Here is a 115,343-nt window from a genome sequence, read left to right on the forward strand (position 1 = left end):
CTATCTGCGACAGATATACTGTACTGCGGGATGGGGAGTTGGTCGCAACAGGGAGCTTAAACGAAACAGAGCTAGACCAGATTACAAACATGATGGTTGGTAGATCCGTTTCAGAAGAGCGATTTGTGCAGGAGCATTCCTTTGGGGATACGATACTCGAAGTAAAGGATTTAGGCTGCGAGGGTGAATTTCGTGATATTAACTTTATCGTAAGGAAAGGGGAAATAGTTGGTTTTACGGGTCTTGCGGGCGATGGTAGAACAGAGCTTATTGAAACGCTATTTGGCTATAGAAGGAAATCGACTGGCGAAATAAAGGTCAATGGCAAGCAGGTGAAAATAAATCATCCTAAGCATGCCTTAAAAGCGGGACTTGGCCTTGTGCCGAAAGATCGTAAAGAAAATGCGATTATAAAAGATTTAAACGTTATTCATAATCTAACACTTTCTTCCATGGGTCACTTTGAACAGGCTGGTTTTATTCAGGAAAAGAGAGAAAAAAGCAGGTTTTCTTATTATCGCGATAAATTAAATATAAAACTTCACGATCCAACTGTCACGATAGATAAACTAAGTGGAGGAAATCAACAGAAAGTCGTCATTGCGAAGTGGCTGGAAGTAGGGCCTGATGTTCTTATCTTTGATAACCCTACTCAAGGGATTGATGTTGGTGCCAAAAGAGAGGTCTACCAACATATTGTTGACCTTGCTTCGGAGGGGAAAGCAATCATTATTCTTTCTTCTGAAGCACCGGAAATAATGAAGGTTTGCCATTATATCCACGTCATGTATCAAGGAGAAATTACTGCTAGTATCAATGGTGATAAGGCAACAGAGGATCTAATTATGAGTTATGCAACGGGATCGAAAAGGGAGGGTGGAAAAGGTGGGAAATACAGAAATGCAGCCACAGCAAAACAATAGACAAGAGCGCTCGGTTTGGAAAGATAAACTATCTTGGCTGTGGTCTGAGTACAGCGTCATTATAGCCTTTTTAATTATTTTTATCGCAGCATCTTTTATGAGTCCAAGGTTTCTCGATATTAACAATCAGATGAACATCCTTATGCAAGTTTCCATTATTGGGATCATCGCACTTGGAATGACGGTTGTCATGCTGTCTGGAGGGATCGACCTATCGGTAGGATCTGTGCTTGCATTGGTCGGTGTCATTGCTGTTATAGCATTAAATGCAACGGGTAGTATTATTGCAGCTGTTTTGACAGCTTTTATTGTCGGTTCCTTTGCAGGGCTTCTTAACGGATTGATGGTCGCAAAGGGAAGGATAGCTTCATTTATTGCCACCCTTGGTATGATGGCAGCTGCCAGGTCAATTGCCTTGTATATTGCTAATGGAGGAAGTATCTCAGGAGAAGTGTCTGGCTTTAGTGCGATTGCCAATAGTGAATTTCTTATGATTGATTACCCGATTATTATTTTTATTATCATGACAGTGTTTGTCTATTTGCTTATGCATAAAACAAGATTCGGGCGATACGTTTATGCAATTGGAAGTAATGAAAAAGCAGCAATGTTATCGGGGATCCGGGTAGATAGAGTGAAAATAGGGGTATATAGTTTAACAGGGCTTTTGGTTAGTGTTGCTGCTACAATTGAAACCTCTCGACTCAATTCCATTTCCTCCTCAAGCTCTGGAGTGTCCTACGAACTAGATGCCATTGCTGCGGTCATTATTGGTGGAACAAGAATGACTGGTGGAAGAGGGAAGATTATTGGAACATTTTTTGGAGTTCTTATCCTAGGTATCTTAAATAATATGATGAACTTAATGAATGTATCCCCCCACCTGCAAGGGTTTGTTAAAGGGTTAATCATCATCGTAGCGGTAGTATTTCAAAAACGCGAGTAGTAGAGGGGCGATTGAAGATGAAAGCAGGTATTATTGGGTGTGGCTCGATTGCAAAATTGCGCCACGCACCAGAATATAAAGCAAATAAGCAGATTTCGGGGATCGTGTTTTATGACCGAAATTCGGAACGATCAGAACGCCTCGCTACTATGTTCGATGGCTCTGTGGCGAGATCGATTAATGAATTGTTAGAAGACCCCACAATTAAGGTGATCAGTGATTGTTCCTCAAATGAAAATCATCATATTTTCTCAACGAAAGCTTTATTATCTGGAAAGCATGTACTTTGTGAAAAACCTATTTCTCTTACTGTAAAGGACGCACAAGAGATCTTGGAAGCAGAGAAGAAATCAGGCAAGGTATTGATGGTGGATCATAACCAACGCTTTACTCGTGCACACCAAAAAGCAAGAGAGATTATTCGAGGCGGGGAGTTAGGTAAGGTTCTCACCTTTAGAACGACCTTTGGCCATAAAGGGCCGGAACACTGGGGAGTGAATAAATCAAAATCTACATGGTTTTTTAAAAAAGAACGTTCTGGATTTGGAGTGGCAGGTGATTTGGGCATTCACAAGCTCGATTTAATCCATTACCTTCTAGATGACGAGATTACAAAGATTAGTGCTTTTCAAGGAGCGCTTAATAAAGTGGATGAACAGGGTAAGCCAATTGAAGTCTGTGATAATATCGTGGCCAGTATGCAAACAAAAAAAGGTTGTCTCGGCTCGGCGTCCTTCTCCTGGTCCTATTATGGAGAGGAAGATAACAGTACTGTTCTTTATTGTGAAACAGGTATTTTGAAGATTTATCACCACCCTGAATACCAGTTAGAAGTGATTAAAAGCACTGGAGAGAAGATTAATTATCAGCTGGAAACAATTCAAACAAATGATAACCAAACCAATACGGGTGTTATTGACGCGTTCATTCATTGTGTAACAACGGGTGAAAAACCAATTGCTTCTGGCCGGGACGCCCTAGGATCGTTAAAAGTAGTACTGGGAATGCTTCAAGCAGCAGAAACTGGTCGTATTATCACCGTAAATCCATCTTAAGAAGGAAGACGTACACACGTAGCACCCTCCGCTTTTCTTTTGCCCTCTGTTCTCTGAAATAGTAAGATGTAGGGGAATGGAGGGTTTGTATGAACCTTTTAGCAAAACAGCCTTATTTTAAAATGGAACGGAAGGTAACGAGCATAGAGCAAATTGACATCGAGCATGAGCGCGTCCTGACGTTATTTGATGAGAAGATTACTACCCAAAATAGAGAGTTTTTGATGAAAGATATTCTAGATGTTTCCTACCGTGAAATAGGCAATGACGGAGGTGGCCTTTTATACTTACACACATCACAGGGCGTCTATTCCTATACGGTAAAGGAATCTCCTATGGCATTTGTTGAAGCCTACCGCTTACATTGCCAAGCATAATTGTGTCTAATAAATGACACCAAGTCATAATGTATTGAATTATGATTTGGTGTCATTTATTATGGAGATATATCGAAGTGACACATTGTCACATTTGGAGTGGATTGCATGCCAACCTTAACTTTTTATAATCTTCCTGAAGAAAAGAAACAAAAACTAGTTACTGCTGCAGAGCAGGAATTTTCCCGGGTACCAGTTTATGAAGCCTCTATTGCGAATATTGTAAGGCAGGCTGGGATACCGCGTGGAAGCTTTTATCAGTACTTTGAAGGGAAAGAGGATGTGTTCTTTTATCTGTTGAATACACAAGCACAGAAACGCAGGCGTATCTTTTTTTCAATTCTAGAGAAGTATGATGGAGATATATTTCAAACAATGACCGAAATGTATGCCATTCTATTACAAGAAATTCCAACACAAGAGAATCTTCAATTTTTAAGGCATGCCTTTCTTAATATGACGCATAAAGTGGAACAATCGCTTGCAGAGATGTTCAGTTATGGGGATAGTAACGAAATGATAGATGGCCTTAGACCTTATATAAAAATGTCTGCTTTAAATACGCAATCTGAAGATGGGCTTGTACATGTTATGCAAATCATAATCGCTGTTACAATGCGAAATATTATGGAGAAATTCTCACGAAATCTTTCTGAGGAGCAGGCAATGGAGAATTATGAAATAGAACTGACCCTACTGCAAAAAGGGCTTTGCAAATGACATCGCGAGAGGAAGTTTAAATTGGTCGCTGGAGCTGTGAATAATCTTAAAACACTAAAAGTAGAATTAACTAGATTTATGATGTCTTATAAATTTGCTTTACACGAAATGAATACTAAAATCGATATTCTTAAACAGGAGTTTCATTATATACATGAATATAATCCAATTGAGCATGTGAATTCTCGGTTGAAAGCACCCGAGAGTATATTAAAGAAAGTTAAGAAGAAGGGATATGAGTTGTCACTCCCTGCTATTAGAGAGAATGTGCGGGATATCGCGGGCATACGAATAACATGTTCCTTTATATCAGATATCTATGAAATAAGTGACATGCTTCAACGTCAAAAGGATATTACAGTGATTGAATGTAAGGATTATATTAAAAACCCGAAGCCAAATGGATATCAGAGTCTTCATCTCATTTTGCAGGTTCCCATTTTTATGTCAGATCGTGAAGAAAATATGTATGTCGAAATTCAAATTCGAACGATTGCCATGGATTTTTGGGCTAGCTTGGAGCATAAGATCTATTATAAATATAATAAAGAGGTTCCAGCACATCTAACGGAAGAGCTGAAGGAAGCCGCAGACTCTGCGACGAAGCTGGATCGTAAAATGGAAGAGATTCACCGCAAAATGGCCCAGATCAAAGAGGATAATAATGAAGAAAAAGAAAATCCACTGGAGCTTATGTTGCTTAATGAGCGTTTTGCTTTGCCAGAGGATTTTTTAGAAAAAGAGTAAAAAATAGGGTAAGGCAAAAAGAAAATGAAGTAAGCAAAAGCCGGACGATTGTCGAATTGTATAATAAGATTCGAAATCGTCCGGCACTTTTTATCCCGGTGCAACCGTCCGTAAGACTCCCACTACAAAACATGTAGGGAAACCGTGAGTTTTTAGTGGGAGTAAACGGACGCTAACACCCCGATTCGTTTAACTAACAATCAGTGGGGGAAGAACGAAAACCTCCACTGATTGAAGTTTCACTTTATAACATTATGGATGAGACACACACTATTTTCGTAGTATATCCCTAGATTCTTTCGTTAAAATGTTATGCTCCATCCTCTTTCTGTCATAATACCTATTGATCGAGTTTTCGTCTTCCCCATAGACCGAATGATCGATTTACATAGATGATGATAGCTCCCGCCACTAACAAGACGAGTGGGATGACCCAAGTAAACCCAAATGCCACCAGCATAGGGGCGAAGGTAACAATCGCAATATCAAAAGGAGCTACGCCGATATACGCTAATGCATAATCATCGGTCGTTTTACTCTTTAACTCTGGGTCTACAATCCGCAGCAGGGCAAGTCCCATTGCCACCGTACCAGTACTCCAACCCCAACCGAACAAGGATTTTTCCACCCAAAAGTCTTTAAAAATATTAGGTCCAATAAAACGAAACAGAATATATGCCCAAATCGTTCCAAATAGGAAGAGCAGAGCTAGCGGAAGTGCGTAATCTACCACAACCGTTATATTAATAGAAGCAATCCCGATCGCTACAAGATAATCTGTCGCTGTTCCACCTATACGTTCCATTACACGTTGATCCACATACTCATCTGCCTTCACTTTGCGGCTTGCGACTTGAAAAAGCAGGGCCAGAATAAAAGCAATACTAAATAATGGAATGGAAACAGCAGGAATGGCTTTTTGTAAAATGTCAGATACCCAATAGGAAACCCCGATGACCAGCGCAATAATGGAAATATGCAGAACAAGCGGGTCAATAGAGCTAGGTGATACAGTCTCTTCACCCATTGCAGTGCGTTCTGTTTTCCCCATTAACCCTGTACGCAATTCGTTTGGGAGATCCTTAAAGCTTTGGATGAATTTCGTATGTCCTTTTTCGGTACTTCGTTTTACCAAAACCAATCCACCAAGTACTGCAATTAAAATTCCGATAGTAGCTGATGTCATGGCAAGGTCCATAGCCTCATCCCAACCGTAATATTGGAACCCTTCGCCAATTGCTGCAGCTGTTCCGTGTCCTCCAAGGAAACCTGCACCTAGAATTAATCCAAAGCCACTTGGTAAATCTGAGAAAAGAGGTACTAACACGATTAGCCCAAATAGTGCACCAGCTCCCCACATAAGAAGGGTTAATAGCATGGAAAACGACCACATCTCTCTTACGCGATGAATAATTTCCTTCAAGTTTACCTTTGCTGCACCGATTGGTATGGCTGCAAAAATAACGGCAATTAGAAGTCCGGGATAAGAACTAAATTGGTCTGAAAAGGGCAGCCAATCGAAACCACTTGGACCAAAGGCTAGTCCAATAAAACCGGCTATCATGCTTGCAGGGAGAAAGAGTGCCTGCATCCATTTTAGCTTTGCCCGCAGAATCGTCCCTGCTAGTAATAATCCAGAAATAATACTTATATCAATCATAAATGCTACTATAGTAAATTCATTCATTCAATTTCCTCCCTTTTTGTTGTGTGTATACGAGGTTTTGTGTCTTAAAGTCTCTTGGGAGAGCAATACACCTCTTAGAATTCGAATAGGTTGTGGGCAGTGTGCTTGGTACTTCAGGCGCCACCAGGTATGGCACATAATATAACTTATCTTATGAGCCAAGCTTAGGGATCAATAATGACCGATGATGGTATCCTCTATGAGGTAAAAAAACGTGTGGAATACCTCAGTTAAGCATGATTTGTGATTTTTCCTTGTGGGCAATGGATATGAAATAATATCTTATAAAGTGAGGGCATATCACGAAATGTTTTCCATTTTAGTCTTTCTTTAAGTAAAGACATTACCATACAACAACTGGTATTTCCTTATAAATATGGTGTATCTTGTGGCGTTTACGCTGGTATAGGGGAGCGTTACCTTGGAAGATGGGTTTTTCCGTTTTAAAAATAAATGGACCTTTTCTAGAGCTTTGAATTCCTTTTCAAAAAAGGTAAGAAAATTGTACCGTGCGAGCAATCCCCACATTTAGAAGTCTTTTCTTACTATATACCAAAAAGTAGGGAAAAAGGAAGACTTTTGGCCTAAATTATATCTTTCCAAATTTCTTAATGATGAAAAAAGAGAGTTTTCATCATACGATAATGGATAAGGAACGTGCGGCAAGTATAATTGTATAAAAAAGAGAAGCCGAACGGGTGCACGACTTTTTAAGAGTACGCAAACCGTTCGGCATGATAAATTGCTAGTCCCTTAACTTATTGTTTCTCAATTTGAATGATGTTTTTTTCGTTCAATGCAACATTACCTTGTTTTTGGAGAACAAGTTTTTCGCCCTCTTGGAGATTTGTAAAGACAACTGGCGTCATAATCGATGTAGCATTCTTTTCAATGTAATCCAAATCTGCACTGAGTAAAGGTTGTCCGGCCTTAACTGTACCTCCTTGCTCAACTAGTGTTTCAAATCCAATTCCATTCAAGTGAACCGTATCAATTCCAACATGAATTAAGATTTCTCTACCTCCATCGGATTCGATTCCAATTGCGTGTTTTGTAGGGAAAACATTCACTACTTTTCCGTTGACTGGAGAGACAATTGTTCCATCTGTTGGCATGATAGCAAAACCATCGCCCATCATTTTGGCAGAGAAGACTTGGTCCGGTACTCTTGTAATAGAGACAATCTCACCTTTCAACGGTGTGTGGATCGCTTCATTTGTTGTGCCATCGTTCTGCATCGCTTCCGGATTTATTTCTTCAATCTGTTGCTTAACTTCTTCCTGTTGATCTGTTTCTGTAACCCGCGGTCTTCTACCTGAAATAATATCCTGCATTTGTCCTTTTAATGTTTCCGAACGCGGTCCGAAAATCGCCTGAATATTGTCACCGACTTTAAGAACCCCTGCAGCACCAAGCTTCTTAAGTCTGCCTTTGTCTACATCTTTTATTGATTTAACGGATACACGAAGCCTTGTAATACAGGCATCTAAATGCGAAATGTTTTGCTGTCCACCTATTGCTTCTAGCACGTTATATGCAAGGTCACCAGCTTCTGTTTTGGTGTCGCCTTCTAATTCATCATCTTCTTCGCGTCCTGGCGTCATCAAGTTGAATTTTTTAATGAAGAAACGAAAGATAAAGTAGTAAATGACAGCAAAAATCAATCCAAGAATAATGGTGATCCACCATGGTTCTTGGTTAGGTAGTATTCCAAATAAGGCAAAGTCAATCGCACCGCCAGAGAACGTGTATCCTACGTTTACACTGAACATGGTCATCAGTACAAATGACAGTCCATCCAATACAGCATGAAGGAAGAATAATAGTGGTGATATAAACATGAAAGTAAATTCAAGTGGCTCTGTAATCCCTGTTAAGAAGGATGTTAACGCAGCAGAACCTAATAATCCTGCAACGAGTTTCTTTTTAGCTGGTTTTGCTGCATGGTACATTGCAAGCGCTGCAGCCGGCAGTCCGAACATCATAATTGGAAATTCACCTGCCATAAAGTTACCAGCAGTAATATCAACGCCATCTTTTAATTGAGCGAAGAAGATCGTCATGTCCCCACGTACAATATTTCCTGCAGCCGTCGTATACGAACCAAATTCATACCAGAAAGGCGCGTGAAAAATATGATGCAAACCAAATGGGATGAGTAATCGTTTAATAAATCCAAAGAAGAACACTGCTAGATAAGTTCCCTCTTCAATTAACCAGTAAGATGCGCTATTCATCGCGTGTTGTACAGGTGGCCAGATAAGGAGTAGCAATAAACCTGCTACAAACGCTATAGCAGCCGTAATAATTGGTACAAACCGTTTACCTGCAAAGAAGCCAAGGAATGAAGGCATCTCAATATCATGGAACCGGTTATAACAAAATGCAGCAATTAGCCCGACAATAATCCCGCCGAAGACACCTGTCTGTAAGGTAGGTATCCCCAATACAGTCGCATAGCCAGGATCTGCCGCTACCGTTTCAGGTGTCACGCCAACCCAGGAACTCATTACCTGGTTTAATACTAAGTAGCCTACAATTGCAGCAAGACCTGCTGTGCCATCACCGGCCAATCCGATTGCTACTCCGACTGCAAATATAAGTGCCAAGTTATTAAAGATAATGCCACCGGAATCTTCCATTACAGTTGCCATAAGTTGAATCCAGTCTGCACTCAGAAAAGGCAGATACTCAAGCATCGATTCCTGTTGAGCTGCGTTACCAAAACCAAGTAACAAACCAGCTGCTGGCAGGAGTGCTACCGGCAACATTAAAGCTTTTCCTACTTTTTGTAGGATGCCAAAAGCCTTTTTAAACAAAGGAAACCCTCCCAGAATAAAAGTACTTAATTGATTATGTTAATGAAAGCAAATGAGAAAAATTCACATCAGTTTCTCTTTTAGAGAATGTGTACGTGATACTCGGGAATTCAAAATTTAACTGCCTCGTTATACTTTCCTAACGTACAAAAAAGGCATGAACAGATACGATAAAAAAGATGACAGGGCTAATTCCCCATATCATTTTTTCATAATCGTCTCTACTCATGCCTGACCGAATCAGTAACACGTATAATCGTTTTATCCCGGTGCAATCGTCCGTAAGACTCCCACTTCAAAACATGAGGTGAAACCGTGATGTTTAAGTGGGAGTAAACGGACGTTAACACCCCGATTCGTTCAACTAACAATCAGTGGGGGAAGAATAAAAACTCCCCACTGATTGAAGTTTCACTTTATGTCATTATTTTGTTATAAGCCGTTGAAGATGCATCGTTAGATATACCGCTTCAGCCTCATATACGGGCTTTTTTAACGTTTGCTGCATAATTTTAATTATCTTCCACGAGAGATTGTAGCATGTTGGATACTCAGATTTCAATAGGGAAGCTATTTTTTCCGGCTCCTGTACTATTTCATCATTAAGTACCCGCTCAATGGTATAGCGTAAGTGCCGGAGTAAACGGGCGTATTCCATCCCTTCCCGGTCAATCGTTACGCGCAACTGCACTTCTATCATCTCAATCAGCTGAATAATGAGTTTGGAGTAGCGATTTACATCGGAGACGGCTTTATCCGTAATCGCACTGTGGACGTGTAAAGCAATAAAGCCAATTTCGCCTTCTGGCAAGTCTATTTGCATGGAATGGTTGATAAATTCCACTACTTCAGCGGCAACCTCATATTCGAATGGATAGAGCGCTTTCGTCTCTGTTAAAAACGGATTTTTGATAGCCATTCCATTTAATAGTCTTGTAGTGGCAAACAGAATATGATCTGTCAGCGCAACATGGACCTTTTCACTAAGTATAGTCCGTGTTCTTCTTCGAATGATCTCAAAGGAAGAAATGATAGTATTTAGCGTGTTTTCGTCTAAATCAGGGATTAGGCTTTTATAATGTTCTTGCGCTTTTTCATTACGCAGAACAAATAGCTTTTCCACTGTATTTTCAGGAATGATGGAATCTTTACTTTTGTTAAAGCCAATTCCTTTACCTATTAAGACTACTTCGCGCTGATTATCATCTAGGGCGATTAGTACATTATTATTGAGAGCCTTTACGACTTTGTAATCATTCATTTTTTATCACGTCCTTAAAGCTCTATCATAGCATTATACCAGGGAATATGAAAAGAACTTTAATTATGTGATGGATAAGAATAAAGCTACTATCCTTTAAACTTCTTTTACTACAATTGCTTGTGTTGACTTAATTTTTTTACATTCTTCAAACATCTCTTTCTCTACTAGCCCCAATTTAATTGCCGCCTCTAACTTTTCTGTATCTGGTTTTTTTTCAATGAGAACAAAATCCTGAAGATTAGCCTCTTCCAGCTTTTTAATTGTTAGGTCTGTCTCATAAGCAACACTAGATCGAATCTGGCGCTTTAGCCTATAATGGCCACGACTAATTTCTCCTGCTTTATCTTTTCCTAACTCTTCATCTAAATAAGTGTGAAATTTTTTCTTCAATCGATTCATTTCTTGTTCCAGTTCTTTCTTTTGTTTATTTAATATATCATAGCGCTTTACATCTTCTTCAGAAACGATTTCGGCGTTATTCATAATCATTCCCCCTCGGCTCACTTATGAGTAATGTCTATGAAAAAAAACATAAAATCATGACAGGCAGGGAGCCAATTTGTTAACAGAATGTGTATTTTTCAGAACAGTGGAAATTAGCATTTAAATTTCGGGAAAATGTGCTATGATATTAATTATACAAATTTTTCCCGGAGCAACCGTCCGTAAGACTCCCACTTCAAAACGTGAGGAGAAACCGTGATGGTTAAGAGGGAGAAACGGACGTTAACACCCCGATTGGTTCAACTAACAATCAGTGGGGGAAGAATGAAAACCCCCACTGATTGAAGTTTCACTTTATAACAAAAGGGAGTTTATGGTTAAGCAGGAGGTACATATGAGCGAGATAGGGGATAAATTAAAGAAACTAAGAGAAGAAAAGGGATATACGCCAGAGGAAATTGCAAGAGAGTTGCACTTCACCAAAAGCGTTGTTTGGAGCTATGAACTTGGAAAAAGAGAACCAAGTCAAAAACACCTTTGCCAAATGGCACAATTATTTGGTGTAACGGTTGATGATATTCTTAAAGAAGAGAAACATAAAATAGTAATCGACTTACAGCTAGATAAAACATGGGAAGACTATAAACTTTTTGTAGGCCATATGGAGCTAAGCAAGGCAGAGGTAGAAGATGCCATCTTACTTATCAAGGCCCGTCGTATGGTGAAAAGCCAAACGGATCGCAGACTAAACGGTCCTTACGGCAGAAGGCACTGATCTATAAACGTAAACTCTAATAATCAAGGATAGACAAATAAAAAGCGGCTGGTTTTACTGAACTAGTGGCTTTTTTCCTGTTCATGGGGCTTATTTAATCATGCACACTATAGAATATTCGTGTTTAATTTCTTTGGCCAAATGGAATAATACCTATAGATATAATAAAAGGAGTGTATATCCATGGACAACCAGAACGAAATTAAAAAAGAGGTTGAGCATATACTTGATAATAGTCATGTAGGTACAATGGCTACTGTAAAGAACAACAAGCCGCATTCCAGGTATATGACGTTTCATAACGAAGGATTAAAACTTTATACACCTACGAATGAAGATACGGATAAAACAGAAGAGATAGAAGAAAACCCTTATACGCATATCATTTTAGGCTATGAAGGGGAAGGATTTGGAGACAGTTTTGTGGAATACGAAGGTAAAGTAAGTTTCAATGATTCGGAAGAGGTAAAGAAGGCTTTATGGAATGATCATATGAAGCTGTATTTTGATGGGCCGGATGATCCGAACCTTGTCGTGCTGGAAGTTGAGCCAGTAGCAGTTCGGTTAATGAATAAAAAGGGACAGCCACCAAAAGAATTAGAATTATAAAAAAGTGCAGTATTCCTAACTTGGGAATACTGCACTTTCTTTTGGGTTTCTTCCTCCGTTGGTTAAGACTTAATGAGCAAGTAGATGAAATAAATACCGCCGATTACGGAAACGACAAGGCCTACGGGAATTTCAGAAGGAGAAAGAATGTTTCTTCCTACTGTGTCAGCGACAAGAAGAAGGAAACCACCCATCAGTGCCGTAATTGGCAATATAGCCTGATGCCTCGTGCCTACTAATTTTTTGACTAGATGTGGTGTGACAAGGCCAAGAAATGCAATACCGCCGCCTACGGCTACACTTGAGCCTGCAAGAGCCACCGCAGCGAGCAATAAGAGCATTCTTTCCCTTTCCACCTTTGTACCAAGGCCTTTCGCAATATCATCCCCAAGGTTCATCGTGTTTAGTGTATTTGCCTTGAAAAAAGTATAGGGTAAAAGAATTAAGATCCATGGCAGTAAAGCATAAACGTAGGTCCAATCTGTCCCTGAGATATTCCCTGATAGCCAAACGGTCGCCCTTGTAAAATCGTTTGGGTCCATTTTCAATTGGAAAACGATGATTAAAGCAGAGAATGCTGCGTTAATTCCAATCCCAACGAGGATAAGACGAATAGGGGATACACCGTTTTTCCAAGAAATCGCATAGATTAAGGTAGCTGCCACAACAGAACCTATTAAGGCTGCTGCTGGCAACAGAAAGACCGACGCAGTGGAAGCTGTTATTGTACCCGATTGAAACAGGTAAATAGAAAGAACCACAGCGAAGCCAGCACCAGCATTTATTCCAATAATACCTGGGTCGGCCAATTCATTTTGTGTCACGCTTTGCAGGATTGCCCCCGAGACGGCCATCCCTGCTCCAATCAGAAGGGCAATTACCATGCGTGGCAGACGAAAGTCAAATAGGATTAAGCTGCTTTGCGATGTTCCATTACCTGTTAGGGTTTTCCATACATCGACAGGCGAAATTTGCATAACTCCTAAGTTTAAACTAATTATAAGCGTAAGGAGAATTGCTATAAATAATGAAGCGGCCACTAGCCAAGCTCTTTTTGTTGGGGTTAGCTTTTTCATTGCTTTGCTCTCCCTTCACGGCGTGCAAGATAAAGGAAGAAAGGCACGCCAACTAATGCTGTAATGGTGCCCACTGGTGTTTCAAATGGGGGGTTAACCATTCTGGAAACCGTGTCAGCTGCCACTAGTAATATGCCCCCGAGTATGGCGGAGCACGGTATTATCCAGCGGTAATCTGTTCCTACAAGAAAACGTGTAATATGTGGTATGACTAGCCCAATAAATCCAATTGTTCCCGCAATGGAAACCGCAGCCCCTGTCAACAGTAAGACAACGAGGGTCCCAATGATTTTGACTAGAAATGTTTTTTGGCCAAGTCCCCTTGCAAGGTCTTCACCAAGGTTGAGAACGGTAATAGAACTGCTTAATGCTAGTCCAACTATCAAGCCTACTATAACTATAGGAGCCAGCAATTGGACATGGACCCACTGCACACTGGCGACACCACCTGCATACCAAAAGCTTAAATCCTTTGCTATATTGAAGTGAATGGCAATAGCAGAAGAAATGGAGCTGAGCAAAGCAGTCACCGCTGTACCGGCAAGGGCCAGTTTAACAGGTGTCAGTCCAGATTTGGACAAGGATCCAACACCAAACACGATGCCTGCACCTAATCCAGCGCCGAGAAACGCCCAAACCATAACGGTAACATTTGAAGCGCCTGGCATAAGGGCGAAAGAAATAGCCATCATAAACGTAGCACCAGCAGTGACTCCCATAATAGAAGGAGAAGCTAGTGGATTTCGTGTCATTCCTTGCATAATAGAACCAGAAACAGCGAGAGCTGCACCAATTAAAGTAGCTGCTAAGGCCCTTGGAATTCGTAGATTACGTATAATTTGATGAGATGTTTGTAGTGTGTCAAATTGTACTAAGCTCTGCCAGATGGTACTTACTTTAATATCAGCACTCCCATAAAGAATAGAGAAGGCAATACAAAGAATAAGAATTACCAAGCCACCAGTTAAGATAAACGTAGCCACCATTGGCCTTGATTGCTTGTACCCCTTTGCAGCAGAAAATCTATTTAAAAAAGACATAAAAGTTACTCCCCGTATAAAACAAAATTAAAACTGTTGCCATTATATTATAAGGGATAGGATGGAACAATAACATAAGAAACTCTCTTGAATCTGTAATAAATAATTTTATTGTAAATGAGAATGAAAATTGTTATCATTAGGAAAGTTACTGAAATATTCAACATAAAGGAGAACAATGAGAATGAAATTAAATAAAAGTTTCGTGCTAATCGGCATTTTATTTTTAGTTTTACTGCTTGCAGCTTGTGGAGAAAACGAAGGTAGTGAGAATGCTTCGGAGGAAGATAACAACGAAGAAACGCAGGAAGGACAAGCACGTACTCTGACAGATGCAGCTGGAAATGAAGTGGAGATACCTGCCAATCCGGAAAACGTTATTGCCTCCTACCTAGAGGATTATTTAGTAGCACTTGATATAACACCTGTTGCGCAATGGTCCGTTCGTGATGGAGAAGATGTGCAGGACTATTTACAGGATGACCTTGGCGACGTTCCAACTATACCAAGTGATCTTCCATACGAGGCCGTGGCAAGCTTTGAACCAGACTTACTTATTATGGATTCAGCAGAAATGGTAGAAGGAAATAAATATGACCAGTATTCTAAAATAGCACCAACTTATGTAGTGGGAAATGAGCAAAATAATGAGTGGCGTGCTGAGCTGGAAGAAGTAGCAAAAGTGTTCGGAGAAGAAGACAAGGCTGAACAAGTACTGGCAGAATATGAAGAAAAGGCAGCGAGTGCCAAAGAAGAAATCAATGCTGCTATCGGTTCCGACTCTGCCGTAGCCCTTTGGTTATTTAGTGATACTTTTTACATTGTAAACGAAAATCTCTCTAGTGGGGATGTGCTTTACAATGATTTAGGAATAACTACACCGAACGTCGTGAAAGAAATTTCCGGAGATTCGGTTCAAAACTGGTCTGAAATTTCCTTGGAAAAATTGGCTGAATTAGATGCAGATCATATTTTTCTAGCAAACGATGACAGTGAGAGTGGATCGAAAATGCTTGAGGATCCAATCTGGCAAAACATCCCTGCAGTAAAAAAAGGGAATATTTATGAATTCTCTGGTGACTCAGCTTGGTTATATACCGGACCTATCGCCAATTCTCAAATCATTGATGATGTACTCAAAAGTGTAAAAGAATAAGCAAATGAGCACCTTGACTCAGTTTCACTGAGCCGAGGTGTTTTTTTGTACGTAAGATTGATAAAATCTCAGCAAGGAATCTGAAAGAAGTGAGCTGTTATGCTACTATAAAAATATCTAACATGAGTGTCACCTATTGCTTGGCAACATAACATTCCAAGGAAGGGAAGGTATGTACATGTATGAGCAGAAAACAAAGGAAAACGAGGCAAGTGTAGTGGAGTTTATTGAACAGATAGAAAACACTAGAAAGCGAGAAGATGCATACAAGCTTTTGGAGATTTTCACGGAAACCTCAGGGTACCCACCTAAGATGTGGGGAACTAGTATAATAGGGTTTGGTTCATACCACTACAAATATAAAACCGGTCATGAGGGGGATGCAATGCTTGTTGGCTTTTCACCTCGAAAGGCAAATTTTAGTCTTTATTTCGCTACCGGTGACACAGAAAGAGAAGCATTGCTAAGAAAGTTTGGCAAGCATAAATCCGGGAAATCCTGTGTGTATATTAATAAGTTGGACGATATAGATGTAACTGTCTTAAAAGAGCTCATTACACAGTCTATTACCTTTCTTAAAAAGACATATCCAGTAGAATAAATCCCTAAAGGTGCCCTCTAATGGGTACCTTTTTACGTTTCAATAAAGAAAGGCTTTGCGTAGAAGGTAAAGTTTCTTTAGGACAATGATACATACGCAAAGTTTATAGAGGTACGGCTTTCTGCAGTTTTTTTCTATGTAGCGTTTTATTAAAATATAGGGTTGAAGCCATTATTAAATTAAAAGCGTTTAATCATTTCCGCTATATGACGGAAAATCAATGTGTTCAGTTGAAAGCGCTTTTAAAATATACTTGACGTAGTGAAAAACAAGGAGGAATCAACATGAAGAATATAATGCTAGCATGTTCAGCAGGAATGTCTACAAGTCTACTCGTTTCAAAAATGGAAGAAAAAGCTGCAGAGAAAGGAATAGAAGTAAACATTTGGGCAGTTGCGCAGGACAAAGTAGTGAAAGAAGTAGAAAAAGCAGATGTGCTATTAATCGGACCGCAGATGCGATTTATGAAAAAGAAGTACACGGTAGTTGCAGAGGAACACGGCATCCCGCTTGATGTGATTGACCCAATCGCATATGGGAGAGTGGATGGAGAAGCTGTCCTCAATAAGGCCTTAGAGTTAATGGAGAATTAACAGATGAAGAGGGGGAACGATCATGAATAGTAAGTTCATGAATTTTTTAGAGAACATGTTATTGCCAATTGCAGATAAGCTAAATAATAATCGTTATTTGTCTGCCTTAAGAGATGGATTTATGGTTGCATTACCATTAATCATTTTTGGTTCTATCTTTGTCGTAATTGCTAACTTTCCTTTTCTGGATAAGATGATCAGTGAAGAAGCATTTACTGCATATCAAAACGCGCTTGGTCCGGCATCTGCAGCAACATTAAGTATTATGGGTGTCTTTGTCATGATAGGTATAGGTTATAAACTGACGGAGCACTACGGTGGAGAAGCCATCTATGGTGGAGTAGTAGCCTTAGCCGCATTCTTAATTATGACACCACAGGTTCTGGATGGGGTATCTGGTGTTATTCCTACTTCCGTTCTTGGGGCAGAAGGAATGTTTCTTGGTATCTTTACAGCGTTTATATCAGCAGAATTGTACCGTTTCTTTGTAGGGAAAGATTGGACTATTAAAATGCCAGCGGGTGTCCCTGGTGCTGTGTCCAGGTCGTTTAGTGCATTAATTCCGATAACGTTAACCTTAACGGTATTCTTGTTAATCCGTATCATATTTAGTTATACAGGCTTTGAGACAGTACAGAACTTTATTTATAGTGTTATTCAACAGCCTTTGACTGTACTTGGAAGCGGTCTACCTGCAACGATCATAGCAGTTTTATTAATTCAGGTCTTCTGGTTTTTCGGACTTCATGGTCAAATTATTATCAACTCCGTATTTGACCCGATTTGGTATACGCTTAATGATCAAAACCTTTCAGCATTTCAGGCAGGTACGGAATTACCGAATATTATAACCAAGCAATTTATAGATTCGTTTTTAGTAGGGATGGGCGGATCTGGTATGACGCTTGCAGTAATTATTTTAATCTTTATGATTGGAAAGAGTAGACAGTTAAAAGAGCTAGGAAAACTTGGGGCGCCAGCAGGTTTATTTAATGTGAATGAACCAATTATTTTTGGATTGCCAATTATTATGAATCCATTAATCTTAATTCCATGGTTGGTAGCACCTGTAGTAGTAACGCTTATCACCTACTTTGCAATGTATTCAGGCATTGTGCCACCACCAGCTGGTGTTATTGTTCCATGGACGACGCCACCTATATTAAATGGATTCCTTGCTACAGGAAATGCCTGGCAGGGCGGTGTATTACAAGCCTTTAACTTACTGGTAGTAATCGTCATATGGTGGCCATTCTTAAAGATTTTGGATAAAAACTATTACGAGACAGAGAGAAAAGAAGCTAACTAAGTAGGCTACTAGATTATTTCAAAAAAGTAAACGTGTAACGATAATAATAGACTTTCGAGGTGGATAGCTTGTGGAGACGACAACAGAAATTGCTTTTCAAATAATACTATTTGCTGGAAATGGAAAATCCAACGTTATGGAAGCAATCCAGGAGGCAAAAAAGGGAGATTTTGCTGAGGCAGATCGATTGGTAGAAGAAGCTGGGGAAGAGTTAGGGAAAGCCCATTCTTATCAAACACAACTCCTACAAAAAGAAGCAAATGGGGAAGAGAGCCTGATCAACGTTATGCTAATTCATTCACAGGACCACTTAATGACTGCGATGACTGTACGAGATCTTGCGATTGAAATTATTGAAATTTACCGGAATAAGTAATAATGCATCATGTGCAGTAGGAGGAATAATAAATGGAAAAACAAACGAAATATTCATTCCCTAAGGATTTCTGGTGGGGAAGTGCGACTTCTGCTACCCAGATAGAAGGAGCAGCAGATGAAGGTGGAAGAGGTAAGAATATCTGGGACCATTGGTTTGAAACAGAAGAAAACCGTTTCTTTGAAGGTGTGGGACCCGAGCAAACATCTGATTTCTACCACTGTTACAAAGAGGATATTGCCCTGATGAAGGAAATTGGCCATAATACGTTTCGCTTTTCGATCTCCTGGTCCCGCCTCATTCCTGGTGGACGGGGAGAGGTCAATAAGGAGGCAGTAGCGTTTTATAATGCGGTAATTGATGAATTGTTAGATAATGATATTGAACCGTTTATAAATCTCTATCATTTTGACATGCCTTATGAATTGCAAGAAGAGGGCGGTTGGGAAAGCCGCGAGGTAGTGGAAGCATATGTGAAATATGCTACGGAATGTTTCCAGCTGTTTGGCGACCGTGTGAGTGTCTGGTTTACATTTAATGAACCAATTGTTCCGGTTGAGGGCGGCTATTTATATGATTTTCATTACCCTAATATTGTCGATGCTAAAAAAGCTGTCCAGGTTGCATACCATACGATTATTGCTCATGCTAAAGCAGTAGAAGTTTTTCATGGTTTACCAGGACAAAAGGGAAAGATCGGTATAATTTTGAACTTAACTCCTTCTTATCCAAGAAGCCAACATCCTGCAGACTTAAAGGCATCCCGAATTGCCGACTTGTTTTTTAATCGTAGTTTTTTAGATCCTGCGGTATTAGGGAAATATCCTGAAGAATTAATTGAGCTTCTAGGAGAACATGGGCAACTGCCAGAAACGCTGCCTGGGGATAAAGAGTTAATAAGCGCCAATATAGTAGACCTGTTAGGCGTTAATTATTATCAGCCACGACGTGTCAAAGCGAAGGAGAATGAACCAAATAAAGAGGCACCGTTTATGCCGGATTGGTTCTTTGATCTATACGAAATGCCTGGAAGAAAAATGAATAAATATCGTGGGTGGGAGATCTATGAAAAAGGCATCTACGATATTATGATGAATTTAAAAGAAAATTATGGGAATATAGAGTCGTTTATCTCAGAAAATGGTATGGGAGTGCAAAATGAGGAACGCTTTATCGAGGGCGGAGAGATCCAAGATGATTACCGCATTGAATTTATTCGAGAGCATCTAAAATGGTTGCACAGGGCAATAGAAGAGGGTTGCAATGCTAAAGGCTACCACCTTTGGACTTTTATGGATAACTGGTCTTGGATGAATGCATACAAAAATAGATACGGCTTCTTCTCCGTAGATCTTGAAAGGATGAAAAGAGCACCTAAAAAAAGTGCAAGGTGGTTCAAGGACGTATCTATAGATAACGGGTTTTAAACGGGTGTATTGCTACATTTGCACGCTAGAAATGTAAAACGGCCGTTAACTTTTTAGGTATACATGAAGAAATAATGCACGTGTGTAGAGGAGAGTCATGATCATGAACTCCAGAATGAAAGCGGTATTAAAGGAGCTTATGCAGTCGGAAACTTATGTAACTGGTAAGTATCTTGCAATTATTAATAAAGTAAGTACTCGAACCACCAGGGACGATATACGAAATCTAAATATAGAACTGGCAGATTACGGTGCTCTAGTGGAATCTATAATGAGCAAAGGATATAAATTAGTTATAAAGGATGAACAGCTCTTTCGGCATTTCTTGACTGAGATGTCTGAGTATTTGTACACGAGGGATGAGGTACACCCACAGACACCGAAAGAGCGTGTCCACTTTATTATGGTTCGATTACTCCTTGAGGAACTTTATATTAAGCTTGAAGATTTGGCAGAAGAATTGTTTGTCAGCAAATCAACAGTTCAAAATGACTTAAAGGATGTCAAAAGAATTTTGCATACTTATGACATTAGCCTCGATTCCCGCCCAAACCATGGGTTGATGATAAAAGGGGACGAAGTAAAGGTCCGATTTTGTATTGCCGAAATTATGTTCAATCGCACGCAAGGGGACGGGTTTAACTACCTGGACCCCCTATTTTCCTTTTTGACGAAGGCAGAACTTGATACAATTCAAGACATTATTTTAGCACAGATTAAAGCGCATTCTATTACGTTATCTGATATTGCCATACAAAATCTTGTCGTACATATCGCGATCGCTTATGAACGAATTAGGAGTGGCAATCATGTTACATTGTACAGATTGGATACACAACAGATTGAGGAACAAACGGAATACGTTGTGGCTCATAATATTGTAGATAGTATTCAAAAGAAATTCCAAGTCACCTTCCCACAAGAGGAGACAGCGTATATTGCCATCCATTTGCTAGGCACCAAGATGCTTACCTTTGATGCGAAGGGAGATAGGCTGGAGCAGGTAATGGAAGCGGAGATCCTGGAAACTGTGACGAAGATGCTTGAAAAAGTAGAAAGTGAATTAAGTCTGGGTGTGAAGGATGATCAAGAATTGGTGATGGCATTATGTCTTCATTTAAAGCCAGCGATCAATCGGTATAAATATGGCATGAATATTCGTAATCCTATGCTTGCCGATATAAAAAGGAATTACCCGCTTGCTTTTGAAGCAGGGATATTAGCAGGATTAGTGATCGAACAACATACCGAAACGAAAATAAATGAAAATGAAATAGGCTATCTAGCACTTCATATAGGAGCCGCCATTGAAAGGAGAAAAATCACCTCAGGCCCATTAAGGTGCCTGGTTGTTTGTGCGTCAGGGCTGGGGACAGCACAATTAATTTATTACCGGTTAAAAAACCGTTTTGGAGAAAGTTTGGATGTTGTAGGCACAACAGAGTATTACAAATTGAAAAAGCGGTCTTTAGAAGGGATTGACTTTATTATTAGTTCCATCCCAATTAGAGAAAAATTTCCAATTCCGATATTGGAAGTAAATGCAGTATTGAGTAGTAACGACATGGAAAAGATTGATCGTTTTTTGGCAAAAGAGCAAAATAATACATCTAGGTTGTTTAAGCGAGACCTGATGTTTCTGAACAAGGATTTCAAATCAAGAGAAGAAACAATGACTTATATTGCCGAGCAACTTATGCAGCGGTCTCTAGTAGGAGAGACATTCCTTTCATCTATTTATAAAAGAGAGGAAGTAGCACCAACCTCATATGGGAATCTGGTCGCCATTCCTCATCCAATAACACCGCAATCATCCCAAACGTTTTTAGCAGTATGTACCTTACAGGAGCCAATAGAATGGAAAGAAAAGCAGGTCCAATTTGTTTGTGTACTCTGTGTAAAAAAAAATAGCCAAGAGGACCTCCAATTTATGTACGAAGCGTTAGGGGAAATTGTAGCCAGCAGACCACTTGTAGAAAAATTAATCAATGCGAAAAACTATGATGAATTTATGAACCAACTTATAAGGGAATCACAATTATAAAAGTCTATTCGAATAGAATAGATTTTTTATTTTGCCATAGGACAGGATAATAAAACCCCCGAGTATACCTTGTTAATACACGAGGTATTAGGGAAACCTAATAGTGGACTTCCTTCTTTATTCATGATATATTTATATTGAATTAAGAATATATTAATTAAGTATAAATGAACATATAGGAGGTACGGATGGTGAACGAATTAAAAGGAATCCACCATGTTACAGCAATTACGAGCAGTGCAGAAAAGAATTATGAATTTTTTACGTATGTACTTGGAATGCGACTTGTTAAAAAGACAGTGAACCAGGATGATATTCAAACCTATCATTTATTCTTCGCAGACGATAAGGGAAGCGCGGGAACGGACATGACCTTTTTTGATTTTCCTGGTATTCCAAAAGGAAGTCATGGCACGAATGAAATCTTTAAAACATCATTCCGTGTTCCAGATGATGCCTCGCTAGATTATTGGGTAAAGCGGTTTGATCGCCTTGAAGTAAAGCATTCGGGGATTAAGGAGCAATTTGGTAAAAAAACATTATCCTTTGTTGACTTTGATGAGCAGCAATACCAACTAATCTCTGATGAACAGAATGAGGGGGTAGCTTCAGGTACACCATGGCAAAATGGACCGGTACCACTAGAGCATGCCATCACAGGACTTGGTCCCATCTTTGTTCGAATTGCTAATCTAGATTACTTTAAAGAGGTGCTAGAAAAAGTATTGCAATTTAGAGAAGTTAACAGTGAAGGCGCCTTTCACTTATTTGAAGTCGGTGAAGGAGGCAATGGTGCACAGGTAGTTGTAGAGTATAACCCTGTTCTGCCAAATGCAATTCAAGGCTTTGGAACAGTACATCATGCAGCCTTCCGTGTAGAAGATCGTAATGTACTTGAAGAATGGATTAAACGCATGGGTGACTTTGGTTTTCAAACATCCGGTTATGTGAACAGGCACTTTTTCGAATCACTCTATGCCAGAGTAGCACCACAAATTCTGTTTGAGTTTGCGACAGATGGACCTGGATTCATGGGGGATGAGCCATACGAAACACTAGGGGAAAAACTATCACTTCCTCCATTTCTAGAGCCGCAAAGGGAAGAAATCGAAAAAATGGTACGCCCGATCGATACGGTTAGAAGTACCAAGGATCTCACAAAAGAATAGCATGCAGAAAACCTGTCAGCAGCGAAAGCTTGCTTTGACAGGTTTTTCTATTTAGGCATTACAAACCATAATAATGTTTCTGTCAGGATCTTTTATAGTGAAAAAAGCCAGATCACCATACCGCTCTATTGGCGAATCAATGTGACAGCCTAGTTCTTTTACATAAGAATAAGCATTTTCAATCTCCTCGGTGTGGAAATTGAATATCGGGTGTTTCGATGGATACACTTGCTTTTTATCTCCGCTGGGACCTGCGTCTAATAGGAGGCCAGTATAATGATTGATATTCATTTTATATACTGGTTCTATCACTTCTGCTGCTATATATGTTTGCCCAAGTAGGCGACAATACCATTCCACGGATGTGGGTAAGTCACTAACATGGACAAACACGGTGTTCATTTGATTTTTAATTGGACTCTTCATTGATTCACGCTCCTCAATTTAAGTAATTGCACCTTGCCCAACTTTTGTAAATAGTAGTATCTTGTTTTAAACTTTGTTGCCCTCTTTGGTATATATAAATATTCTCTACGGTCACTACTTTTCCTGCATTTTTCTGTTTGGCTTGAAACGTAAGGAATTTGTTTACCGATACTGCAGGAAATTATAATAAAGAAGATGAATAAGATAAGTGGGATTATAAAGAAAGAAAAGTGGAGGAGGAAGTTATATGACGAAAAATCAGGAGTTTTTTAGAAGAATAAATAATGCTTTTATGACCGGAGATGTGGATACGATTTTTGCAAATATTTCAGAGAATATTGTTTGGAATATAGTAGGGAGTAATGCTATGGAAGGGAAGGACGCCGTAATAAAAGAAATGGAGCCAATGAGGGGTTTGGAAATAGCTCATCATACAAAACAGATCATTACACATGGGAAAATGGCAGTTATTGAGGGGACGATGACAATGGATGAAGAGGGTGCTTATAAGAAGTACGCTTTTTGTGATATTTATAAGCTGGATAAGCATAAAGATGGGAAAATAATTGAAATCACAGCATATTTAATTGAAGTAGAATAAGGGGCTGGGAGAATGAATTCAATTCTTTTTATTCACAGTGCGGGTCCACAGGAAGGTCGAGAAGGTAGTCAGTTGCTGGCCCATTATTTGAAAAAGGAATGTGCTAACACGCATAATATTATTCACCCAGCAATGCCATCACCTTTGGATCCTTATTATGCAGAGTGGAAGAAAGAGATTCGGAGAACACTAGATTTAGTGGAAGGAGAAGTTACTTTAATTGGCCATTCATTAGGAGGCTCTGTATTGCTTAAATTTTTGGCTGAAGAAGAAGTAAACATACCGATAAACAAACTGATTTCCATTGCCGCACCCTTTTGGGGTATTAATAAAGAATGGCAGCGAAAAGATTTTATCCTCAAGTCCAATATCTCAGAAAAAATCCCATACGTTCCTAATATTTTCTTTCTTCATAGTAAACTGGACCCAATTGTTCCAATTGAACATATGCAACGTTATTCAAAGCACTTTCCTCAGGCTAAATTTATTGAACTTGAAGGGGATGCTCACTTGTTTACAGATGGATTGCCTACGTTAGTGGAGTTGCTAAAAGAGGTATAAAATATGACCTTTTACACTATGGTTTGACCTGTTTATTAGTGCCTTTTTTATTCCTGCTTCTCATATGAATGCTAGGGGTGACCGGCGAAGGCAAAGTTGTTCCCGTATTTTCTGAGTGATAAAATATAAGAAGTTGGTCTTTCTATGTTGGGGAAAGACCGTTTCTTAATGGAGGGAATAATTAATGAAGCTAATCGCAATTGATTTAGATGGAACACTTCTTTCCAGTAACGGCACAATTAGTGAAGGAAATGTAAAAGCTATTAAGTCAGCACAGGAGGAAGGTCATGTCGTTGCTATATCCTCGGGGAGGTCATTGCATGACACGCGGGAAATAATGCGACGTGCTGATATTACATGCCCTATTATTACAGGGAATGGCGCAAAATCGTACTATGCAGAGGAATATATCCATAATTTATACTTTTCCGATCAAGTTCTTGATTCTATGATGGGCGTTTTAATTGATAGTGGTCTGTATTTCGAAATTTATACGAAAGACGGAATTTTGGTCGAGGAAAATGGAAGAGAGCAGCTTGAGCAAGAAATTAGAGAACTTGGTGAGGATGATCCAAGCTGGGCTGAAAAGGTCGTAGAAATACAGTATCAGCAGCATGGTCTGCAGTATGTCCCCAAATACACGGACATTGACTTTGCTGGCAAACAAGTTTACAAGCTATTTGTCATGTCTTTTCAGAAAGACGAATTAGAGAAACTTCGAGATCACATTACAAAGAGAACAGATATTTCGATTACAACCTCAGGCAGGCAAAAGCTTGAAATTGGGCACCCGGAAGCAAGTAAGGGACATGCTTTAGAGCTCATCGCTGATTATTTTTCTGTACCGTTGGAGAACACGGTGGCAATGGGGGATAACTTTAATGATCTTTCCATGTTTGAAAAAGCTGGCATCAGTATCGCTATGGGGAACGCGGAAGCGGATGTAAAGCAGCGGTGTACATATGTAACAGGAGATCATGATGAAGATGGCGTAGCAGAAGCATTTAGGAAATATATTTTACATTCGTAATAGGGAGGAGGGCAGTCCGTAACTGTCCTCCTTTTGTGTGTTCCAAAAATGTACGTGACTCAGGAACGGGTCTGAGTATGAGGTATTTCTAGCTTTCACTTATAATATAAGCATCAGGTATACCAGCTTTTTTTACCCGATTAAGCTGAGTTTCTGCGTTTGAACGATTGGAAAAGGCACCAGCTTGGACTCGAAACCACAGCACACCAGATATGGTTAAACTATCCACATATGAGTCAATTCCTTTTTTCTTTAAAGACTCAACTCGTTGCTCTGCATTAGCTTTGGATTTAAAAGAGCCTGCAATAACTTTGAATAACTGGTCATTGTCTCCGGCATTATCTTCCTTACGCTGAAGGTTAAAGGCTTTTACAAGACCGTTGACATGCCCCTGAGCGACCCGCTGTCTCCAGGAAGCAGTTCGCATTAAGGCAGCATCCTGTTGATTGTCAATGAATCCATTTTCCGATAGCAGTGCTGACATAGTAGATTCCCTTAACACGTGAAAATTTGCTTTTTTCTTGCCGCGATTGCTTAACTGATTGACTTTCGTTATTTCAGCGTGCAATACGTTGCGATATCCTGCGGTTTTTGACGAATCAGATAAATTGCTGTGAATATAATCTTCATACCCTCTAGCATTCCCGTTAAAAGCATTACAATGAATGGACAGGAAATAATCCGCTCCCCAGTCATTCGCCTCGTTTGTCCGTTGCTGCAAGCTTTTACTACTATCAGAGGAACGACTTAATCGGACATCCACATTACGATATTCACTTACCAAAATGCTACGTATTCGTTGGGCAATATCTAGTGTAATATTCTTCTCACTCAAACCATTTCCCTGTGCCCCAGGGTCATTCCCTCCATGGCCGGGATCTAAATATAATTTCACTAAGAACGCCTCCTATCATTTTTTGTACTAGGAAAGTATAAAATTTTAGCTGGGAAGCAATTACGATGCAGTTAAAATTTTAATGTTCCAAGTATAAGAAAAACGTATACATTAGCTAAAAGAAGAGCGAATGCGAGTTTTTCTAATAGTTCACTAACAGCTTATGGAATATGTCAGATTTACTGTTGGACAATCAACATTAAAATGACATAATTCCATGTCTGCCAATGCCCTTTTCCTCTCTATTATCGAAAGAGACAGTATTTTCGGGGCGTAAACCTAGTGAAAGCTGTTAAAATAGAAAAAATGAGTTTGTGGAGGGGAAGAAATGATAAATCAAATAGATCTTAAAGAAATACCAGTATTGGAGACAGAGCATTATGTGCTTCGAGGTATAGCGAATGAAGATGCAAAAGAGCTATATCGCTTTATGGGGGATCAAGAGACAATGAAATATATCACCCCACATCCAGTTGGAACCGAAGCTGCGATGCAGGAGGAAGTCACAAGGTACCTCGAGAAGTTTGCTCTAAAAAGGGAAATCCCATGGGTGATTCTAGAGAAGGAAACTGGGAAAGTAATTGGGCAATTCCGCTTTCATAAATTGCATCTTTGGCATAAGAAGGCAGAGATGGGCGCGGTGATACGAAAAGGATATCAGAATAAAGGAGTCATGACCGAAGTACTTGATACTGTGTTAGACTTTGGCTTCCATACATTAAAATTGAATCGTATCGTTGGGGATATATTTGCAGGAAATGAAGGATCAAGGAGACTTATGGAGAGGTTTGGTTTCAAAAGAGAAGGCATATTGCGACAAACCGATTTTGATGGGGGAAAATACCATGATACGGTTGTTTATAGCTTACTTCAGGCAGAATATAGACGAAAATAAAGTAGAGGCATTCGAAGGGAATTAATCCTTTGAATGCCTCGGTTATCCCGGTGCAACCGTCCGTAAGACTCCCACTTCAAAACATGAAGTGAAACCGTGAAGTTTAAGTGGGAGTAAACGGACGCTAACATCCCGATTCGTTCAACTAACAAACAGTGGGGGAAGAACGAAAACCCCCACTGGTTGAAGTTTCACTTTATACTTAACATTATGCTTCTGTAACTTTTGGCTTCTTCTCTTTCTTTTTGCCAATTAAGACGGCTTTTGCTTTTTCTCTACTCTTTTTGTGACTAAGAACGTAAAGCGTATCGTTCATATGAATGACAGAATTTCCTGTAGGTGTGATTAGCTCCCCCTCACGGATTATCCCTATAATTAACGTATTATCAGGTAATATCAAATCTATCAGGGAGGTATCGACAGCTGGTGATTTTTCAGTAATAGCAACCTCGATTATTTCTGAATCAGTTGTACCTAAGTTAATAATCTCGAGGCTCGGCAGTAAATCTTCCTTCTCTTTCCCCGTCAGATTAAGCTTTTCTGCCAGCCAGGATAGACTGCTACCCTGTACGAGAGCAGATATCAATACGACGAAGAAAACAGCATTGAAGATGAGTTGGCTACTCTCTATGCCCGCTATAATAGGGTATGTTGCTAGTACAATCGGAACAGCCCCTTTTAATCCTGCCCAGGAAACAAATACTTGCTCCTTCAAACTGTATTTCATGAAGACCAGCGAGAGAAAGACTGCAATAGGCCTTGCTACGAACATTAAGATGATAGATAGGGCAATCCCTTGCCAGAAGATCTCCAATAACTGACCTGGAAAGACTAACAACCCTAGCAAAATAAACATTAGAATTTGCATCATCCATGCAAATCCTTCGTTAAACCGTAAAATCGTGAAGCGATAAAGGAGGTCATTGTTGCCCACAACCACAGCCATAACGTATACAGCAAGTAGTCCACTACCGCCAATTGAATCAGTTAAAATATAAGTGAGCGAGGCCATTGCTAAAGCAAGCACGGGATAAAGCCCAGCCGTATCAAGCTTGATGTGATTGATAATGAGTACAGTTAACTTTCCAAGTGCCAATCCAAGTATTAGACCAAGGCCCATTTGCAAAAAGAAACTACCGACGGCTGCCCAGATAGAACTATCAGGTATTTGAATGATCTCAATAAAAGCTACGGTCAAAAACACAGCCATCGGATCATTTGAGCCAGATTCTGCTTCGAGCGTCGAAGTTAACTTGCGTTTAATATTTTTATTTCCTAATACAGAAAAAACTGCAGCGGCATCGGTCGAGCCGACGATGGCTCCGAAAAGCATCCCTTCCAATAAGGAAAAATTGAGGATGTACATTGCAGCTAATCCCGCAATGGCTGAAGTTATGAGAACCCCGAAAGTTGCCAGGATACTTGCTGAACCGATGATCGGCTTTATCTGCGACCACTTCGTTTGTGTGCCGCCTTCAAAGAGGATAATAATAAGTGCCATTATTCCAATCAATTGCGTAATTTCAACATTTTCAAAGAAGACAAATTGGTTCATGCCCATTCCGACAAGGAGGAACAAGACTAGTGAGGGTAAACCGAGACGGGTAGAGAATTTAGTGGCTAGAACTCCCATGAGCAACATAGAAGTAAATAAGAAAATCATTGTTTCTATTGACATTATATGAACAACCCTCCGATGCAAAAAGATTATACTCTTCTATTTAATTTTAAACTGTATTTCAGAAAAAACAAAACATAACGCACTTTAACAGCTAAATTTATCCAGGTGTATATAAATGACAGTCTGCGTAAAACTAAAAAAAACCTAGAAAAGGAGAATGTGCAAATGGACGAGAAAAATAACCAATTTAAGGAAAACAAAAATCATGGTGAACATCGTAATGGACGAAAAAGCCAATATAAAAACAGCAATTCAAAAGGCGGCGACGAACCAAATCAATTTATCACAAAAAAGTAGAATGTTTAGTGGTGACCATCCAGAAAATGGATTGGTCGCCTTTTCTATTTTCTAGGAAGAGGATTGTCCATTAATAAGCTCTCTATTATAAATGTATGCTGTTTCCCTAATCTAAAGGACTAAAAAGGGTTGCATTCTATATAAAGTTAGTGTAAGTTCTTTATATAGAACAAAGGGGGGCGATTACAGTGCATAATGTTCGATATGTCGTTTCAACATTATGGAAACTGACTATTGTAACAGTATGTGTTTGCTTGATATTTCAGCCCCTTTCCATAAAGGCGCAAGAGGAGAAGCAGCACGTTTTGGTTGTTCTTCCAACAAATAACGAACAGGAAGAAGTACAGCAGCATCTACTTGATATGCTAATTGGACATTTTACAACAAACATAACTTTTAAGAGAAGCGAGGATGTACAAGCCACTGATGTTAAAGGTACATCTCATATAATCTACTATGGCGCAACAAAGGAAAAACTCCCCTCCTCTTTTATTGAATTAATAAATGAGTCCCGACAACAATTGGTGGTAATTGGCTATAACGCAGAGCAGTTAATGCCTGACTCAAACTTTAAGACAGTTGAAGGAAACACTAGCTTTACTAGCATTCTCTATAAACAAAGTGAATATGACGTGGAGAAACAAGAGTTCGTAATGGTTCAAGACGATCAGAATGTAAATGTATTAGTAGAAGCTTTTAATGAGCAAGGAACGGTTCCACTGTTTACTCAAAAAGGGAGATATTGGTACTATGCATCAGCTAATTTGTTTTCGCCAAGTTCCAATATTCTTTCTGAGGTATTACATGAAGTGTTTGCAGAGAATCACCAGGCCTCGATGCAAGCATATCTTAGGCTGGAGGACATCCATCCTGGGGTTGATGCTAAAAAGCTAGAACGCATTGGAAAATTCTTAAAGGATAAAAACATTCCTTACCTAGCTTCGATTAGCCCGGTATATATAAATCCTAAAACAGAAGAAATCTATACACTTTCAGATACACCAGATGTAGTAGAGGCATTGCAGGAAATGCAGGAAAATGGTGCTAGCTTCGTGCTACATGGCTATGCCGATCAATATGGTGAAGAGGAAACAGGCAGTGGTTTTGAATTCTGGGATAAAGAAGCAAACAAACCACTTGAAGAACATAAGAAAGCAACATACCTAGATACTGAATCATTTATTAAACATGCTACCCTCCGTGAAAAGCTTGAAGCAGGAATCCAGGAACTTGTAGATTATAAACTATTTCCAATTGCTTTTGAGGCACCACATTATGCAATGTCCCAAAAAGGATACAAAACCATCTCAGAGTATTTTTCTACCTATGTAGGGCAAGTGCAACTATCAGACAAGGACTGGAGAATGATGACAGAGGCACCTGTCCTAACAACACCTAGCTTCTTACATGGTATGACATTACTACCGGAAACAATCAGATATGTCCGCTACGATGATCCAGATTCCATAACTGAAATGCAAGAGAAAATAGAGGATATGCAGCTTGTCCGGGATGGGGTGATTGGTGGTTTTTATCATCCATTTATGGGGATAGAACAGCTTAAAAAGCTTGTACACGAAATGCAAGACATCCCTGGTGTCACGTGGCTTGATGTCAAAGCAGGAAAGCATTCTGTACAAATGGACGATTACAGCATTCAAACGGATCAACGAGGAGTTATACTCATCCCATCCAATCAGGATAGAGATGACGAAATGTCAGAAGAGGCTAGCTCCCTGCCTACATTTCGTATGACAGTTGCCCATCTCGGTTGGATAGGTTTCGGATTTTCGCTAACAGGGCTTGTGGTTTTCTTATCCTTTTATAGAGCAGGAAGAGGTATTAGATCAGAGTAATTTTTTTTGAATGTAATGTTCTTTATTAAGAACTGGAAAGGGGATAAAGCATGTGTAAAAAAGTTTGTCTGCTTTTAGCGGTACTTCTTACAGGGATCTTATTAAGTGAGAGCCTTGTTTTTGCAGAAGAGGAATCAAAGCCAAACGTTTTAGTAGTTTATTCTTCAAAAAGTGAAAAAATGGATGATCACCAACGGTTGCTCGATATGCTCATTGGCCATTTTACAGACAATATAGTGTTTAAACATAGTCAAAGCTTGCAGCAAGAAGATTTAGAGGGGATTACACATGTTTTTTATTATGGACAGGTAAGGGAACGACTACCTGAAAATACAATCCATATGTTAGAAGCATTTAACGGTACATTTACTGTGATCGGATATAATGCTGAGCAATTTGAAAAGAAAATGTCTTTTATTGACCAGCAAGGGGAGGGCGTTTATTCCAGGCTAACATGGGGAGCTGAGGAGAAAGTATTGCAAGTTAGGCGTCAAAGCATCCTGCTGGTCGAGTTGGCAGAAGAAGCCTCCATCATCATAGAAGCCTCACACGGAGCGAATTATCAATACCCTTTCCTCGCCAAAAAAGACCAAAACTTCTATTTGGCTACTACCTCTTTAGAGGAACCTGTCTCCATCGTATTTGCGGATACGTTGCACGACATATTTCAAACGAAGGAACCCTATGTGCAGAAGGGTTATTTAAGACTTGAGGATGTCCACCCACTGGCAGACCCAATAAAACTTATGGAAATAGCTGACATTCTTAAGAAACGTAATATCCCATATATGATCGCCGTTATCCCTGTCTATACGAACCCAGATACAAAAGAACAGCATTTTCTTTCAGACCATCCAGCTGTACTCGATGCCTTGAGCTATATGCAAGAAAACGGGGGAAGTATTGTCATGCACGGATACACCCATCAGTTTCGCGACACAGAAACAGGAGAGGGCTTTGAGTTTTGGGATGTGAAAAACAATATGCCGATATATCACGACCCTACAGATACGGTGATTAAGAAAACGATAGCGGATTTTTCTAATACAGCTGCTTACAACGACTATGTCGCAACACAAAAGGCTTTTGAAAAGAACTATATTGATAAGAAGTTAACGAGAGGCATACAGGAGCTTGCCAATTACGGTCTGTATCCCCTGGCTTTTGAAGCCCCACATTACACGATGTCGCAGAACGGATACGGTGTAACAGCGGACTATTTTTCAACTTATGTGGGACAAGTCCAGCTTAGTGATAAGGACTGGGAAGTTATGGCTGGTGTGCCATACATTACGACACCTACCTTCTTAAAAGGGATGGAATTACTTCCAGAAACCATCGGCTATGTAGATCCAGAGGACCCCAATGCTGTTGAAAAAATGGTAAAGCGAGCAGAGGAACATCTACTTGTAAGGGATGGCATGGTAGCAGGATTCTACCATCCGTACCTAGGGAAGGAAAAGCTACTAGAATTACTGGATGAATTAGAGAAGCTCCCGCCTATTGAATGGATTGATTTGAAAGAAAGTGAGAATGCTGTAGTAGCAGAAAATGTAGAGATTACTACAGGGAAAGGTGGCGTTTTAGCTTCTATTGATAAAGGAGGATTGATTTCCGCCTCTTGGGATTTCCCGTTATACCATGTGAAAACATTCATCGTGAAATCAACTTGGGGGATGGTTGGAGCGGGAGGGTTAGCAGTTTTTCTGTTTTTAATCTATGTGCTAAGAACAACTCTCCGGTATAGGAGGGGTCGAATTGGCTGATCTATTAATGTATATGTCACTGTTCCTCATTTGGTTAATGCTTTTTTACCATATGTTTTTAATGCAGGGAGGATATTTACATTACCTCCATTACAAGAAATCTGAAAAAGAATGGCAACAAAACAAAACCCCATTTCCAAAGGTTAGTGTTCTAATCCCTGCGCATAACGAGGAAGTAGTGATTGGGGAAACACTTGACGCGATGTGCCAGTTACAGTATCCAACACATTTACTAGAGGTCATTGTGATTAATGATAACTCAAATGATAGAACTGGAGAAATAGTCGAGGCTTATGCCAGGCGTTTTCCTTTTATTTCGGTTATTCATACGAAGCCGCCATATGGGGGGAAGGGAAAGTCCGGGGCATTGAATATTGGCTTTGCCCAATCAACAGGAGAAGTGATCTGTGTATATGATGCAGATAATACCCCCGAACCAGATGCTATTTATTGGTTGGCCATGGGCCTGCAAAATGATCCGAAGGCAGGAGCGGTTGTAGGAAAGTTCCGAGTGATTAATGCAAATAAAAATTTGTTAACGCGCTTAATTAATGTGGAAACGATCACCTTTCAATGGCTTGCCCAAGCTGGACGGTGGTTTTGGTTTAAGATGACGACCATTCCAGGCACGAACTTTGCAATCCGCAGGTCTATTTTAGATGAGCTTGGAGGATGGGATCATAAGGCCCTATCAGAAGATACAGAGCTTAGCTTCCGGGTTTACAATTTGGGCTATTATATTCGTTTCTTTCCTTCCGCCATCACATGGGAGCAAGAGCCAGAGAGTCTAAAAGTATGGTGGCGACAGCGCACCCGTTGGGCGAGGGGGAACATATACGTTATTGGTAAATTTTTGCTTCAATTTCTCAAGTTGAAAAATAAAAAGGTAGGGGTAGATCTTCTTTATTTTTTATTTACCTATCTCCTATTCTTTGGGGGCGTTATGCTATCTCATGCCATATTTATTGTGAACTTGTTTGTAGACTTAAAGCTGACTATTGGAATTGTTTCTTACGCCCTTTTAATAATAGGATTCCTTTTATTCGTCACGGAAGAGTTGCTTGCACTCAGTATGGAAAAGAAACAACTGACAATTAAAAACACAGCAGTTGTACTAATTATGTATTTTACTTATTCACAAATGTGGCTCTGTCTCGTGGTGTATGCCACCTTCCTTGAATTAAAGCGCGTGCTATTTAAACAAGAAGTCACCTGGTATAAAACAAAACGGTTTAAGCAGGAGGATCTAGTTAGGAAGGACCGTTCTGCATAGTAGGAAATCATTCAAACTAGGAGAAGATAAGAGGTGCGGACAATGCTAATTCAAGTATTTATTGCCATCATACTCGTTCTTATAGTCATAAATGTGTTAATCAATCTAAAAGGCGAAAAATATATCGAGAACAGCGTTATTACAGAACAGTTTATTGTAAAGTGGTTGAAGAATGAGAATGGTACATTGGCAACGTACATCAAGCCTGACAAGCAGTTGGATGAAGACCTTGTTTCAGGTAGAGAAGCTCTTTCAGAATCGCTTGGATTATGGATGCGCTATGCAATCGAAAAGGAAGATAAGAAGTTGTTTGATAACGCCTATATGCAGTTGGTTAATCATTTTCTTAAGCAGGATGGAATGGTTTATTGGAAGTTAACGGAGCAGGGTAAAAGTGATGGGTACACCAATGCGTTGGTAGACGATTTACGGATTATTGCCGCCCTGATGGATGCCAATAAAAATTGGCCAAAGAGTAGCTATCCATACGGTAAAACGGCAGAGCAAATCGCGAAATTTCTGAGTACCTATAGCAAAAGTGGAGATATATTAACCGATTTTTATGATAAAGGAATGCAATACAATAGTGATTATCTGACCTTATCTTATATAGATACTGCAGCATTGAGGCAGATGAAAGGAAATGGTCTCATAGCGGGTTCAATATATGAAGCTACAGTAGGTGTCCTATTGCAGGCACCTGTTATAAATGGCTTTTTTCCAAAATCCTATCATGCTACAAGTGAGCAGTATATCTACGAAAATGAAGTCCATATGATCGACCAGGCGTTAACTGCGTACCAGCTGTCTTTGGAAGGGAAAAACTCTGAAGTGTTTTTAGAATTTATTGAGAATGAGCTAGCAGAGAATGACAAGATATACGGTAAATATAATCGACAGACGAAGGTTCCAACAGTCGAATACGAATCTCCCGCTGTTTATAGCCTCCTCATCCTCTATAGTTTAGAGGTTGGAGCAAAGGAAGTAGCAGATGGACTGTATAAACGAATGCTTGATTTCCGGAATCTCGAGGCAAATGATCCGTACTATGGTGGCTATTCCGTTTACAAGCAAAATACACATATCTTTGATAATCTTCTTCCATTACTTGCAGAATTGAATGTATCTAGTTCAAATTAACTATTCTTTACAAAGAATTTACAGTAACTTAATACCCCCTTGATATACTTTTTACAATAGAGTACTTGGGGGTGCACCATTGGGTAAATTGAAACATACTTTCTATTCAAAAATCAGACAAGCATTGACAAAGCTAAGTCTACGCAGTAGACTGCTCGTCCTTTTTATTTCTATTTTCATTATCTCGCTTTCCATAGTTGGAACAGTTTCATATGTGAAAGCAAAAAATATGACGACGGAAACCATTGAAAACCGCTTGCTTCGAGAAGCAGAGCTAATGGGTTATATAGCGGATAATTTAAAGTTTCTATATGTAAGTGATGAGACGTATTTTCAACAGCAACTTGTGGCCAATATAAGGACACAGCAAGAAAAGCTGGCTGATGAAGGGATCCAGTCAGACTTTTTTTACATAACAGACGGGAAAGCGACCCCCTTTGAAACAGATGACCAGGGGCTTCATGCTGTACCAGAGCAGATGATTTCCCAGATTATCGAAGAACAAAATGGCATTCTAAACGGACAAGTAAATGGGAAGGATTATACGTTTACTTTTCAAGAGATGGAGGAGATCAATGGTACCTATGTTATTGCAGTGCCTGTCGCTTCCTACATGGACCCTGTTCTGGAGATGGCTTATTCCACCATATTTGTAATAGCGATAAGTATAGCTATTAGCATATTACTGATCGCTTTGTTTGTTAGCAGTTTAACAAAACCGTTAATCGTCTTGCGGAAAGCGATGAGACAGGTAAGGGAAGGGGACTTACAGCAAGCTGTTACCATTGACACGACCCTACCGGAATTTATTTCTCTTAAAAAAAGCTATGATGCCATGATGGAGCAAATGGTACAGTTGCTACTCGATATACGAAAAACAACGTTACAGCTACAAAAACACGGGAATGAATTACAGCAATCCTCTGAAGGAACGCTTGTCTCCAACCAGGAGTTAAACCAGGCAATTCACGTTGTGAAGGAAGGTGCAGAACAAACTGCTGCAAGTTCAGAGGTAAGCGCGGAAAACTTCCGAGAGATGAAACAACAAATGGAAGAAATGCTTGTCAACATGGATTCTGTCTTCAAAAGCTCTGATGATATGCACGGTTCCGCTGAAGCAGGTAACCAATCGATGTCTCAGCTAATTCAAACAGTACATAGCTTTGAAAAGGACTTTGCTCAATTGACGGAAACGGTAAGACAGTTGCAAACAGACGCGAGATCTATCAGTGAGCTAGTTGGCTTAATTCAGGGTATTACAGAACAAACGAAGCTCTTGTCCCTCAATGCGTCGATTGAGGCTGCGCGTGCAGGGGAAGCGGGTAAAGGTTTTGCGGTGGTAGCAGAGGAGGTTGGGAAGTTGGCACAACAATCCTCACAAGCTGCCTCGCAGATTACTACTTCAATCCATAACATGGAAAGTATAACCAACCATGCAACAAGGGAGTTTGAACAAATGCTTCAAAAAACACATCGCACACTGGAGATGTCAAACGGCTCACAAGTTTCCCTTGATACATTACTGAATGAAATCCATGATGTCGGCAGTAAATTAAGAGGAATGCAGAATGAATTAAGTGGAATTAAAAAACAGTTACCGTCGCTGGAACAAATTGCAGCCGAGTTTTCCTCTGTATCACAGGAGACATTGGCAAGTGCAGAACAGATGCTAGGGAGCAGTGAACTGCAAGTAGAATCCGTTAAGACTACCCATGAAATAGGTTTAAAATTGAGTGCAACATCTGAATCCCTCTCTTCCAAAACAGAAAGATTTAAAATAGAATAAAAAACAACCAGGCAGCAGTCGCTATGCCTGGTTGTTTTTGTATTATTTCTTTGGTTCAGGTGCTTCCTGGTCATCATCATCTAAAAGCTCATTTGTGGAACGCTTAAATTCAGATAATGTTTTACCAAAAGCAGAGCCAATTTCCGGTAGTTTCTTGGGGCCAAAAATAATGAGGGTAATGACCAAAATAATAATTAAACCTGGAATTCCTATATTTGATAACATCGCTCTCCCTACCTTCTTTTAAAGATTAGGCTAAAATCCCGCCACTCTTCTGGTATTTAATAACCCCCTCAGCAGCCCGATATGCTAGCGCACCTACTGTGTCTGTAGGATTGTATCCGCTATTATGCGGAAAAGAAGAGGCGCCGACAACAAATAGGTTGTCCATATCCCACATTTGGGAGTAATTATTAACCGCAGATGTGCTTGGATCGTCACCCATGATCACTCCACCGGTATTATGGGTGGATTGATAGGTCGTAATATTGTACGGGCCAAGCTCTTTCATCGTATCAATTTTATCTGCGCCCATCTCTTTTAGAATTCCCTCCGCTTTTTTAGCGGTAAATTGTGCAAGATGGCGATCCTGGTCTTTGAAGTCATAGGTCATGCGGATGACAGGATCTCCAAAGGTGTCTTTATAAACGGGATCTAAATCAAGATAGTGCTGTTTAAATGGAAGGCTGGCGCCCATCGCGCTAACAGACAATGTTTTATTGATATATTTTAACGAATTTTGCTTGAATTCTTTCCCCCATGTTGGTGATTCTTTTGGTATGGGGTTATTTTGAATTGGACGTTGCCCAGTTTGGGTCAAGGCTAAATAACCTCCATGAAGGAAATCGACGTCAGAGTGGTCAAAATTATCCCCATTAAAGTCATCAATAACCATTCCTAGTGCGCCTGCCCCAGCAAAGTTGTTAAACTTTTCGTCTTCAAAATACCCAACTGCAGAGCCTTTAACAACTTGATAAGCATAGTTCTTTCCAACAACGCCCTTCCCTGTTGAAGGGTCATAAGGTTTTCCAATCTTAGAATTTAATAATAGTTTTACATTATTAAACACATAACTGGTTACCACGACAGTATCAGCTGGTTGTTCTATTTCTTCCCCGGTTGTCACATCCGTGTATCTGACTCCTGTTGCTTTTCCATCCTTATGTAGGATTCTTCTAACCCAGGAATGTGTCCGTAAGTCAAACTTTCCTGTCTGTTTTGCAACAGGGATGACGGTTACGACAGGGTCTGCTTTCGCTCCGTACTCACAACCAAATCGTTCACAAAATGCACAATACTGACATGCAGCCCGCGAAATGCCATCCGGATTTTCATACGCCTCTGAAAGATTAGCCGATGGTACCGTATAAGGATGGTACTTTAATTTTTCTGTGGCTTTTTTAAACATCCTCATTTGAGGAGAATGCTTCATAGGAGGGGTTGGGTACTTGTCTGAGCGTTTGCCGCCAAGAGGGTTTTCTTCTCCCGAAATACCTGCCATTTTTTCAAACTTATCATAATATGGTTCTAGTTCATCATATGTGATGCCCCAATCCTGGAGGGTCATATCTGCAGGTATTTTATTTTTACCATATCGCTCAATGGTTTTACTGCGGATCTCAAAGTCATATGGAAGAAAGCGAAATGTTTGCCCGTTCCAGTGAACGCCGGCCCCTCCTAAACCATCCCCGAGTAAAAAGGAACCATATTGTCTCATTGGGAGGGCACGTATTTTTTCATTCCCTCTGAATGTAAGGGTATCTTTAGATAAGTCTTGCATTAATTCATAGCGTAATGCGTAACGTAGCTCATCATGAACCATATAGTAGTCCTCTGTCTCACGCTCTCGGCCTTTTTCTAAGCCGACTACATTTAATCCCTGCTTCGTTAGCTCTGAGGCGATAATTCCACCAGCCCAGCCAACTCCTACAATTACAACATCTGTTTTTGGTAGTGTTTTAACCATCTTCTAACATACTTCCTTTCTTGTGCATTGGTTGCTTCTATTTCATGCTTGCCATTGCTACTTCGACTCTATTTACATATGGTCGCGAAGACTATTAGGAGGAATCTCTTTAAATTCACCTTCAATAATATCTGTGTAATTCATTTGGTTACCTGGATAGTCCCGCATTTTCCAACCATCCATATCCTTATTACCACCATAAAGGGGATCACTATAAACACCTTCTAATGTCATCGACCGCATTAATTGAAAAAAGTTTCCAGGGGAAATAGTTGTGATATTCACTTTTTCTTCTGCAAAATCAGTTAACACTTTATCTTGGTCTTCCTCGGATAGTTCTGTGAATCCTTTATCATAGTTTTGGTGACTATAATTTTGCATCTCTCTAATTCCGATTCTGTAAATCTCCCTGCGATTCAATCTTCCTTGATAACCCTGTTCTTTTTCACCGTGGAAAAACGGTGGCTGCATATAATCACGTGCATTAAAACCGTAAGCCCCAGCTAATTGGTGATCAATGTAATAGGCCACTCCAAGTTCCCGAGCTCCTGGCCCATTATCATCTTGTGGGAAGATGCGTTCTGTGGCAGCTTCAATGGTACGAAACTCTGCTTGGTTGAAATACATTAATGCTTGATTGAAATTTTTTGTTTCTTCCTGTTGTTGCTGATTATCTTCTGCTGTATCTGCGTTCCAAGGGATAACACTCCCAAGTACCCCACCAACTGCAAGGCCGCCAACCGCAATCCCTGAATTACGTAGGAACTTTCTCCTGGATAGGTTCTCCTTTTCAACTTGGTTATTATTCTTTTCTTCTGACATTGTTTTACCTCCCTGCATATTGCTTGGGATTATTATGTCACCATAAATAACCATTCATGCATTTTTTTTAATTGGGTATACTATCCCGTGAATAAGGAATGGAGGGTATTAAAAATGAAAATAGGTAAAATGAGTTTGCTGATTATGATGACAACAGGCCTATTGGCGGCTTGTACAGATGGGGACAATGCAGAGGAAAGTACCGAACACCCCAATATGGAGGAAGTGGGTTATTCACATGAGAATATGAATGATCCAGATATTATTCCAGGAGTATCACGTGATAAGAAGGATACTACAAATAATAGCGGCAGTACGTATAGTGGAATGGGGCAAAATCTTTACAGTACAATTGGTACTTCTGGCGTGCACGAAGGTGGCATATCTTCTTATTTTGAATCAATCCTTGAAGGGGAAGGGATTACAGGAGTAAAAGTATTTGTAGTGGATGATTCAGTGATTCTTGCAAGAAACAAAGCGGAGACCACAAGTCATGAATATGACTCAATGCAGCGTAATCTATTAAGTAATACAGAAGGAATGTCAGGGAAAGGTGAGCCCGATGGAGCCGGCAATGGAGCTCAGATGGATGATAATTTAAGCCAAGCTATGAAGAAAATGGATGAGATGTTTAATGGGAACGTTAAGGTGCTGACCGTAACAAACCCAGAATCAGCTGATTTAATTGAAGGGATTAAAGAAAAAATAATGAATTCGTCTTACGAAGAAGCTTCAAGTGATCTATTAGAATTACTAAACATGACGGAGTAAGGACTTCTTGCACGGCACTACGAGAAGTTGCCTAGATTTTGCGCACGTAGTAGCTAGGTGAAACAAAAGCAAAGGTACGTTTTTTGGAAACGTCGATTAAGTACAACCCGTTCCTAGATCATTATCTGCATGACACACAGGTCCCCAGAGTTTACTTATAAACCTACAAGAAACCCTCTGCCTATTCTAGACAGAGGGTTGTTTATCCCGGTGCAACCGTCCGTAAGACTCCCACTTCAAAACATGAAGTGAAACCGTGAAGTTTAAGTGGGAGTAAACGGACGCTAACACCCCGATTCGTTTAACTAACAATCAGTGGGGGATGAACAAAAACTCCCACTGATTGAAGTTTCACTTTATATCGTTCAAGGGAAGAACAATGTATGGAGATTTTCTAACCAAAGCGCCCGGAAATATAATCTTCCGTTCTGCTGTCGGCTGGTTTTGTGAAAATGGTGTCCGTTTGATCAAACTCAACTACTTCACCATTTAAAAAGAAGGCAGTTCTATCGGAAATACGTGCTGCCTGTTGCATATTGTGGGTCACGATAATGATAGAGTAATCTTTCTTTAATTCCTGCACAAGTTCTTCAATTCGGAGTGTCGATTTTGGATCGAGTGCTGATGTAGGTTCGTCCATTAGAATGACATCAGGCTCGATGGCAAGACAGCGCGCGATACAGAGACGTTGTTGCTGGCCACCAGATAATCCATAGGCATTTTCTTTAAGTCTGTCTTTTACTTCATCCCAAATAGAAGCGCCTCGAAGACTTTTTTCCACGATTTCATCTAGAATTTTTTTGTTGCGAATTCCATGAATCTTAGGGCCGTAAGCGACGTTATCATAGATGGATTTAGGAAATGGGTTTGGTTTTTGAAATACCATTCCTACCCGTGTGCGCAAATCCTCTACTTTAAACTTCTTGTCTAGAATACTCATGCCATTATAGGTGATCGATCCTGTAGTACGTACGGTTGGAACAAGCTCTACCATGCGATTAAGTGTTTTAATATAAGTTGATTTTCCGCAACCCGAAGGTCCGATAATCGCCGTGACCTCTTTTTCATAAATCGATAAGTTTATATCCTTTAAAGCATGGGTTTCCCCATACCATAAGTTCAAATCCTTTGTATCGTAAACAACCTTTTTATTTGGAAAAGTCTCCTCGGCATAGTTGGTGAAAGTTGGCTTGGTTGCAGTTTTAATACTCATTAAAGTACCTCCTTATATTTGCGCCAGAACGATTGTTGACTAGTATCTTTGCTGAAATTTATTACGGATAATGACGGCAATCGAATTCAGAATAAAAAGCATGACCAGTAATACAACGATGGTTGCTGCTGCTAGGTTTGCATACTCTGACACAAGAGATGAATCAATTGTCCAGTAATAAATCTGCATCGGCATGATCGTAAAGGTGTCGAAAATGCCTCCAGGAAACGGTATTAGCAATGCTGGTATTCCAATTACAGTAAGTGGAGCAGTTTCTCCAATTGCTCGTGATAAAGCGAGAATGGAACCTGTTAAAATCCCAGGGAGTGAAGCTGGCAAGACGATGTTTTTAACAGTCTGCCATTTTGTAGCTCCCATTCCGAACGATGCCTCGCTTAGGTGTTGTGGAACAGCACGTATTGCTTCTTGGGAAGCTACGATTACGATAGGTAGGACAAGGAGAGATAAGGTGAGCCCTCCTGCAAGCACAACATTCCCTAGATCCATAGCTCTAACAAAAACAGTTAGCCCTAGTAAACCGTAAACAATGGATGGGACACCAGCTAAGTTAGCAATGTTTGTTTGAATAATAGCTTGGAATTTTCCTTTTGGAGCATATAGTTCCAAATAAATAGCTGTGGCAACACCAAGAATCAGTGTAACTGGTATGACAACAATCATTAGCCAAAGTGTGCCTAGTATAGCACCCATAATGCCAGCTCTGTCGGCGCTAGTCGAAAGCTTTCCTGTAATGAAATCCATATCAATCCAAGCAAGGCCCTGTGTTAGAACACGAATGATTAGGATGGCTAGAACGACGATGCCAAACATGGTTGCAAGAGCGAATAACGTCTTAAATATATTGTTTTTAACTAATCTGCGGTTCATTTTACTCTGAACTTGTTCCTGGTTTATATATTTCATTTTAATATTCCTCCCTAAACTTACGAGAGATGTATCTTGCCAGTAAGTTCATAATTAGGGTGAAGACAAAAAGTGTCATGGCAACAGCATAAAGGCTGTAATATATAGTCGATCCAGCAGGGGCTTCACCACCGGAGACTTCAACAATGTATGCAGTCATGGTTTGCATAGATTGTGTAACATCAAAAGTGAAGTTCTTTGAGCTACCACTTGCAATCGTAACAATCATTGTTTCACCAATTGCTCGGGATATCCCAAGAACGAAAGATGCGATAATTCCTGACAGTGCTGCTGGTATAACAACACGGAAGGTTGTTTCCAACTTGGTTGCGCCAAGTGCTAATGCACCCTCGCGCATCGCATTGGGTACAGAAGTCATTGCATCTTCAGAAAGGGAGGCGATCATCGGAATAATCATAACTCCCATTACAATTCCTGGACTTAGAATGTTTGTTGCTTCCAGTGTAGGAATAACCTTTTCTAGTACAGGGGTTACAAAGGTGAAAGCGAAGAATCCATAAACAATCGTAGGTATTCCTGCTAACACTTCAAGTATGGGTTTTAAAACTCTTCTAACTTTGTCGGTTGCATACTCACTCAGGTAAACAGCGGTCATAATTCCTATTGGCCCCGCTACGAGCATCGCAATCACGGAAGAAATAATCGTACCGTTTATTAAAGGTAATACTCCGAACTCAGGGTTTTGGCTTAGTGGCTTTAAAACTGTCCCGGTAAAGAACTCAGTAAAGGGTACCGCTTTGAAAAATGATATTGTTTCAGTTAGCAGGGTATATACAATGCCTATTGTAGTTAAAATCGAGATGGCTGCGAATAGAAACAGAAGTCCAGGAATCATTCTCTCTGTATAGTTGGACATATTGCGTTTCTGTTTCTTCTCGTCTATTAAATGCCGAATAGAACTTTCCTTATTTAAATCCCCGTTAGGTGTCATGGGATCGCGATCCCCCTTTCAATTTCCAGATACGTAATGATGTTACTTGTTCTCTTTATAAATTTTATTAAAAGTCACAATAAGATGAGAGCATTGGAAGCTCTCATCTCAAAGTGGGTATGTTTAATTTTTAATGAACATTTTATTTAAGTGCTTCTAGTTCTTCAATTAGTGTTTGAGCTTCATCCTCAGGAATAGGGGCGAAGCCTGTTTCACCAGCGAATTCGTTGACATTGTTCATTACATATAGTGCGTAATCAAGAACTTGTGGTTTTTCTTTTGCTTGGTTTACATTTAAGTAAGTAAACACTGGACGTGTGAAATCTGCATAGTCGCCATCTTCAGCAATCGTATCAAGTGAAGGTTCTACAGCGCCGTTACCGAAGTCTACGTTTACTGCTTGTAATGAATCCTGGTTGTTGATATAGTAACCAAAACCGAAGAACCCGATAGCGTTGGGATCATCTGCTACTAATGTAACAAGTGTTGAATATTCTTGTTGTAGGTTGATATCACTTACTAGATCTTGTTCTTCAAGAATAGTTTCATAGAAGAACTCATAAGTTCCGTGATTTTCGTTAGGGCCTACAGGATTGATTTCTTCATCTGGCCATTCAGGATTAATATCAGACCAAGTTTCTACCCCGCCATCAGCAAGGAAAATACTTTTAATTTCTTCTGGAGTCATTTCAGTAGCCCAGTCATTGTCAGGGTGGATAACAACTGTTAATCCATCCAATGCGACCTTAAGCTCTTTTGTTTCAATACCAAGCTCGTCCGCTTTGGCTTGTTCTTCATCTTTAATCTGACGGGAAGCATCATTGAAATCTGTTCCGTCTTCTACAAGGAATTTTTCAAAGCCAGCGCTTGTACCTGCGCGGCTAACTTCAACTGATACGCCTTCTTGTTCAGTTGTCATATATTCTTCAGCAAGTCGTGACATTAGAGGGTAAACCGTACCTGAACCGTCAATTACGACATTTCCTTCTAATTCTGCAGATTCGCCTTCTGCGCTTGCCTCCTCTGAAGATCCGCTTTCAGATCCATTGCTTGTTTCTGAACCACTCTCATCCTCTGAGTCTGATCCACAAGCTGCTACAACAACAGCTAGACCTGCGATAAGCAGAATCATTAAAAACCTTTTGAAATTCATATGAATTGTCCTCCCCTTCATGCACTAATTAATTTTTGAAAGATTTTCTCTCTCAACTGCTAGTATAGTAGGGGAATGTTAAGTGAGTATGATCAGAATGTAAAGGTTTTGTAAATTAGGTAAAAAGTCCTTAGTAGATTAATAACGCTTAATGTTATAAGCGAATGAGAAGAACATGAGGGTGCATAGTGTGTATAATGGGGTTGCTACTAATTATGAACGCGCTAGTAAAAGGGTATAAAGAATAGGAGAGCTAATAATGAAATTAATCGCAACAGACTTGGACGGAACACTATTAAACGCAAAAGGGCAGGTAAGCTTAGAAAATGCCAGAGCAATTAGAAGGGCGATAGATCTAGGCATAAAGGTAGTTGTGGCCACGGGTAGGTCCTACGGGGCGGCAAGAAAGCCTTTAAAAGAAGTAGATTTAATTGCTCCAGTAATTTGCTTGAATGGAGCTAATACATATTCGGAAAAGATGGAACTGCTAAGAGAAGCACCATTAGATAAATCTACAGCGCGCGAGGTTCAATTGCGCTGTGAACAAGAGGGCATTTACATTGAACTATTTACAAGTGATGGAGTCTATTCAACTAGTAGAGAAAAATTTATACAAGTAATGATAGACATATTGCAGACAGCAAATCCTGATATGTCAGAGGAAGATATACGGAAAGATGCAGAGAAACGGTTTCAGAATGAGGAAGTTCATTTTATTGAAAGTCACGACTTGCTGTTTGAACGTGAGTTTTTACAAATTCATAAAATACTCGCCTTTTCACTAGATAATAAAAAGCTCAAGGATTTGCATTCAACCTTTGATTCTAATCCTGGTTTGGCAATCACTTCTTCAGGTGAGGTCAATCTTGAATTTAATCATCCTGACGCACAGAAAGGTATAGCTTTGGAAGAATTAGCAAAAAATATGAGAATTGAAATGAAAGATGTTATGACATTAGGCGACAACTTTAATGATGTAAGTATGCTTAAAATGGCTGGCCGTGGCGTTGCAATGGGGAATGCGGTTGAAGAAATCAAGGCGCTATGTCAATATACTACTAAACCAAACGATGAACATGGCGTGGCATATGCAATTGAAGAGATGTTAAAAGAATTGTAATGCAAGCTATGTATTAATGAGAGGTGTGGTGAACTGTGCAACCATCCTATGTTACGAGTAAAGAAGCGTTAAGACGATTTCTTCTTGAAACGCAATACCTACTACCTGATGGGGATCGGGAAATTTCTGTGATACAAATGATTCGAAACTTGGAGTGTGTGCAGCTCGATCCTGTAGCCTCTGTCGAGCGCAATCAACACCTTGTTCTTATGGCACGCATTCCCAACTATCAACCGGATATGCTTCATCAACTACTGGCAAAAGAGGAACTGTTTGAATACTGGGCGAATGCTGCATGTACGATACCTGTAGAAGATTACCCTGTATTTAAAGCTGTACGTTCCCGATTACAAAAGCTGGTTCAACCTGAACTTGAAAAGCTTTCACCTATTGCCCGTCAGGTTCTGGAGAGGCTCAAGGATGAGGGGGAGCTACCATCCCGTGCCTTTCGATCAGACGAACGGGTCCATGGTGGCTGGGACACGGAACAACCTAAGACAAAGATAACCTCTCGGGCATTAAATTTGTTGCTTGATGCAGGAATCATCCGTGTCGTACGAAGAGAGGGATCAGAGAGATATTTTCATCTAACGGAAGAGAGTCTGCCATCATGGTTATTGAACCAAGCTGATAAAATAGAGGTAGAAGAGGCAGAGCGCGCATTGCTAGCAAAATATATTCGCGCGTATCGTGTGATAGATGCGCGTGATCCCAGGTTTGGCTGGCAAAAGCTTAAAGCAATGGAAAGAAACCAAGCCATGGAGACGATGGTAGCTAGTGGGGAGGCCATCCGACTTACAATAGAAGGAATAAAAACAACGTACTACATATTGGCTGAAGATTTGGACCGACTCAAAAGACATGAAAGGACACCGAATCCGTTTTCCATCGAGCATGATGATGTGCGTTTTTTGCCACCTTTAGATAATTTGCTTTGGCGACGTGACAGACTTGTGGACCTATTTGATTTTACCTACCGGTGGGAGATCTATATCCCAAAGGAAAAACGGCAATACGGTTACTATGCCATGCCAATTCTTATTGGAGACCAGCTTGTTGGAAGAATGGACCCTGGTCTTGATAGAAGTTCCAATCAGCTGCATATTCGTCAGCTCAAGCTAGAACCAACTATAAAGGTAACAAAACAGCTTCATGGTAACATTTGGCAAGGGTTAGAGAAGTTCGCTGCAGCCCACTACGCAAAAGGGATTACGTTAAATAAGAATATGTGCGACATTTAATGTATTTAAAAGGGGGCCAAACGCTTCTATTCAACTCAAACCACATGTGATAGACTAGTAAAAATAAAGTGAAACTTCAATCAGTGGGGGGTGTTCTTTCCCCACTGATTGTTAGTTGAACGAATCGGGTGTTAACGCCCGTTTACTCCCACTTTATGTTTTGAAGGGGAGTCTTACGGACGCTTTCACCGGGATAAGAAATGGGGAAGGGGATAGTGATGGCTGACAAGGAAGCATTAGACAGGGCTACAGGAAGCACTGAAGTAAAACAACTAGATTTCCGTTTGGGGGCTTTTGGAGCAGCGGTACCTTTATTGTTCTTTGTAATATGGGCGATTACTACTAGCGTGCTTCAACTTTCATCGGAAATTGGCCTCGTTCTTGGTGCAGTAATAGGATTAACATTAGGATTATTATTATCAAAAAGTAAATGGGAAGACTATGCGCAGGGGATGTTTGATGGGCTTGCCCAACCAATCGGTGTGATTGCCATGGTGGCCTGGTTTTATGCAGGGATGTTTGCACAAATCTTACAAGTCGGAGGATTAGTTGAAGGACTTGTCTGGATCGGGGCAGTTACTGGTTTGACAGGGGGTCTGTTTGTTGCATTAACCTTCTTGCTTGCTGCTACCTTTTCAACGGCAGTGGGGACAGGCTATGGAACAACCGTGGCATTTTGTACGCTAATGTATCCAGCTGGAATAGCGGTGGAAGCAGATCCGGTTATGCTGTTTGCAGCAATCCTTGCTGGAGCAGTATTTGGAGATAACTTAGCACCAGTGTCGGATACGACGATCGTGTCTGCCACGACTCAGGAGGCTGATGTCCCAGGGGTTGTACGTAGTCGTTTCAAATATGCTATTGGAGCAGCAATCCCTACCATTATATTGTTTGCCTTGTTTGGTGGAGGTGAAAATGCAACTGCGGATCAAGCTGCTATTGGGGCCATGATGGATCAGACTAATCCGAGCGGACTATTAATGCTTATTCCATTTGCACTTGTATTAATTCTGGCCCTTTCCGGCCAACACTTGATTACATCTTTAACATGGGGGATTATTCTAGCTATCCCACTAATTTGGGTATTGAAGTTAGGAACAATAGGCCAAATTATTTCATTTAATCCGGACTCAGACAATGTTGTAGAAGGTGCTTTAATTGAAGGGATTTCCGGTTATGTAAACATGGCAATCCTCATCCTGCTTATTGTCGCAGCTGCTCATTTATTAAAATTGGGCGGAACAATGCAGGTGATCACAAAAGGACTTGTGAAGTGGATTGGGAAATCTGTCCGAAAAGCTGAACTCTCCATGTGGGGAATTGTAGCGATGATGAATAGTGCGATTACCATTAATACAGCTGCTGAGATAGCGGCAGCACCTTTTGTTAAAGAACTTGGTGAAAAATACCGTATTCACCGATACAGAAGAGCAAATATGCTGGATGCTGTTACCTCTGCATTGGGATACATTTTCCCGTGGGGTGCACCTGTTCTTTTAGGTTGGACTACAATTCAGACGATGAAGGAAAAATATGAGTGGCTTCCTGTTGTTTCTCCAACAGAGGTTTTCCCGTTTGTCTTCCAGGGTTGGTTCCTTGTGATCGTTATGCTAATCGCTGCCTTAACAGGATGGGGATTGCGTTACGAAGGGAAAAATGGGGAAGAAGTAAAAGAAAGACCATCAGAATAACTTTGAGGACAAATAATTCAATAAAAAGTTGTGCCAATTCCGCGCTACGGAAAATACTACGCTTTCCGTGGGCACGGCCTCAGCCTCCTCAGAAGCATAGGTCGCTTCTTCCGGGGTCTTTGGACTCGTGCTGTTCCCACTGGAGTCTACGTTTTTCCTCCGCTAAGTAGAGTTTTTTACCTAATAGAAATGCTGAACGAATTAGTTTATAGCCAAAAGGGCTTTGAATGTTCGTTCGGCATTTGTTTTTAATGTTTTCTGGCCACTCCTATCTGTTGTTGTTTTATTGATTTGTTATTACTTTGGTTATAGTTAGTTTGAGAATTAAGTATGAAAGGGTGATCGTATGAAACCGGATATTGCGTATAAGCAGCCGAAATCTATTTTGAATAAAGGAAACGGCTATCTCTCTGGCTATAGCCATTCGCTTAATCCCTATGTGGGCTGTACCTTTGGCTGTTCATTTTGTTATGTTCGGAAGCTGCCTGTTTCTTTGTTCAAAGGAAAAGAGTGGGGGACATGGGTAGATGTAAAACAAGAGGCAGAGAAGGTTTTAACAAAAGAACTGATAAGGGAAAAGAAAAAGGGAGAAGTGACTATTTTTATGTCTTCTAGTACTGATCCATATCAGCCAGTAGAACGTAAAGAGCGAGTCACAAGATTTTTACTAGAAACGATGGTAGAGAATCAGCCCGATTTTCTATTCGTTCAAACGAGAAGCCCGTTGGTCAGACGTGATATAGATATATTAAAACAATTTGGAGACAAGGTACGAGTCAGTATGACAATTGAGACAGATGATGAAGCAGTCCGCCAACATTTCACCCCTCAAGCCCCTAGCATATCCTCAAGGTTAAAAGCATTGGAAGATTTGAAGAAACATGGTATACGGACACAAGCAGCAATTGCCCCTGTTTTGCCAAGCACAGAAAAATTCCCCTCTCTTTTAAATGGTATAGCAGACCGAGTATGCATTGATGATTTTTACATGGGAGATGGTAGTGGTGGTAAGCGGACAGAACGATTAGGGATCTTTGATTTATTTGATGACATCGATAAAAAGAATTGGACTGTGGATACCGCGTACAGGATAGTGGAAAACAGAATGTATGAAGTATTTGATAATGAACATGTCTTAATTAGTCAGGAGGGGTTTGCCCCATATTAACTATCGGCAGATTTATTGTGTACCACTTCCATTTCATGAAATACTAGTAAATAAGAAGATATTATAATGGAAAGGGGATTGACAATGAAACTGTTTTTAATTGGAGCAAACGGACAAATTGGCAATCAGGTATTGGAGCAAATAAAAGCTAATGAGAAACATTCAGTTAAAGCAATGGTAAGAAAACAAGAGCAACTTCAAAAATATCAGGACGCAGGAGTGGATGCCGTACTGGCCGACCTGGAAGGAAGCGTAGGTGATTTAGCTAAAGCAATGGAAGGGTCTGATGCGGTCGTATTTACAGCTGGATCTGGTGGTAGTACAGGTGATGACAAAACCTTACTGATAGATTTAGATGGAGCTGTTAAAGCAATCGAGGCAGCAGAACAAAGTGGAGTGAATCGGTTTGTAATGGTAAGTGCCATGCAGGCCCATAATAGAGAGAACTGGCACAAGGATTTAAGAACCTATTATGTTGCCAAGCATTATGCAGATAGAATGCTTCGGAACAGTAATTTAAATTATTCCATTGTACGTCCAGGGTTATTGTTAAATGAGCAGGGTACCGGTAAAGTAACCCTTGCGGAAAACCTAGGTAAAGGATCTATTCCACGTGAGGATGTTGCAAAGCTTGTTATAACGGCGGTGGATAACGAGAAAACCTATTATCGCTCCTTTGATCTAGCTTCAGGTGAACAATCTATCGAACAAGCAATAGAATCATTATAAGGAAACAGGGGGCAGCCGAATGATGGGCTGTCCTTTTTCTCTCTATGTGTTATTTAGTGTGCTCTTTCTTTTCTACCAAATAGAATGCCTAATGTTAGCACGGATAAGATCGGTGCAAGTGCCACTAGCGCTACCATCCCAAACCCATCAAGCAAAGGATTTGTTTCACCGATTTCTCCTGCAATACCAACAAACATAGACAGAATAAATGTAGCAGTCATCGGCCCAGTTGCAACTCCCCCTGCATCAAATGCTATGGAAATAAAGGCCCTAGGGGAGTAACGCATCATAAGGAAGGCTGCTATGTAGCCGGGTAGAATGAAGACCCATAAAGAGATGCCGATAATAAGGCGAAGCATGGCCACTGCTACAGAAAGTCCCACCCCAATAGAGATGGTATACAGAAGCAGTTTTTGCGGGATATATCCCCTCGAAGCCCGTTCCACCTGATGGATTAATACATTGACAGCTGGCTCGGCATAGGTGGCTACAAATCCCAATAGAAAGCCAATCGGCAGTAGCAACCAAATAAAGTCATAAGTGCCAAGTTCTGCTCCAATAAGCCTCCCGATAGGTAAAAAGCCAAGATACACACCTTGAAGAAACAAGGATAGACCTAAAAAGGTGAAGAGGAAGCCTGTCATAATAGGTATGATCTTTTTAATTGAAAGCCGGAAGAGTTGCACTTGAAATATTAAGAATAGGAAAAGCAATGGAGTTAAGGCCGCTCCAACCTCCAACATCGTTTGCCCGAAGCCTTGAAATAGATGGAAATTCATCCGTACACCACTCCTAATAAAAGTACGGCAATAATGGGACCAATGGAAGCAAGTGCAACAAGCCCGAACGCGTCTTTGGAAGCAGTATTTCTTTTCATAACAGATGCCACTCCAACGCCAAGTGCCATAATGAACGGTACGGTTAAAGGACCTGTGGTTACTCCGCCGGAATCAAAAGAAATAGGGACGTAGGAAGGTGGAGTCAGGCTTGCAAGTAGAAAAACAATCCCATAACCAGCTAATAAAAGATAGGCTAAGTTCATCTGGAAGATAACGCGGAGCATCGCAAGACTAATAAAGATGCCGACCCCGAGTGAAACGGACAAAAGTAACACGGGTTTCGGTATGGCCCCTTCGGAAACAATTTCCACCTGGGATGAGAGGATTCTCACATCAGGTTCAGCGATCGTAACAACGACTCCTAATAAAAAGCCAATCCATACAACAACCCACACTTTATTTGTTCTAGGTAAAGTCGAACCAATCATCTCTCCTAGGGGAAGCAGACTCATATTAACCCCGAGTAAAAATAAAATTAACCCAACACTAACCATTATAACGCCTAGAATAAAGGGCATAAATTGTTCAAAAGGAAGCTGGATTATCGTGAATTGCAACAGTGTAATGACTATCGTAATAGGCAGGATAGAGAGTAGAACTTCTTTTACGGTCTCTTTCATCGTTATCCCCCTCTGTCTATCTGGCCTTTGTATTTTAAGTTGTCCCTTAAAAAGCAGGCATTTCTATTTATATTCATGGACAAGCATTTTATTACTGACTATGCGCTTTAAAAACGGAAACCGTTTAATCCATTTTAACTATTTTCAAAAAAACGTTAGTTTGCTATTGAATAATTATCCATTATATTGCATAATAATTCATAAGATAAGCAAAGATGAAGGAGTGTTGTATAGATGGGGAAGGAAAAAATTGTTTTAGCATATTCAGGTGGATTGGATACTTCAGTAGCTGTAAAGTGGCTACAGGATAAATATAATTATGATGTGATCGCTGTAGCATTAGATGTCGGAGAAGGGAAGGACTTAGAATTTGTTAAAGAAAAAGCGTTAAAAGTAGGTGCGATTAAATCCTATGTTATTGATGCAAAAGAACTGTTTGCCAACCAATTCGTATTACCTGCTTTGAAGTCGAATTTGCTTTACGAAGGAAAGTATCCTTTAATTTCAGCATTATCCCGTCCGTTAATTGCCAAAGTCCTTGTTAACATTGCAGAAAAAGAGGGAGCGATTGCGGTAGCACATGGGTGTACAGGAAAAGGAAATGACCAGGTTCGCTTCGATGTAGCATTCACAGCATTGAACCCTAGCTTGAAAATCGTCGCGCCTGTTCGGGAATGGGCGATGTCAAGAGAAGAAGAAATGAAATACGCGAAGGAAAACGGCATTCCTGTACCAGTCGATATTGATAATCCGTTTAGTATAGATCAGAATTTATGGGGACGCAGCAATGAATGTGGCGTACTGGAAGATCCATGGGCAGAAGCACCTGAGGAAGCCTATGACTTAACAGTCAACCCTGTCGACGCTCCAGACGTTCCTGAAACCGTCCAAATAACATTTAAGGAAGGTACCCCCGTATCACTTGATGGGGAAGCATTATCATTAGACAAACTAATTTTAAAGTTAAATGAAATAGCCGGAAAACATGGTGTTGGTCGTATCGATCATGTAGAGAATCGTCTTGTGGGCATTAAATCAAGGGAAATTTATGAGGCGCCAGCAGCCCTTACCTTGATTGCTGCGCACCAGGAGCTTGAAGCACTGACATTACCACGTGAGGTGGCGCAGTTTAAACCGATTGTGGAACAAAAGTTGGCACAGACTGTCTATGACGGACTTTGGTATTCGCCATTAACAAATGCTCTAAAGGCTTTTATTGAAGAGACACAAGCCCACGTATCTGGAACAGTAAAAGTGAAACTGTATAAAGGGCATGCACAGGTGGTTGGCCGTGAATCGGCACAGTCATTATATGACTTTGACTTGGCAACATATAATGCTGCAGACGCGTTCGATCATAATGCAGCACTTGGCTTTATAAAACTATGGGGACTACCCACAAAGGTTCATTCCACAGTAAATCAAACGCATGTGAACAAGGATGAAGCCATTGAAAAGGCGATTTTGGATGTTAAAGAAGCTGTTAAACCATGAAGCTATGGGGAGGAAGATTTACTAAACCAACGAATCAGTTAGTCGATGAATATACAGCGTCCATCCATTTTGATAAAAAACTTGCATTGTATGATATTAAAGGTAGTCTAGCCCATGTGGCGATGCTGGAAAAATGTGCGATCCTCGGTGAGAAAGACGCAAAGGATATTTCAGCAGGTCTCAAGGTGGTTCTAGAAAAGATAAACAGTGGGGAAGCAGTATTAAGTGAAGAACAGGAAGATATCCATATGAACGTGGAAAAGCTGCTTATAGATGAGATTGGTCCGGTCGGTGGTAAATTGCACACAGGCAGAAGCAGGAATGATCAGGTAGCACTTGATATGCGGCTTTACTTACGTGATGCCCTGATGGATATAAGTCAGTTATTGGCTGCATTGCAGGAGGCTTTGCTTCAACAGGCAGAAGAAAATAGGGACACCGTTTTACCTGGCTATACTCATCTACAGCGAGCGCAACCCGTGCTGTTTTCACACCATATGTTAGCGTATGTTTTCATGTTGCAGCGAGATGTAGAAAGACTCGGTGACAGCTGGAAACGTGTTAACAAATCACCACTTGGAGCAGGCGCTCTTGCTGGTACTACCTTTGGAATTGACCGAAAGTTTGTAGCAGATCAATTGGGGTTTGATGGTATATGTGAGAACAGCCTTGATGCGGTAAGCGACAGAGATTTCGTTGTAGAGTTTCTTGGGAATGCGGCACTTATCTCCACCCACTTATCAAGGTTGTGCGAAGAGCTGGTGCAATGGTCTAGTTCCGAATTTAACTTTATTGAGTTAGACGATGCTTTTTGTACAGGTAGCAGTATGATGCCACAAAAAAAGAACCCAGATGTAGCCGAACTTGTACGTGGAAAAACCGGTCGTATATACGGAAACCTGATTGGTATGCTGACAACACTCAAAGGCCTTCCGTTAGCATACAATAAAGATATGCAGGAGGATAAGGAGGGCATGTTTGATACAGTGGAGACATTAAAAGGGGCTCTTGCTCTTTTTGCCCCAATGATGGAGTCGATGCATGTTAAGCGGGAAAATATGTATGAAGCTGTACGAAATGACTTTTCTAATGCAACAGATTTAGCTGATTATCTTGTTGGAAAGGGTATGGCTTTTCGAGAATCCCATGCCGTAGTGGGGGAGATCGTGCTTCATTGTATCCAACATAACAAGTATTTACTAGATATGACACTGGAGGAGATCAAAGAATTCTCATCCATTATAGAAGAGGATGTATTTGATTACCTGACACCAGAGGCTGTAGTGAATGCGCGAGACGTTGCTGGTGGAACAGCAAAGAAACGAGTGGAAGAACAAATCACGATAGCTAAAAAGGATTTACAAGATACGGAAATTCGACTTTCGGAATGGGCGGAACAAATTCATTAAGAAAAACTGTCATTGAGGTTTTAAATGTTCTGCTTTGTTTTCTAGTCACCTATGTGCTAAACTAAAGGAAATCAATAGATGAATGACTCTCAAAGGGGAGTAGCGGGTGGAAATGGTTAACCATTTCCATAATAAAAGTCGTCATTACATGGCTCTTGCCATCGGCTTTATTGACAGTAAACTGTTCAGCGAGACCTTTGCCTAATTATAGGCAAAGGTCTCGCTTTTTTTATACATTGGAAAGTGAAATTTTAGCCAGGAAGCAATGACGACTTAGTTAAGATGTCCAAGTATAAGAAAAACCAAACTCATTCGCTAAAGCGCGAGGCGAATGCTAGTTTTTCTAATAAATATTTTCAGTATACTCACAGTCATTTATTTTCGTAACGCGTCAATACTAATTGCAGGAAGGAAGATATGATGGACTATTATCAGAAAAAATCAGAAGATGTGATGGATCAGTTTAATACGTCTGAAAACGGACTAACGAACGCAGACGTAAAACAACTGTTAGATGAGAAAGGTTATAACGAAATTGAAGAAAAAAAGAGAGATCCAATTTGGAAACTGTTTCTGGAGACATTTAAGGACTCTATGGTCATTGTCCTTCTAGTCGCAGCAGGAATCCAATTGCTCTTAGGTGAAGTAATTGAATCACTCATCATCTTCCTCGTACTATTAATCAATTCGGTTATTAGTGTTGTGCAAACAAGAAAGGCAGAAGGATCCTTGGAAGCCTTACGAAGTATGTCCGCGCCAGGTGCCCAAGTGATTAGAGACGGCACAAAGCAGTCCATTCCTGCACGAGAGCTCGTGCCAGGAGACATTGTTTTCCTTGAGGCAGGGGATTATGTTCCTGCAGATGGAAGGGTGCTAGAAAGCGGGTCTTTAAAAGTCGACGAAGGAATGTTGACTGGGGAGTCGGAAGCTGTTGAAAAAGAAACGAGGACGATTAATGAAGAAGTAGCTCTTGGGGATCGGAAAAACATGGTATTTAGTAGCTCCCTCATTGTATATGGCCGTGGAAGTTTCGTGGTCACGGGGACAGGAAAAGAGACAGAAATTGGTAAAATTGCTGGTATGATTGAAACCGCGGAGGAAAAACAAACCCCGTTACAGCGTAAATTGGATCGTTTTAGTAAGAAACTTGGAATAGGGATTCTGCTTCTATGTATTCTCATTTTTGCTGTCCAAGTCGGTAGAATTTGGTTTGGTGATAGTGATGCAGATACAACCACAGCTATTTTAAATGCGCTTATGTTCTCTGTTGCCATAGCAGTAGCAGCAATACCAGAGGCCCTTTCTTCCATTGTGACCATTGTTCTATCTGTCGGTACAAACAAGATGGCTCGACAGCATGCCATTATTCGTAAATTGCCTGCAGTGGAGACGCTTGGTTCTACAAGTGTCATCTGTACTGATAAGACGGGTACATTGACACAAAACAAGATGACCGTGATGGATCACTATTTACCTGGAAAGCAAAACACAGAGCTACCGGAGAATAAGGAAGATTGGGATGAAGCACAAAAACTTTTACTATACACCGCTGTGCTGTGTAATGACTCCTATATTAATGAGGAAGGACAGGAGATAGGAGATCCCACAGAAACAGCGTTAATTCATTTCGCTAATAAAGTATATGGGGGCTATGAAGAGATTCGCGAAGCATATGATCGAGAGGAAGAGCTTCCTTTCGATTCTGACCGCAAACTCATGTCCACCGTTTATACGATTGATGGCAGAAAACGTATGCTAATCAAGGGCGGACCAGATGTCATGTTTGAGCGGGCGGCCTATGTACTTGTCGACGGGGAAGAAAAGCCAATGACAGATGAACTGCTAAATGATCTGCAGCAAGCAAATGAAAGCTTTTCTGAACAGGCACTCCGCGTCTTAGCTTATGGGTATAAACGCATGAAGGAAGATCAAGCACCAGTTGGCCATGAGGATGAAAAGGATTTTGTCTTAATTGGATTAACAGCCATGATGGACCCGCCTCGTGAAGCAGTTTATGGATCAATCGAGGAATCAAAAAAGGCCGGGATCCGTACGGTCATGATTACAGGTGACCATAAAACGACCGCACAAGCAATTGGACGTGATATCGGGTTAATGAATCAGGATGATATAGCTGTAACGGGCCAGGAACTTGATGCTATGTCAGAAGCAGAACTTGAAGAAAAGCTGGAGCAGATTTCTGTTTATGCAAGGGTTTCTCCAGAGAATAAGATCCGCATCGTGCGAGCTTGGCAAAAGCGAAATAGTATCACAGCGATGACTGGGGACGGTGTAAATGACGCTCCTGCATTAAAGCAAGCAGATATTGGAATCGCGATGGGGAGCGGCACAGACGTTGCGAAGGACTCGTCAGCAATGATATTAACGGATGATAATTTTGTCTCCATTGTTAATGCAGTGGGCGTAGGTCGAACGGTTTTCGATAATATCAAGAAAGCTATCGGCTACTTGTTTGCCGGAAACCTTGGAGCGATCATTGCCATTTTATTTGCTGTTATTTTCAATTGGGCAAATCCTTTTACAGCATTGCAACTGCTATTTATTAATCTGGTGAATGATTCCTTACCAGCAATTGCGCTAGGTATGGAAAAGTCAGAGCCTGATGTTATGAAAAGGAAGCCGCGCAACATTGAAGAAGGAATCTTTTCAGGCGGAACAATGCGAGCAGTGTTGACCAGAGGAATATTGATTGGGATTGCTGTTATCATATCCCATTACATCGGTTTACAGCATTCCGATGAAATGGGTATCGCCATGGCATTTACTACACTTATTTTGGCCAGAACCTTGCAAACCTTTGCTGCACGTTCTAATGTGCAAACTGCTTTTGGTGCTGGGTTCTTCCGTAACAAGTATGTGATTGGTGCGGTAGCACTATGTTTAGTTCTTTATACGGTCACCATTATGCCATTTGCGAGAGATGTATTTTCCATCCCAGATACATTCGGTTTTCAGGAGTGGGGAATTGCAGCAGGATTATCATTGGTCGCGGTAATCTTAATGGAGATTCTGAAAAAGATAATCAACACTGTTCAGAAATAGGAAAAGAAAATAGCGATAGAAAAGGTGAGCAGTTGCATACACGGCTCACCTTTTCTGATGCTATAATAACTATATTCGCTTAAAAATGGAGTGTCAGACATCATGTTAAATTTCGGAAAGATAATCCTTCATACGATTGTGTTGATTGGGTTTTATCAGGTGGGGTTGTTGATTCAAACAACGTTTCAACTGTTTGTGCCTGGTAGTGTAATAGGAATGATCCTGCTTTTTATATTTTTATCTTTGAAAGTGATAAAGGTTACATGGATAGAAAACGGGGCTCGTTTTATCGTAGATAATCTCGCGTTCTTTTTTATTCCGGTCACCGTTGGGATATTAGAATACTATGATGTATTTGCAGGAAAAGGTGCATTGTTAATTTTAATTGCTTTAGTTAGTACGATGTTAGTCATGGGAATATCAGGGGCGACTAGTCAATGGTTGGTCCGACGGAGGGCAGAAGAGCATGATTGATTTTTTGATTGGCATAGCCGCCATTATTGGTACATGTATCGCGTATGTTTTTTCGGTACGTGTTCATAGAAAGTGGAATGTTACCATTACAGCGCCTGTGATCATTTCTACTGTACTCATTATTTGCGTGCTCTTAATATTCCGAATCCCGTATGAAACGTATATGCTTGGAGGAGAATGGATCAATCATTTACTCGGCCCAGCAGTTGTTGCGTTAGCATACCCCTTATATAATCAACGAAATACCCTGAAAAAATTGTTAGTTCCCTTAATTGTTGGCACAACAATGGGAGCTGTAGTGGGAATTTCCTCAGGTGTCTTAATGGCAAGATGGGCGGGGTTTGAGGAAACGATTATTTATGCTTTAACGCCTAAATCGGTTACGACTCCTGTTGCCATGGCAGTCACGGAAACGCTGGGAGGCATCATTCCACTGGCAGCAGTATTTGTAATGTTTGCTGGAATTGGTGGTGTCATGATCCATAATCTTGTATTTCGGTTATTCCGTTTGGATCACTACCTTGGAAGAGGGGTTGGGATGGGCAGTGCATCCCATGCAATTGGTACAGCAACATTAATGGAAGATAGCCAATTAGAAGGATCTGTGAGTACAGTTGCCATGGTAATGAGTGCCGTGGTGGTCTCTATTATCTCCCCAGCTCTTATCTCGCTATTATTATAATTTATGAAACCCAAGTCTACTATCGGCTTGGGTTTTTTGTATACATAGTGACTAAAAGTCTAGCGAATGCTAGCTTTTCTAATGTCGTTTGTTTAACCATAAAACACCGGACTTCGCCAGTCTTGGCAGGAGGCCTGTCATCGGTTTCTGCATCATGTTACCAAAACCATCGGACTTACCTAATGATCCTAGTGTCCCTTTTAATTTTATTTCCTTCGGTTTTTTCGGTTCTTTATCGTGTAAAACAGCTAGTAAAACCTCTGCAATTTGTTCCCCTTGCTGACCAGCAAGCTGAGCGCTTGGAGAGTATTCAGACGATGCACAATCCCCGACTACATAGACGTTTGGATGATCTGGCACCTGATAATAGTCATTCAGGATGACCTTTTCCTGTGTATCCTTCTTAAAAGGAAGTTCTCTTACAAGGTAGTTCGGCTGTACACCTGCTGTCCAGATTGTTACATCGTTAACATAACATACACCATTATTACAAACCCCATCTTTTTCGACGTACTCCACGTTGGAATGATGTAAGACGTCTACCTCGTTTTTCACAAACCATTCTGCAACATATTCTTGAATTTTACTATCGAAGGCTTTTAATACAGAGGCCCCACGATCAAGCAAGCGAATGTTTAAGTCTGGTCTGCTTTCTCTAATTTCTGAAGCTACTTCGATCCCACTAAGTCCAGCTCCTACCACGGAGACTTTTCCATAGGCTTTTAAATTACAAACCGCAAGCCCTGCTTTTCTAGCCTTCTCAAACGTTTGTACACTATGAGTGAATTCTTCTGCTCCTTCTATGCCATGATAATTGTCTTCACACCCGAGTCCAATAACCAAATAGTCATAGGATAGAATCTTACTAGAATCCTTGAACGAAATCTGTTCCTTTTCCGTGTCAACCTTCTTAATTTCTCCATAAACATATTGAACGCGGTCATCATCTGGAAAGCTTAAACGAACGTCCTTCTCTGCAGATGTCCCAGCAGCTATCGTGTAAAACTCTGTTTTAATAGAATGATATGGATTTCTATCTACTAGGGTGATCTCAATAGATTCCGGTAACTGATGCTGTAATAATCCCAGAACTACTTTTAATCCCCCGTATCCTCCACCTAATACGACCAATCGCTTCATAACAAAACCCCATCTCTAAGTAAAGAATAAATATGTATAGTTCTATTTTAGCGAATATGTAAGCGTATGTCACCATAAGACTGAATTCTTCACAAATCGACATATCCTATATGCTATACTACGAAAAAAGGAGGGGTTTTCATGGCAGAACGAATTAGTACAGCTATTCAGGACACCTATGATGAAAAATATTCCTGGTGTTACGGCTGTGGGAGATTAAATGAACAAGGCTTACAAATAAAGACGCGTTGGGAAGGGGAAGATACCGTAACGACCTATCTTCCGCGCGCAGAGCATGTGGCTATACCCGGCTTTGTCTATGGCGGGGTGATTGCTTCTATTATCGATTGCCATGGCACAGCTTCAGCGGCGATGGCCCTGCATCGGAAAAATGGTTTTGAGCCAGGTGAAGGGCCAGAACCTCCACGGTTTGTTACGGCATCTCTTCATATTGACTATCTTAAGCCAACCCCACAGAATGTTTCGCTTACTGCAGTCGGTAAGGTAGAGGAGATACACCCTAAGAAGTGGCGGGTCCGTACGGAATTGTTTGCAAAAGCTACACTTTGTGCAAAAGGGGAGGTTATTGCAGCGATCATGCCTAAAACCTTTATGGAGTCTGAAGGTTGATCAAAAAGTGAAAGGATGTTTAGGTGAGATTTCCGTTTGCAGATATTTCAATATGGCGAAAACGAAGTAAGGCAGGCATCACTTAAGTAATAATTGGAGTTGTTGCATTATCCATTCAGGCAAACCGTGGTTTTCCTCTGCAGGATACCTTAGATTATATGTATCTTATTGTAAGCTTCTTGCCAGCTATAGTTGGGTTACTTCAGTTTTTGAAATATGCAACTAGGCCAAGAAGAGCTTACGTTACAATCGAAAAAGGGGAAATTTCAATTTTCCGTGGCCTTTTCTTTCCTCGAAAGAAAATCGCATTGCAAGATATAGAACGGTACATTTCAGTAAGTACGCTTATTATTTTAAAGTTAAATGGGGGGAAAGAATATCAATTTAATACAGATTGGCTTTCGCGAGAGTCGATCCGAGAAATCCGAGCTATTCTATCAAACGTTACAGAAAATAAACGAAAGTATGGATGAAATATTGCTGGCATAACCCAAAATTATAAAGAGATACAAAAACTACTGACAAAATTGTTGGTAGTTTTTTTGTTTGACGTTTTCCTGACATAAACCTCCCTTATAGTAAAACGTGTAAGAGACATACCAATTAAAAAATAATAGAGAGCAGGAGTAGAAATGGAATCAGAAAATAGAAGCGATCAAATTGAACACAAGAAACAAAGAAGGTGGAAAAAACCTTTCATTCACCTATTAAAGCCTTTATCGGCAGGGGTGATAGGATCAGTCCTGACCCTAACACTTTCCACCCATCTGGACACCCAGACTCAAACGGAAAATGCCACAGAAGAAGTTGCGAGCGCAACATCTGAAACAGTATCGAATATTGAAGTAGATAAAGTTTCTGCCACTTCGACTTCTATTACAGATGTAATCGCAGAGACATCGGAAGCGGTGGTGGGTATAGTGAACTTGCAAACACAGCAACAAAGCAATATGTTCAGCCGCCAATCTACCGAGGAATCAGTTGAGAGTGGGACGGGTTCTGGTGTGGTCTATAAGGTGACCGAAAACGCAGCATATATTATTACAAACAATCATGTTATCGAAGATGCTAATGAGCTTGAGGTTACTTTATATGATGGGCAGACAGTGTCAGGTGAACTAATCGGAACAGATGCATTAACAGATATAGCAATTGTAAAAATTTCCGGGAACTTTGATATAGAACCAGTAAAGATAGGTGATTCTTCAGCATTGAGGTCTGGCGATCAAGTGTATGCCATTGGAAATCCTCTAGGGTTGGATCTATCGGGTACGGTAACACAAGGAATCGTTAGTGCTGTGAATCGTTCCATCGAGGTTTCTACTTCTGCAGGTGAATGGGAAATAGAAGTTATTCAGACAGATGCGGCAATTAACCCAGGTAATAGTGGCGGTGCGTTAATTAACGCAAACGGTGAGTTAGTAGGGATTAATAGTTTAAAAGTATCGGAGGACGGTGTGGAGGGGCTTGGCTTTGCGATACCTGTTAATCAGGTAACAACGATTGTTGATGAATTAACTGCAAATGGAGAAGTGGTCCGTCCTTATGTCGGAGTTGGGTTGGCGAGCCTTGACGAAGTATCACCGTACTATTTGCAGAGTCTCCCTGAAGGCATAACAGAAGGTGTAATTATTGGCTCTCTTGATGAGAATTCTGCAGCGGCATCTGCGGGGTTGGAAAAAGCAGATATTATTACAGCTTTAAATGGAACAGTGATTACGGATCCTTCTGATTTTCGCAACTATTTATATACAGAAGTAACAGTTGGTGACAAGCTAACCATCACTTATTACCATGGTGGCGAGCAAAGAACTGCAGAAATAACGTTAACAAGTAATCAAACAACAAGTGAGTAAAGAGAGGGAGAAGATAGAATGAAGAAAGTATGGGTATCAATCGTAGCAGTTTTAGTGGCAGTAGGTGTCATCCTTTTCGTTACCTTAAGTCAAGGTGGCTATATTGCCAAAGTAAATGGACAAGAAATTAGTGAAGAGGCATTAAACAGTATCCTTTTATCCGATTATGGTGAAAGTGCCTTAGATACATTAATTACAAATGAAATTATTAAGCAGGAATTGGAAAAAGAGGACATTGAAGTCACGGATGAGGAGTTAGAGGAGGAATACAGTGAATTAGTTAATTCCTATGGAAGTGAAGAAGCATTTCAAGAAGCACTAACAGCGAGTGGTGTAGACGAGGCGATGGTTAAACAAAATATCGAAACATACCTGGCTACAAATAAATTATTAGACCCCCGTATTACGGTTACGGAGGAAGAAATGAATGACTATTTTGATGAAAATGAAGCGAGCTTTGCTACTGAAGAACAAGTAGAGGCGAGCCATATTCTGGTTGAAGATGAAGAAACGGCTAAGGAAGTTCTAGAAAAACTGAACGATGGGGAAGATTTTGCCGAATTAGTTGCAGAGTATTCCACAGATGAAGCGACACTTGAGACAGATGGAGAATTAGGGTCTTTTGGAAGTGGCGTCATGGATGAAGCGTTTGAAAATGCTGCATTCCAACTTGAAATAGGAGAGATTAGTGACCCTGTTGAAACTGATTATGGCTATCATATTATTAAGGTGACGGATAAAACGGAAGCAAAAGAAGCTGTATTTGAAGATGTGAAGGATGAAATCGAAAGTACGCTATTTGAATCAAAAGCAGATACAGAGTATAGCGTCTGGTTAGAAGAGAAAATGAATGAGTATGAGATAGAAAACAAACTAACGGAATAAGGTTGCATAATGAACTAAAGTGTTGCCTTCATAAGACTGGTTTTATTGCACAACGGTTTTAGTGTAGTTATTACCAATAGACAATCTAAGTGACAGGGCTTGTTAAATCACGTATAATTACTCTTTTAAACCATGTTAAAAGAGGAGTATTACATGACGAAACCAAATGCGCTTCCGTTTACTGTTTCAAAGACAGAAAATTTCTTTGACCGGCTTGGGGATTATGTTGGAGATGTATTTTATGATATCCTGCCGGAAAAAGGGTATGAGCTACGGGATGAACAAATATATATGGCCTTTCAACTGGAACAGGCTTTTAAGAATAAACGCACTATTTTCGCTGAAGCAGGTGTGGGAACTGGTAAAACCTTTGTGTACTTGCTATATGCGATTTGTTATGCGAGATACAAACGAAAGCCAGCGATCATTTCCTGTGCGGATGAGACGTTAATTGAACAGCTCGTTAAAAAGGGCGGCGATATTGAAAAGTTAGAAGAAGCACTAGGCCTTAACATAGATGTCCGTCTTGCCAAAGCAAGAGAGAATTATGTCTGTATGAAAAAGCTTGATCCTATTGCGAATAAAACGGATGATGAGGACATTCTCCGGGTACATGATGAGATCCCTGATTTCGTATTTGATACTGGGGCATCCATGCAATCCTTTGAACGATATGGGGATCGAAAGGAATACCCTTGGGTACCAAACGAGAAATGGGAAGAGATTGGGTGGGACCAATTACAACAGTGCTCGACCTGTGAATGGCGCCATCGTAGTGGACAAACGTTAAACAGGGAATACTATCGTCATGCTACTGACTTAATTATTTGCTCACACGACTTTTATATGGAACATATTTGGACAAAAGAATCACGTAAACGAGAAGGGCAAATGCCTCTCCTTCCAGAATCAAGCTGTGTTGTTTTTGATGAAGGGCATCTTTTAGAATTTGCTGCACAGAAAGGTCTCACATATCGCTTTAATTTTCATGCACTAAGCAGGGTGCTGACCGGTTATATGGGACAGGATGTGCGAGAAGAATCCCTTTATTTAATTGAAGATATACTCGGTTTAAACGATGATTGGTTTGACTTGTTGGAAGAGAGTGCGGTTGCTGTAGAAGGGTCAGAACGTCACGAGATAACCTTCACTGGGAAATTAAAGTCTCTTGCTGAAAAGCTTCATCATAATGTACAGGAGTTACTGGAGCAGCTTGTCTTCGATGCGGAGCTCTTTACCATCGATGACTACCATATCAAGATCATTGAAGAATATTTGGAGTTCTTCTCCTATGGATTATCGGTCCTATTGCGGGATGACGAAGGTATATACTGGCTGGAAAAAACTGATAGCGAGACAAGTCTAGTGATTATGCCGAGACTAGTGGAAGAAGTGTTAAGGAAAGAAGTGTTTTCCCAGGACATTCCATTCGTATTTTCTTCTGCTACCTTGGCACAAGGAGAGGACTTTACGTATCTAGCAGACAGCCTTGGTATCACGTCCTACGATTCCTTCTCCGTTAACTCGCCATTTGATTATGAAGAACAAATGAAACTGTCTAGCCATGTCGAGGTAGATATACTGGAGAAATTCGAATCGATTCGTAAGGACATCAAAGAGAATAATGGGAAAACTTTGGTGTTGTTTGCAACGGCTCACGAGATGAAGGCATTTCGCAAATGGGCAGACGAACAGCAATGGGACTTCCCTGTGTTGTATGAAGGGGACAGAGAGATTAGTGAGACAGTCAAAGGCTTCCAACTTGATGAATCAGCTGTACTTTGTGCCTACCATCTTTGGGAAGGACTTGACGTTCCAGGGGAAGCACTGACCCAAGTCATTATTGCATCCCTGCCGTTTCCACCAAAAGACCCTGTTTTTCAGGCGAAACGGAAGCATGTGGCCAATCCGGAGGCAGATGTAGATGTGCCTTATATGTTGCTTCGCTTACGCCAGGGTATTGGACGATTAATTCGGACAAATAACGACCATGGGACTATTCATATCTGGATGACAGAGGAAGATAAGCAGAAATACTTCGCGGAGATTCAAAAAGTATTGCCTGTGAAGATCATATAGAATGATTTAGATAAAAGTCACGCATTTACGCGTGGCTTTTTTTGAGGGGATTTTTATGTGAGCATAAAATGAAACGCCCCCGGTGTTGAGTTGATAGTTAAATGTCGCTCTATGCAATTGCCTGTATGTATCCCATGCTTAAGATAAAACTATAGGGAGAAAGGAGTGCGTTTTTCAAATGAATAAGGCTGTATTTTTAGACCGCGATGGTGTAATTAATGAAGTTTTAACAGATAGAGTGAAATTTGTGAACACGCCAGAGGACTTTTATTTGCTGGAGGGAGCAGGGGAAGGGGTACGTCTGCTTCAAGATGCTGGTTACAAAATTTTTGTTGTGACCAATCAAGGCGGCATTGGACTCGGATTTATGGATGAAAAAATGCTTCATAACGTGCATGACCATATGAAGGAACAACTGCAACCTTATGATGCACATATCGACGAAATTGCGTACTGTCCTCATAAACCACATGAAAATTGCCCTTGCAGAAAACCAAAGCCTCAGATGATTCATGATTTGGCAAGAAAATGGGATATCGACTTGAGTAAGAGCTACATGATTGGGGACCGCGAGCCAGATATTATTGCTGGTAGGGAGGCTGGAACTAAAACGATACTTGTCGGCACACGGGATAAAGAGAAGGTAAAGGCAGATTTGGTATTTGAAAATTTGTTGGAAGCGGCAAAGCATTTAACTGATTGCTTTAATAACTAAAACATAGAACATGTAAACCTGCTTTTGTGGAGCGGGTTTTTTAAATCAACCAAACTTAGAAAAGGAAAGCAATATATCCTGAAAAACATGACAACTGTCATATATGCTTCTTGACGTTTATGACTTATAAAATCTCGCTAATTTTTATATCCTATATATAAGAGATAGATCGTCATCTAAACGTAGGAGGATATGTATGAGTAAACAAAAACAGGCTCAATTAAGAAACAGTGTGAAAACTTTTGCAGGTTCAGATCGTAGGGCTAGTATTATACAACTTCTAAACACGGTACTTCCTTTCTTTTTGTTATGGTTTCTTGCCTATCAGAGTCTAGCTGTTTCCGTGTGGCTTACACTAGCATTAGCTGTTGTTGCATCAGGATTTGTCATTCGAATCTTTATCATTTTTCACGATTGTACCCATGGTTCATTCTTCCAGGGGAGTAAAGCAAACCGAATAGTCGGCACTATCACAGGTATCATTACCTTGTTTGCCTTTGAAAAATGGAAAAGAGACCATGCCATCCATCATGCTACAAGCAGTAACTTGGACAAACGCGGCACAGGTGATGTATGGGTTATGACAGTGGAAGAATACAAAGCAGCCTCATTTTGGGGAAGACTCGCATACCGCTTATATCGTAATCCATTCGTTATGTTCGGTTTAGGACCGATTTACTTGTTCCTAATCTCGAATCGCTTTAACCGAAAAGGTGCAAGGAAAAAAGAAAAAATGAATACGTATTTAATAAATGCTTCAATCGTGTTGATATATGCCTTGTTAATCTGGGCGATTGGCTGGCAGGCATTCTTGATTATCCAGCTGCCTATCCTGTTTATTTCGGGCTCTCTCGGAATTTGGCTGTTCTATGTACAGCATCAATTTGAGGATTCCTATTTTGAAAATGAAGCAGAATGGGATTATGTAAAAGCTGCCGTTGATGGAAGCTCCTATTATAAATTGCCAAAAGTTATGCAATGGTTAACTGGTAACATTGGATATCATCATGTTCACCATCTTAGTCCGAGAGTACCGAATTACCGATTGGAAGAAGCCCACGAATCCACACCACCGCTTCAAAAAGCGACGACGATAACACTGAAGACTAGCTTACAGTCAATTCGTTTTCGTTTATATGATGAGGCGAGTCGAACGTTCGTTAGCTTTAGAGAAGTGAAGGCGTTATTGAAAAACCAAAAGACTAACCTGAAGTTAAACACAGGTAAGACAAGCTTCCAGGAAGAGTAATCATACAAAACCCTTCAAGATGTCTTGAAGGGTTTTGATTTGCCTTCTTTTGGTATAGTATAGAGAAAACAGCAAAGGTAAAGAGGTGTCGTCCATGCAAAATTGGTATCATATTTTCCCAAAGAATACAGGGCTTAGTGGGTTTGCATGGCTTGTTTTTTGTTTGCTTCCTTTTTATTTTATTTTCCGATCGACCTCTCTTGTGGAAACATTGCTGGGAATTGTGATGATTCTGCTCTTTTTCGCAACATATCGCCTTTCCTTTATTAAAAAGGGTTGGACAGTGTATGTTTCTGTTTCTATTGAAATGGCGATTAGTATAGGCATGATTCTCTATTTCGGCTATGTCTATTTCTCGCTATTCCTGGCATTTTACATAGGTAATATAGAAAATAAAGCAGGTTTTCTCGTTCTCTACATTGTTAATCTGGTCACGACTATCTCAGCAGTTAGTTTTGGTTTTATAATGGAAAGTCCCCAGTTTATTGCTCAAACGCCATTCATCGTCATCGCGATAATTGGTGCAATCCTTCTTCCCCTTACATTAAATAGCCGGAACAAACGGGAGAACTTGGAGAGAAGGCTGGAAGATGCCAATCAAAAAATCTCTAGGCTGATGGTAATGGAAGAGCGGCAGCGGATCGCTAGAGACCTTCATGATACACTTGGCCAGAAGCTTTCCCTTATCGGGTTGAAAAGTGATCTGGCAGGAAAAATTATAGAGCGGGATCCAGAGACAGCAAAAAAAGAAGTCGAAGATATAAATCAAACGGCGCGTATGGCCCTCAAAGAAGTTAGAGAAATGGTATCTGATATGAAAAACGCAAAACTTAAGGATGAGGTCATTCATGCAAGACACATTCTAGAGGCTGCGGGTATTTCTTTTCAATTCAATAGAGAAGACACAAATAATGAGTTGCCACTTTTAGTGGAAAATGTGCTTGGAATGTGTTTAAAGGAAGCTGTTACCAATGTGGTAAAACATAGTAAGGCGACAGTATGCCAGGTTGAAATTAGCAATACCGCAAGCGAGCAAGTGCTCATCATCCAGGATAATGGGGTAGGAGCAATAGAAAACAGTGAGATACAAAGAGGAAACGGGATTCAGGGTATAAGGGAAAGGCTGGATTTTGTAAATGGGAATATGTCTATTGACACCGCAAATGGCACAACCCTCACGATAAAGGTTCCTAAGGTGATTCAGCAAAAGGGAAAGGAAGGACTTGAATGATACGAATTGTCATTGCAGAAGATCAAGGTATGCTGCTCGGTGCACTAGGTTCCTTGCTTAATTTGGAAGAGGATATGGAAGTCATCGGTAAAGCTAAGAATGGGGAAGAAGCGGTCAAAATGGTGAAAAGCCTTCAGCCGGAAATTTGCATTATGGACATCGAGATGCCTGTGAAAAGTGGACTTGATGCAGCGGAACAGCTGAAAGACGAATCCTGTCATGTCATTATCCTAACGACCTTTGCACGTAGTGGGTACTTTCAGCGGGCACGTTCTGCTAATGTGAGTGGCTACTTATTAAAAGATAGTCCTAGTGAGGAGTTAGCAGATGCAGTACGCACCATTATGGATGGCAGACGGGTATATGCGCCAGAATTAATTGATATGGCGTATCGTGAAGAAAGTCCTTTAACAGATAGAGAAGAACAGGTGATTAAACTCATTGCTGATGGAAAGACCACAAAAGAGATAGCCAAGGAACTGTATCTTACCACAGGTACAGTACGAAACTACGTGTCGGTCATTTTAGATAAGCTAGGGGTCAGCAATAGAATAGAAGCGATCTCTAAGTTCAAGGAGCAGGGCTGGTTCTAGTATTTTACGTTAGGAATGTATAAAATTTTAGCCAAGAGGCAATGACAACGTAGCTAAATTTTAAAGTCCCAAGTATAAGAAAACGTACACATTCGCTAAAAGACGAGCGAATGCGAGTTTTTCTAATACAAAAAGGATCTCTAAAGCCAAAAAAAGCCATCTCTTCAGAAAGAGAAGGCTTTTTATATTTTTATGAAATTTTAGCTGTAAGCAAAGCTAAGTTGCTTCAAGTATAAGAAAAACATCACATTCGCTTAAAGACGTATGCAATTTATCTAAAATTAAGATAAGCGGCGGATCCGTTCATTAAGATCTGGATGGGTGGAGAAGATGCTTGATTTACGTTTTCCATTAATCTTTAATGTAGAAACAGATGTATCATCACCGCGTACACGGTTAGCATATGCTTTTAATGATTCGAGCGCGTGCTTCATTTTATCTTTACCAGCTAGGTCTGCGCCTCCACGATCGGCATGATATTCGCGATGACGTGAGTAGGCATAAACAACCAAGCTTCCAAGTATTGAGAAAATAATTTGGAAAAAGATAATCGCAAGGAAGTGGACAATTGGTGCAAGTTCTTCCTTAACAAATCGAGTAACAGCAAAGGCAGCAATTCGTGCAAGGAATACAACAAAGGTGTTGACGACCCCTTGTAATAGCGTCATCGTTACCATATCTCCATTCGCAACGTGAGCCACTTCATGCGCGATAACCCCTTCTATTGCATCGTCGTCCATCTCGTGAAGTAATCCTGTTGAAACGGCAACTAGGGAACGCTTTTTAGATGGACCTGTAGCAAAAGCATTTACCTCGCGTGAATCATAAATTCCTACCTCTGGCATGTGCATTAGTCCGGCTGCGCGTGAAAGTCTGTGTACCTTTTCGACAACCTCCCGCTCAGACTGAGATAAGGCGCCATTTGGATCGAGAACACGAACTCCCATCATTTTCTTTGCCATCCATCTTGAAATAGCAAGTGAAATAAACGAGCCAGTAAAACCAATAACAGCACTAAATATAAGCAAGGTGCCAAATTGGATGGTGCCATCTGACCCAATATAATTCCATGTGCCAGGTATTAGCATGAAAATGATTGAAATGGTTGCTAGTACTAAAACATTCGTTAGTAAAAAGTAAAAAATTCGCTTACCCACGTCCTCACCCTTTATAATAGATTTTGAGATTTTTACAATGTTTACAGTGAATTTGTGAAGCCTTCACATAGTCCCATTATATCCTTTGATAGGGGAGTTATCAACAAATAACCTAATAATTTGTAGTGCTTTGGCCTTAATACTTACTTATTATAAGCTTGTTATTTGACTTCACCTTCTTAGTCTATTACGATAGTGACGTAAAGTAAGCAGTTTAGTATGATATATTTTGCCTTGCATAAATTGTAATGGCAGGTGAAAAATATAGGCTGGGTACATTACAACTAACATAATTTAAAAGGCAGAAGGAGATCGAACAATGGCAAACGTAAAATTAGCAGTAATTTATTATAGTTCTACAGGAACGAACTATCAAATGGCAAAATGGGCAGAAGAAGCAGGGAAGGAAGCTGGCGCAGATGTACGTGTAGTAAAAGCACCTGAATTAGCTCCTGAAGCTGCAATTGCTTCAAATCCTGCATGGAAAGAGCATTATGAAGCGACAAAGGATGTACCAGATGCAACTTCTGATGATATTGAGTGGGCAGATGCAATTATCTTTAGCATGCCAACGCGTTTTGGTAATGTTCCATCCCAAATGAAACAATATATTGATTCACAGGGTGGTCTTTGGGCTACTGGTAAAACAGTTAACAAAGCTGTCAGTGTCATGGTCTCAGCATCAAATGCACATGGTGGACAAGAAGCAACAGCACTTTCATTCTATACTACAATGATGCACTGGGGTGCAATTATCGTAGCACCTGGCTATACAGATGAGTCGATTGCCCCTGCAGGTGGAAACCCATACGGAACAAGTGTAACGCAAGGACAGGATGGGAAAATGGTTGAGAACGTTGAACCAGCAGTGAAGTACCAAGTAAAACGTACCGTTGAGGTTGCTGCAAAACTAAACGGTTAATATAGAGATGAATTTTGAGAGGGTTGATGGTGACATCAGTCCTTTTCTTTTTTATATAAAGCGTTTTTCAAGACGAAAGCTATTCCCAGATCATAGGAGAGTTCCAATCAACCACATGCGCGGCTCAATCAACCATAGGAGCATCTCAATCAGTCAAACGCTTCAAACTAGACGATCCCAAAAAAAACTAAACACTCGATGGATTCATCTCCTTTGCTCTGTTTCAGAAATTCAGACATGGGTAAACTTATTAATAGCTAAAAAAATATAAGCGAAGGAGTTGTCATATAGGTGAATTCAGGTAAGCAAATACCAACAGAAAAAGGCATGGACCACAGTGTGGCATTATTGCGAGAGGGATATCGCTTTGTTCCGAATCGACTCCAAAGATTTCGCTCCGATATATTTCAAACCCGCATGATGGGAGGTCAAAAAGCTCTTTGTCTTAGTGGAAAACAAGCAGCCGAATTATTTTATGATAATGAACGTTTTAAACGCCAAGGGGCAGCACCAAAGCGAATTAAAGAAAGCTTGTTTGGTGTAGGCGGTGTGCAAGGAATGGATGGGGATACCCATCGCCATCGAAAGCACTTGTTTATGTCGCTTATGACCAAGGAAAGTCTGAAGAAGATAGCAGCGATTTGCCGAGAAAAATGGCAACAATCAGCTACGGAATGGGAAACGATGGATTCGATTGAACTTTTCCCGGAGGCAGAAAAGATTATGTGTCGAACAGCCTGTGAGTGGGTTGGTGTACCACTGTGGGCTAAAGATCTCTCCATACGCACTAAAGATCTTAGTGACATGATCGATGCATTTGGTGCAACAGGCCCACGTCACTGGAAAGGCCGGGTGGGTAGAAATCGAGCTGAAAAATGGATTAGAGACATGGTAGAACGCGTTCGCAACGATGAATTGTATGTAGAAGAAACAAAGCCATTATATGTTGTGGCGTGGCATCGTGACCTTGATGGGAATCTACTTGATACACAAACCGCTGCTGTTGAAATTCTGAACCTTTTACGGCCGATTGTGGCAATTGCCCGGTTTGTTACGTTTGGGGCGTTAGCGCTGGATGATTTTCCTCAAACGAGAGAAAAACTAACACATGAGGATGGACAATACGTTAAGTGGTTTGTGCAAGAAGTACGTAGGTACTATCCGTTTGCACCCTTTACAGGGGCGTTAACAGCGATAGACTTCGACTGGCAGGGGTACCATTTTAAAAAAGATACCTTGGTCATCTTGGATATATACGGAACAAATCATAGTCCAGAACTTTGGACTGAGCCAAATCGCTTCAAACCAGAGCGGTTTAAAGACTGGCAAGGAAGTCCTTTTGACTTTATCCCACAGGGTGGGGGAGATTACGATAAGGGTCATCGTTGTGCCGGTGAATGGTTAACCATTGAACTAATGCAAACGAGTTTAACCTTCTTGACACAGGATCTTACTTATGAAGTCCCTCCGCAAGATTTATCATATAGTATGACGCGTATTCCAACACACCCTAAAAGCAATTTTATTATGGAAAATATAAGGGTTAAGTAAAGCGTGAGGATCCTGAAGGCTAAGCAGCAACCAATTGGCCTCCAGGATCCTTTCACTTGTTTTGGCTCATTATATAAGAAAAAGATGATGCTGAATTCAACAGCATCATCTTCCATATTTATAGAGATGCAGCTTAAGAAGGAAGTATCTTTTCGGCACTAAGTACTACTTTAACTGCCATTCTTGCTTCTTTAATGACATCAGAACGCCAAACCTCGTCTTGAGGATAGAACATCTCTTGAAACTCATTCAAAATATAGTTTCTATAGGATTCCTTTTCAGCACCTTCCCAATAAAGCTGGTTCTCTAAAACAATTGTCATAAGTTCTCTTAGTTCAGCTTTTTTGTCATCGCCAAATGTTCCAAATTCAAATAAAGCAGAAAAAAGCTTTGTATCAGGGTAATGCTTCTTTTGGACAGTATAAAAGTGTTGATTTGAATCCCCAACAACTTTCTTGTCCGAAAACTTCATAATATTTTTTAGTGGATAACGTGATTGGATCTCTTCCAGGTCTTGTTCCTCATCTGGCGGAACGACCATTGTTAATTCGTTACTTGGTCCTAAAGCAGTATGCCAATCCATGTGGACAATATGATTATATTGTTCAAGCAGATCTACTTGTAAAGATCGTACGTATTTTGCGGACTCCTCTAATGCCTTCCCACCATAATATACACCACGCTCAAACTCATATTGCCCCATGCTTTTAGCATGCTTCATGTTCGCATAGCCTTCTTTAGCGAGTGCTTTCGTCAGTGTCTTAAATAGTCTGTTCTGTTCTTCAGTAATATCCTTGATTTTCCCATTTGGAAGGAAAAGCTCTTTTTCTTTTTCGTACTTTTTATTCACATCTATAGGTAATGGCCCTTCTTCTTCAATATAATTTCGATTTAGATCAATGTTGTTTTCCGTAACTCTGCGAAAATTCCGCATACCCCAAGGATTAATCGCATGTACGAGGCAAATGCCAGTCGTTTCTGGCTCTATGTGCGCTATACACTCCTCGACAAACATGTGAATACAAGCAGCACCAGCATATCCCTCTATCCCATGCTCTCCTGATGAAAGTAGTGCAATCTTGTCTTTTTCACTTGTGGCGTCGGCACGTATGATATCAATTGTGTTGTCATCCGCTTCATTTCCGATGTTTATTGTCTCTAAGGAAGCATTGGGCCAGATTGATTTTACTTTGTCTAAGTGACTGCGAAAAACGGCTCTCGAGGTTTCATAATCTGTCTGAAAATAAGATTCCACTTTCATCTTTCCTTTCCATCTCTTTTTCTTCTCGATTCCCTTTTAGGCACATTTAAAACTAAAAGTGACAAATGAGGCACTACTAAGTAAAATGGATGAAGAGAGGGGATAGCACACATGAAACAGATAAAACAGTTTTGTGGGCAGATTGCGGAACATCCTTTATTTACTAGGGTGATTATTATATTAATCGTTTTTAACGCACTGCTTGCTGGATTAGCAACATATAGCTACTTTGCTAATGCAGAATGGATATACATAGCAGATCTAATCTTGATCTGTATCTTTTCAATAGAAATTGTTATTCGATTACTTGGGGCAAAATCCTTTGGTGCCTTTTTTAAAGACTTCTGGAATGTATTTGATTTTATTATCGTTTTGCTTAGCCTCGTGCTGGTAGGCTCTCATTATATAACTGTCCTACGAATTGTACGTGTCTTACGGGTGTTGAGAGCAATCTCTATCATTCCATCACTGCGAAAAATAGTAAATGCGTTGCTTCTTACAATCCCATCCATGGGGACAATTATGCTGCTACTTGGTTTGTTCTTCTATGTATATGGAGTAATTGGTACAACGCTGTTTCACGCAATTGCACCGGAATATTTTGGGACATTGCATGATTCATTGCTAACGTTATTCCAAGTTATCACACTTGAGTCATGGGCTAGTGGCGTTATGCGCCCGATTTTGGCAGAGGACCCATCTTCATGGTGGTATTTTGTCACGTTTATTTTATTTGGCGCCTTTGTTATCGTGAATCTTTTTGTTGGCGTCATTGTGAACAATGTGGAAGAGGCTAACCGAGAGGAGACACCTTCACCAACAGATGTTAAATTGGCAGAAGTGCAAAAAGAATTGGCAGAGATTAAAACGTTGCTAAAAAGAAGGAACGAATAATAGATTCTATAAAAAAGCCGAACAAGTTCGCATTAGTTTGCGCATGCTTGCTCGGCTTTTTTTGATGATCAATGATTAGCAAGGATTAAGCTTCATCCATTAGTTCTGCTACAATTTCATACGAACGTAAACGATCTTCCATATGGTATATTTGGCCACTAATAATCATTTCATCTGCTTGTGTCTCTTTAAGAAATGCTTCGAGCCCTTTTCTGACCGTCTCTTTGCTACCAATAATGGTAGTCCGAGGATCGAGTGATTGTTCCACTGCAGCTTTCTCCATAGGAGTCCATACTTCATCCATATTTTCTACTGGTGGTTGAAGTTTTGTCGGTTTCCCTTTGCGAATACTTAGGAATTGCTGTTGTTGGGATGTGGCGATATACTGAGCCTTTTCATCCGTGTCGGCTGCAATAACATTAACCCCTACCATTGCGTATGGTTTCTCCATTTTCTCCGTTGGCTGGAAATTTTCTCGGTAAAGACGTAATGCAGGTATAGTGTATGCTGGTGCAAAATGGCTTGCAAAAGAAAACGCGAGCCCTTTCTGTGCAGCAAGCCTTGCGCTGAAGTCACTGGATCCAAGCAGCCAGATTGGAATATCTAATCCTTGACCTGGGACAGCTTTTACTCGTGATACAGGTTCGTCTGAGAAATAGTCCTGCAATTCATTTACTTGCATAGGAAAGTCCTCTACACTCATCCCAAGTGTTCTTCTTAGTGCGTAGGCAGTAGCCTGGTCACTTCCAGGTGCACGTCCTAAGCCCAGATCAATTCGACCAGGAAATAAAGACTCCAATGTGCCAAATTGTTCGGCAATGACGATTGTGGCGTGGTTTGGCAGCATAATACCACCGGCACCCACTCGAATTCTTTCTGTCTTTTCAGCTATATGCCCCATAATGACAGAGGTTGCAGAACTGGCAATACCAGGCATGTTATGATGCTCTGCAAGCCAATATCGGTTAAAGCCTAGCTTTTCCACATGCTGTGCCAACTGTACGCTGTTTTGAAACGACTCTCGTGGATTACTTCCTTCTTTTACTGCTGCAAGATCAAGGACAGAGAGCGGTATATTATGAAATGTTTTTGATTTTGTTGTCATCATATTCACTCCTCACGATTTCTTATTAAGAAATATTACGTCTAAAATGAGCAAACGTCCACTAATCAGCCTGCCAATTTTCTGGTAATAACAGACTGAAATATTTAAAAAGAAGTTGGTAAACTTAGTTTGTTTTAAGGTTTAAATTTAAAACAAAGAAACGAAAGAAAAATGTCATAAATTTAAAGTTTTTGTGAATTTTCCTGTAGTAAACGTAAAACCCTTGTCTTTTATACATTGTAAGCGTATATAAAAAAGAAAAGTGTTGATTTGGTAGCGTTTACATTTACTGAATTTTTATAAAAATGCATGAACATAACTTATCAGAATTTTGAGTTAAAAAGTAATTTATGGTATGATATTTCTACTATCCTTTTTTACACGTTAGAAAAGTTAGAAATCTTAGCTATATAAGAATAGTCAACATAGTTAACGTTTTTAACTTCCACATTCGCTAAAAGATGAGCGAATGCGGATGTTCTAACCACCCTGGTTTGATCCCCCCGTATAAACTTTTTCAAGGACCAAAATGTACGCTTAAAGATAGAAGGGAGATGTTGTGATGACAAGGAATGGCTTCCCGCAAAGGCAGGGACTTTATCATCCGGATTTTGAGCATGAGGCATGCGGCATTGGGATGATTGCAAATATAAATGGTAAACCAACACATAATATTGTTCAAAATGCGATAAATATTCTTTGTAATTTGGAGCACCGGGGTGGGCAGTCAGCTGACACGAGCACAGGGGACGGAGCAGGGATCTTAACGCAAATCCCAGATCGTTTTTTTCAAAAACAATGTGCCAAGGAAAATATTACGTTACCTAACAAGGGTGATTATGGAGTAGGAATGGTTTTCCTTCCACAGGATCATGAGGTAAGGATGCGGAGCAAGGAATTGTTTGAAGAGATTATTGAACAAGAAGGGCAAACATTTCTTGGTTGGAGGCCGGTACCGACAAATGAATCGTTCATCGGAAAAGTAGCAGCGAAAAGTAAACCAACTATACGGCAGATTTTCATTGAGAAGTCAGAAGATATTAAGGATCAGATGGCGTTTGAAAGAAAAATGTATGTGATCCGGAAGCGAATCGAACAGGAAGTGGCAAAGATTCCTGAGTATGATGACATTTATATAAGTAGCTTATCTTCTCGCACCATTGTTTATAAAGGAATGCTAATCCCAGAACAGTTGGATGCGTTCTATATTGATTTAAATCATCCAGATTTTAAATCAGCATTGGCGCTAGTTCACTCACGTTTTAGTACGAACACATTTCCAAGCTGGAAACGATCACATCCAAATAGATATACCATCCACAATGGAGAATTTAATACATTGCGAGGAAATGTAAATTGGATGCGCGCTCGTGAGCAGCTATGTGCATCAGAGCATTTTTCAGAAGAAGATATGGAAAAAATCCTCCCTGTAATTGATGCAGATGGCAGTGATTCCTCTATCTTTGACAATACATTTGAGTTTCTTCACTTATCAGGACGTTCCCTTGCGCATACAGCCATGATGATGGTACCTGAGCCATGGGCGAATGATGCGTCCATTAAGGAAGAAAAGCGCGATTTTTATGAATATCATAGTACATTAATGGAACCATGGGACGGGCCGGCAGCACTAGTTTTTACTGATGGTAACCAGATAGGTGCCTGTCTTGATCGTAATGGTTTGCGCCCGGCACGTTATTATGTAACGAAAAGTGGAATGATCGTACTAGGCTCCGAGGTTGGAGCGCTTGATATTTTCGCAGATGATATTTTGTATAAAGACAGACTACAGCCTGGGAAGATGCTTCTTGTTGATCTGGAAAAGGGGATTATAGTCCCTGATGAAGGTATCAAAATGCAGGTTGCCTCAGAGGAACCTTATAAAGAATGGTTGAAAAATAAAATTGATCTGAAAGACATCCCTGATGTCATGAATAACCAGCCATCATATAAGGGGAAGAAGTTACTTGAGCAGCAGTTCGCTTTTGGTTATACAAGAGAAGAATTGAATAAAATTATTAAGCCGCTAGTTGAAGATGGGAAAGATCCAATTGGTTCGATGGGCTACGATTCACCGCTTGCTGTGCTATCGAAAAAGCCACAGCTTTTATATAACTACTTTAAACAATTGTTCGCCCAGGTTACGAACCCACCTATTGATGCTATTCGTGAGCAAATTATTACAATGGTCGAAACAACAATTGGTGCTGAAGGAAATCTGGTTGCTCCCCAAGCTGACAGCTGTAAGCATATTCGCCTTGAAACACCAATCATGACGAATAGTCAGTTGGAGAAATTAAGAGTTCGTCAAATTGATGGGTTCCAGACCGCAACCATTTCCACTTTATTTAAACGTAGTAAAGCAGAGGGAACCCTTGTGCAAGCAATGGAAAAGCTATTTATTAAAGCAGATGAAGCGATAGCAGAAGGGACTACCCTGTTAATTCTTTCCGACAGAGGAGTAAGTGAAGAAAAGGTTGCCATCCCAGCATTGCTGGCCGTATCTGGGTTGCATCACCATTTGATCCGCAGAGGGATACGTACAAAAGTCAGCTTACTTGTAGAATCTGGGGAACCTAGAGAAGTGCATCACTTTGCGACACTAATTGGTTATGGTGCGGAAGGAATAAATCCATATTTGGCCTTTGATACTATTCATGAGTTAGTAGATAAGCAAGAGTTAGAGGCTATTACACCTAATCAAGCTGTGGAACAGTATGTTCACTCTGTGACGGATGGGATTATCAAAATCCTTTCGAAAATGGGGATTTCCACCATCCAAAGTTATCGTGGAGCGCAGATCTTTGAAGCAGTTGGTATCCATACAGACGTAATTGATAGGTATTTCACGGGCACTGCCTCTCGTTTAGGTGGAATTGGTATGGACATGATTGAAAAAGAAACCATCATGCGCCATGAGAAAGCCTTCCAAGAAGCGCGCGGCTCCAATTATGCCTTAGAAGCTGGAGACGAATTTCAATATAGAGGAAATGGTGAAGATCACCAATACAATCCTAAAACGATCCATACACTTCAGCATGCTTGTCGTACCAATAATTATGATGTGTTTAAGGAATATACGAGCCTTTTGACTGATGAAACAAACAATCTTCAGTCACTACGAGGTTTACTAGCATTTAAAAAACGTACCCCTGTCCCAATTGAAGAAGTAGAGTCAGTTGAAGAGATTTGTGCGCGGTTTAAAACAGGTGCCATGTCCTACGGCTCGATTAGTCAGGAAGCACATGAAGCACTGGCCATTGCGATGAATCGAATTGGTGGACGAAGTAATACAGGGGAAGGCGGAGAATCTGCTGACCGTTTTACACCCGATGAAAACGGAGATTCTAGAAGAAGTTCGATTAAACAGGTTGCTTCGGGCCGGTTTGGCGTAAATAGTCATTATCTTGTGAATGCTGACGAGATTCAAATAAAGATAGCGCAAGGGGCAAAACCAGGAGAAGGTGGGCACTTACCTGGTAAAAAGGTATATCCATGGGTTGCAGAAGTCCGCGGCTCTACACCAGGAGTTGAGTTGATTTCTCCGCCACCACACCACGATATTTATTCTATCGAAGACTTGGCAGAGCTGATCCATAACTTAAAAAATACGAATCCAAATGCCAGAATAAGTGTGAAGCTTGTATCTGCTGTCGGTGTAGGAACTATAGCTGCAGGTGTTGCAAAAGGGAGAGCAGATTTAGTTCTAATTAGCGGCTATGATGGTGGAACCGGCGCAGCTCCGCGTACAAGTTTAAAGCATACAGGTCTTCCTTGGGAAATTGGCCTTGCTGAAACACACCAAACCTTAATGCTGAACGGCTTACGTGATCGCATTGTGGTAGAGACAGACGGAAAGATGATGACAGGCCGCGATGTCGTACTTGCCACTTTGCTTGGAGCAGAGGAGTATGGTTTTTCTACAGCACCGCTCGTAGTGCTCGGTTGTGTCATGATGCGTGTTTGCCATATGGATACATGTCCTGTTGGGATTGCGACACAAAATCCAGAGCTCCGAAAGAAATTTATGGGAGACCCTGAGCATGTCGCTAATTTCATGCGATTTATTGCTAAAGAAGCGCGTGAATTAATGGCAGAGCTTGGTTTCAGAACGATAAATGAGATGATTGGACGTACAGATGTACTGGAAGTAAATGATGCGGTTGATCACTGGAAAGCGAAAGGAATCGACCTTAGTCCATTACTCTATCAGCCAGATCTTCCTGCAAAAGTAGGTAGATATGCGACTATAAAGCAAGACCATGGAATTGAAAGAACATTGGACTATCAAGAGTTACTTCCTAATTGCAGAAAAGCCATTGAAGAAAAGAGCCCTGTGGAGTTTACTACCGCAATCCGAAACATTAACCGGGTTACCGGTACGTTACTTGGTAGTGAAATAACTAAATTATACGGTGAAGAAGGTTTACCAGAAGATACAGTCAAACTGAATTTTAATGGATCTGCCGGCCAAAGCTTTGGTGCTTTTATCCCGCCTGGTATGACGTTACGATTAATTGGAGATGCCAATGATTTTGTCGGAAAAGGCCTATCTGGTGGTAAAATCATCGTCCATCCAGACCCGATCGTGACATTCCCGCCAGAGAAAAATACCATTATTGGAAATGTGGCATTTTACGGTGCATCTCGTGGGGAAGCATACATTCGTGGAATAGCAGGCGAACGTTTTGCTGTAAGAAACAGTGGTGCCACCATCGTTGTAGAAGGTGTTGGGGATCATGGCTGTGAGTATATGACAGGTGGGAAGGTTGTTGTGCTAGGGACAGCTGGCAGAAACTTTGCCGCTGGGATGTCAGGTGGTGTTGCTTATATTCTTGATGAGGACGAAAGCTTCCACACCAAAGTCAATGCAGAGCTTGTACATGTAGAGCAAGTCAAGGATAAAGAAGAACTGGATGCATTGTACCAGCACATTCAACAACATGTCCTTTACACGAATAGCTCACATGCTGAACGAATTTTAACCTATTGGGATAAATATATACCGCAATTTGTTCGGGTAATTCCAAAAGCTTATGTGAAAATCCAAGATCGAATCAAAGCATTGAGAGAAAGCGGATTAACCAAGTTTGAGGCTGAAATGACAGCTTTTGAAGAAAGTAAGCAGCCTGTAGAAAAAACGAAAACCGTAACAGCAGTAGGCGCTCTGCAATAACGTGTTCCAAGTATAGTAAAGGAGGACCTATCAATGGGGAAACAAACGGCTTTTATGGAATATGAAAGAAAGGTCAGGGACGAGAGAGATCCTGAGGTCCGAATTAAGGATTGGAATGATTACACAATACCCATGACAGAAAAGGAAGTACAAGTACAAGGGGCACGTTGCATGGATTGCGGCGTCCCTACCTGCCATGTGGGATTGGAGCTAAATGGGGTCACTTCAGGCTGTCCAGTTTATCACCTTATCCCTGAGTGGAATAATCTAGTCTATGAAGGTAAATGGAAGGAAGCGCTGGAAAGAGAGCATGAAATGAATAATTTCCCGGAATTCACAGGGATGGCTTGCCCTGCTCCGTGTGAAGGGGCATGTGTACTAGGGATAAATGAGCCCCCCGTTGCAATAAGGACGATTGAACGGTCCATTATTGAGAAGGGCTTTGAAGAAGGGTGGGTTGTAGCTACGCCACCAGAAAAACGTACTGGTAAAAAGGTGGCTGTAATCGGTTCAGGCCCAGCTGGGCTGGCTGCTGCGGCGCAACTTAACAAAGCAGGACACACGGTAACAGTATTTGAAAGAAACGACCGTGTCGGTGGGTTATTGACTTATGGTATTCCGGAAATGAAGCTTTCCTATGATGTAGTAAAACGCCGTGTCTCTATTTTAGAAGAAGAAGGGATCACGTTTATTACGAATACGGAGGTTGGGAAAGATATTTCGGTAAAAGAACTTAAAGAATCTTTTGATGCCACCATCCTTTGCGGAGGCGCCACCGTGCACCGTGATATCCAGGTAGAAGGAAGTTCGTTAAAGGGCGTACATCCAGCAATGGATTTCCTGCATGCTAATACAAAAAGCCTCCTTGATTCTAATTTGGAGGATGAAAACTATATTTCAGCTGAAGATAAAAATGTGATTGTAATTGGCGGTGGGGATACAGGAACAGATTGCCTGGCAACCTCAGTAAGGCATAATTGCAAGAGTCTCACACAATTTGATATATATGATAAAAAAGGGCTGGTTAGAGATATCGAAACGAATCCTTGGCCTCAGTACCCAACGATACATCGTGTAGAATACGGACATAAGGAAGCCTCCAGTGTACTTGGTGAGGACCCACGTGCCTATGCTGTCATGACAAAGAAATTTGTAGGGGATGAAACGGGCCATATTAAAGAAGTCCATACGATCAATGTGAAGCTGCGTTTCGATGAAAATGGCAACAAGGTAAGGGAGGAAATCCCAGGAACAGAAAAAGTCTGGCCAGCAGACCTAGTATTAATTGCCATCGGCTTTAAGGGTCCTGAGCAAGACCTTATTAGTCAAATGGAAGTTGAGACAACAGCTAGGTCTACAGTGAAAGCAACGTATGGCGAATACACTACGAACGTAGATGGCGTTTTTGCTGCTGGTGACATGCGTCGCGGTCAAAGCCTCATTGTTTGGGCTATAAACGAAGGCAGAGAAGTGGCAAGAGAATGTGATCGTTACCTAATGGGAGAAACAGTTTTACCATAAGATGATAGAAGCTAAGTAAACCAAATGCCAGACTTTATACGAATTCTGTGATTAGAGTTCAAATAATGTCTGGCATTTTTTTATAGTCCCTAATCGATAAAAGCGGATGTAAATACGTAGACTCCTTGAAAATGCTATAACATTTTCTGCGTGCGATGCTTTGCTGACGTAGCCTTTCTTGTCCAGCGGGAACAGCACGATTCCGAAGGCCCCGGAAGAAGCGACCTTTGCTTCTGAGGAGACTAAGGCCGTGCCCGCGGAAAGCGAAGTGTTTTCAGTAGCGTAATTATTGATTATACTTCATAGTAAGTTTCTAAAAAAATCATGTTATATACCTACTTTCTTAAATTAGTGTGCTTATTTTGTTATTCAATTGGGTTTGCAAGAGATAGCGACATGAAGTAATATAGTATGGTAAGTAATATGCAATGCTTTTTAAGTAAATTCTTTTCTCTGGAAGAGGAGTTACTGGAAATGAGGGTAAATATAAAAATGAGTAAACAATCCATTTATGGACTGACATATGATCAATTATCTGATTGGTTGATGGAACGGGGCCAACAACGGTTCCGAGTTGACCAAGTTTGGAACTGGCTGTATAAAAAACGCGTTGGTCAGTTTTCTGAAATGAAAAACGTGAACAAACAGACCATTGAGCTATTAGAAAAACATTTTGTGTTGCATACTTTGGACGAGGAAATCAAACAAGAATCGAAGGATGGAACCATTAAATTTCTGTTTAAACTAGCAGATGGCAATCTAATCGAAACTGTGTTAATGCGTTTCAATTATGGTTTGTCTGTTTGTGTTACGACACAGGTCGGCTGTAATATCGGTTGCACCTTTTGTGCAAGCGGATTGCTAAGAAAAAACAGAGATTTAACAAGCGGGGAAATTGTTGAGCAAATCATGAACGTACAGAAGCATTTGGATGAACGTGGAGACGGGGACAGAGTTAGTCATATCGTCGTAATGGGAATCGGCGAGCCTTTTGATAACTTCACAAATCTAATGGACTTCCTATATGTCGTAAATGACGATAGAGGATTAAATATTGGTGCACGCCATATCACTGTATCGACTAGTGGACTTGCGCATAAAATTTATGAATTTGCCGACACAGGTATTCAAGTAAATCTTGCTATCTCGATCCACGCTCCAAATAATGAGCTAAGAACGAGAATTATGAAGATAAATAAAGCATTCCCAATTGAAAAGCTGATGAAATCTGTAGATTATTACCTGGAAAAAACCAATCGCCGTATAACCTACGAATACATCATGCTACGGGATGTTAATGACCATAAAGAAGAAGCGGAGCAGCTGGCGAAGTTACTGTACAACCATCGCCATTTGGCCTATGTTAACTTGATTCCGTATAACTCTGTTGATGAGCATAACCAATATCAGCGCAGTGAATCTGCTACCATTCAAGCATTCTTTGAGACCTTGAAAGAAAAGGGAATCAACTGTGGCGTTCGTTGGGAAAATGGCGCAGATATCGATGCAGCCTGCGGTCAGCTTCGAAGTAAACAAATAAAGAAAACCAATGCAGTATAAGAAAAAACCTGAACCGGGGCTATTTAGTACCTGTTCAGGTTTTTTCTTATTATAAGAGGAGCCATGACTTATTTAAACCTAGCGGATAATGACATGGTCGATGTACCATTTTTTGCCGTGACCCGATTTTTCCCTGTTTCTTTCGACTGTAGCAGTAGATCATCTGCGTAGACATAGGCCCGTTTTATCTCCGTTTCACCACCTGTTTTATAATAATATAACCCAAACGAGGCAGTATAGTTGATGTCTAGCTGTTCTGACTTGTATTCTGTGTGGACTGGACTGCTCTCGACATCCAGTCGTATTTTTTCCAAAAGCTCCACACATTGTTGGAATGAGCGGTGCCTAAGGAAGGTGGTAAACTCTTCGCCACCACTTCGGATTAAACAGTCATTTCCCTGGAGATTGTTCTGCAATGTAGTAGCATAATGCTGTATCACGTGGTCTCCTACCGCATGATTATACGTATCATTTATTCGTTTAAACGTATCAATATCCGAAACAAGTACCCCGATACATTCACCGCTCTTATTTAATTCTTGCATGATTTTATCCATATAGGTGCGATTATGCACCCCTGTTAAGAAATCAGTATACGCCATTTGTTCAAATTGATCTCGCTCCAATTTATGCTGGATGGTTTGAGATTTTACCATAAAAGAGCGACTGACAAGGTAGTTCAAAATAAATAGAGCAATTACCATTTCCCATTGTTGTTCCATGAGAAGTAGGACGAGCAACCCATTCGAAAATGCTGTTTTCCCCATGTCAAGTATGCTGCGGCTTCTTAAAAAATCCCAAGCTTCTTTTTTTGAAGTAATATCTCCTGTGAAGGAAAATATGGTAATTAAATATAGGTCTGATAGTAGAGAGACCACAATTACAAGTAAGATAACTAATAACCAAAATCCAAAAGGAATAACTTGAAACGAAGGATACAAGGCTTGAAATAGGAAAAACGCAATGGAGTTGTTTAAAGTAAATGCTCCAATATTGTAAAAGGTATGTAGAAATTCATCTGGATCGGCGGTATTGGAATATTTACGATTAAAATAGACGATAAAGCGTTGAACAAACTCAAAAATAAACAGACCAAGTGGACCTGCCAACAGTCCAAAGGAAAGACCGTAAGAGATGCCGTAGTCCATGTTTACTTTTCCTTTTTTAACTACAATGGTTAGGTTAGAGTAAAGTGTAGAAAAAAGCCAGTATAATAGAATTGCTTTAAAGAATAAGGGTTTATTACCTATAATTTCACCATACAATAGTGCGACAATCAGCGAAACAATGAAAATACTTATTATAAATAGTTTCAGTCGCATACCTAATCTTCCTCTCTAGAACGTAGGCATAAAATCCTACTTTCATTTTAATTTTAGCACATTTTTTTCCAATATGTTCAAAATATTATTATAATTATTTTTTGGTAGGATAGCCTTGTTGTTTATCACAATTATCCTCCGGGTAGAGTTTAGGGGAGAGTCATGTTACATTACTAGACTTAACTATCATTAAGGAGGCTAAGGGGCATGAGTGATAAGCGTAAAGTAGATGGCAATAGTAAAAATGAGCAACTAGAAGAATATCGAGTAGACGACAAAGGGAAAAAGCTAACTACAAATCAAGGTTTAAGAGTAGCCGAAGATGAGTTCTCCCTTAAAGCGGGAGAGAGAGGTCCCACGCTAATGGAAGATTTTCATTTCCGTGAAAAAATGACACATTTTGACCATGAGCGGATTCCTGAGCGAATTGTACATGCAAGAGGCTATGCTGCACACGGTGAATTTGAGTTATACGAATCAATGAAACCCTATACCAAAGCCAAGTTCTTACAGGAACCTGGTTCTAAAACCCCGGTCTTTGTTAGATATTCGACTGTAGCCGGATCGAAGGGTTCTGGTGAACTGGCAAGGGATGTTCGTGGGTTTGCAACCAAATTTTACACAGAAGAAGGAAATTATGACCTTGTGGGAAATAACATTCCTGTATTTTTTATTCAGGATGCAGTGAAGTTTCCGGACTTAATTCATGCCGTGAAACCAGAACCGCATAACGGGATACCGCAGGCGGCATCTGCACACGATACTTTTTGGGATTTTGTAGCAAACAATCAAGAAACAGCACATATGATTATGTGGCATTTGTCAGATCGGGCAATCCCGAGAAGTTTTCGCATGATGGAAGGGTTTGGAGTACATACTTTCCGTTTTGTGAATGAGGAAGGAAAAGCACACTTTGTAAAGTTTCATTGGAAGCCAAAATTGGGAATTCATTCAACCGTGTGGGACGAGGCACAGAAGATTAATGGGAAGAACCCAGACTTCCATCGTGCTGATCTATATGATGCGATTGAAAGCGGCAATTATCCAGAGTTTGAATTTGGCGTCCAAGTTATCCCTGAAGAAGAAGAGTTTTCGTTTGATTTTGATATCCTTGATCCAACTAAAATTTGGCCAGAAGAAGATGTACCAGTAAAAATCATTGGTAAGATGACCTTAAATCGGAATGTTGACAATGTATTTGCCGAGACAGAACAGGTTGCCTTCCATCCGGGGCATGTTGTGCCAGGGATTGATTTTACAAACGATCCATTACTACAGGGAAGGTTATTCTCCTATACGGATACACAGTTGATACGTCTTGGGGGCCCTAACTTCCATGAACTGCCTATTAATCGACCAGTATGTCCATTTCATAATAATCAACGGGATGGGTACGGCAGACACACGATTAATAAAGGCCAAGTAAGTTACCATAAAAACAGTCTAGCTGATAATACTCCTGAGACCGTAGCTCCAAAAGAAGGTGGCTATGAACATTACCAAGAGAAGATGGAAGGGAGAAAGGTGAAGGCAAGGAGTGGGAGTTTTAAGGACCATTTCTCACAAGCTACATTATTTTGGAATAGCATGAGTAAACCTGAAAAAGAACACATCATAGAGGCTTTTTGCTTTGAGCTTGGTAAGGTGCAAAGCAAAGATGTTCAGCAACAAGTAGTGGACATGTTTGCAAATGTTAATCTAGATATGGCTAGAGAAATAGCGGACAACATTGGAGTAAAGGAACCTACAGAGGGTGGCTCAGAAGTAACAAAAGTTTCTCCAGCCTTAAGTCAGGAAAACAGTACAAAATCCGTGGCCACGCGTAAAATCGCTGTGTTACTAGATGAAGGCTATAACGGCGAGGTGGTGAACAATTTCGTGCAGCAATTGAAGAAGCAGGGGATGGAACCAGAAATCATTGCTTCGAAACTAGGAAAGTTGAAAACGGACAAAGGTCCTCAACTTGAAGTAGATAATACTTTCCTGACAGTAGATTCTGTACTATATGACGCCGTGTATGTAGCAGGTGGTGCTAGACAAGACAAAACCTTCCGGGACAAGGCTGGTTACTTTATGAAAGAAGCCTTTTCACATTTCAAACCAATTGGTACTACTAATGAGGGAGAGGAATTGTTAAAACTTCTCGGTATTTCCTCCATAGCTGCTGGTGTAATAACAGAAGATTCCACGGAGAGCTTTGTTTCTCGGTTTACAGAGGCTGTAAAACAACATCGATTCTGGGAAAGAGATGTAGGATAAAAACAAAATAAACAAGTGCGTTGGTAAGAAAAAAGATTCCAGTTATCATAATGTGATAACTGGAATCTTTTTTGTTGTAGCGTTAATAAAACTGGTTGTATATGCGGATTTTAATATACCCTGCACTTATTCTTTGTCTGTAAAGAGAGTTACGCTAGGTTCACCGCCATTCTTCTTATAGAAGCGATAAACATAGTCGTCGGTAATGGCTTTAACTTCTTTGCTAAGAAAAAGCATTGGTATCACATTGAAGATGACTACAAAGGCAAGCATCAGATCAAGAAACTGCCAAACAAATTGCAAGCCACCAATTGCTCCGATATATATTGCCACAAGGTATACGATACGCATTGATTTCGCTGCGGTTAAACCTGATAAGAATTCGGCTTGTTTTTCTCCAAAGAATATGAGAATCCCAATCGTTGTAATAACAAAGAACAATAGGAATATAGCAACAAATATGCCACCAAACGTTGTTCCGTAGAAATCAGAAAAGGCAACGGTAATCATGCTAGAGGCATTTGCTGACTCTACTTTTGTCCATGCACCTGTGATGAGGACAAGAATACCAGAAACCGTACATATGACGATGGTATCAATAAAGACACTAAAGACTCCCCAGAAAGCTTGTTTTGAAGGGTGGTCTGTCTGCGCTGGGGCGTGAGCGATAGGCCCAGTGCCTAAACCAGCTTCATTGGAATACAGCCCGCGAGCGATCCCCCAGCGGATGGCCTGTGCGATTGCGGCCCCTGCAAAACCTCCTGTGGCAGAAATTGGAGTGAACGCATGGGTGAAAATTAAGTTAAACACAGTTCCTAGCTGATCTACATTTGCGATGATCACGATTAAAGCTAATGCTAGATAGGTTAAAACCATAAAAGGTACAAGTTTATCGGTAACATTGGCAATCCTTTTTATTCCACCAATGATAATGACTCCAATTACAATAAGTACTCCGATGCCTGTTGCTTGTACGGGCCAATTAAATGCTCCCTGAAGCTGTGTAGCGATTGAGTTTGACTGCACCATAACGCTAGGAATAGCTTCCAGCATTAGAAAGACGGCAAACAAGATGGCTATCGTCTTCCAGCCTAATGCCTTGCGTATATAGTACTGCGGGCCACCTACCCACTCACCTTCTTCATTTTTCTCTCTGTATTTCATACCAAGCACAATCTCACTATACCTCGTAGCCATTCCTATTAACGCGACCATCCACATCCAAAAAAGGGCGCCTGGACCACCGAGTGAAATGGCTACGGGAACACCAACGATGTTTGTAGCTCCGGCCGTTGACGCGAGAGCAGAAGTGAATGCTTGAAAGGGGGTAATGGTTCCCTTTTGTTTGTTCTTTTTAAAGACTTGTCCAATCGTCTTGCTAATGATGTGCCCAAACATCCGAAATTGAAAGAACTTTAAACGGAAGGTGTACAATAACCCTGTAATGATTAAGAGAACGGATAATACATAAGTCCAAAAGAAATCGGATATGGTTGCGATTAAATCTTCAAATCCTGTCATGTTGTCATCTCCAATTTATAAATTTGTTTTTCTCCGATACCCGGTCATGATAAAAGTTAGTCATTAATTTATTAAGAAAGTCATGTTTACACTATCCGTAAACATGTAAACAACTATGTATACAAAAGTAAACAATAATGCAAACATGTATACAATATAGTTTACAAACTGATATAACAACGAATGCAAAATTGCACACATGTATACATAAAAGAATGCGAAAATAGTAGGATTGCTATTTTCCAAAAAAACTATTAACCTAGTAATTACGGTTAATATAATTAGAAAAGCGAAATCGGCCGTTTAGAAACGTTGCAACTGTAGTGAATCAACTGAAATAAAGGAATCAAGATGAGGGACGAATCGTTGATGACTTTCACCGCAAGGGTATAAGTGCGACTAGGCCTCTGGTTGGCACCAATCGGCAAGTCTTCTTTATTGTAGGGCGATTTGCGAAGTTGGATAGTTTCTGGCCGATGGAGCTAGCCAAAGAAAAGCGAGAAGCCTGTTAAGCAATGTTGAACTGGTGGATTCGCTAGTCTTACTATTATATTTTCCTATCTATATAAAAAGGAGATTTTCTATTATGATAAAATCAAGAATTGCAGCAGTGGATGTAGGAAATGATGCCTTGAAAGCAAACTTTGGAAAAATGGAGAATGAAGTCTATATTCCAAATGTGGTTGCACAGGACATGGAGGACCGTCCGGTTATCGGAATAGAAGAATTGGATGAAAAAGATGTATTAGATAATATACATATACGCGTACACTCCCCTGCCCTAGAGGAGAACAACGTTGTTTATCGCGTTGGTAATTTAGCTACAAAAACGAATAACTCAACAGAGCTTGACATTGGGAGTAATAAATCCGAAGAGGATCAGACGCTTGTAATGCTATTTGCGTCGCTGGCGCTGGATGCAGTAGAATCAGGTGCATTTAAAGCAGGGAAAAATGATGTAGTGGATGCGAACTACACACTTGGTACTGGATTGCCATTACGTGAAGTGAAAGAAGGAAAGGATGTTGGCTACAGATCCCAACTCTTAGGTTCCGTGCATCAAATTGAATTTTTAATTACGCCAAAACATCAAGGGAAAAAAGTGAACATCAAATTTGATGAAGTAAAGGTGTATCCAGAAGGCTTCGCTGCCTATGTTAACCTCATCATGGATAATGATCTTAACGTTATCAACAAGGAATTAATTGATAAACAGATTCTTATTCAGGATATTGGTGGTTTATCAACAGATATTGCGGTTATCCGAAATCGTAACGTGGATGACGATAAAGCACAAGGTTTCAATTTAGGTGTATCCGAGTCATTGGAGCAAATTCGCGAAGAAATACGGATTAAGCATGGCGTAGAGCTGGACAGCCGTAGAGATGTGGTTGACATTATAACGAGAAATAATGACAGACACCATATTATGGTAAAGGGAAGCAGAACAAATGTGCATGATATTACAGATCACATTTTGCTTGAACTCGCCAAGAAGGAATATAGATTCCTTCGTAACGTATGGGCAAAAAATTCTCAATCCGAGATTTGCTATTTTGTTGGAGGCGGATCTGCTGTCCTTAAAGATTATCTGAAAGCATTAAATAATAAGCTTGATGGGTACAATATCGAGTTCTTTGAAGATGAAAATGAGAGTATCTGGATGATGGCAAATGCTTACTACAAGCTAGTTACAGATTTTGCGAGAAAAGCAGAAAAAGAAAAAGTAAAAGAAGAGACAACTACCACAGCTAAAGCTAAGTAGGGTGAGTGTGCATGACAAAGAAAACAATTGAAAGAGGGCAGTCGATCACATTCCGTGTGCCTTCTGATACACCTGATTATCTTTTAAAGCAGCTACAACAATTAAAGGAAACAGCGCGCAGAAACTTTTCAAGTGAAATTGCGCAATTTGTCTTGAAGGGGCTAAATGAGGATCATACAAGGGAACGGGAAACCATTACCGTTCCCCTCCCCCAAAAGCTAACAAAAGAACAAAAAAGCTGGCTTAAGCATGAACATTCGGAAGCGCTGATCGGAAGTCTTATCTATCAGTTATTAAGTGATCCAATGCGTGCTACAACCTTGCTTGCTTCACTTAACAGAGACGCCTATGATCTAAATGAAGACCCACCTACGTATGAGGCCAAGGAGCAAACGGAGAAAGAAGAATTCCAGCTTCCGAAAGATGTGGAGTTTGATTTAGATGATGTCGATATAGATGGCTTGGAGATAGAGCCAACCGAGAGTGTGAAGCAAGAGCAAGAAGAGGAAAACCCCTTAGGTGACTTCTTTGCCAGTATGAATAAATAGAAAGCTGTCATGATAAGTAAGCATACTTATTATGGCAGTTTTTTTGTGCTCCGGAAAGTATACAATTTAATAGCCCTACGTATTAGGGACACGTACACGTTTGCTAAAAGAAGAGCAAATGCGTTAACCACAAATAGGTTAATACATTCACTTTCATAAAAATATAAATTAAATAAGCTATCTGCGAAAACTTTTTTGAGATTTTTAAGGTATATAGAGTAGAACGTTATTTAAAAGGAGGATTGGCGCTGTTGATGGACAGAGAAAGCAAGCTCATAAAGAAGATTAAAAAAGGCGATCAGCGAGCGTTTAAGAAGTTGTATGACGTGTATGCCGACTACTCGCTCCGGACAGCGTATGGCATTACCGGAAATCAGGCTGACGCAGCTGATATTGTGCAAGAAGTTTTTATTAAATTATACCGAAACATAAACTTATTCGATATAAAAAGGCCATTTAAGCCATGGTTTTATCAATTATTAGTTAATGAGGCAAGGCGGTATATTGGAAAAAAGGCAAAGCAGGCAATCAGTGTTGAGTCAGAAGAATTACTTGATTATTTGCATACAGGCACAGAAGATGAAGTGGATTTTGAGGATCTCGAAATCGCGATGGATAAACTGGAAGAAAACCACCGTACTGTACTCATATTAAAATACCTGAACGATTTTACAGAAAAGGAAATAGCGGAAATTCTTGAGTTGAATCTAAATACTGTTAAATCACGACTGTATAAAGCGCGAAGGAAGCTGAAAACGTTAATGGGGGGTGTCGCAGATGAGGAATAAACAACAATTTGATGATAAATTGCGAGAGGAAATGCAAAAACGTATTCACGTTGATTCCGAACTAAAAGAAGAAACATGGAACAAAATTCATCAAAATATATTTGAAGCTAAACACCAAAGCAAATCGAAAAAGAAGAGCTTCGTTGCGGCATTAGGCACTATAGCAGCAGCAGTTATACTCCTTACATTCGGGCTGATGACAGATACTGGCCAGGCGATGATTCAAAATTTGAAAGATATGTTTGTAGAGGAAAAACAGGAAGAAATTGAAATAGAAGGTCAAAAGGAAGAGAGTAACACCCAACTGGAAACGAATGAAGCATTACGCTATGTCATCTATGTGGACGAAGACCGATACAAAATGGTCAAAGGAGAGGAAGCTGACCGTATCGAAACAAAGGAGCCGTTAGGTGATCGTTATCCAGATGTTTATATGGAGATTAGCCGAAGAGAGAATACGACAACGGAAGACGTTTTGCAAGATATTGAACAAGAAATAAAAGCTGATGGATTAGAAGTAGTTAGGCAGGAGCATGTAACAGAGCCGATTGAAGCAGAAGTAATTCAAGGGATGGGGAAGGAAACAACGAACGAATCCGGCAAAACAGGTCATCAATGGGATACGCCAATTCACCGATACTATGTGACCGAAACAAGAGAAAACCAAGTGTTTGTTATTAAACAGGCATACTTCTTGGAGGCGGAAGAAGGGCACGGAGCACGTTTTCATTATATGCTGGAGAGCTTTGAAATAGTGGAATAAAAAGAGGAGTGTTATCATGTGTGGTTTTGTTGGGGTGTTATTAAAAGAGGATGCATTACAATTTAGCCCAGACCATTTAGACGAAATTAAGGCTAGTAGCGACATTATTCACCATCGCGGTCCTGATGAGAATGGATTTTATTATGATTCTACTATTGCCCTCTCATTTAAGCGATTAAGCATAATTGATTATGAAGGTGGCCAACAACCATGGGCATTTGGAGAAGATCGCTATCATATGGTCTTTAATGGTGAAATTTATAACTTTAAACAATTACGCTCACAACTTGAGGAAAAAGGTTATGAGTTTATTACAAAGTCAGATACAGAGGTAGTTGGTGCAATGTTTTTAGATAAGGGAGTAGATGCTTTTGTAGAATTACGGGGAATGTTTTCTATTTTAATATGGGATAGACAAGAAAAAGCACTATATGGTGCAAGAGACGCCTTTGGAATTAAACCATTCTACTATACGGAGAGTGACAGCGAGCTTATACTGGCATCAGAAAAAAAGAGCATTACCTATTTATCTCAACAGCAAGCAATAAATGAAAGAGCATTACAACATTATATGTCATTTCAGTATGTACCAGATCCGATTAGTCTAACAGAAGGGGTAAACCGTTTAGAGCCGGGCCACTATTTTATAAAAGAATGGAAAGAGCCCATTAAAAAACAACGTTATTTTCATGCAACTTTTGAGCCGGCAATAGGGAATGAACAGCAAATTATTCGTTGTGTCCGAGACGTGCTCATTGACTCCGTTGAAAAACATATGCAAAGCGATGCGCCACTGGGAGCCTTTTTATCTGGGGGAATAGATTCGACTTTTATTGTTGCACTTGCGAAAGAAATTAATCCGCACATTAAAACCTTCTCGGTAGGGTTTGAGGAGAACGGTTACTCCGAGGTTTCTGTTGCAGAAAGAAGTGCCGAAGCAATGGGGGTACAAAATTCCAGCTATCATATCACTGCAGAAGAATATTTGAATGCACTGCCTAAGATAATGTGGCACATGGATGACCCATTGGCAGATCCGGCTTGTGTACCGCTTTATTTTGTTGCACAAGAGGCGGGGAGGCATGTCAAGGCAGTTCTTTCTGGTGAAGGGGCAGATGAGCTCTTTGGTGGGTACAATATTTACCGTGAACCATTATCTTTAAAGGGTTTTGATTATATGCCAAAAAAAGTGCTCCATCTCTTAAATCGGCTATCGGCTATTTTCCCAGAAGGGACGAAAGGGAAAAGCTTCCTAGAACGTGGAACGACTCCACTACAAAAAAGGTACATTGGGAATGCCAAAATGTTTGAGGAAGCTGATAAGGAGCAATTACTTCAACACTATTATAAAGAATCTGGATATGAAAAATGGACTTCACCGCTGTATCGAAATGTGGAGAATTCCCATAAGGTTCATCAGATGCAGTATATCGATATACACACATGGCTTCCGGGTGATATTTTGTTGAAAGCAGATAAAATGACAATGGCACATTCGCTTGAACTTCGGGTTCCTTTTTTAGATAAGGAAGTATTCGAGATTGCAAGACGTCTACCGGTGGAAGCCAACTTCACATCTGGCACCACTAAATCAATTTTAAGAAAAGCAGCTGAAGGAATTGTACCAGAACATGTAGTGGATCGAAGGAAATTGGGATTTCCTGTGCCGATCAGGGATTGGTTAAGAAATGAACTGTATGATTGGGCTAAAAAGCTCATTAATCAAAGCGAAACGAATCACTTGCTAAATAAGCAGGTTGCCATGGAATTATTGGATCGTCATGCTACCGGTAAAAGGGATTATTCCCGCAAGCTTTGGACGATTCTTATGTTCATGCAGTGGCACCAAGTCTTTGTTGAAAAGGAATATGACTTGGGCACACAAATTCAATTTAAGCAGTCTGCTAAGATGACCTCCTAGTATGCCAGCATAATAATAGAGATGTGTGTCAAACTAACTCTAAGAATTGAAGGTATAGGAGTTGTTTAGATGGAATTCGACTGGATTTGGAAGTCAATTATCATTGTATTAGGAGGGACCTTTTTATTACGGTTAGCAGGTAGAAAGTCAATCTCACAAATGACGTTGGCTCAAACAGTTATTATGATTGGGATTGGTTCTCTACTAATTCAGCCACTTGCTGGAGCGAATATTTGGACCACGCTAGGTGTCGGTACAGTGCTTGTTTTAACATTAATTGCGATGGAGTTTATCCAAATTAAAGGGGATTTTTTCGAAAATCTTATTACAGGTAAGTCCAAGGTTTTAATAAAAGATGGGGTTATACAAGAAGCGAGTTTGAAGAGGCTACGGTTAACGGTAGATCAATTGGAGATGAATCTGCGTCAACAGAACGTACAGCGAATAAATGACGTTCAGTGGGCAACACTTGAGCCCAATGGCCAGGTTGGTTTCACCTTAAAGCCAGATTCACAGCCAGTAACAAAAAAGGAATTTCAACAGCTGGCTGATGATTTAAAGACTTATTTGCAAACGATGACGCCAACGAAGGAAGTAGAACAGCTACGTAACCAGCTAGCGTCATTATCAGCCCAGGTTCAACAATCTAATATTGATTCAGAGGGGCTTTTCAAGGAAGTGCAATATAAGCATCATGAGAATACACCGCCAAAACGGTTGCAGTAGTCAATCCTTTAAAGGATTAGAGTCAGATAAAAGAACAGCATGAGATTATAATGTGCCATTGGTAAAACGAAGTGTTTTCTGTAATGGTTACTAAGCCTCCCCCTAACAATTTATTTAATATGTTAAGGGGGTGCACATTAAGTCCTAATTAGATCTTCAGCTTATCTATCAAACAGTGCTTTCATGTCGACATTTTCCCTCTTTTCAGGCGGTGTCTCGAACATAGGTTTCTTTGTAAAACCAAAAGCGCCGGCTATAAGATTACGGGGGAAGGTAGAAATCAGCTGATTATACTTCCCTGTATGCGCATTAAAGTTGCGGCGCGCTGCTTGAATTTGTTCTTCGATGTTATTGATCGAACGCTGAATATGCAGGTAGTTTTCATTAAACTGGATTTCCGGGTAGCTTTCCATGTTCATCATAATATTAGGCATTTCTTGCTGAAGAGTGTTATGCGCTTTAATTTTTTCATTCATATTAGGCGCATTCATGACACCTGTTCTTAACGCTGTTACATCTTTCAATACTTCCATTTCTTTATCCGTTGCAACTCGAGCTGTTTGAACCAGATTATCCAACTCATCTACTCGCTTCATTAAAAAAGCATCCAAATCACTAAAAGCATTTTCCACATTTACTTCCTGTTTCTTCATCTTGTTATAGCTCAAAATAAAAAATAAGATAAAAGTAACCGCTACAGCTACAATAATTATCATGCCTGTATCCATACAAACCCTCCTCGTTACGCTTTATTCTTTATTCCAAATTCTTAAATTAAGATTTAGTTCATCCACCAGTTCTAGGGCAATATTAATGTCGTGAAAGTAACCCTTCATTACTTCTTTCGTTAAAGGCAAATAGATGCTGAAGGTAAAATGCTCTTTTTCTGTTGGTAGCAAGAAATACATTTTGCCATCCTTGAAAGAGAAGTAAGGTGGATTTACAAAGTTTAATTGTGGGGAGTATCGTGCATTCATCGCAATCCGAGATGCTTCTTTAAATGAAGCTGGTTTGGGGATCTCTTTTGTTCGATCCCGTGTTGTAAAGGAAAGTAACCTGTTCATGAAATTTGGTGTCAGGATATATCTCGCTGTAATCTGATCTGTTGTTCGAACATCAAAAGTATCCATAAAGTCGATGTCTTCCAGTTCTACCTCTTCTAACCTATCCTTAATGTTCTTTTTCTGCTTCTTCGCAACCGTCCGGTCATTTTGTGGGGTGACAATGGTAAGCCCATCAAAATCCTTATTGAAATCAGCCACAAAAAAGAGGCCTTTGAATACTGGGAGGATACGTTGCTTTTTCTTACCTTCTCTATCTTTAAATGGAACAACATGGGAGGCTTTAACTTCCGAAAACATTAGTTCTGTTTTAGGTTGTCTGTTACCCGACGGATTTCCTTCTACACTGCTCCCTACACTTCCTTTAATAAAGTCATCCCCACTATACCGATTTGGGTCGATATCGAAAATGTTCGAGTTAATAAAATCCTCTTGCGGAACGTACCTCCTTCGAGAATAAGTAAATCTTCGGTTAATAAACTTCACAATATCTGTGACAAGCTCTTCCTTTATCTTTTTTTCAAGTTCCCTACGATTTCTTTCTATATCTTTAAAAATAAAGGTACAAATAAAAAGGATGCCAAAAAATAGATAGCCTATAATAAAAGGCCAAAAGAAATAGCTTAATAGTAATACGACAACAGCGGGCAATAGTTTCATTGCCTGCTTTTTGGTCAGGCCTATTGCTTTTCTTCTTTCAGCTTCCAGACGTTCAACATCGCTTTTTAGCTCTTCTTCATAATACGCATCAAATTCTTCCTCTGTTTTTGCAAATCGCTCAAGCTGGTATGCCTCATCCCACTTTTTCATCCGTTTCCTCTCCCGCTTTTTACTATGGATAGTATAGCAAATTATCCCAATAAACTAGGAAGATAAATGAAAAATAATCCAAAAGCACTATGCGCCAAGTCTTGTTTATCCTGATGGAAACAAAGGGAAGTAATAAACAACAGCAAATGAGGAGGAGAGGACATATGAACCACAAGAATGAAGGGAGAAAAATGCCCTTCACATCTGTCGGGAGTGGAAACGTACAATTAGTAGCTGAAAAGGTGCATTGCTATACAAACCAAATTGTGAATGTATGTTTTGTAGGTGATAAAGAGGAATGGGTGCTCGTTGATGCAGGGATGCCAGGTTCCGCCTCTAACATTAAGGCAGGGGCAGAGCAGTTGTTTGGCCAAGGAGCAAAGCCAAAGGCAATTATTTTAACACATGGACACTTTGACCATGTAGGTTCTGTAGTAGAACTTGTAGAGGAGTGGGGTGTACCGGTTTATGCTCACCCGTTAGAAGTTCCATACCTAACAGGTGAAACGCGTTACAATGAACCCGATCCAAGCGTGTCAGGTGGCATGGTGGCAAAGTTATCTGTATTCTTCCCAAATAGACCAGTCGATCTATCAGGGCATATCCACAAGCTACCACATGATGGGACAATTCCATTCATGCCTGGTTGGCAATGGATCCATACCCCTGGCCATACACCAGGACATATTTCTGCATTTCGTTTTACTGATAAAACGTTACTTGCAGGGGATGCGTTTACAACAGTGAAACAGGAAGATATGTTGGAGGTTGTACAACAGAAAATGGAGATTCATGGGCCACCAAGGTATTTTACCCCTGATTGGGAGGCTGCAGAAGCGTCAGTGAAAAAATTAGTACATCTGAAACCAGTTCATGGTGTAACGGGCCATGGTGTACCTGTTTCGGGTGACAAGTTGCTTGATGGGTTAACATATCTAGCTGATCATTTTAAAGAGATAGCCGTTCCGAGTCACGGACGATATGTAGATGGAGAGAAATAAGCAGAATTGAGGGAAACACAAATGCCGAATGGTAGTTGAGCATTAATAAGTGCTTAAATTCATTCGGCATGTTTTAATAGAATCCCTCCTCTTTATTAACTAGAAAAATAGTTGAGAGAGAAAAAATATTTTTTAGAAAGATAGTGGCTGAAAAATGGCTGAAAAACAAAGATTTCGGCAGGAAAGAAACAAAAATTAATGGTTTTTGTGAGGTTCAATCGTTGGTTTATTTGCTTGATTTCATTTAGGCAATATGATAGTCTTTAAATACAAGATATTGGTGAATGTAAAGAAAAAAACACTATATATAGTGTTTTTTATAGTTTATAATATATTAGCAGCATGATTAAAACACCCGAAAACGACGTTAAAAAGCATAATAGCGCACGTTCTACTTTACCATAAAACACCGAAGAGAAGATAGTTAAATTTTATCCTGGTGTAACCGTCCGTAAGACTCCCACTTCAAAACATGAAGTGAAACCGTGATGTTTAAGTGGGAGTAAACGGACGCTAACACCCCGATTCGTTCAACGAACAATCAGTGGGGGAAGAACGAAAACCCCTACTGATTGCAGTTTCACTTTATTGAACACAAGTTTTGCTTAACGTTTTGAATCTCCATGTTTACTCTCGGTTAAAAACCGTTCATTTTTAGTCTGATGAGCGGTTTTATATTGAGAAAACTAGGGGAAGTAATTACATAGATTAAGAGGAGGATTCATCGTGAATACCGTAATTCTATCCAATGAAGAAAAAATAATGCAGCTAATTGACGAGGCAGCACATGGTTTGAATGTGAATACAGAGGCTTATAAGCAAAAAGCTGTAAAAGCCATTCATGCTGAAATGACTGATGAAAAAGTGACAGATACACTTGTTAAAAATGCGCTGGAAAATATTGATGAAGCAGCACCAGAATGGACATATCTAGCAAGTAGAATCTATTTAAATCGTCTTTACCGTCTTGCAGGTGAAAACCGTCATTACGCACCTGAGAAAAAATACGGAGATCTATACGAATTGATCCAGACACTAACAAATGAAGGTGTTTATGCATCAAACCTGCTAGATAAATACAGCAAGGCTGAAATTGATCAGTTTGCTAACATGATCGCCCCTGAAAGAGATCTGTTATTTAATTATCTAGGGCTGCACACCATTGCAACACGTTACCTTGCAACAGATCATGACAAGAATATCTACGAGCTGCCACAAGAACGTTGGATGGTTATTGCGATGTATCTTATGCAAGATGAGAAATCTTCCCAAAGAGAGCAACTTGTTACAGAAGCGTATTGGGCTTTAAGTAACTTATATATGACAGTGGCAACACCAACGCTAACAAATGCAGGGAAAACACATGGCCAATTATCCAGCTGTTTTATCGACACAGTAGACGATAGCCTGCAATCCATCTATGACAGTAATACAGATATTGCCAAGTTATCGAAAAACGGTGGCGGAATCGGTGTTTATATGGGTAAAATCCGTGGTCGTGGTAGTTCAATTAAAGGCTACAAAGGCATGTCAAGCGGTGTCGTGCCATGGATTAAGCAACTAAATAATACAGCTGTGAATGTTGACCAGCTTGGGACAAGAAAAGGTGCAATCGCGATCTACCTTGACGTTTGGCATCATGACATTGAAGCATTCCTTGACCTTAAGTTAAATAACGGCGATGACAGAATGCGCGCACATGATATCTTTACGGGTGTCTGCCTTCCAGACTATTTCATGGAGCAGGTAGAAAACAGAGGTGACTGGTATCTATTTGACCCACATGAAGTCCGTGAAGTAATGGGATATTCCCTAGAAGATTTCTATGATGAAGAAAAAGGCGATGGCGAATGGCGCAGGAAGTATGAAGAGTGTGTACAGTCCGATCTTCTTACAAAGAAACAAGTACCTGCTATTTCAATTATGAAACGCATCATGAAGTCACAATTAGAATCAGGTACACCATTCATGTTCTACCGTGACGAAGTAAATAGACAGAACAGTAACGAGCATAATGGCATGATTTACTGTTCAAACCTTTGTACAGAAATAACGCAGAATCAGTCACCGACTGAATTTCTGGAAGAATATGTGGAGAATGAAGATACCATTGTTAAGAAATATAAAGCTGGCGATTATGTTGTATGTAATCTAAGCTCCATTAACCTAGGTAAAGCTGTCCCTGACGGTGTTTTAGACCGCCTTATTAAAATACAGGTTCGCATGCTTGATAACGTTATTGATATAAACACATTGCCAATCAAGCAAACGCAAATGACAAACCAAAAATACCGTGCTATCGGACTTGGAACATTTGGCTGGCATCACCTTCTAGCATTGAAGGATATGAAGTGGGAGACAGAGGAAGCTGTTCAATTTGCAGATGACCTTTATGAACAGGTTGCTTATCTGACGGTTAAAAACAGTATGGAATTAAGTAAGGAAAAAGGCAGCTACCCAGCATTTGCCGGAAGTAACTGGGAAACAGGAAGCTATTTCACGAAAAAAGGATATACCGATGAAAAGTGGACGGCACTACAACAAGAAGTAGCAGAAAACGGAATGCGTAATGGTTATCTAATGGCTGTTGCACCGAACTCTACTACAGCTATGATTGCAGGTTCAACTGCAAGTATTGATCCGATTTTCAAGGCCTTCTACAACGAAGAGAAGAAGGACTTTAAAATTCCTACAACGGCACCTGATTTAAACCATAATACGTACGATATCTATCGTCGTTCTGCGTATATTGTTGACCAACGTTGGTCCATTAAACAAAATGCTGCAAGACAAAAACATATTGATCAAAGCATTTCATTTAACTTTTATGTGCCAAATACAATAAAAGCATCTGTTTTACTTGATCTTCATATGCGAGCTTGGAGCGAAGGATTGAAAACAACCTACTATGTCCGTTCTACATCCAACGATGTCGAAGAATGTGAGTGGTGTCAAAGTTGAATGCACTAATAGCGTATCTTTCTTATAGTAGTAATACAAAAGAGGTAGCGGAACTTATAGGAGAACAGGTGGAGGCTGAGGGCCTTCAGCTGGATATTCACCGAATTGGTATCGATCAACCTGTAGATGCGCAGCATTATGATTTTATTTTTCTTGGAACATTTACGTGGGATATGGGTTCCACCCCTGATGAAGTGAAGGACTTTGTGCTCGAAGTCGGATGCAAGCCTGAAAACGTAGCTGTCTTTGGCACAGGAGATACCCAGTTTGGGGGCGATGCGCTGTTCTGTAAGGCAGTAGATAAGCTCACAACATTTTATCACAGCAAATGGGCTGGACTAAAAATCGAACAATCCCCCCGTGGCAGCCAAGAAAAGAAAGTAAAGAACTGGGTGGAAGGAGTACTTAATTATGCAAGAAGCTATGCTTAAAAAGGCTAAAACACTAGAGCCGTTAAACCCAAACAAATCGACGGGAATTTTCGGTGGGAAATCCAGTGGCATATTAAACTGGAATGACATTGCCTACCCACACTGGTACAAGATGTACAAGCGACTGATCGGAAACTATTGGCAAGCAGATGAGGTCAATATGTCCAGTGATGTAAAACAGTTTGCTTCACTGGATAAGTCTGAGCAAGATGCCTATTTAAAAATCATTGGTCTCTTGTCAACATTGGATGCACCACAAACACGCACAGCATTATTGCTTTCTTTGTATGCGAGTGATGCTTCAGTTCAATCGATTATGGCAGTTATCGCACAACAGGAAGCAGTGCATAATGAAAGCTATTCTTATGTGTTGTCTTCCGTTGTTTCCCTGGATGAACAGAATGAAGCATTTCAGCTTGGACGCAAGGATCCCATTCTTCTAAAGCGAAATGAAAATCTTGTGAAGCAATACAATGCTTTTGTGGAAGAGCCAACAATGGAAAACATTTTAAAAACGATCGTCTACACTTCATTACTTGAAGGGATGTTCTTCTATTCTGGCTTTGCCTTTTTCTATAATTTGGCTAGACATAATAAAATGGTCGGGACGTCAACGATGATTAGCTATATTAACCGGGATGAGCTAGAGCATGGTCGGTTTATCGCGGAATTATTCCGGGCTGCATTGGATGAAAATCCTTCTTACAATACCCCAGAGTTCATTGAATGGGTATATGAGCAATTTAAAGAATCTGTTGACCTAGAAATTGAATGGTCCACTTATGTCCTAAAAGATGTAGAAGGAATCGATTTGGACGAGATGGCAGGCTATGTTAAATACCGTGCCAACAAAATGCTTCGGATGCTTGGATTAAGCGAGATTTATCCAGAGAATTTAGAGAACCCTATGAAGTGGATTCGCGCTTATGTAGATAATTTTGATGGTACAAAAACGGATTTCTTTGAACAGAAATCAAGACAATATACCAAAACAAGTGACCTAAACGGTTTTGATGACTTGTAAAAAGATAGTTTAAATAAAGATGCTTGGATAATCTCCAAGCATCTTTATTTATGGACCGAAACTTATCCTTCTGTATGTAATTTAACGACAACGATTTCGGGGCGGTTAAAGATTCTTAATGGGAAAAGGCTGTTTCCGAGTCCTCTATTTACAATCATTGTCGTGTCGTTTGCTTTGTGTTCACCGGAAGTATACGTGGGTAATAGCCCTTGGTTCGGGGCAATTAAACCACCTATAAACGGAATCCTAACCTGTCCTCCGTGAGCGTGTCCTGAAAACACCAAGTCAATCCCATATTTACTATACAGAGATAATAATTCAGGTCTATGGGATAATAAAACTTGAAACGTCTCCTCATCGTCAACTTCTTTTAAAGCACTCTCAATATAATTTCTGGTTGTCACGACGTCAGACTCAACACCACTATTATGTGATGGATCATCCACTCCTATTAGTCTAATTTTCTCTGCCCCTAGAGTGATTTCTTCTGCTGTATTTCTCATCACGTGAACGCCAGTATTTTTTAACTTTTCCTCTAATGAATTGAATTTCTGTGATCGCCATTCGTGGTTTCCTGTTACATAATACACTGGGGCAATTTCCACAATTTTTTCCATCAACTTGATACTAGGTTTCTCATCATATCGCCTTGAATCTATTACATCACCTGTAAATACAATGACATCTGGCTCTGCCTTTTTAATTTTTTCAACAAGGTAGCTTTGATCATCCCCAAAAGACTTGTTATGTAAATCAGATAGTTGTACAATTTTATATCCATCAAACACTTCTGGCAGGTTATCCGATTGTTTCGTATGTTTACTGATCAAGATAGAATTGTTTTGATAATAAAAGAATACGATTAACAAAACTATCCCAATTAACACGTATAACCACCACTTTCTCTTTATTTTCTTCAACGTATATCTCCTTTGTTATTAACATGACTTGGGAATTAATAAGTCTTTTTCTAAAGATGATTATAACACTTTAGAAATTTTCACAATCCTTTTAATCACGCGTAAAGAGTATTAAAATCCTAATATAGAACTTTACTATACTTACTTCAACATAAACAGCTTAGATTCCTTCTATATAGTACTCTACCAATTGGAAAGGACAGTGTAGTATAAAGGTAAAAGGGATGAACCTTGACTAATTTAATATGGGATATATAATAATGGGTAATAGCATATGAGATAAGTTTTCTAGGGTTCCGCAACGAAAAACGTTGGTCTGGTCCGAGAGAAAACTCACAGCCTTTGCTGTGTCACGGAAGGATAAAAGCCTGGGAGGAACGATTTTATAGTTCTCTCGGGCATTTTTATTTTTATCCCGGTGCAACCGTCCGTAAAAAACATGAAGTGAAACAGTGATGTTTAAGTGGGAGTAAACGGACGCTAACACCCCGATTTATTCAACTAACAATCAGTGAGGGAAGAAAGAAAACCTCCAATGATTGCAGTTTCATTTTATAATACAAATGGAGGTACGGCTAAAATGAATGCAAACTGGGTTAAAGTAGTAATCGCCGCTATTTTCGAGGTTTTATGGGTCATCGGCTTAAAACATGCTGGTGGTTTCTGGGAGTGGACTGGAACAATAATCGCTATTTATATCAGCTTTTACTTGATGATTATGGCTAGTAAACAACTTCCTGTAGGAACTGTGTATGCAGTGTTTGTTGGGTTTGGTACTACTGGAACGGTCCTTGCAGATTTTATGTTTTTTGAGGTACCACTCAACTTACCTAAAGTCATTTTAATTTTGATTTTATTGACAGGGGTAATGGGACTGAAGCTAGTTACTAAGGATAATGTAAAAGAAGGAGTGGAATCATAATGGCTTGGGCTTCTTTAATCGTAGCAGGTATCTTTGAAATGCTTGGAGTTTCCATGATAAATAAATTGCACAGGGATCGTAATCTGCAGGCCTTGATTCTTTTAATCATTAGCTTTGGTGCTAGTTTTCTATTCCTCGCCTATGCAATGAAATCGCTTCCAATGGGAATTTCCTATGCCATTTGGACAGGAATCGGTGCAGCAGGGGGCGCCATTTTAGGTATGATCCTCTACGGAGAATCAAAAGAATGGAAGAGAATTATGTTTATTACAATGATATTAGGTGCAGTGATTGGTTTGAAACTGGTTTCCTAACATCAAAAATGAAAAAGCCAAGTCATAAGTGACTTGGCTTTTTCATTATAGTTCGTCTAATAAAATCACTTCACCGGTCGCAGCATTTACCCCGTAAAAACAGTCGACCTTACCGCAAAGCTGATAGGTCCTACTATTAGGCTCATAAATATAGACAGGCGTGATCTCAATATAGCTATGCAATTTTTCAAATGCTTCGTCCTTGGTTAACACAAGAGCTTCCGCTTCAGAGAAATGGTCAAACATCTCGAGTATAAACTCGTTATCTGTGAAATTGAGTACCCTGTATGTTGCTGGATCAATAAACAGCTTTAGCTTATGCTGAATCACTTTCTTATCCTGCACCTTAGGCCAGAGCTCTGCAATCAGATAACCGTGTTCGCGGAAAATAGCATATAGCTTCCACTTGCCACTGTCTTCTGGGTATTTTTCCTTTGTAAAGGACCCTACAGCCTCAAAACTCCGTTCTATATCTACTGGGGTTAAAGGACGTTTATTTTCGTCTGGCTTGTTTGCTAAAGCTTCCTCTAAAGACACCTCATGTGATAAGTCAATCTCTTGAGCAACGAAGGTTTCTTCCATCGTCTCTGAGTCCCATTCTATATTTCTAGCTACGATTTCATAGCTATCCCGCATTTCTGCTTTTTCAAACGGGATGATATGCTGCTTATCATTGGTTATGAATGTAGTGGTAGTTCCGAAGACTGGAAGCCAACGCTCCTCCTCTTCAATAGGGATCTCCAATAATTGAAGCTGATTTAGGATAATGGGATCTACAATAGAAGAGGTAAGGGCAAACGGTTCCCACTTAATCTGATCTTCTTGTGGAAAACTGCCATCCATGGAAAATTGGGACAGCTGACCTTCCTCATTAAACACTACTTCTATCGTACCCACAGGAAATACGGGGATGTTATCAGCTGCTGCCAAAAAGCGAATTCCGTTTTCCGCTTCTTCTTTCAGCTGGAACTGTCTACCGAATTCCAGGCCGGTAGTTTCTTCTACCCATTCGATGATGGTCTCACTACCGTCATTTAACTGTGGAAAAACGTGTTCTTCCACTAAATTGGCACCTTGTACAAACGTGAAGTGGCGTAGTTTCTTCGACTCAAGTTCTATTTCAATCACAGCAGTACCTGGAGGATTTAGCCCTTCCTCTACTTCTCCTTCTACGACTCTAGGAACCCATTCCATTGAGAAGAGAAAGCCGCTTTCTACGTTGCTGTTATCGTCACGAAAAAGATGGTATCTTTCTAAGTAATAGTTATCAAGGCCGTAATTTTTCTGGCAGGAGTCAGCCAGCTCCTGTAAACGTTCATTCATGTTTAGTCCTCACTTTACCTACAATTTCCTATAGTATAACACGGTGCAAACAGGGTAAAAAGAAAATGCTTTACCTTCTCGTCACGTTAACGTTTAGTATAATAGACGAAGGGTTGTGAGATTTATGTATATAAAAGAAGTAGCTAAAAAATTAGAGACATCAACTCGGACAATTAGGTATTACGAGGAAAAGGGGCTTATTACTCCTGCTAAAGAAGAGAATAATCAGTACCGATTTTTTAATGAAGAAGACCTGGTAAGATTGAGTACGATCCTGTCGCTACGTGAAGTAGGGATTCCTGTTGAAGCGATTCATAGCTTGTTAAAAGATAAGGATATGCGAGTGGAAGATTATTTAAATGTGCAGCGAGGCGTGCTTTATGAGCAATGGTTAGAGCTGAAAGACATGATCCAGACCCTTGATAAGATGCAAGAACGGGCTGGAAAAGGAGACAACGTTACCAACGACTTATTTGGATTAGCAAAACATTTGAAAACATTGAAAGCAATGCGTAAAAACTGGCAGGATAAATGGAACTTTGATAGCCAAGCCCATGACTATGACCAAAGCATTAAAATGCATGGGTATAAATTTAATGTCCATGAAGATTATCATACCGCATTAAATAAAGTGGTCGATAGGCTTCAGTTAAATCCAAATGAAATTTGTCTTGATATTGGGATTGGCACGGGTAATTTGGGGTCACGGTTTATAGAAAAAGGAGCAAAGGTTATTGGTGTAGATCAATCCGAGGAAATGCTTGCTTTCTGTAAAGAGAAGCATCCAGAAATTGAGACGAGGAAGGGGCATTTTCTAGCTCTTCCAGTAATGAACATGCAGGTAGATGCCGTTGTTTCCAGTTATGCCTTACACCATTTAACCGATGACGAAAAGCTGCTAGCATTGGAAGAAATGGATCGGGTTCTAAAAAGGCGTGGAGAAATCTGTATAGCAGACCTCATGTTTTTGAATGAGGAACATAGGCAGCATACCATGCAAAGCTTTCGTGAACAAGGCAATGCCGAAGCAATTGGGGCGATAGAAGATGAATATTATGCAGATCGTTCACAACTAGTTGATTGGTTGCAGAAACATAATTACACAGTGGAAACGCATCAGTTTAACTCTATTTTAAGTATGATCTATGCAAGGAAGCATGCTGAGAATGAAAGGTGAAGCAATGGAAAGGGTATCCTTACAATTTTATTCCGCTAAAAATAAGGTTCAGATGCAATCGTATCATCTAACGGAACAACAATTAGAATATACCGCGCATCCAATCGATGCACTGAAAAAATGTAAGGAAGATTCAACCCGGTACCCTGTAGTCATTTTAACCGGAACAATTCCTGCGGGATTTTTCGTACTTCATGAGAAGGATGGGGTACGATCCTATTCGAAAAATCTTAATGCTATCCTATTGCGTGCCTATTCTGTTCAAACGGCTTTTCAAGGTAAAGGTATTGCAAAAAGTTCCATTGAACTACTCACTTTGTTTTTAGCAGAATCATTCCCAACGATAGATGAAGTTGTTCTGGCAGTTAATAATGCAAATGATATTGCACAGCAATTATATAAAAAGAGCGGGTTCCGTGATACAGGTAGAAGAATCGATGGCAAATCAGGTGAGCAATATATTTTTTCTAAGTCATTAAATTTAAAATAGGCTGTCCATAAAGGACAGCCTGTCTACATTTAGTGAAAATAATTTACCAATCCGTCTGCTATTGCTTCTGCAACCTGGTGGTGGTAACCGGTGGTCTGAATGGTTGCATAGTCACCAGGATTTGTGAGAAAGCCTAATTCAAGTAATATTGCTGGTGCATTATTCTTACGTAACACCCGAAACTCTTCTTGAAATAACCCGCGGTTATAGAGGGGGAGAGAACCGGATAGTTTATTTTGAATATCTTCTGCTAATGCAAGGTCTTTATTCTGCGAGGAGTAATAAGTACCTATGCCTTGAATCGATTGGACGGGAAACGCGTTATAATGAATACTAATAAACGCATCTGTATTATAGGTGTTGCTTATCTCTGCGCGTCTGTCGAGTGAGAGGAAGGTGTCCTTGCTTCTAGTTTGAATGACAGTAGCACCCTTAGCACGTAAAACTTTAGCAACTTCGCTTGCTGTTTGACTATTTACCGTTTTTTCTTCCGTACCATTTAGTCCTATGGCTCCAGGATCTTTTCCTCCATGCCCTGCATCAATTACGATATTATACCCATCAAGTGGGCTGCTCGTGGAAACCCCTTTTACCTCTTCGGCAACAGTTCCCGTCTTCTTGCCGGTTTGCTCTTCGGAAGAATCTGCCTTATTCGATTTGTCCGTTAACCACGAGGCAATCCATCCCGTTGACCCATCGTGTAGTTTAATTTTGTACCAATCAGCTTCTGTCTCTACCATGTTGTATGTATCACCTATAGTGGCAGAACCCACAATGGCAAAGTCTGTACTTGGGCCTGAACGGATATAAACACTTTGACCTGTTACCATAAGCTCTTGAGATTCATTTTTTGTAATGGTGTTCTCTTTTTTCTTGGTTAAATAATGTGCTGCAACCCATGCTTCCTCGCCATCATAATAGGTTTGTAGCCAGCCATAATGTTCATTAAAGGCAATTACCTGGTCTCCTTTATGTAATTTGCCGATTACAGGGCCCGTACCAGATGGCTCACTTCTTACGTTTAATACAATGTCGCCAACTTCATAGACGTCACCACTTTCTGCACTCCCTTGTTTTGGTAGGGAGATAAAGGTTCCGACTAAGACAATAAAAATAATAAGTGCTTTACTAATCTTCATGATAGCCTCCTTTAATTGAATAACTTTATTATTGCATAGTATTTTCCTAGATTGCTAGAAATTAAACGTGCTTTATAGAAAACAAATCGGAAGGACTAGAAGTTAAGTAGAAATGAGAAGGAAGCAGGAAAGGGAGGGGGCATTGTAGAATATGTTTAGGTAAGAAGAACTTTTAAAGCGTGCAGAAAACCGATATATATTTAGGAGGAATAGTATTAGTAAGCGTACACTAGAATTCTTTGAGTCATTTTCCATGTGGAACCTACTTCCAGTCTTACTTTCGCTTCTCATTGTACTGGTTCTCTCGTGGGTATTCAGGAAATCCAGTAAAACAGACAAAGGGCGGCGAATATTTTATTATAAGTTAAGTTATAGGCGAAAGATGATTAGAGACTTGTGGACAATCCCGCCAGCCTATCTATTTTTAGGAGTTGTATTATATTTTACACCTGTAGGGCTAGGCTTCAAGCTATTGGTAATCGGAGCCCTGATTGTGTTGGGGGCATTAAATGTAGGTTACAACTACTACATGTGGAAGAAAAGAGAAGCGAAGGTAAACTAAAAACAGCTGTCCAAGCGGGCAGCTGTTTTAATAGAAATTATTGAAGTTCACTAATTAACGTTGAAGCAGCTTCCAATGCACGGTGGTCCTCCACTATCGCTCCGGGCTTCCGAGCCTCTCCAATGACATAGCCTCCCACTTTTGTACCGTAGAATTGGCAGATATATGTCAGTTGTTGTATAAGGGGCAAGCCTTTTACTGTTGGTTGATCCCCGCCAACAAGAATGAAGTAGGCTTTCTTTTTGCCCAATTCTTCTCTGAAATGGGCATAATTCGTATCCCTCATTACTTGGGACCAACGATCAATGAATACTTTTAGTGGGCCGGCCATTCCATACCAGTAAATAGGGGTAGCAAAAACAATGATGTCATGTTCGAGCATTTGATCAACCAATTGTAAATGATCATCCTGCATGTCGGGAAACCCTTCAGGTGAATGGCGTAAGTCAGTAATAGGCTGAATCTCATAATCCCTTAAATAGAGATGGGTGGCCTTATCCTTTGGTATGGCCTGATACGCTAGATATTCCGTATTTCCTTTTTCTCTTGTGGAGCCGTGAAACACAGCGATCTTCATTATATACCCTCCTTGTTTTTCCAGCTTTGCTGCATACTATTGCTACCATAACAGTGGTTGGAGGATAAGTTTCATTCATTGAGGTATATAGTAGCGGTCTAATTAAGTTTATTCATCATAATGTAATTTAGAAGTAAAGTTCCTTTCTAGTTAGGTTAAAAAAGTCCTATAATGGGAGTTGGAGACTTCGTGCACAATTATAAAATCTTACTTAAACGATTATGTATCGTTATCGTCATCTTGTTCTTATCCATTCTTACCGTAACGTGGGTGTTTCCCTATGCGAGCTTAAGTGTTGCAAAGGCCTATTCAATAAAACAGGAACCTATTGTGGTTAAACATTATGTAGACACGTTACAAGAATATAAGAAATTAATAAATGAAAACCAGAAGCAAACAAACACATATGCTACAGCGTTAGCGGCCTTTGACTTTTTTGACCAGGTTTTGGTGCATAACAAACATGAATGGAGAATGACACCTGATACGTTAGAGGAGTTGCATTTTCAAGTAGCAATATACCGCGATATGCTTATTATGCTAAGCTTTAGTGAAACCTACAGTAATGAAGCAAGAATGTATTTGAAAACCGCTTTGAATGCTGCTATAGAATTAGCGGATAGCATTTCCTTTATTCAATTGAGTGAGGGTCTAACAAGGAAGGATTTACGCATTCTCCTAGGAAATCTATATGGAGAAATGGGTCGTAATTTAGATGGGTTTATGACCTTTTACCAATATACTACAGCGGAAAATGAATCTTAACTTGGCATGTGAAAAACGAGATCGGGACATAACAAAAAGTTTTAGTCAAGAGACGGACGATAGAATAAGCGTAAGAATTATACGGGGGCTCCTTGAAAATCAAAAAACGATTTTCTGCGTGCGATGCAATGCTGTCGAAGTCTTCCTTGTCCTATGGGAGGAAGGCCTAGGCGAGACCCCGGAATGCGAAGCATCCGGAGGCTCACCAGCCGCCCATGGAAAGCAAAGTATATTTCTGAAGCGGTTTTTCAAAGGCCAATCTTTCGAATTTATCTTTTGCGTAAATACTTTTGTCCCATTCTCGTTACAATAATTTAAGCTTTAAGCCATTTTATGATTTCCCCTGGTGTCGCATTTTTTCCATACATCAAAATACCCACTTTGAATATTTTTCCTGCCAGTTTCATAAATGCCCAAACACTTATAGCAAGAATAGCTAAAGAGATTCCAATTTCAATCCATGGCCATTCTTCCAGTGTAGTTAAGCGAAGCAGCAGGACTGCAGGCGATGTAAATGGAATGTAGGTACCTATTTGGGCCATAAGTCCACTTGGGTCACTTAATACAGGCCCGATAAAGACAAATGGCAAAAACGGGAGCATCATGACAAAACCTTGGAAGTTTCCTGCGGTTGTAACATCAGCCATCGTCGCACCAACACCAACAAAGATAGAAGCGAATAAGAGATAACCAAGTATTGCAATAAGTAGATACAAGGCAAGCTCTGGTACTAATAGATATTCCAGAAGCGGTTCATCCAATCGCCACATTAAAACTGGCAATAAAAGTACTGTAGAAACAAGTGTTTGAATGAGACCCAAAACGAAATAGCCGATAATCTTTCCTTGCATCAATTCAGTTGGTGTTAGGGAAGACAGGATGATTTCTGCGATCTTATCCTTTTTTTCTTGGGAAGCACTTTGGAAAATAGCCATTCCTGTAAAGACAACAGATAATAGGACAAAGCCACCAAAGATTCCAGGTACCAAGGTTTGTAATGGATTTTCTTCCATTCCTCCTAAGCTACCTTCACTGGTCTCTGTAGCCGTGTCGTCACCAGCTTCGACGAATTGAACACCTTGGGAAATACCCGCAAGTTGTGCCTCTGTTAACCCTAGCTCTTCCATTTGCTTCGCTTGAATAGGACCAGCTAAGACCTGAACCTCACTCATAAAGAAGGAGTCCATATCCTCGGACGTGTAAACAGCTAATGCCCCTTCTTCAAGGCCTTCCTGGTCAACAAACACATAGGCTGTTTCTTCACTGTTTTCCAGTTCTTCTTGTGCTTCAGCCTCTGTTAAATCTGTTTGCATTAAATCCCAACTTATACCAGTCTCTTCTATGGTGCTTGCCATGTCATCATATACACCAAGCTGATCGTTAACAAACACCGTTGCCGGATCTGAGGCTTCTTCCTCGGTATCATCAAAGAGGCTACTAATCACCATAAATCCGATAATAAGTAAAGGTGTTAATACAAGACCAATAAGATAAGATTTATTTTTCATATTTCGCTTGATTTCCCATTTGGCGACTTTCATCGTGTTACGCATACACTTCACCTACTTTCTTTTCTTGTAAGAGGTTGTTATCTGATGCTATATCAATAAAGATTTCGTGCAAGGACACTCTGTTTATTTTCAGTTCAAGTATTTGTAAATCTTCTGGTAGCTGCTTAAGCCATTGATTTGGGTTAACATCTTTATCCAAATAGAGGATGGTACTTCCCTCATTTACTTCAATTCGCTGAACATCTGGTAGTAACTCTAATTGTATAGGGTCATTATTCCCATGAATGGTGCATTTGAAGTTGGCATACTCTGTCTTCACGTCGTCCATCGTCCCGTAAATCACCTTTTTTCCACGATGAATCATGAATAAACGGTCAGCCATTTCTTCAACAAGATTCATTTGATGAGAAGAGAGAAGAATAGCTGTTCCATTTTTTGCTAAATTGCGAATTTCGTCTTTAAATAATTCTTGGCTAACAGGATCCAGCCCGGAGAATGGTTCATCCAAAATAAGTAGTTCTGGTTCATGAATAATTGAAGCAATAAACTGTACTTTTTGCCCCATCCCTTTAGAAAGTTCTTCTACTGAGACTTTATCCTTTCCTTCTAAGTCAAACTTTTTTAAGTATTCAAGTGCTCTCGTTCGCGCTTTATCTAGTGGATAATCTTTTAGCTCAGCTAAATACAGAAGGATATCCATCACTTTAACGTTTTTGTATAGCCCCCGTTCCTCTGGTAGATAGCCGATTCGATGTCTTGGAATATCCTTCCCATTGGTACTTTGAAAGTGAATACTTCCTTCATCTGGATACATGATTCCCATAATGTTACGTATGGTGGTAGACTTGCCGGCACCGTTAGGGCCTAAGATAGCCATGATTTCCCCTTTGTGTACTTCAAAAGAGATGTCGGAAATTACTTGTTTGTCTTTAAAAGCCTTGCCCAAATTTGAAACAGAGAGCATTTTATCCATGTTCCTCTTCCTTTCTTTTTCTTATTTATTTAGTAATAGGGTGAGGGATTCTTCAAGGTCCAACGTTTTCTGATTTACGCAATGGAGGTCATGTTCTCGCATGTATGCTTCCACCGCTTCAGGTTTGCTTGTAATAAACTGGTTTCCTTCCCTGGAAACTTCGCCGGGTAGGGACTCTGAAGGTAATGCATCCCTCAACCAGTATTGACGATACATATATTGAATCGTTTCTTTTTCATAAGTCCCCATCCATTTTCCCTCTTGTAATACGCACAAGTAGTCAGCAAGTTTCATAATATCGTCAACTTGGTGTGTGCTCATGACAATGGCACGATCCCCTGATTCCATCCATTCTATAAGTAAATCAATAAACGTTTGCTTGGAGGGAATATCCATAAACGCTGTTGGTTCATCAAGAAGCAGGATGGAGGTGTTTCTCGCAACAGTTAACGCAAGAATAAGTTTTTGTTGCATTCCTTGAGAGAGCTTTCCAAACCGCTTATTTAATGGAACAGAAAAGACTTGAATAATTTCGTTAAATTGCTGATC

At 40.3% G+C, this 115,343-nt stretch carries 102 protein-coding genes and 1 riboswitch (2 of these 103 only partly in view); of the genes, 69 read left to right on the forward strand and 33 right to left on the reverse strand.

What is annotated here, in order from left to right; all coding sequences use genetic code 11:
- The 6 genes from AC6CHS_RS06750 to AC6CHS_RS06775 all read left to right on the forward strand — a co-directional run.
- A protein-coding gene (locus tag AC6CHS_RS06750) for a sugar ABC transporter ATP-binding protein (protein WP_498235061.1) crosses the window boundary here: on the forward strand, nt 1-923 show its 3' portion. The gene continues 622 nt to the left of window position 1, outside the view; only the last 923 of its 1,545 coding nucleotides appear in the window; its start codon lies beyond the left edge, outside the window; the stop codon is at nt 921-923.
- Nucleotides 886-1,869 carry an ABC transporter permease gene (locus AC6CHS_RS06755; RefSeq protein ID WP_498235063.1) on the forward strand — a complete coding sequence of 328 codons (984 nt, stop codon included), beginning with the start codon at nt 886-888 and terminating at the stop codon, nt 1,867-1,869. Before AC6CHS_RS06750 ends, AC6CHS_RS06755 begins: the two co-directional genes overlap by 38 nt.
- A gap of 11 nt (nt 1,870-1,880) precedes the next feature.
- Nucleotides 1,881-2,924, forward strand: coding sequence for a Gfo/Idh/MocA family protein (locus AC6CHS_RS06760; protein WP_498235064.1), 1,044 nt, complete (start codon nt 1,881-1,883; stop codon nt 2,922-2,924).
- Between the two features lie 89 nt (nt 2,925-3,013).
- Nucleotides 3,014-3,301, forward strand: a complete 288-nt coding sequence (locus AC6CHS_RS06765) for a hypothetical protein (protein WP_036577800.1) — start codon at nt 3,014-3,016, stop codon at nt 3,299-3,301.
- A 108-nt stretch (nt 3,302-3,409) separates the two neighbouring features.
- Nucleotides 3,410-4,021, forward strand: a complete 612-nt coding sequence (locus AC6CHS_RS06770; protein WP_498235066.1) for a TetR/AcrR family transcriptional regulator — start codon at nt 3,410-3,412, stop codon at nt 4,019-4,021.
- 78 nt (nt 4,022-4,099) lie between these two features.
- On the forward strand, nt 4,100-4,768 hold the full coding sequence (locus AC6CHS_RS06775; RefSeq protein WP_498235686.1) for a GTP pyrophosphokinase: 669 nt from the start codon (nt 4,100-4,102) through the stop codon (nt 4,766-4,768).
- A 340-nt stretch (nt 4,769-5,108) separates the two neighbouring features.
- Here AC6CHS_RS06775 and AC6CHS_RS06780 read toward each other — a convergent pair whose 3' ends face one another.
- From AC6CHS_RS06780 to AC6CHS_RS06795, 4 genes are all read right to left on the reverse strand, one after another.
- The gene (locus tag AC6CHS_RS06780) at nt 5,109-6,455 is read right to left on the reverse strand and encodes a sodium/glutamate symporter (protein WP_106898223.1); all 1,347 of its coding nucleotides are present in this window, start codon (nt 6,453-6,455) and stop codon (nt 5,109-5,111) included.
- 758 nt (nt 6,456-7,213) lie between these two features.
- Nucleotides 7,214-9,274 (reverse strand): glucose-specific PTS transporter subunit IIBC, encoded by a 2,061-nt coding sequence (gene ptsG, locus AC6CHS_RS06785; RefSeq protein WP_498235067.1) that lies wholly within the window; start codon nt 9,272-9,274, stop codon nt 7,214-7,216.
- Nucleotides 9,275-9,698: 424 nt separating this feature from the next.
- Entirely contained in the window at nt 9,699-10,535 is an 837-nt protein-coding gene (gene glcT / locus AC6CHS_RS06790; protein ID WP_498235068.1) for a glucose PTS transporter transcription antiterminator GlcT, read from the reverse strand.
- A 96-nt stretch (nt 10,536-10,631) separates the two neighbouring features.
- Entirely contained in the window at nt 10,632-11,021 is a 390-nt protein-coding gene (locus AC6CHS_RS06795; protein WP_498235070.1) for a hypothetical protein, read from the reverse strand.
- Between the two features lie 355 nt (nt 11,022-11,376).
- Here AC6CHS_RS06795 and AC6CHS_RS06800 point away from each other — a divergent pair, with 355 nt between their 5' ends.
- Both AC6CHS_RS06800 and AC6CHS_RS06805 read left to right on the forward strand, forming a co-directional pair.
- Nucleotides 11,377-11,757, forward strand: a complete 381-nt coding sequence (locus tag AC6CHS_RS06800; protein WP_498235072.1) for a helix-turn-helix domain-containing protein — start codon at nt 11,377-11,379, stop codon at nt 11,755-11,757.
- 183 nt (nt 11,758-11,940) lie between these two features.
- Nucleotides 11,941-12,366 (forward strand): pyridoxamine 5'-phosphate oxidase family protein, encoded by a 426-nt coding sequence (locus AC6CHS_RS06805; RefSeq protein ID WP_498235073.1) that lies wholly within the window; start codon nt 11,941-11,943, stop codon nt 12,364-12,366.
- A gap of 62 nt (nt 12,367-12,428) precedes the next feature.
- Here AC6CHS_RS06805 and AC6CHS_RS06810 read toward each other — a convergent pair whose 3' ends face one another.
- Nucleotides 12,429-13,442 carry a FecCD family ABC transporter permease gene (locus AC6CHS_RS06810; protein ID WP_058949565.1) on the reverse strand — a complete coding sequence of 338 codons (1,014 nt, stop codon included), beginning with the start codon at nt 13,440-13,442 and terminating at the stop codon, nt 12,429-12,431.
- On the reverse strand, nt 13,439-14,482 hold the full coding sequence (locus tag AC6CHS_RS06815; RefSeq protein ID WP_498235075.1) for a FecCD family ABC transporter permease: 1,044 nt from the start codon (nt 14,480-14,482) through the stop codon (nt 13,439-13,441). Before AC6CHS_RS06815 ends, AC6CHS_RS06810 begins: the two co-directional genes overlap by 4 nt.
- A gap of 184 nt (nt 14,483-14,666) precedes the next feature.
- On the opposite strand from AC6CHS_RS06815, the gene AC6CHS_RS06820 reads away from it, so the two are divergent.
- From AC6CHS_RS06820 to AC6CHS_RS06855, 8 genes are all read left to right on the forward strand, one after another.
- Nucleotides 14,667-15,638: an iron-hydroxamate ABC transporter substrate-binding protein gene (locus tag AC6CHS_RS06820; protein WP_498235077.1), complete on the forward strand. Its 972-nt coding sequence runs from the start codon at nt 14,667-14,669 to the stop codon at nt 15,636-15,638.
- 178 nt (nt 15,639-15,816) lie between these two features.
- On the forward strand, nt 15,817-16,239 hold the full coding sequence (locus AC6CHS_RS06825; RefSeq protein WP_498235078.1) for a DUF1801 domain-containing protein: 423 nt from the start codon (nt 15,817-15,819) through the stop codon (nt 16,237-16,239).
- A gap of 284 nt (nt 16,240-16,523) precedes the next feature.
- On the forward strand, nt 16,524-16,832 hold the full coding sequence (locus tag AC6CHS_RS06830) for a PTS sugar transporter subunit IIB (protein ID WP_036577782.1): 309 nt from the start codon (nt 16,524-16,526) through the stop codon (nt 16,830-16,832).
- A gap of 22 nt (nt 16,833-16,854) precedes the next feature.
- Nucleotides 16,855-18,141 carry a PTS cellobiose transporter subunit IIC gene (gene celB / locus AC6CHS_RS06835; RefSeq protein WP_498235080.1) on the forward strand — a complete coding sequence of 429 codons (1,287 nt, stop codon included), beginning with the start codon at nt 16,855-16,857 and terminating at the stop codon, nt 18,139-18,141.
- Between the two features lie 70 nt (nt 18,142-18,211).
- Nucleotides 18,212-18,517 (forward strand): PTS lactose/cellobiose transporter subunit IIA, encoded by a 306-nt coding sequence (locus AC6CHS_RS06840; protein WP_058949570.1) that lies wholly within the window; start codon nt 18,212-18,214, stop codon nt 18,515-18,517.
- 32 nt (nt 18,518-18,549) lie between these two features.
- Nucleotides 18,550-19,944 carry a glycoside hydrolase family 1 protein gene (locus AC6CHS_RS06845; protein WP_498235081.1) on the forward strand — a complete coding sequence of 465 codons (1,395 nt, stop codon included), beginning with the start codon at nt 18,550-18,552 and terminating at the stop codon, nt 19,942-19,944.
- A gap of 103 nt (nt 19,945-20,047) precedes the next feature.
- Complete coding sequence (locus tag AC6CHS_RS06850; RefSeq protein WP_498235083.1) at nt 20,048-21,988, forward strand: BglG family transcription antiterminator; 1,941 nt, start codon at nt 20,048-20,050, stop codon at nt 21,986-21,988.
- Between the two features lie 191 nt (nt 21,989-22,179).
- A complete protein-coding gene (locus AC6CHS_RS06855) occupies nt 22,180-23,157 on the forward strand; it encodes a ring-cleaving dioxygenase (protein WP_498235085.1) in 978 nt (325 codons plus the stop codon).
- Between the two features lie 51 nt (nt 23,158-23,208).
- Here the strand turns inward: AC6CHS_RS06855 and AC6CHS_RS06860 are convergent, their stop codons facing one another.
- Nucleotides 23,209-23,583: a VOC family protein gene (locus AC6CHS_RS06860; RefSeq protein ID WP_498235086.1), complete on the reverse strand. Its 375-nt coding sequence runs from the start codon at nt 23,581-23,583 to the stop codon at nt 23,209-23,211.
- Nucleotides 23,584-23,830: 247 nt separating this feature from the next.
- On the opposite strand from AC6CHS_RS06860, the gene AC6CHS_RS06865 reads away from it, so the two are divergent.
- From AC6CHS_RS06865 to AC6CHS_RS06875, 3 genes are all read left to right on the forward strand, one after another.
- Nucleotides 23,831-24,184, forward strand: coding sequence for a nuclear transport factor 2 family protein (locus AC6CHS_RS06865; protein ID WP_498235088.1), 354 nt, complete (start codon nt 23,831-23,833; stop codon nt 24,182-24,184).
- 12 nt (nt 24,185-24,196) lie between these two features.
- Nucleotides 24,197-24,745 (forward strand): alpha/beta hydrolase, encoded by a 549-nt coding sequence (locus AC6CHS_RS06870; protein ID WP_498235089.1) that lies wholly within the window; start codon nt 24,197-24,199, stop codon nt 24,743-24,745.
- Between the two features lie 184 nt (nt 24,746-24,929).
- A complete protein-coding gene (locus AC6CHS_RS06875; protein WP_498235091.1) occupies nt 24,930-25,775 on the forward strand; it encodes a Cof-type HAD-IIB family hydrolase in 846 nt (281 codons plus the stop codon).
- A gap of 88 nt (nt 25,776-25,863) precedes the next feature.
- On the opposite strand, the gene AC6CHS_RS06880 is transcribed toward AC6CHS_RS06875, so the two are convergent.
- Nucleotides 25,864-26,670 carry an N-acetylmuramoyl-L-alanine amidase gene (locus tag AC6CHS_RS06880; protein WP_498235093.1) on the reverse strand — a complete coding sequence of 269 codons (807 nt, stop codon included), beginning with the start codon at nt 26,668-26,670 and terminating at the stop codon, nt 25,864-25,866.
- Nucleotides 26,671-26,998: 328 nt separating this feature from the next.
- On the opposite strand from AC6CHS_RS06880, the gene AC6CHS_RS06885 reads away from it, so the two are divergent.
- The gene (locus AC6CHS_RS06885; protein WP_498235095.1) at nt 26,999-27,565 is read left to right on the forward strand and encodes a GNAT family N-acetyltransferase; all 567 of its coding nucleotides are present in this window, start codon (nt 26,999-27,001) and stop codon (nt 27,563-27,565) included.
- 208 nt (nt 27,566-27,773) lie between these two features.
- On the opposite strand, the gene AC6CHS_RS06890 is transcribed toward AC6CHS_RS06885, so the two are convergent.
- Nucleotides 27,774-29,243, reverse strand: coding sequence for a potassium/proton antiporter (locus AC6CHS_RS06890; protein WP_498235097.1), 1,470 nt, complete (start codon nt 29,241-29,243; stop codon nt 27,774-27,776).
- A gap of 168 nt (nt 29,244-29,411) precedes the next feature.
- Here AC6CHS_RS06890 and AC6CHS_RS06895 point away from each other — a divergent pair, with 168 nt between their 5' ends.
- The 6 genes from AC6CHS_RS06895 (at nt 29,412) to AC6CHS_RS06920 (ending at nt 37,364) form a co-directional block, all read left to right on the forward strand.
- Nucleotides 29,412-29,543: a hypothetical protein gene (locus AC6CHS_RS06895; protein WP_286162997.1), complete on the forward strand. Its 132-nt coding sequence runs from the start codon at nt 29,412-29,414 to the stop codon at nt 29,541-29,543.
- 188 nt (nt 29,544-29,731) lie between these two features.
- Nucleotides 29,732-31,399, forward strand: a complete 1,668-nt coding sequence (locus tag AC6CHS_RS06900; RefSeq protein ID WP_498235098.1) for a DUF2334 domain-containing protein — start codon at nt 29,732-29,734, stop codon at nt 31,397-31,399.
- Nucleotides 31,400-31,449: 50 nt separating this feature from the next.
- A complete protein-coding gene (locus tag AC6CHS_RS06905) occupies nt 31,450-33,165 on the forward strand; it encodes a DUF2334 domain-containing protein (protein WP_498235100.1) in 1,716 nt (571 codons plus the stop codon).
- A complete protein-coding gene (locus AC6CHS_RS06910) occupies nt 33,158-34,438 on the forward strand; it encodes a glycosyltransferase family 2 protein (RefSeq protein ID WP_498235101.1) in 1,281 nt (426 codons plus the stop codon). Before AC6CHS_RS06905 ends, AC6CHS_RS06910 begins: the two co-directional genes overlap by 8 nt.
- A 42-nt stretch (nt 34,439-34,480) precedes the next feature.
- Nucleotides 34,481-35,578 (forward strand): glycosyl hydrolase family 8, encoded by a 1,098-nt coding sequence (locus AC6CHS_RS06915; protein ID WP_498235103.1) that lies wholly within the window; start codon nt 34,481-34,483, stop codon nt 35,576-35,578.
- Nucleotides 35,579-35,657: 79 nt separating this feature from the next.
- Nucleotides 35,658-37,364, forward strand: coding sequence for a methyl-accepting chemotaxis protein (locus tag AC6CHS_RS06920; RefSeq protein WP_498235104.1), 1,707 nt, complete (start codon nt 35,658-35,660; stop codon nt 37,362-37,364).
- Nucleotides 37,365-37,406: 42 nt separating this feature from the next.
- On the opposite strand, the gene tatA is transcribed toward AC6CHS_RS06920, so the two are convergent.
- The 3 genes from tatA to AC6CHS_RS06935 form a co-directional block, all read right to left on the reverse strand.
- On the reverse strand, nt 37,407-37,589 hold the full coding sequence (tatA, locus tag AC6CHS_RS06925; protein WP_106898196.1) for a twin-arginine translocase TatA/TatE family subunit: 183 nt from the start codon (nt 37,587-37,589) through the stop codon (nt 37,407-37,409).
- Nucleotides 37,590-37,614: 25 nt separating this feature from the next.
- Complete coding sequence (locus AC6CHS_RS06930; protein ID WP_498235106.1) at nt 37,615-39,330, reverse strand: GMC family oxidoreductase; 1,716 nt, start codon at nt 39,328-39,330, stop codon at nt 37,615-37,617.
- A gap of 72 nt (nt 39,331-39,402) precedes the next feature.
- Nucleotides 39,403-40,152 (reverse strand): gluconate 2-dehydrogenase subunit 3 family protein, encoded by a 750-nt coding sequence (locus AC6CHS_RS06935; RefSeq protein ID WP_498235108.1) that lies wholly within the window; start codon nt 40,150-40,152, stop codon nt 39,403-39,405.
- Nucleotides 40,153-40,266: 114 nt separating this feature from the next.
- Between AC6CHS_RS06935 and AC6CHS_RS06940 the strand changes: the two genes are divergently transcribed.
- Complete coding sequence (locus AC6CHS_RS06940) at nt 40,267-40,923, forward strand: hypothetical protein (RefSeq protein WP_498235109.1); 657 nt, start codon at nt 40,267-40,269, stop codon at nt 40,921-40,923.
- 394 nt (nt 40,924-41,317) lie between these two features.
- On the opposite strand, the gene pstB is transcribed toward AC6CHS_RS06940, so the two are convergent.
- The 4 genes from pstB to AC6CHS_RS06960 all read right to left on the reverse strand — a co-directional run bounded on the left by pstB (nt 41,318) and on the right by AC6CHS_RS06960 (nt 45,165).
- A complete protein-coding gene (gene pstB / locus AC6CHS_RS06945; protein ID WP_498235111.1) occupies nt 41,318-42,136 on the reverse strand; it encodes a phosphate ABC transporter ATP-binding protein PstB in 819 nt (272 codons plus the stop codon).
- Nucleotides 42,137-42,175: 39 nt separating this feature from the next.
- Nucleotides 42,176-43,060: a phosphate ABC transporter permease PstA gene (gene pstA, locus AC6CHS_RS06950; RefSeq protein ID WP_106898191.1), complete on the reverse strand. Its 885-nt coding sequence runs from the start codon at nt 43,058-43,060 to the stop codon at nt 42,176-42,178.
- A 1-nt stretch (nt 43,061) separates the two neighbouring features.
- Complete coding sequence (pstC, locus tag AC6CHS_RS06955) at nt 43,062-44,012, reverse strand: phosphate ABC transporter permease subunit PstC (RefSeq protein ID WP_498235113.1); 951 nt, start codon at nt 44,010-44,012, stop codon at nt 43,062-43,064.
- A 142-nt stretch (nt 44,013-44,154) separates the two neighbouring features.
- Nucleotides 44,155-45,165, reverse strand: coding sequence for a PstS family phosphate ABC transporter substrate-binding protein (locus AC6CHS_RS06960; RefSeq protein ID WP_498235115.1), 1,011 nt, complete (start codon nt 45,163-45,165; stop codon nt 44,155-44,157).
- Nucleotides 45,166-45,424: 259 nt separating this feature from the next.
- On the opposite strand from AC6CHS_RS06960, the gene AC6CHS_RS06965 reads away from it, so the two are divergent.
- The 5 genes from AC6CHS_RS06965 (at nt 45,425) to AC6CHS_RS06985 (ending at nt 51,114) form a co-directional block, all read left to right on the forward strand.
- Entirely contained in the window at nt 45,425-46,285 is an 861-nt protein-coding gene (locus AC6CHS_RS06965) for a Cof-type HAD-IIB family hydrolase (protein WP_498235117.1), read from the forward strand.
- A gap of 35 nt (nt 46,286-46,320) precedes the next feature.
- Nucleotides 46,321-47,526, forward strand: coding sequence for a winged helix-turn-helix domain-containing protein (locus AC6CHS_RS06970; protein ID WP_498235119.1), 1,206 nt, complete (start codon nt 46,321-46,323; stop codon nt 47,524-47,526).
- Between the two features lie 218 nt (nt 47,527-47,744).
- Nucleotides 47,745-49,217: a Na+/H+ antiporter NhaC family protein gene (locus AC6CHS_RS06975; protein ID WP_498235121.1), complete on the forward strand. Its 1,473-nt coding sequence runs from the start codon at nt 47,745-47,747 to the stop codon at nt 49,215-49,217.
- Nucleotides 49,218-49,563: 346 nt separating this feature from the next.
- Nucleotides 49,564-50,385, forward strand: coding sequence for an SPL family radical SAM protein (locus tag AC6CHS_RS06980; protein ID WP_498235123.1), 822 nt, complete (start codon nt 49,564-49,566; stop codon nt 50,383-50,385).
- Nucleotides 50,386-50,469: 84 nt separating this feature from the next.
- Nucleotides 50,470-51,114, forward strand: coding sequence for an SDR family oxidoreductase (locus AC6CHS_RS06985; protein ID WP_498235125.1), 645 nt, complete (start codon nt 50,470-50,472; stop codon nt 51,112-51,114).
- A gap of 53 nt (nt 51,115-51,167) precedes the next feature.
- On the opposite strand, the gene AC6CHS_RS06990 is transcribed toward AC6CHS_RS06985, so the two are convergent.
- Nucleotides 51,168-51,893, reverse strand: a complete 726-nt coding sequence (locus tag AC6CHS_RS06990) for a DUF1538 domain-containing protein (RefSeq protein WP_498235127.1) — start codon at nt 51,891-51,893, stop codon at nt 51,168-51,170.
- A complete protein-coding gene (locus AC6CHS_RS06995) occupies nt 51,890-52,573 on the reverse strand; it encodes a DUF1538 domain-containing protein (protein WP_498235129.1) in 684 nt (227 codons plus the stop codon). Before AC6CHS_RS06995 ends, AC6CHS_RS06990 begins: the two co-directional genes overlap by 4 nt.
- Before the next feature lie 234 nt (nt 52,574-52,807).
- Here AC6CHS_RS06995 and AC6CHS_RS07000 point away from each other — a divergent pair, with 234 nt between their 5' ends.
- The 5 genes from AC6CHS_RS07000 to AC6CHS_RS07020 all read left to right on the forward strand — a co-directional run bounded on the left by AC6CHS_RS07000 (nt 52,808) and on the right by AC6CHS_RS07020 (nt 59,695).
- On the forward strand, nt 52,808-54,067 hold the full coding sequence (locus AC6CHS_RS07000; protein ID WP_498235131.1) for an argininosuccinate synthase: 1,260 nt from the start codon (nt 52,808-52,810) through the stop codon (nt 54,065-54,067).
- The gene (gene argH / locus AC6CHS_RS07005; protein ID WP_498235133.1) at nt 54,064-55,476 is read left to right on the forward strand and encodes an argininosuccinate lyase; all 1,413 of its coding nucleotides are present in this window, start codon (nt 54,064-54,066) and stop codon (nt 55,474-55,476) included. The genes AC6CHS_RS07000 and argH overlap by 4 nt, the downstream gene beginning before the upstream one ends.
- 420 nt (nt 55,477-55,896) lie before the next feature.
- The gene (locus AC6CHS_RS07010; RefSeq protein WP_498235135.1) at nt 55,897-58,539 is read left to right on the forward strand and encodes a cation-translocating P-type ATPase; all 2,643 of its coding nucleotides are present in this window, start codon (nt 55,897-55,899) and stop codon (nt 58,537-58,539) included.
- Between the two features lie 102 nt (nt 58,540-58,641).
- Nucleotides 58,642-59,013 carry a CidA/LrgA family protein gene (locus AC6CHS_RS07015; protein WP_498235136.1) on the forward strand — a complete coding sequence of 124 codons (372 nt, stop codon included), beginning with the start codon at nt 58,642-58,644 and terminating at the stop codon, nt 59,011-59,013.
- Nucleotides 59,006-59,695 carry an LrgB family protein gene (locus AC6CHS_RS07020; RefSeq protein ID WP_106898179.1) on the forward strand — a complete coding sequence of 230 codons (690 nt, stop codon included), beginning with the start codon at nt 59,006-59,008 and terminating at the stop codon, nt 59,693-59,695. Before AC6CHS_RS07015 ends, AC6CHS_RS07020 begins: the two co-directional genes overlap by 8 nt.
- A gap of 78 nt (nt 59,696-59,773) precedes the next feature.
- On the opposite strand, the gene AC6CHS_RS07025 is transcribed toward AC6CHS_RS07020, so the two are convergent.
- Complete coding sequence (locus tag AC6CHS_RS07025) at nt 59,774-60,835, reverse strand: NAD(P)/FAD-dependent oxidoreductase (protein WP_498235138.1); 1,062 nt, start codon at nt 60,833-60,835, stop codon at nt 59,774-59,776.
- 141 nt (nt 60,836-60,976) lie between these two features.
- On the opposite strand from AC6CHS_RS07025, the gene AC6CHS_RS07030 reads away from it, so the two are divergent.
- The 9 genes from AC6CHS_RS07030 (at nt 60,977) to AC6CHS_RS07070 (ending at nt 70,073) form a co-directional block, all read left to right on the forward strand.
- Nucleotides 60,977-61,465, forward strand: a complete 489-nt coding sequence (locus AC6CHS_RS07030) for a PaaI family thioesterase (protein ID WP_498235140.1) — start codon at nt 60,977-60,979, stop codon at nt 61,463-61,465.
- Nucleotides 61,466-61,623: 158 nt separating this feature from the next.
- Nucleotides 61,624-61,938: a hypothetical protein gene (locus tag AC6CHS_RS07035; RefSeq protein WP_498235142.1), complete on the forward strand. Its 315-nt coding sequence runs from the start codon at nt 61,624-61,626 to the stop codon at nt 61,936-61,938.
- Nucleotides 61,939-62,097: 159 nt separating this feature from the next.
- Nucleotides 62,098-63,321, forward strand: coding sequence for a S1C family serine protease (locus AC6CHS_RS07040; RefSeq protein ID WP_498235143.1), 1,224 nt, complete (start codon nt 62,098-62,100; stop codon nt 63,319-63,321).
- A gap of 18 nt (nt 63,322-63,339) precedes the next feature.
- On the forward strand, nt 63,340-64,206 hold the full coding sequence (locus tag AC6CHS_RS07045) for a peptidylprolyl isomerase (RefSeq protein ID WP_498235144.1): 867 nt from the start codon (nt 63,340-63,342) through the stop codon (nt 64,204-64,206).
- A 153-nt stretch (nt 64,207-64,359) separates the two neighbouring features.
- Nucleotides 64,360-66,285: an ATP-dependent DNA helicase gene (locus tag AC6CHS_RS07050; protein ID WP_498235146.1), complete on the forward strand. Its 1,926-nt coding sequence runs from the start codon at nt 64,360-64,362 to the stop codon at nt 66,283-66,285.
- A 178-nt stretch (nt 66,286-66,463) separates the two neighbouring features.
- Nucleotides 66,464-67,000 carry a D-glycero-alpha-D-manno-heptose-1,7-bisphosphate 7-phosphatase gene (locus tag AC6CHS_RS07055; RefSeq protein ID WP_498235148.1) on the forward strand — a complete coding sequence of 179 codons (537 nt, stop codon included), beginning with the start codon at nt 66,464-66,466 and terminating at the stop codon, nt 66,998-67,000.
- A 196-nt stretch (nt 67,001-67,196) separates the two neighbouring features.
- A complete protein-coding gene (gene desA / locus AC6CHS_RS07060; RefSeq protein ID WP_498235150.1) occupies nt 67,197-68,249 on the forward strand; it encodes a Delta(5) desaturase DesA in 1,053 nt (350 codons plus the stop codon).
- A gap of 94 nt (nt 68,250-68,343) precedes the next feature.
- Nucleotides 68,344-69,480: a sensor histidine kinase gene (locus AC6CHS_RS07065; protein WP_498235152.1), complete on the forward strand. Its 1,137-nt coding sequence runs from the start codon at nt 68,344-68,346 to the stop codon at nt 69,478-69,480.
- Nucleotides 69,477-70,073: a response regulator transcription factor gene (locus tag AC6CHS_RS07070; protein WP_036577716.1), complete on the forward strand. Its 597-nt coding sequence runs from the start codon at nt 69,477-69,479 to the stop codon at nt 70,071-70,073. The genes AC6CHS_RS07065 and AC6CHS_RS07070 overlap by 4 nt, the downstream gene beginning before the upstream one ends.
- A 281-nt stretch (nt 70,074-70,354) precedes the next feature.
- On the opposite strand, the gene htpX is transcribed toward AC6CHS_RS07070, so the two are convergent.
- The gene (gene htpX, locus AC6CHS_RS07075) at nt 70,355-71,230 is read right to left on the reverse strand and encodes a protease HtpX (protein WP_498235154.1); all 876 of its coding nucleotides are present in this window, start codon (nt 71,228-71,230) and stop codon (nt 70,355-70,357) included.
- Nucleotides 71,231-71,549: 319 nt separating this feature from the next.
- On the opposite strand from htpX, the gene wrbA reads away from it, so the two are divergent.
- Nucleotides 71,550-72,152 (forward strand): NAD(P)H:quinone oxidoreductase, encoded by a 603-nt coding sequence (gene wrbA, locus AC6CHS_RS07080; protein ID WP_498235156.1) that lies wholly within the window; start codon nt 71,550-71,552, stop codon nt 72,150-72,152.
- A gap of 291 nt (nt 72,153-72,443) precedes the next feature.
- Nucleotides 72,444-73,703 (forward strand): CYP152 family fatty-acid peroxygenase CypC, encoded by a 1,260-nt coding sequence (cypC, locus tag AC6CHS_RS07085; RefSeq protein WP_498235158.1) that lies wholly within the window; start codon nt 72,444-72,446, stop codon nt 73,701-73,703.
- Between the two features lie 133 nt (nt 73,704-73,836).
- On the opposite strand, the gene AC6CHS_RS07090 is transcribed toward cypC, so the two are convergent.
- Nucleotides 73,837-74,964 carry a M14 family metallopeptidase gene (locus AC6CHS_RS07090; RefSeq protein WP_498235160.1) on the reverse strand — a complete coding sequence of 376 codons (1,128 nt, stop codon included), beginning with the start codon at nt 74,962-74,964 and terminating at the stop codon, nt 73,837-73,839.
- Between the two features lie 111 nt (nt 74,965-75,075).
- On the opposite strand from AC6CHS_RS07090, the gene AC6CHS_RS07095 reads away from it, so the two are divergent.
- Nucleotides 75,076-75,858, forward strand: coding sequence for an ion transporter (locus tag AC6CHS_RS07095; RefSeq protein ID WP_498235161.1), 783 nt, complete (start codon nt 75,076-75,078; stop codon nt 75,856-75,858).
- An 85-nt stretch (nt 75,859-75,943) separates the two neighbouring features.
- Here AC6CHS_RS07095 and AC6CHS_RS07100 read toward each other — a convergent pair whose 3' ends face one another.
- Nucleotides 75,944-76,966, reverse strand: a complete 1,023-nt coding sequence (locus AC6CHS_RS07100; RefSeq protein WP_498235163.1) for an LLM class flavin-dependent oxidoreductase — start codon at nt 76,964-76,966, stop codon at nt 75,944-75,946.
- Nucleotides 76,967-77,525: 559 nt separating this feature from the next.
- Between AC6CHS_RS07100 and gltB the strand changes: the two genes are divergently transcribed.
- The 3 genes from gltB to rlmN all read left to right on the forward strand — a co-directional run bounded on the left by gltB (nt 77,526) and on the right by rlmN (nt 85,220).
- Nucleotides 77,526-82,139, forward strand: a complete 4,614-nt coding sequence (gltB, locus tag AC6CHS_RS07105; protein WP_498235165.1) for a glutamate synthase large subunit — start codon at nt 77,526-77,528, stop codon at nt 82,137-82,139.
- A gap of 33 nt (nt 82,140-82,172) precedes the next feature.
- On the forward strand, nt 82,173-83,660 hold the full coding sequence (locus tag AC6CHS_RS07110) for a glutamate synthase subunit beta (RefSeq protein ID WP_498235167.1): 1,488 nt from the start codon (nt 82,173-82,175) through the stop codon (nt 83,658-83,660).
- A gap of 492 nt (nt 83,661-84,152) precedes the next feature.
- Complete coding sequence (rlmN, locus tag AC6CHS_RS07115) at nt 84,153-85,220, forward strand: dual-specificity RNA methyltransferase RlmN (RefSeq protein ID WP_379551733.1); 1,068 nt, start codon at nt 84,153-84,155, stop codon at nt 85,218-85,220.
- A gap of 68 nt (nt 85,221-85,288) precedes the next feature.
- On the opposite strand, the gene AC6CHS_RS07120 is transcribed toward rlmN, so the two are convergent.
- Nucleotides 85,289-86,542, reverse strand: coding sequence for a GGDEF domain-containing protein (locus AC6CHS_RS07120; RefSeq protein WP_498235169.1), 1,254 nt, complete (start codon nt 86,540-86,542; stop codon nt 85,289-85,291).
- Between the two features lie 207 nt (nt 86,543-86,749).
- Here AC6CHS_RS07120 and AC6CHS_RS07125 point away from each other — a divergent pair, with 207 nt between their 5' ends.
- Nucleotides 86,750-88,801 (forward strand): catalase, encoded by a 2,052-nt coding sequence (locus AC6CHS_RS07125; RefSeq protein ID WP_498235171.1) that lies wholly within the window; start codon nt 86,750-86,752, stop codon nt 88,799-88,801.
- Nucleotides 88,802-88,927: 126 nt separating this feature from the next.
- On the opposite strand, the gene AC6CHS_RS07130 is transcribed toward AC6CHS_RS07125, so the two are convergent.
- Complete coding sequence (locus tag AC6CHS_RS07130; RefSeq protein WP_498235173.1) at nt 88,928-90,322, reverse strand: alanine/glycine:cation symporter family protein; 1,395 nt, start codon at nt 90,320-90,322, stop codon at nt 88,928-88,930.
- A gap of 586 nt (nt 90,323-90,908) precedes the next feature.
- Between AC6CHS_RS07130 and AC6CHS_RS07135 the strand changes: the two genes are divergently transcribed.
- The 6 genes from AC6CHS_RS07135 (at nt 90,909) to AC6CHS_RS07160 (ending at nt 96,833) form a co-directional block, all read left to right on the forward strand.
- Nucleotides 90,909-92,087: an Alp7A family actin-like protein gene (locus AC6CHS_RS07135; protein WP_498235175.1), complete on the forward strand. Its 1,179-nt coding sequence runs from the start codon at nt 90,909-90,911 to the stop codon at nt 92,085-92,087.
- A gap of 11 nt (nt 92,088-92,098) precedes the next feature.
- Nucleotides 92,099-92,635 (forward strand): hypothetical protein, encoded by a 537-nt coding sequence (locus AC6CHS_RS07140; RefSeq protein WP_498235177.1) that lies wholly within the window; start codon nt 92,099-92,101, stop codon nt 92,633-92,635.
- Between the two features lie 254 nt (nt 92,636-92,889).
- The gene (locus AC6CHS_RS07145; protein ID WP_498235687.1) at nt 92,890-93,423 is read left to right on the forward strand and encodes an RNA polymerase sigma factor; all 534 of its coding nucleotides are present in this window, start codon (nt 92,890-92,892) and stop codon (nt 93,421-93,423) included.
- Nucleotides 93,413-94,186 carry a hypothetical protein gene (locus tag AC6CHS_RS07150; protein ID WP_498235179.1) on the forward strand — a complete coding sequence of 258 codons (774 nt, stop codon included), beginning with the start codon at nt 93,413-93,415 and terminating at the stop codon, nt 94,184-94,186. The genes AC6CHS_RS07145 and AC6CHS_RS07150 overlap by 11 nt, the downstream gene beginning before the upstream one ends.
- 16 nt (nt 94,187-94,202) lie before the next feature.
- Nucleotides 94,203-96,107 (forward strand): asparagine synthase (glutamine-hydrolyzing), encoded by a 1,905-nt coding sequence (gene asnB / locus AC6CHS_RS07155; RefSeq protein ID WP_498235181.1) that lies wholly within the window; start codon nt 94,203-94,205, stop codon nt 96,105-96,107.
- 69 nt (nt 96,108-96,176) lie between these two features.
- Entirely contained in the window at nt 96,177-96,833 is a 657-nt protein-coding gene (locus tag AC6CHS_RS07160; protein ID WP_498235183.1) for a DUF421 domain-containing protein, read from the forward strand.
- Nucleotides 96,834-96,994: 161 nt separating this feature from the next.
- On the opposite strand, the gene AC6CHS_RS07165 is transcribed toward AC6CHS_RS07160, so the two are convergent.
- Entirely contained in the window at nt 96,995-97,561 is a 567-nt protein-coding gene (locus tag AC6CHS_RS07165; protein ID WP_498235184.1) for a LemA family protein, read from the reverse strand.
- Between the two features lie 21 nt (nt 97,562-97,582).
- Nucleotides 97,583-98,704 carry a DUF3137 domain-containing protein gene (locus AC6CHS_RS07170; protein ID WP_498235186.1) on the reverse strand — a complete coding sequence of 374 codons (1,122 nt, stop codon included), beginning with the start codon at nt 98,702-98,704 and terminating at the stop codon, nt 97,583-97,585.
- Nucleotides 98,705-98,868: 164 nt separating this feature from the next.
- On the opposite strand from AC6CHS_RS07170, the gene AC6CHS_RS07175 reads away from it, so the two are divergent.
- The 4 genes from AC6CHS_RS07175 (at nt 98,869) to AC6CHS_RS07190 (ending at nt 104,121) form a co-directional block, all read left to right on the forward strand.
- Complete coding sequence (locus AC6CHS_RS07175) at nt 98,869-99,705, forward strand: MBL fold metallo-hydrolase (protein WP_498235188.1); 837 nt, start codon at nt 98,869-98,871, stop codon at nt 99,703-99,705.
- Between the two features lie 762 nt (nt 99,706-100,467).
- On the forward strand, nt 100,468-102,666 hold the full coding sequence (locus AC6CHS_RS07180; RefSeq protein WP_498235688.1) for a ribonucleoside-diphosphate reductase subunit alpha: 2,199 nt from the start codon (nt 100,468-100,470) through the stop codon (nt 102,664-102,666).
- Nucleotides 102,663-103,097 carry a flavodoxin gene (locus tag AC6CHS_RS07185; protein WP_498235190.1) on the forward strand — a complete coding sequence of 145 codons (435 nt, stop codon included), beginning with the start codon at nt 102,663-102,665 and terminating at the stop codon, nt 103,095-103,097. Before AC6CHS_RS07180 ends, AC6CHS_RS07185 begins: the two co-directional genes overlap by 4 nt.
- Entirely contained in the window at nt 103,078-104,121 is a 1,044-nt protein-coding gene (locus tag AC6CHS_RS07190) for a ribonucleotide-diphosphate reductase subunit beta (protein ID WP_036577682.1), read from the forward strand. Before AC6CHS_RS07185 ends, AC6CHS_RS07190 begins: the two co-directional genes overlap by 20 nt.
- Nucleotides 104,122-104,183: 62 nt before the next feature.
- On the opposite strand, the gene AC6CHS_RS07195 is transcribed toward AC6CHS_RS07190, so the two are convergent.
- Nucleotides 104,184-105,032: a metallophosphoesterase gene (locus AC6CHS_RS07195; RefSeq protein ID WP_498235689.1), complete on the reverse strand. Its 849-nt coding sequence runs from the start codon at nt 105,030-105,032 to the stop codon at nt 104,184-104,186.
- A gap of 286 nt (nt 105,033-105,318) precedes the next feature.
- A riboswitch (guanidine-I (ykkC/yxkD leader) is annotated at nt 105,319-105,418 on the forward strand.
- 203 nt (nt 105,419-105,621) lie between these two features.
- On the opposite strand from AC6CHS_RS07195, the gene AC6CHS_RS07200 reads away from it, so the two are divergent.
- Both AC6CHS_RS07200 and AC6CHS_RS07205 read left to right on the forward strand, forming a co-directional pair.
- Nucleotides 105,622-105,963, forward strand: a complete 342-nt coding sequence (locus tag AC6CHS_RS07200; RefSeq protein WP_498235192.1) for a DMT family transporter — start codon at nt 105,622-105,624, stop codon at nt 105,961-105,963.
- Entirely contained in the window at nt 105,963-106,277 is a 315-nt protein-coding gene (locus AC6CHS_RS07205; protein ID WP_379551542.1) for a DMT family transporter, read from the forward strand. Before AC6CHS_RS07200 ends, AC6CHS_RS07205 begins: the two co-directional genes overlap by 1 nt.
- 45 nt (nt 106,278-106,322) lie before the next feature.
- Here the strand turns inward: AC6CHS_RS07205 and AC6CHS_RS07210 are convergent, their stop codons facing one another.
- Complete coding sequence (locus AC6CHS_RS07210) at nt 106,323-107,600, reverse strand: hypothetical protein (RefSeq protein ID WP_498235194.1); 1,278 nt, start codon at nt 107,598-107,600, stop codon at nt 106,323-106,325.
- A 124-nt stretch (nt 107,601-107,724) separates the two neighbouring features.
- On the opposite strand from AC6CHS_RS07210, the gene AC6CHS_RS07215 reads away from it, so the two are divergent.
- A complete protein-coding gene (locus AC6CHS_RS07215) occupies nt 107,725-108,777 on the forward strand; it encodes a methyltransferase domain-containing protein (RefSeq protein ID WP_498235196.1) in 1,053 nt (350 codons plus the stop codon).
- Complete coding sequence (locus AC6CHS_RS07220; RefSeq protein ID WP_498235198.1) at nt 108,767-109,267, forward strand: GNAT family N-acetyltransferase; 501 nt, start codon at nt 108,767-108,769, stop codon at nt 109,265-109,267. Before AC6CHS_RS07215 ends, AC6CHS_RS07220 begins: the two co-directional genes overlap by 11 nt.
- A 29-nt stretch (nt 109,268-109,296) precedes the next feature.
- Here the strand turns inward: AC6CHS_RS07220 and AC6CHS_RS07225 are convergent, their stop codons facing one another.
- A complete protein-coding gene (locus AC6CHS_RS07225) occupies nt 109,297-110,406 on the reverse strand; it encodes an N-acetylmuramoyl-L-alanine amidase family protein (protein WP_498235200.1) in 1,110 nt (369 codons plus the stop codon).
- A gap of 382 nt (nt 110,407-110,788) precedes the next feature.
- On the opposite strand from AC6CHS_RS07225, the gene AC6CHS_RS07230 reads away from it, so the two are divergent.
- Nucleotides 110,789-110,968, forward strand: a complete 180-nt coding sequence (locus AC6CHS_RS07230; RefSeq protein ID WP_498235202.1) for a hypothetical protein — start codon at nt 110,789-110,791, stop codon at nt 110,966-110,968.
- Between the two features lie 37 nt (nt 110,969-111,005).
- Here AC6CHS_RS07230 and AC6CHS_RS07235 read toward each other — a convergent pair whose 3' ends face one another.
- Nucleotides 111,006-111,545 (reverse strand): flavodoxin family protein, encoded by a 540-nt coding sequence (locus tag AC6CHS_RS07235; RefSeq protein WP_498235204.1) that lies wholly within the window; start codon nt 111,543-111,545, stop codon nt 111,006-111,008.
- Nucleotides 111,546-111,734: 189 nt separating this feature from the next.
- Here AC6CHS_RS07235 and AC6CHS_RS07240 point away from each other — a divergent pair, with 189 nt between their 5' ends.
- Entirely contained in the window at nt 111,735-112,310 is a 576-nt protein-coding gene (locus AC6CHS_RS07240) for a hypothetical protein (RefSeq protein ID WP_498235206.1), read from the forward strand.
- A gap of 314 nt (nt 112,311-112,624) precedes the next feature.
- Here AC6CHS_RS07240 and AC6CHS_RS07245 read toward each other — a convergent pair whose 3' ends face one another.
- The 3 genes in view from AC6CHS_RS07245 to AC6CHS_RS07255 are tightly spaced (at most 21 nt apart) and all read right to left on the reverse strand, a layout consistent with a single transcriptional unit that may run on beyond the window.
- Entirely contained in the window at nt 112,625-113,851 is a 1,227-nt protein-coding gene (locus AC6CHS_RS07245) for an ABC transporter permease (RefSeq protein ID WP_498235208.1), read from the reverse strand.
- A 4-nt stretch (nt 113,852-113,855) separates the two neighbouring features.
- Nucleotides 113,856-114,794 (reverse strand): ABC transporter ATP-binding protein, encoded by a 939-nt coding sequence (locus AC6CHS_RS07250; RefSeq protein ID WP_498235210.1) that lies wholly within the window; start codon nt 114,792-114,794, stop codon nt 113,856-113,858.
- Between the two features lie 21 nt (nt 114,795-114,815).
- Nucleotides 114,816-115,343, reverse strand: partial view of an ATP-binding cassette domain-containing protein gene (locus AC6CHS_RS07255; RefSeq protein WP_498235211.1) — the 3' portion only. The gene runs 324 nt beyond the window's last position; only the last 528 of its 852 coding nucleotides appear in the window; the start codon falls outside the window, past its right edge; the stop codon is at nt 114,816-114,818.

The sequence above is a fragment of the Oceanobacillus sp. GQ8 genome (assembly GCF_059758495.1).

What these genes read in the sequence shown, in the direction of transcription:
- AC6CHS_RS06765 (WP_036577800.1), top strand. Translation starts at nt 3,014, where the DNA reads ATGAACCTTTTAGCAAAACAGCCTTATTTTAAAATGGAACGGAAGGTA.
- AC6CHS_RS06770 (WP_498235066.1), top strand. Translation starts at nt 3,410, where the DNA reads ATGCCAACCTTAACTTTTTATAATCTTCCTGAAGAAAAGAAACAAAAA.
- AC6CHS_RS06775 (WP_498235686.1), top strand. Translation starts at nt 4,100, where the DNA reads ATGATGTCTTATAAATTTGCTTTACACGAAATGAATACTAAAATCGAT.
- AC6CHS_RS06780 (WP_106898223.1), bottom strand. Translation starts at nt 6,455, where the DNA reads ATGAATGAATTTACTATAGTAGCATTTATGATTGATATAAGTATTATT.
- glcT (WP_498235068.1), bottom strand. Translation starts at nt 10,535, where the DNA reads ATGAATGATTACAAAGTCGTAAAGGCTCTCAATAATAATGTACTAATC.
- AC6CHS_RS06795 (WP_498235070.1), bottom strand. Translation starts at nt 11,021, where the DNA reads ATGAATAACGCCGAAATCGTTTCTGAAGAAGATGTAAAGCGCTATGAT.
- AC6CHS_RS06800 (WP_498235072.1), top strand. Translation starts at nt 11,377, where the DNA reads ATGAGCGAGATAGGGGATAAATTAAAGAAACTAAGAGAAGAAAAGGGA.
- AC6CHS_RS06805 (WP_498235073.1), top strand. Translation starts at nt 11,941, where the DNA reads ATGGACAACCAGAACGAAATTAAAAAAGAGGTTGAGCATATACTTGAT.
- AC6CHS_RS06810 (WP_058949565.1), bottom strand. Translation starts at nt 13,442, where the DNA reads ATGAAAAAGCTAACCCCAACAAAAAGAGCTTGGCTAGTGGCCGCTTCA.
- AC6CHS_RS06815 (WP_498235075.1), bottom strand. Translation starts at nt 14,482, where the DNA reads ATGTCTTTTTTAAATAGATTTTCTGCTGCAAAGGGGTACAAGCAATCA.
- AC6CHS_RS06820 (WP_498235077.1), top strand. Translation starts at nt 14,667, where the DNA reads ATGAAATTAAATAAAAGTTTCGTGCTAATCGGCATTTTATTTTTAGTT.
- AC6CHS_RS06825 (WP_498235078.1), top strand. Translation starts at nt 15,817, where the DNA reads ATGTATGAGCAGAAAACAAAGGAAAACGAGGCAAGTGTAGTGGAGTTT.
- AC6CHS_RS06830 (WP_036577782.1), top strand. Translation starts at nt 16,524, where the DNA reads ATGAAGAATATAATGCTAGCATGTTCAGCAGGAATGTCTACAAGTCTA.
- celB (WP_498235080.1), top strand. Translation starts at nt 16,855, where the DNA reads ATGAATAGTAAGTTCATGAATTTTTTAGAGAACATGTTATTGCCAATT.
- AC6CHS_RS06845 (WP_498235081.1), top strand. Translation starts at nt 18,550, where the DNA reads ATGGAAAAACAAACGAAATATTCATTCCCTAAGGATTTCTGGTGGGGA.
- AC6CHS_RS06850 (WP_498235083.1), top strand. Translation starts at nt 20,048, where the DNA reads ATGAACTCCAGAATGAAAGCGGTATTAAAGGAGCTTATGCAGTCGGAA.
- AC6CHS_RS06860 (WP_498235086.1), bottom strand. Translation starts at nt 23,583, where the DNA reads ATGAAGAGTCCAATTAAAAATCAAATGAACACCGTGTTTGTCCATGTT.
- AC6CHS_RS06865 (WP_498235088.1), top strand. Translation starts at nt 23,831, where the DNA reads ATGACGAAAAATCAGGAGTTTTTTAGAAGAATAAATAATGCTTTTATG.
- AC6CHS_RS06870 (WP_498235089.1), top strand. Translation starts at nt 24,197, where the DNA reads ATGAATTCAATTCTTTTTATTCACAGTGCGGGTCCACAGGAAGGTCGA.
- AC6CHS_RS06875 (WP_498235091.1), top strand. Translation starts at nt 24,930, where the DNA reads ATGAAGCTAATCGCAATTGATTTAGATGGAACACTTCTTTCCAGTAAC.
- AC6CHS_RS06885 (WP_498235095.1), top strand. Translation starts at nt 26,999, where the DNA reads ATGATAAATCAAATAGATCTTAAAGAAATACCAGTATTGGAGACAGAG.
- AC6CHS_RS06890 (WP_498235097.1), bottom strand. Translation starts at nt 29,243, where the DNA reads ATGTCAATAGAAACAATGATTTTCTTATTTACTTCTATGTTGCTCATG.
- AC6CHS_RS06895 (WP_286162997.1), top strand. Translation starts at nt 29,412, where the DNA reads ATGGACGAGAAAAATAACCAATTTAAGGAAAACAAAAATCATGGTGAA.
- AC6CHS_RS06905 (WP_498235100.1), top strand. Translation starts at nt 31,450, where the DNA reads ATGTGTAAAAAAGTTTGTCTGCTTTTAGCGGTACTTCTTACAGGGATC.
- AC6CHS_RS06915 (WP_498235103.1), top strand. Translation starts at nt 34,481, where the DNA reads ATGCTAATTCAAGTATTTATTGCCATCATACTCGTTCTTATAGTCATA.
- tatA (WP_106898196.1), bottom strand. Translation starts at nt 37,589, where the DNA reads ATGTTATCAAATATAGGAATTCCAGGTTTAATTATTATTTTGGTCATT.
- AC6CHS_RS06930 (WP_498235106.1), bottom strand. Translation starts at nt 39,330, where the DNA reads ATGGTTAAAACACTACCAAAAACAGATGTTGTAATTGTAGGAGTTGGC.
- AC6CHS_RS06935 (WP_498235108.1), bottom strand. Translation starts at nt 40,152, where the DNA reads ATGTCAGAAGAAAAGAATAATAACCAAGTTGAAAAGGAGAACCTATCC.
- AC6CHS_RS06940 (WP_498235109.1), top strand. Translation starts at nt 40,267, where the DNA reads ATGAAAATAGGTAAAATGAGTTTGCTGATTATGATGACAACAGGCCTA.
- pstB (WP_498235111.1), bottom strand. Translation starts at nt 42,136, where the DNA reads ATGAGTATTAAAACTGCAACCAAGCCAACTTTCACCAACTATGCCGAG.
- pstA (WP_106898191.1), bottom strand. Translation starts at nt 43,060, where the DNA reads ATGAAATATATAAACCAGGAACAAGTTCAGAGTAAAATGAACCGCAGA.
- pstC (WP_498235113.1), bottom strand. Translation starts at nt 44,012, where the DNA reads ATGACACCTAACGGGGATTTAAATAAGGAAAGTTCTATTCGGCATTTA.
- AC6CHS_RS06960 (WP_498235115.1), bottom strand. Translation starts at nt 45,165, where the DNA reads ATGAATTTCAAAAGGTTTTTAATGATTCTGCTTATCGCAGGTCTAGCT.
- AC6CHS_RS06965 (WP_498235117.1), top strand. Translation starts at nt 45,425, where the DNA reads ATGAAATTAATCGCAACAGACTTGGACGGAACACTATTAAACGCAAAA.
- AC6CHS_RS06975 (WP_498235121.1), top strand. Translation starts at nt 47,745, where the DNA reads ATGGCTGACAAGGAAGCATTAGACAGGGCTACAGGAAGCACTGAAGTA.
- AC6CHS_RS06980 (WP_498235123.1), top strand. Translation starts at nt 49,564, where the DNA reads ATGAAACCGGATATTGCGTATAAGCAGCCGAAATCTATTTTGAATAAA.
- AC6CHS_RS06985 (WP_498235125.1), top strand. Translation starts at nt 50,470, where the DNA reads ATGAAACTGTTTTTAATTGGAGCAAACGGACAAATTGGCAATCAGGTA.
- AC6CHS_RS06990 (WP_498235127.1), bottom strand. Translation starts at nt 51,893, where the DNA reads ATGAATTTCCATCTATTTCAAGGCTTCGGGCAAACGATGTTGGAGGTT.
- AC6CHS_RS06995 (WP_498235129.1), bottom strand. Translation starts at nt 52,573, where the DNA reads ATGAAAGAGACCGTAAAAGAAGTTCTACTCTCTATCCTGCCTATTACG.
- AC6CHS_RS07000 (WP_498235131.1), top strand. Translation starts at nt 52,808, where the DNA reads ATGGGGAAGGAAAAAATTGTTTTAGCATATTCAGGTGGATTGGATACT.
- argH (WP_498235133.1), top strand. Translation starts at nt 54,064, where the DNA reads ATGAAGCTATGGGGAGGAAGATTTACTAAACCAACGAATCAGTTAGTC.
- AC6CHS_RS07010 (WP_498235135.1), top strand. Translation starts at nt 55,897, where the DNA reads ATGGACTATTATCAGAAAAAATCAGAAGATGTGATGGATCAGTTTAAT.
- AC6CHS_RS07015 (WP_498235136.1), top strand. Translation starts at nt 58,642, where the DNA reads ATGTTAAATTTCGGAAAGATAATCCTTCATACGATTGTGTTGATTGGG.
- AC6CHS_RS07020 (WP_106898179.1), top strand. Translation starts at nt 59,006, where the DNA reads ATGATTGATTTTTTGATTGGCATAGCCGCCATTATTGGTACATGTATC.
- AC6CHS_RS07025 (WP_498235138.1), bottom strand. Translation starts at nt 60,835, where the DNA reads ATGAAGCGATTGGTCGTATTAGGTGGAGGATACGGGGGATTAAAAGTA.
- AC6CHS_RS07030 (WP_498235140.1), top strand. Translation starts at nt 60,977, where the DNA reads ATGGCAGAACGAATTAGTACAGCTATTCAGGACACCTATGATGAAAAA.
- AC6CHS_RS07035 (WP_498235142.1), top strand. Translation starts at nt 61,624, where the DNA reads ATGTATCTTATTGTAAGCTTCTTGCCAGCTATAGTTGGGTTACTTCAG.
- AC6CHS_RS07040 (WP_498235143.1), top strand. Translation starts at nt 62,098, where the DNA reads ATGGAATCAGAAAATAGAAGCGATCAAATTGAACACAAGAAACAAAGA.
- AC6CHS_RS07045 (WP_498235144.1), top strand. Translation starts at nt 63,340, where the DNA reads ATGAAGAAAGTATGGGTATCAATCGTAGCAGTTTTAGTGGCAGTAGGT.
- AC6CHS_RS07050 (WP_498235146.1), top strand. Translation starts at nt 64,360, where the DNA reads ATGACGAAACCAAATGCGCTTCCGTTTACTGTTTCAAAGACAGAAAAT.
- AC6CHS_RS07055 (WP_498235148.1), top strand. Translation starts at nt 66,464, where the DNA reads ATGAATAAGGCTGTATTTTTAGACCGCGATGGTGTAATTAATGAAGTT.
- desA (WP_498235150.1), top strand. Translation starts at nt 67,197, where the DNA reads ATGAGTAAACAAAAACAGGCTCAATTAAGAAACAGTGTGAAAACTTTT.
- AC6CHS_RS07065 (WP_498235152.1), top strand. Translation starts at nt 68,344, where the DNA reads ATGCAAAATTGGTATCATATTTTCCCAAAGAATACAGGGCTTAGTGGG.
- AC6CHS_RS07070 (WP_036577716.1), top strand. Translation starts at nt 69,477, where the DNA reads ATGATACGAATTGTCATTGCAGAAGATCAAGGTATGCTGCTCGGTGCA.
- wrbA (WP_498235156.1), top strand. Translation starts at nt 71,550, where the DNA reads ATGGCAAACGTAAAATTAGCAGTAATTTATTATAGTTCTACAGGAACG.
- AC6CHS_RS07090 (WP_498235160.1), bottom strand. Translation starts at nt 74,964, where the DNA reads ATGAAAGTGGAATCTTATTTTCAGACAGATTATGAAACCTCGAGAGCC.
- AC6CHS_RS07095 (WP_498235161.1), top strand. Translation starts at nt 75,076, where the DNA reads ATGAAACAGATAAAACAGTTTTGTGGGCAGATTGCGGAACATCCTTTA.
- AC6CHS_RS07100 (WP_498235163.1), bottom strand. Translation starts at nt 76,966, where the DNA reads ATGATGACAACAAAATCAAAAACATTTCATAATATACCGCTCTCTGTC.
- gltB (WP_498235165.1), top strand. Translation starts at nt 77,526, where the DNA reads ATGACAAGGAATGGCTTCCCGCAAAGGCAGGGACTTTATCATCCGGAT.
- AC6CHS_RS07110 (WP_498235167.1), top strand. Translation starts at nt 82,173, where the DNA reads ATGGGGAAACAAACGGCTTTTATGGAATATGAAAGAAAGGTCAGGGAC.
- rlmN (WP_379551733.1), top strand. Translation starts at nt 84,153, where the DNA reads ATGAGTAAACAATCCATTTATGGACTGACATATGATCAATTATCTGAT.
- AC6CHS_RS07120 (WP_498235169.1), bottom strand. Translation starts at nt 86,542, where the DNA reads ATGCGACTGAAACTATTTATAATAAGTATTTTCATTGTTTCGCTGATT.
- AC6CHS_RS07125 (WP_498235171.1), top strand. Translation starts at nt 86,750, where the DNA reads ATGAGTGATAAGCGTAAAGTAGATGGCAATAGTAAAAATGAGCAACTA.
- AC6CHS_RS07130 (WP_498235173.1), bottom strand. Translation starts at nt 90,322, where the DNA reads ATGACAGGATTTGAAGATTTAATCGCAACCATATCCGATTTCTTTTGG.
- AC6CHS_RS07135 (WP_498235175.1), top strand. Translation starts at nt 90,909, where the DNA reads ATGATAAAATCAAGAATTGCAGCAGTGGATGTAGGAAATGATGCCTTG.
- AC6CHS_RS07140 (WP_498235177.1), top strand. Translation starts at nt 92,099, where the DNA reads ATGACAAAGAAAACAATTGAAAGAGGGCAGTCGATCACATTCCGTGTG.
- AC6CHS_RS07145 (WP_498235687.1), top strand. Translation starts at nt 92,890, where the DNA reads ATGGACAGAGAAAGCAAGCTCATAAAGAAGATTAAAAAAGGCGATCAG.
- AC6CHS_RS07150 (WP_498235179.1), top strand. Translation starts at nt 93,413, where the DNA reads ATGAGGAATAAACAACAATTTGATGATAAATTGCGAGAGGAAATGCAA.
- asnB (WP_498235181.1), top strand. Translation starts at nt 94,203, where the DNA reads ATGTGTGGTTTTGTTGGGGTGTTATTAAAAGAGGATGCATTACAATTT.
- AC6CHS_RS07160 (WP_498235183.1), top strand. Translation starts at nt 96,177, where the DNA reads ATGGAATTCGACTGGATTTGGAAGTCAATTATCATTGTATTAGGAGGG.
- AC6CHS_RS07165 (WP_498235184.1), bottom strand. Translation starts at nt 97,561, where the DNA reads ATGGATACAGGCATGATAATTATTGTAGCTGTAGCGGTTACTTTTATC.
- AC6CHS_RS07170 (WP_498235186.1), bottom strand. Translation starts at nt 98,704, where the DNA reads ATGAAAAAGTGGGATGAGGCATACCAGCTTGAGCGATTTGCAAAAACA.
- AC6CHS_RS07175 (WP_498235188.1), top strand. Translation starts at nt 98,869, where the DNA reads ATGAACCACAAGAATGAAGGGAGAAAAATGCCCTTCACATCTGTCGGG.
- AC6CHS_RS07180 (WP_498235688.1), top strand. Translation starts at nt 100,468, where the DNA reads ATGCAGCTAATTGACGAGGCAGCACATGGTTTGAATGTGAATACAGAG.
- AC6CHS_RS07190 (WP_036577682.1), top strand. Translation starts at nt 103,078, where the DNA reads ATGCAAGAAGCTATGCTTAAAAAGGCTAAAACACTAGAGCCGTTAAAC.
- AC6CHS_RS07200 (WP_498235192.1), top strand. Translation starts at nt 105,622, where the DNA reads ATGAATGCAAACTGGGTTAAAGTAGTAATCGCCGCTATTTTCGAGGTT.
- AC6CHS_RS07205 (WP_379551542.1), top strand. Translation starts at nt 105,963, where the DNA reads ATGGCTTGGGCTTCTTTAATCGTAGCAGGTATCTTTGAAATGCTTGGA.
- AC6CHS_RS07210 (WP_498235194.1), bottom strand. Translation starts at nt 107,600, where the DNA reads ATGAATGAACGTTTACAGGAGCTGGCTGACTCCTGCCAGAAAAATTAC.
- AC6CHS_RS07215 (WP_498235196.1), top strand. Translation starts at nt 107,725, where the DNA reads ATGTATATAAAAGAAGTAGCTAAAAAATTAGAGACATCAACTCGGACA.
- AC6CHS_RS07220 (WP_498235198.1), top strand. Translation starts at nt 108,767, where the DNA reads ATGAAAGGTGAAGCAATGGAAAGGGTATCCTTACAATTTTATTCCGCT.
- AC6CHS_RS07225 (WP_498235200.1), bottom strand. Translation starts at nt 110,406, where the DNA reads ATGAAGATTAGTAAAGCACTTATTATTTTTATTGTCTTAGTCGGAACC.
- AC6CHS_RS07230 (WP_498235202.1), top strand. Translation starts at nt 110,789, where the DNA reads ATGATTAGAGACTTGTGGACAATCCCGCCAGCCTATCTATTTTTAGGA.
- AC6CHS_RS07235 (WP_498235204.1), bottom strand. Translation starts at nt 111,545, where the DNA reads ATGAAGATCGCTGTGTTTCACGGCTCCACAAGAGAAAAAGGAAATACG.
- AC6CHS_RS07245 (WP_498235208.1), bottom strand. Translation starts at nt 113,851, where the DNA reads ATGAAAGTCGCCAAATGGGAAATCAAGCGAAATATGAAAAATAAATCT.
- AC6CHS_RS07250 (WP_498235210.1), bottom strand. Translation starts at nt 114,794, where the DNA reads ATGGATAAAATGCTCTCTGTTTCAAATTTGGGCAAGGCTTTTAAAGAC.